The organism is Gramella sp. Hel_I_59 (assembly GCF_006714895.1).
Taxonomy (GTDB): domain Bacteria; phylum Bacteroidota; class Bacteroidia; order Flavobacteriales; family Flavobacteriaceae; genus Christiangramia.
In genome coordinates this window covers 2,537,545-2,652,887 of sequence record NZ_VFME01000001.1, presented here as the reverse complement: position 1 = coordinate 2,652,887, position 115,343 = coordinate 2,537,545, and the positions used below count along the sequence as shown (strand labels likewise).

Here is a 115,343-nt window from a genome sequence, read left to right as displayed (position 1 = left end):
TGATAGTAAAGAAATTGCATTGATGCGGGGTGGTAAGAAAGAACCAGCCAGGGAAGAGAAGGTAACTATAGATTTTGCTTTTGCAACAGTATGTACTATAAAAGAGATTAAGGAGGGAGAATTTCTAACAAAAGATAATATCTGGGTTAAACGACCCGGCACTGGTGAGATTTCAGCTGAAAATTATAATGAATTGATTGGTAAGAAAACAAAACGAGATCTTAAAAAAGACGTTCAATTAAGCTATACAGACTTTGAATAGACAAATTTCTGTTGTTATTAGGAATAGAAATGAAGCGGAAGCTTTGGAAAATGTTCTGAGCATCCTCACAAATCTCTATTCAAAATATATAAAAGAAATTATAATAGTTGATAATGGGTCAACTGATAATAGCCGGGAGGTAGGTCTGCAATATAATTGTAAGATTAGTACAATAGATAATTTTACTTACGGGAAGGCCATTAATCAAGGTATTTCACTTGCAAAATCCAAATATGTTTTATTGCTGAGTGCCCATTCAGTTCCTATAGGAACTGGCTTCTTTGAGCATACTTTTAAAGTACTTGAAGGAGAAAATATAGCAGGGGTAAGGTATATCAATAGTTTTGACAATTATAGAAGAGCATTTCATAATCAATTTGAGGTAAAAGATCCCTTACAATTTGGTTTAATGGGTGCCTGTTGTCTTATTAATAAAAAGGTCTGGGAAGATTTTAAATTCGATGAAGAACTTTTGGCTATAGAGGATAAGGAATGGTCTAAAAGAGTAGTAGAAAATGGTTATAAAATTTTAGATCTAAACGAGACATATTTTTATTTTATTAATAGAACTCAAAATTCATCAAGAAATAGATTTAAGAATGAAACAATTGCAGAATTTCAATTATATAATAAGAATTTTTCTACTCCATCCAGGTCCATCCTGTCATTTTTAAAAAAGATTTTTTGGACCAATAATATCAGGTATATAAGAACGCTAGTTAATGATCTAAAAATGCTAAGAACGAAGTTTGAAATATATGAAAGTCTTAAAAATAGGGTTACAAAAAAGTAAGATTCGAGGCTTTCTTTTTCTTAGTTTTCATTACCAATTTATTGTTGTTAGTTATTTATTTAAAAAAAATATTGGTCTTGAACCAAGTAGAGAAGAAATAGAATTTTACAGGTATTTTAACTATCTGGTTCGGTTTAGAGGAAGGTTAATTGAAAGAACATCAAAAGCTTTTATTGGAAATTTTGGAGACTTGTCAGATAATCAAATTAAAATTAGGAGGGATCCTTCCAGTGATCTCGATGTTTTTCAACAGATCTTTTTCTGGAGCGAATATTTGCCTGTAGTAAAATCCTATAAAAACCATTTTAAATTTCCAGGAGGGAAAGTTTTAAATATAATTGACGCTGGAGGTAATATTGGTCTTACTTCATTATTTTTTCTAAAAATATTTAAGAATTGTAATATCATTTGTTTAGAACCTGATATAGGTAATTATGAGGTTTTGAATTATAACCTTCCAAAAAATAAAAATGTTTCATTATTAAATGCAGCATTATGGAGTAGTAATTCTAAGGTTGAGATAATAAATGACTTTAGAGATAGGCTAGATTGGGCCAGACGAGTAAAGGAGATTAATCATGAGAAAGGTATACCAGCATTTTCCGTAAATCAGCTGATGAAAGATTTTAATTGGTCAGTAATAGATATTTTAAAGATCGATATAGAAGGAGCAGAAAAAGAGGTGTTTACCTCGAAAGATGCAGATCTTAGTTTCCTCCAATTTACTAAATGCATAGCGATGGAAATCCATGATGAATTCAATTGTCGTTCAGAAATCAATAAAATACTTGAGCAATTCGGATTTGAGTATTTTAGATGTGGAGAACTAACCATTGCACTAAATAAAAGCCTTAAATAATTTAGCATCAAAAGAATGAAGAAAGTGTTATTTCTTACGGGCACAAGGGCAGATTTTGGAAAACTCAAACCGCTTATACAGATTCTTGAAAAGAATAATGATTTCGAATATCATATTCTTGCAACCGGAATGCACCTGCAGGAGCAATACGGCTATACTTATATCGAAATAGAAAAATGTGGTTTCAAAAACATCACTGCTTTTAAAAATCATACTGCATCTTCCGCCATGGATCTTACTCTCGCTAAAAGTATTGAGGGAATCTCCGCAGCTGTAATAGATTTAATGCCAGATATGATCGTAATTCACGGAGATAGAGTAGAAACATTAGCAGGAGCTATCGTAGGATCTTTAAATAATATTCTAGTGGCCCACGTGGAAGGCGGAGAGCTATCTGGAACTGTTGATGAGTTGATTCGGCATAGTGTGAGTAAATTAAGTCATATTCATTTTGTAGCGAATGAAGAGGCAGAAAAAAGGCTGATCCAAATGGGAGAACTGGCGTCTTCAATTTATGTGATAGGCTCACCGGATATTGATATCATGTTTTCAGACACATTACCAGATCTGGCCACTGTAAAACAGTATTACGAAATCAATTTTCAAACATATGCAGTTGCCATGTTTCATCCTGTAACAACAGAGGTGAACCATATTGCGGAATACACAGAAAATTTTATAAATGCAATCCTGAAATCTAACAGGAACTATGTGATCATTTATCCGAATAATGATTTAGGAAGCAATGAGGTCATGGTACAGATTAAAAAGCTGAAAAGTAATGACCGGTTCAGGATTATTCCTTCACTTCGTTTTGAATATTTTTTAAGTCTGTTGAAGGAAGCAGAATTTATGATTGGGAATAGTAGTGCAGGGGTAAGGGAAGCACCTTACTATAAAGTGCCTTCTATAAATATTGGAAGTCGCCAAAACAACAGATCTAAGGATTCCCAAATTATTAATTGTGGGTATGCTGAAAACGAAATTTTAGACGCTATTTCTAAAATAGGAACCCTAACATTTCCTTCTGAAAACACTAATTTTGGTAATGGAAAAAGTTCAGAGGGATTCTTGCGAACCTTAAAAAGTACAGAGGTTTGGCGAACTGAACATCAAAAACAATTTAGAGATCTAAGCTAATTTGAACAAAAGAAAAGTCTTTATTTTAATACCAGATGGAGTTGGGATCAGGAATTTTATATATAGTTCCTTTCCTGATGATGCCACCAGGCATAACCTTGATTTGACTTACTGGAATCTTACCGGAGCAGATATATCTGAAATGGGATATTCTGAAATCAAACTTGAAGGAAAACCAGGACCAATAGCAGATCTTTATAAAAGAGCTAAAATAGATGCTGAATTAAACTTTTTTACTGAAAATTTCCGAGACCAGGTATATCAATCTTATAAATTCCCTTCTAAAGGTAGCGGAATAAAAAAACGAATTAAGAATGTTGTAGTCTCATCTTTAATAAGAAGGAATTCGAATAAGAATGGGGTTATTCGGTTACAGAGTAATATGGAGAAGGCTGAAAGAAAAACTCCTTATTTCAAGCATTGTCTGGAGGTTTTGAAAAAAGAAAAACCGGAAGTACTTTTTTGTAGCACTCAGCGAGCTTTAACTACGGTTGCTCCCATTTTAGCAGCCAGGGATCTTGGTATACCCACAGTATGTTTTATTTTTTCCTGGGATAATTTACCTAAAGGGACCAAAGTTCTGGATACTGACTATTACTTAGTATGGAGCCATCATATGAAAGCAGAACTTGTAACTTATTATCCTTGGGTTGATGAGGCTAGGATATTGGTTACCGGAACACCCCAATTTCAGTTTCATTTTGATTCGGAGTTTATAATTCCGGAATCTGAATTTTATTCTCGTTACGATTTAAAAAAGGGAAGAAAGTACCTCTGCTTTTCCGGAGATGACATTACCACGTCGCCTGGGGATCAGGTTTATTTAAAAGATGTAGCCTTAGCGGTTAAAGATTTGAACCGGAACGGCCATAATATGGGTATAATTTTTCGAAGGGCTCCTGTAGATTTTTCAAATAGATACGAGAAGATTCTCGATGAATTTAAAGATATTATTGTTCCTATAGTTCCTGCATGGAAAACCTTAGGCGACCATTGGAATGAGATGATCCCTGAAAAATATGATAATTCCCTGCAAACAAGTATTATCAATAATACTTTTATGGTCATTAATCTGGGCTCGTCTATGGTTTTTGATTATGTATCCTATAAAAAACCCTGTGCATTTATAAATTATGATCCGGAAGGCGAGGTAATGCTTAAGGATGTTTCAGTAATCTATAATTATGTTCATTTCCGGTCTATGCCAGATAGAAATGCGGTGCTTTGGATTAATTCAAAGGAAGAAATAAAGAAAACCATCCTCCAGGTTGTGGATGGAAAGATTACTCAAACTATAGAATTAGCTGAAAAATGGTTCGGAATTATAAACGATCTCCCAGGACAAAAAGCAACCTCCAGAATTACTAAAGCTATTGGTGAAATTGCTGAAAAAAATGAATAAACTATGCACATAGCTTTTTTAACTCCGGAGTATCCTCATAAACTCTCTACGGCTTCAGGCGGTTTGGGTACTAGTATTCAAAATGTGGCGAATGCATTAATTAAATATAATATTCAGGTAAGTATTTTTGTTTACGGACAGAAGCAAAGCCTGGTAGTTGAGGAAGATGGGATTAATTTCCACTTTATCGCCCAACAAAAATATCCTGTTTTAGGTTGGTATTTCTATCGAAAGTATCTTCAGAAATATATCAATAATTCCATTTTGGCAGATCAAATTGACCTTCTTGAAGTGCCTGACTGGACAGGAATTAGTGCGTTAATGGAAATTGAATGTCCTGTGGTAATGAGGTTGAATGGTAGTGATGCCTATTTTTGTCACCTGGAAGGAAGAAAACAAAAGTTTAAAAACAGGTTTTTTGAGAAAAAAGCCTTTAAGAATGCAGATGCTATTATTTCAGTAAGTGATTTTACCGGTAAAACAACTAATAATGTTTTTAGAGTAAAAAATGAATACACGGTAATTCCCAATTCTGTCGACGCGAATATATTTTTACCATCAACTTCCTTAATCAAGGAAAATACTATACTTTATTTCGGAACTATTATCCGGAAAAAGGGAGTGCTGGAACTGGCTGAGATCTTCAATCATATTGTAGTAAAGAAACCTGAATCCCGGTTAATTCTGGTAGGAAGGGATGTTGTAGATATATTGGAAAGAAATTCGACTTTTAAGCTCTTCAAGGAAAAATTGACCGAAGAGGCAAAAGAAAAAATCCATTTCTTAGGAGTTATACCATACCGCGAAATAGCTGAAGAGATTAAAAAGGCTAGCGTTGTTGTTTTACCTAGTTTTGCAGAAGCCTTGCCTATGACCTGGCTGGAAGCCATGGCAATGGAAAAGGCCATGGTTACTTCCAATATAGGCTGGGCACAAGAAGTCATGATTGATGGCGAAACCGGCTATACGCTTAACCCAAAACGTCACTTAGAGTATGCAGATAAGATTATCCAGCTTATTGAGAATCCTCGTTTGAGATTGGAATTTGGTAGAAATGCAAGAAAGCGTATTTTACACAAATTTGATGCGCAGGTTGTGGCTGACAAAAACATAAAATTTTTTGAAGATATTTTGAAAAATTCTAATTGAATGGAAAATTTTATAAAGCTATATAAAATTAAAAGTTTCGTATTTACCCCATTTGAGAACGAAAGAGATTTAGAATACCTAAGGAGTAATGGAATTGTATTAACGGGAAATATAATGGATGCAGATATTTTAATTTCTCAAAACTATAAGCATTTAAAAAAGTATTTTATTTTTTCCCTGATAAATAAGAAATTTCTGGTTTGGACTTTGGAGCCACGATTTAATACTAGTTTTAAATCGGTTGAAAAGGTTTTAGGTGGATTTATTAAGTGCCATTTTATGAATATTTATACACGCGATGTATTTACAACAGGTTTAAATTTTCATGCAAAAAATATATCCAAAAAGTTAGCTCAAATATCAGACGATTTTGAACTTAAAAATAGGAGGGTTGTTGCCCTCATGTCTTATTTTAAAGGAATTGACTCATCACCTTTGCTTAATAATGGAGATGATATTGATCTTATTAAGATAAGGACCAAGATTGCTTTAAAGGGTTTTGAAAAAGATCTTTTTGATATTTACGGTAGAGGATGGCCGGAAGGTATTGTAGTAGAAAATTCCAGAAGAGGAAATTGGAAGGACAGAAAAATTGAAATTTTAAAAAGTTATAATTTTAACCTATGCTTTGAAAATACCATGGCTCATAATTATATCACAGAGAAGATATGGGATAGTATAGAGAATTATTGTTTGCCTATTTATTATGGGAAGGGCAATAATATTTATCAAATTTTCCCTAAAGAAAGTTTTATAGATTATTCGAATTTCACTGAACCATCTGACCTATTTAATTATATTGAAAATATGTCTTCCTCTGAATTTATTGAAAGAATAAATAAATGCATTTCAGTTTATAATAAAATTAGTAATAAGGGAGAAAGCTTTATTTGGGAACAAAGAAAATTGGCCCTGGACAAGATTATTGAAAAAGTGACACTAATTAAATAAGCTATTAGAAATTTTAATTTTTAAATAAATTGAAAATATTAATCCATCGTCATGCTGGCCAACTGATTGATATATTATCAATTGGTGGAGATTCGATTCCTGTGGGGAGTTTAAATTGCATTTCAGCATTTTGGTATCTGGCTAAGGAATATCCTGAAGAATTGATTCTATGGTGCGAAGAAAGAATATATAAAGACTTAAATCTTGAAGAAATAAATAAAATTTTTCATCATGATCTAATCATGGCTTCTTATGCTGTTTATTCTGAATACTTACCCAGGGCGGTTGGTTATATTGATCATATGCCATATGTGAATGTAAACAGGAATGTTTCTTATGGTACCTGGTTCATGAGCACAGATGTTGGAGGGATCAAAGGAAATACCTTATTAAAATTTAAACATTTTTTTTCTAAAGAATCAGATTTTGGTTTTTTATTAAACTCTATTGCCAAAATAGGTTTAGAAAACGGACTTTTTTGCTATTCAGTACCGAGCTTAATAGTGAATAGAGAAATACCTTTGGTCAAAAAAATAAATGCAGATAATTCAGATTTGTTCAGGTTTGTATATAGTCATTACACGACAATATGGACAACAATACTATTCTTTTGCTTTATAAGTAAGGAAAAAAATATACCTATTAAATCATATATTTCTGCCTTTTTTAATAGCAAAAAGTTTAAAAAAGAAATTGATCTACGGGATCTACCTATTAAATCTACTCAGTTAAGTCAATTATCAAACAACATAGATGTCATTTTACCAACTATAGGTAGGACTGAACAGGTAAAACAGGTCTTGAATGACCTTAGAAATCAGAGCCTAACTCCATATCAGGTTATTTTAATTGAGCAAAAACCGGGAGAGGATCATACCTCTGATTTACAAGGCCTAGTTAAAGAAAAATGGCCATTTCAGTTAGTCCATATTTTTACACAGCGGACTGGAGTATGTTATGCTAGAAATCTTGGACTTGAAAAGGTCATTTCAGATTGGGTTTTTTTATGTGATGATGATAACCGAATAGCCTCCAGTGTATTAAGCGATGCCTTAAGCGAAATTCGAAGACTTGGTGTTAACATGATTAATACAGCCTATAGGCAACCTGATGAAAATATCATTTTTAAGAAAATTAAACAATGGGGAACCTTTGGTGCAGGTAATTCTATAGTTAAAAGTGAATTTTTAGAAAATGTTCGCTTTTCAAATACTTTTGAACATGGATATGGAGAAGATAAAGATTTTGGAATGCAATTAAGGAATAGAGGATGCGATATTATTTATGATCCCTTTTTGGAAATTACGCACCTTAAAGCTCCTATGGGAGGTTTTCGTATCAAGAAGGTCTTTAAATGGGAAGCTGAATCTCCCCAACCAAAGCCATCGCCTACAGTGATGGCTCTGATTCTTAAATATTATACCTTAGAACAGAGATATGGCTATAAACTATCCATGTTTCTGAAATTTTATAGAAAACAAACCATTAAGAATCCAATTGCTTATTTTAAGATAATGAATAAAAGTTGGGATAAAAGTCTTTATTGGGGTAAGTACTTACTGGATCAGTCCTAGGGGACTTGACCTCCTAAATAAACCGAATTTAGATGAGATTTCTTTTAAGCAATAAATATCTGAATGATAAGTTGAAAAACTTATCCGCTAGTTTTGATTTGAAGAAATTAGGTCCACTAGATCTAATAATAGATGAGGTTGAATTTTATAAGGAGGGTGAATCTAACATATACATTAATCAGGGATATCTAAGGAATTTTGAGGCTTTTAATGAAAGAGTAAATGTCCAGGAAGAACAAGCCATAGATTCCATTTTTGCTTCATGGCCCGTTAAAGAAAATATTACTGGTTCTTTCTCAAGTTTTATTTTTGACAAAAAAAAATCAGAAGTCGTCCTATGTAATGATCCTATTGGAGTTTATCCCCTTTATTATTTAAAATCAGAGGAAGGTTTTTTTGTTTCTAATAGTATAATTTTATTAGGCAACTTCACCGATGTCAAATTTGATGAGACAGGTATTATTCAACGTACTACCTTACCCGAATACTCTTCTATAGGCTCTAGAACCATTCTGGAAAACTGTAAAAGAATCTTACCGGGAGAATGGATAAGATTCAATTACGAGGGAGACATTCTGGATACAAAATATGATAATAGTCTCTTTAACTCTACACTTACTGGCGATACTACGAATTTAGTAAATGATTACTGGAAATTATTCAAGGAAGAATTAGATATTTTATTAAAAGAAGAGAAGGAGCTTTCTGTAGCCTTAAGTGGTGGTATAGATAGCAGGATTTTATTAGGTGCCCTACCTGAAAAAAAGGACATTAAGTGTATCTCATATGGACCTAATGATAGTTATGAAATTAGTGTTGCTCGTAAATTAGCAAAAAGAACAAATGCAGATTACAAAAATTACTCGGACACATTAATAAATTTTCCAAATTTGGAGCTCATAGAAGAATATGTGAGTAAAACAGAAGGGGTATATCTTTGTTCATGGTTGGAAATTTTAGAAAATATTAGAGTTGAAAAAAAAGATGTATTACTTATAGGTGATTTATCGACTGCACTTACAGGTAGAACTATAAAAAGATTTTCATCAAAAGAGTATCAACGAAAGAACTTTGTTAGACATTCCTTGTTTTCCAGGGATTATAAATTTGAAGAAAATTCTAAAGAAAATTTCGAAAACTGGAAAAAAAGGACTGTCGATCATTATTTAAGTTTCTATAGTTCAAAAACAATCAAAGCGAGAGAGCTTAAAATATCTAAAAGTAGCCTAGCAAAGAATATTGAAAATGATTTAAATGAACTATTCCAAAGAATTGAATCACACAAATTAAAATATATTGAACTAGTTGATGAATTGTTTTTGTGGTACACCCATACACGAATCCCTATGGGAAAGCAAATTTTAATAAACAATTATAAATATAGAAGCTATTGTCCTGGTATGTCAATGAGAGTGTTGAGATATACTAGTAGTATTCATCCTAATGAACGTTTAAATCACAAATTCATTAATAATTTAGGGAAACAAATTCCAATTCTTAAAGACTTAGGGGGAATTCCCACAAGCCAGATTCCATTAATTGCTCAAAATGCTCCAAGTATTTTGAGATTTCCAATATGGGCTTTGAGATCTAAAATTGATAATATACTGATCAAAAGACTGGTTAAAGCAAAAAGCCCTAAAGGGAGATATCGCCTATTTTTAGGACATAATTGGGTGGAAATTTATCAGAATCCAAACCTTGAAAAAAATGTAGGAGATTATTTTGAGAATGGACATTTAGGTTTTGATTATATGGAACAAGTAAAATTAAAAGCATTCGAGCGGAAGAATTTGAAAAGATGGCCATTTGCAAATATGGATATTATCAATGCAGCAGCCTTGAACTTAGAAATTGATCAAATTAAAAACAAGAAACTTTAATGAATTTTAATTTAATCATTTGCACTTTTAAAAGACCTCAGGCAATCACTGATCTTTTGCAATCTGTAACTCAGCAAACTTTGTATCCAAATGAGATATTAGTAATAGATGGTTCTCCTGATAATGAAACGGCCAGACTACTTGAAAATTCGAAGTACCCCAATTTAAAATATTTCAAAGTTGATGAGAAGAATAGAGGATTAACCAAACAAAGAAATTATGGTATTCAAAAAAGCCATAGGGATATTGAAGTTTATTGTTTTCTTGATGATGATATAATCCTTGAAGAAGATTATTTCAAAAAACTAATTTCAACTTACAATAGTATTCCCGAGGCTTATGGTGTTGGAGGTTATATAATCAATGAAGTTGAGTGGTTTAAAAAAAGAGAATCAATTAAAGATGATGAATATGAATTTGATGGCTGGTATAGAAAAATTGGATCACGTAATTATCTGCGAAAAAGATTAGATCTTCTGAGTGAAGAAATGCCAGGAATAATGCCGGAATTTTCTAACGGACTATCGATAAGTTTCCTTCCTCCAACTGGTAAAGTTTATCCGGTAGAATTTTTTATGGGTGGAGTCTCATCTTATAGGAAATTAGTCTTTAATGGAATTGAATTCTCAGATTACTTTAAAGGCTATGGTTTATATGAGGATATGGATTTTTGTTTACGTATTTCAAGAATAGGGAAGCTATATTTACATACAGGGGCTAGAGTAATGCATAAGCATAATGAAGCTGGCCGACCAAATAGATTTAAATATGGAAAAATGGTGATGCGAAATGGATGGTATGTATGGAGAATTAAGTATCCTAATCCTACCTATAAGGCACGGTTAAAATGGCATTCTATAGGTTTTGTTTTAACCATGATCAGATTCAGTAATATTTTTACTACAAAGAATAAAATTGAGTCTTTGACAGAGACTTTTGGGAGATTTTTTGGATGGATGAGTTTGTTTTTGAAGAAACCAGGAAATGCAAAATAAAGAGAGAGAACAGGTTAATATAAGACAGAAGGAGTTCTACGATTTCAAAAAGAAGAATTTTGCCACTAAGATTTGGTCCCATTTCAGAAATGGAATTTTAAATAAAACCAAAAAGAAAATTGGTGTTGAAAAACAAATCCTTGACCTTCATGTCTATTGGTTTGGAGATTTAAAAAATAAAAAAGTTTTGGATCTAGGCTGTTATGCAGGTAATTCTTTGTCTATGCATTTAGCGAATAATGCAAAAGAATATGTAGCTATAGATTTAAGTGAGAAAGGTATAAACATCCTTTCAAAAAGACTTAAAAATATACCTCAGGCTAAGGCAATAATTGGCGATTTTCTTTCACCCGATTTTAAAGAAAAGGATTTTGACTTAATATATGCCTATGGTGTTTTACACCATTTTAAAAATTTGGAAGAATTAATAAAGGTTATAAAAAGTAAGTTAAATAAAGAAGGTGAATTGATTAGCTATGATCCTTTAGAAACAAGCCTACCCTTAAAAATAATCCGTAATTTATATAGACCATTTCAAAGTGATAGGGATTGGGAATGGCCTTTTTCTAAAAAGGTTTTTTATTATTTTGAAAATGCTTTCGAAATCCTGGATAGGAGAGCTATTCTTGGGAAATCCAAATGGTTCTTTTTATTGGTATTATTACCTTCGAGTTCATCCAAAAAAAGAGAGATACTTCATAAATGGCATCTCCAGGATTGGGAGAGATCTAAGATTTCCGATGAGTATATGTTTCAATGTATGCATTTAACAATGCTGATGAAAAATAAACCTACTGAATGAGATTTGCTGTTTTTTCTCATGTTCCACATTATATAGATAAGAATAAATACTATGCTTATTCACCATATGTTAGGGAAATTAATGTATGGAGTAAATATGTTGATACTTTAGTAATAATAGCACCTGTTAAGAAAAAGATATCTCAAATAGACATTGATTATTCATTAAAAAGCACTGATTTTGTTTATTTAAATGGTCTTAATTTCACATCATTCAAGAAGGCAATTTTCTCAATATATGCTCTTCCATTAAATGTTAGGCGAATCTTCTTGGAAATGCGAAAAGCAGATCATATACATGTTCGATGTCCTGGAAATATAGGTTTAATTGCATTATTAGTACAGGTTTTATTTCCTAAAAAGAAGAAAACAGTTAAGTATGCTGGTAACTGGGATCCAAAAAGTAAACAGCCATTCAGCTATCGTTTTCAAAAATGGTTGATTAAAAGTAAATTTCTTACCAGAAATACCAAAGTACTAGTCTACGGAAAATGGAAAGATCAGAGAGAAAATATTATTTCATTTTTCACAGCCAGTTATTCGGAATCTGAAAGAGAGAATATTGTAAAAGTCTTTGAACCAAGTTTCAATTTTGTTTTTGTTGGAAGTTTAATTGAAGGTAAAAGAACTAAACTTGCAATTAATGTCATTGAAGAACTATTAAGTAAGAAATATAGAGTTCATTTAGATATTTACGGTGATGGTGAATTGTTAGAAGAAATAGAGAGCATAATAAAGAATAAGAATTTAAAAAAGAAGATTAAATTACATGGTAATCATAATGCTGATGTGATCAAATCGGCATATAAAGAAGCTCATTTCTCCATATTACCATCTAAAAGTGAAGGCTGGCCGAAAGCCTTAGCTGAAGCCATGTTCTTTGGATGTGTTCCCATAGGAACTGAAGTTTCATGTATACCATGGATGTTAGGAGATGGAGAAAGAGGAATTTTGGTAAAACCTGAAAAGGTAAATGCTTCAAAAAAGATAGAGGAATTTCTAAATGATCCAAAAATTTTGGCTAGAATGTCTGACGAATCACTCAAATGGTCTCAAAAATATACGCTTGAAAGGTTTGAAAAAGAAATCCGAAAATTAATATGAAGATCTTGCAATTAATAGATAGCCTTAATCCAGGTGGAGCGGAAAGAATGGCTGTAAATTATGCTAATTCCTTAAGTGAAATTGGAGTGTCTTCATATTTAATAACTACAAGAGCTCAGGGTGAATTTTTAAATAATTTAGGTGAAAAAATAAAGTATTATCACCTGGATCGGCGAAAAACTTTTGATTATAAGGCAATTTTGAGATTGGTTGTTTTTATAAAAAAGAATGATATTAATATTGTCCATGCTCATGGAACCTCTTGGTTTATAGCTTCATTATGTAAAATTAAATTCAAAAATTTTAAACTTATATGGCATAATCACCACGGGAATAGTCCTAATATGCCTTTTCTGAAAGAGAAAATTCTATTAATCTTCTCAAATTTTTTTGACGGAATAATATCAGTGAATCCTGAAATGCAAAGTTGGTCCCGGGGTCAACTAAAATTTAAAAATTCTATCTATTTGCCCAATTTTGTTAACCCAACAAGTGAAAATCCAGAATATTCTTCCAAAAAACGCTTTAATATAGTATGTACCGCTAATTTGCGTCAGGAAAAAAATCATTTATTATTGTTGAAGGCTGTGGATATTGTAAAAAGTGAAATAAACTTACAAGTTCATTTTATAGGTAGGGATTTTAAAGATGATTACTCAACATATATAAAGCAGGAATTCGAGAAAAGAAAGGGATATGTTAATTTTTATGATACTATTACTGATCCTTACCCAATTTTACTTACTATGGATCTCGGGATACTGGTTTCAACCTACGAAGGCATGCCAATGGCGATTCTGGAATATGGAGCTGCAAGTTTACCCGTTATCTCTACTGATGTTGGGGTTTGTAAAGAATTATTAAAGAACCGGGGTATATTGATTCCGTCCCAAAATTTAGATCAATTGGTCAATGCTATAGAGACCTATGCTTTTAATACTGAGAGAGCTAAAACTGATTCAATCAAATTTCATAATTTCATAATGTCTAATTATGCTTCAAAAGTAACCATCCCTAGATATCTTGAGTTTGTTAGAAACCTATGCTAAAAAACCTAAATAAAAATAATCGGTTTTATTTAAAGTTGCTTGGAATTCATATTGTTTACGGTTATATAATGTATTCCTTTCCTGCCTTGTCAAAAATTATTTTACTAGGCATTATGGCCTCTTTCCTTTTTATCATAATTGATAGAAAAAACAAAGGTAATGAGGCTTTAATGGCCGCTGCCTACATTGCGGGGGGAGAAGTTTTTTTCAGACAAACCAGTTCTGTAATTTTTTATGAAACGGGTAAATATGCAGTGATTATATTTTTATTAATTGGTTTATTTTTCAAGGGGGCGAGTTCGAAAACTATCCCATATTGGATATATCTTCTTATCTTATTTCCTGGAGTAATAATAGCTTCCATAACAGTAAGTTATGAGGCTGACTTCCGTAAACTTATAGCATTTAATCTGGCAGGTCCGGTTTGCTTGGGTGTTTCAGCTTTATATTGTTATTATAAGAAAATCAAGAAGGAAGATTTTCAGCGTGTTCTTTTAATGCTATTAACTCCCATAATAGCCCAGATGATCTACCTCTATATTTATACACCTAGTATGGATTCAGTTAGAATTAGTCTTTCGGGTAATTATGCCGCTACCGGAGGATTTGGACCAAACCAGATTTCTACAGTATTCGGTTTAGGCTGTTTTCTTCTCTGCACCAGATTGTTTACCATTCGTAACCGTCTTATTAATTTGATAGATATTATACTAATAATATTAATGGGCTACAGAGCAATTATAACATTCTCTAGAGGAGGTGTTATAACAGCTCTGATTTGTGTAACATGTTTCTTGATATTTTACTATTACAAACAAGAAGCGAAAAGAATTGAGGGTACAAACATCAGGATATTAGGAATGGCTGCTATTTTTATTGCAATTTGGTTTTTTTCGTTTGCCCAGACATCGGGATTAATAGGAAATCGATATTTAAATAAGAATGCAGCCGGTGAACTAAAAGAAGATATCACGACAGGGAGACTAGAGCTTGTAGAAACTGAATTAACTGCATTTTACCATCATCCTTTGACTGGAATTGGGGTGGGCAAGGGTTATGAGTATCGGGAGGAGAATTTGGGTATAAAAATAGCTACACATAACGAAATTAGCCGACTACTTTCGGAACATGGTTTATTAGGAATATTTGCATTACTTATTCTTATATCTGTACCTATAATATTCTGGTTTAAATTTAAGAATAACTATTACTTCCTGGCATTCGTTGCCTTCTGGTTTTTGACCATAAATCATTCGGCTATGCGAATTGCATTACCGGCCTTTGTATATGGTCTCGCTTTATTATATATAGTAGATGAAAAAAAGGATCCTGTACATAGGAAACGACTTGCGAATTAACAGTTTTACCGTCACCTATATTTCTTTTTTCAGTAAAATGTTAAGGAAGGAGGGCTACGAAGTTAAAACTGCATCCACAAGATCAAACAAAGCTTTGAGACTTACGGAAATGCTCGGCTTGATAGCACGTTATAAGAATTCCACCGATATTGTTCTTATCGATACCTATGGCGCTCTGAACTTTTATTATGCTTACCTCGTCGGTAAAGCCTGTCAGTTATCAAATCTCGAATATATTCCTATTCTACACGGTGGGAATTTGCCGGAACGACTGGAAAGATCTAAATCGTTTAGTGAGAGTCTATTCGGAAGCTCAAAAGTTAATATAGCTCCCTCCATGTTTTTAAAGGATGCTTTTGAAAAGCACGGCTTTCAAAATACTAAGGTTATTCCCAACGCCATAAAAACTTCAAACTACCCATTTAAAAGGCGTGAAAGTTTTCAGCCTAAATTGCTGTGGGTACGACGTTTTCAGGAACGTTATAATCCTATAATGGCTATCGAAGTATTGAAGATTATTTCTGAAAAGTATCCACAGGCAAGTCTTTGTATGGTAGGCCCGGAAAAGGATGGTACCATGAAAACCTGTAAGAAACTTGCAGAGAAATATGATCTTGATGTTCGTTTTACCGGGAAATTAAAGAAGAAATACTGGTCCTCCCTATCCCAACATTATGACTTTTTCATTAATACCACCACTGTGGATAATACCCCAATAAGCGTCATTGAAGCGATGAGTCTTGGCCTGGTGGTAGTTAGTACGAATGTTGGCGGAATGCCACAGCTAATTGATCATTCCATGGATGGAATCCTGGTGCAGGATCGTTCTGCTCAACAAATGGCTGTAGCTATTCAGGACATTGTGGAAAACCCAGAAGTAGGGGTATTACTCTGTAAAAATGCTAAAAGCAAAGTAGATGAATTTGACTGGAGTTGTGTGAGAGATGACTGGAATCAAGTTCTGGCCTGATGCAAAGAATACTCTATATAGGTAACAAACTTGAAAAATGGGGGAGAACTCCAACGGCAGTTGATACTATACCAGATTTGCTCAAAACTGAAGGTTTAGAAATTGTATCGATCTCAAACTTTCAAAATAAATTTCTGAGACTTCTTGAAATGTGCTTTTATTGCTTATTCGGCAGCTATCAAAAAGTTCTTATTGATACCTATAGCACTCAGAATTTTATTTACGCAAAGCTTTGTGGGAGTATAGCCAGGTTTAGAGGGAAAGACTACTATTTTATTTTGCATGGCGGTAAATTATCGAATAGGCTCAGGTCCTCTGGTAACTATGTGACAAATCTATTCCAGACCGCAACAAAATTGGTAGCACCTTCAAAATACCTTTATCAGCAGTTTAAGCAGCTGGGTTATGAGAATCTTGTTTGTATTCCTAATGCTATTTCTCTTGAAAATTACACTTTCCAGCATCGAACCCATACTAATCCAAAATTGCTGTGGATTCGCTCATTTCAGCAACTTTACAACCCCAAATTAGCCATTCAGGTACTGGAAAATTTATCAGACCTCTATCCTGAAAGCGAACTTTGCATGGTGGGTCCCGACAAGGATGGTAGCCTCGAAGAACTTAAGAAGTATGTGAACGAAAATAACCTGAAAGTAAGCTTTCCCGGGAAGCTTTCTAAACCTGACCTTATTTCGTTATCTAAAGAATACTGTATTTTTCTGAATACTTCGAATGTAGATAATACTCCTGTTAGTGTCATGGAGGCGATGGCCTTGGGACTTCCTGTGGTTTCAACCAATGTTGGTGGCATGCCATATCTAATCCAAAATGGTCAAACCGGTCTCCTGGTACCTCCAGGTGATGCTAAAGCGATGACTACTGCTTGTATTAAATTGATATCTGAGCCTGAATTTAGCGCTCGACTATCTAAAAATGCCAGAATCGAAATAGAGAATTTCGATTGGGAACGAGTTAAACACCAATGGCTGGATTTGCTAAGCTAAAAGTTCTATATTTATCGGCACATTACCAGCCCTGCCGCAATGTCGAAAAAGCCTATTTTTCATTTTGAAATTTCTGAGCGAAAGTTTCTATTGAAACTTTTCGATATTCTCTTTGCTTTACTTTCTCTTACTATTGTCGGAATAATTTTTCAATTTGACTACTTCAGAATCAATTCTGATAACTGGACATGGACGCTGGTATTTGTAGTTTATCTCAGTTTCTTCGGAAATGTATTTGAACTTTACGACCTTCAGAAGGCAGATCGGTTTGACAGCGTATTGAAGAATGTACTGCTTACCACCAGTCTTACGGTATTGTTCTATATGCTAACACCATTACTCACTCCAAGTTTGCCTGAAAACAGACTACAGATCATCTTTTTCTTTCTTTCAGTAGCCATTTCACTGCTTATCTGGAGATCTCTTTATATCAGTCTGATTTCAAGTCCAAGATTCTATAAGCGGGTTCTCGTAGTAGGCGACTCTTTTGATATCAAGTTGATCGCTGAATCCCTGCAAAAAGCTGATCCTAATTATTTTGTTGTAGGTTACATTAATACTGATGAGACTTTGAAGACTGATATCGCCAGAGAAGATCTTTTGAGGTTTGAAGTAGAAGAGCTCGTGCAGACTGTCAAGGATGAACACATAAGTGAAATTGTTGTTACCAGTGCATTTCAACGTGGGTTGATGTTGCCGCTTTACAATCAGCTAAGCAAACTTCAGAAGCAGGGTTTTTCGATTCGTGATTATTCGCAGGTTTATGAGGAGATTACCCAGAGAATCCCGGTGCAAAATGTGGACAAAGACTTTTACCGCTATTTTCCCTTCAGTAGAAATCATCAGAATAAATTTTACTTGCTGGCGTTTCGTAGCTTTGATATCATTATTTCCATATTCGGAATACTAGTCGGAATATTTCTAAGCCCTTTTATCATCGCCGGAAATCTGATCGCAAATCGTGGAAAGACCTTTTACTTTCAGGAACGGGTTGGGAAAAATGGCGAGGTTTTTAAAATTGTAAAATTGAGAACCATGAATAAGGACGCGGAGATTTCAGGACCACAATTTGCTCAGAAAAAAGACCTGAGAGTTACCAAATTTGGTCGATTCCTGCGTAGGTCAAGGCTTGATGAAATTCCGCAGTTTTATAATGTATTACTTGGAGATATGAGTTTGATCGGGCCAAGACCTGAGCGTCCTGTGTTCGTGGATGAACTTTCAGAACTTATTCCTTTTTACGATACCCGGCACATCATTAAACCCGGCTTAACCGGATGGGCGCAAGTAATGGCCAACTATGGAGATTGTTATGACGATAGTCTTGAAAAGCTTCAATATGATCTCTATTATATCAAACATCGCGGAATCTTTCTCGATCTAAGTATTCTTCTAAAAACCTTTAGTACCGTGCTATTCTTTAGAGGACAGTAAAAGTTGGAGGTTGTCTGTTATACGTTTTGGGTTGTCGTATGGTTCTTAATTGTAGGTAGTCTGATGTCAGATGTTTGTTGTCTGTTGAAGTTGAAAGGAAAGAAGCTGGAAATTTCCTTCATACTGCTCACTTCTCACGCAGGTCTTTTCCTATTGTATTTTACTACGGAAAATAAGAAGATGAAAAGCGCTAGAAACTGTGCGATTCTGGCCAGGTAATCTCCGTATTGTGAATAAAAAGTAAGTTCATTCTGGATTCCGACTCTCCCTGATATGCTGCCACGCTCCTCATATGCCAGAGTTTCCAAAATATCACCACGGGAGTTTATGATCGCTGAAATTCCGGTATTAGCGCTTCTCGCTACATATCTTCTATTTTCAATAGCACGTAGCCTGGCATAACTTAAATGCTGCTGGTGACCCTGTGTATCACCCCACCATGCGTCATTGGTAATTATACTTAGAAAATTTGCTCCATTTTCCACATACCCGGTTACATACTCGCCGTAAACCGATTCGTAGCAAATAATTGGTGCAGTTCTCAGCGAGTCTTCAAAATAAAGTACTTCCCGCTCTTCCTGAGTAGTTTTCATGGCAACCGTGCCCCCAAGATCGATCATTACATCTCCAAGTATTGGTTTCAAAATATCCTGGTAGGGAAAATTCTCGACGCCTACGACCAGTTTTGATTTATGGTATAATTGCAAACTATCTGCATAAGCACTGATCATAAATGCCGAATTATAGTCATCATACCAGTCATTCGGACCGATTCTATTTGATTGTCTGCGGACTTTCCCTGGATCATTGAATCTTTCATATAAGGTAATTCCTCCCAGAAAGGATAATTCGTTTTCCAGTCGGCTTATTTGCTCGCCGTAAAATATTCCTTCAGAATTGTTGAGGTTCTTTAGTTGTGTACCATCAGCAAAGACAGTTTCCGGAGCAATGATTAAGTCGGTTTGCGGTGTTACCGCTTTAGCAGATAGATCAAGCAGGAGTTCCCCGATCTTTCGATCTGTAGTATTATATTTTTCAGTATAAGGATTGATATTTGGCTGAAGGATAACTACGTCAATAAATTCCTTAGGTTCCTCATAATTCCAGTATAGAACTCCAGAAATTAGCATTGGAATACCAATAAGCAACAAGACCTTTACCGCGGCCCTTGCTATGATCGCTTTGTCTTTAAATTCCCGGTATGATAAAATGGACTTGAAGATGGCGATGTTCAGTATCCATACCCATAGTGTTCCTCCAAAGGTTCCTGTAAATTCATACCATTGAATCCATGCTGGAACTTCTGAAAATACGTTCCCAAGATTAAGCCACGGCCAGGAAAAGTCCCAGTTCAAATGTATTTTCTCAAAAACCATCCAGATACTGATAAGGAATGCTGAAGCGGCCTTAAACCCAGTTCTCTTAGCTATAATATGGTATAAGAGAAAGACTATAGACATTAAAAGCGAATTTGCCAGTACGGCAAATACTCCACCAAAAGGAGTAGAGTTGTAGATCCACCAGGTGGTTATCACATTCCAGATGAAGAAAGTGAGATAAGAAAGAGCAAAAACTTTCAGTTTGACCTTGCTTTTAGAATAGTTGCGAATTTTAAATTCAGCATAAAGCAGTGGAACGAAACCTAGAAATATGAAAATTGGAAATCCATAAGTTGGCCAGGAAATTGCCAGAATGATCCCGCTAAGAAGCGCCAGAAGAAAGTTTTTCATAGATGCTGAAGTCTGCTCAAAAATAATAAACTTATACAGGAATCATTAAATTTAGCCGACTTGCTTTTCATATAACAGTATTTTTACAGGCTTTTAAATTCAAAATGTTAGTTTAGTGGATTCTATCTAAAACAGTCAAATGGGCTTAAAAAAACACGTTCCGAATCTAATTACTTCTTTAAACCTGCTATCTGGTAGTATCGCAGTTATTTTTGCTGTACAGGGAAACCTGGTGCTGGCGGCTATATTTGTAGCAGCAGGGATCTTTTTCGATTTCTTTGATGGGCTTGCCGCTCGTGCGCTTGATGTAAAAAGTGAAGTAGGACTACAAATGGATTCCCTGGCAGATGTCGTTACCAGTGGGGTAGTGCCGGGAATTGTAATGTACCAGTTGATCATAAAAGCTTTACCATCCAGCGGTAGCTTATCAACCGACTGGAATTCTTCAGAATTTGATTTAAACCTTCAACCCTTCGCGCTTATTGGCTTACTAATCATTGTAGCTTCAGCATATCGTTTGGCAAAATTCAATGTAGATGATCGCCAAACCGACTCTTTTATTGGTCTTCCAACTCCAGCGAATGCATTGCTGATCCTTAGTTTGCCGCTAATTCTTAACTATGAGTCTGTTCCTATGATTCATCAATTGATTCTGAACGAGTGGTTTTTAGTTGGATTAACGATTTTAAGCTGTATTCTTCTGAATGCGGAACTACCTTTATTTGCACTAAAATTTTCAGATTGGGGATTTAAAGAAAATAAATTACGTTACTTCTTTATTATAAGTTGTCTCTTACTCATAGTATTCCTGAAGTTTATAGCAATACCAGTAATTATTTTGCTCTATGTACTACTTTCAGTAATATCGAATAGAAAAGCAACAGCTTAATTAAAAATCTTTTTCTTTCTAAGCTCGAAGTTCTGTCCAAGGTATACTTTACGTACCATTTCGTCCTCTGCTAGTTCTTCAGGCATTCCATGCTTCAAAATGCTTCCTTCGAACATTAGGTAAGTTCTGTCAGTAATGGCAAGAGTTTCCTGCACATTATGGTCGGTAATGAGAATACCGATATTTTTATCTTTTAACTGAGCAACAATTCTCTGAATATCCTCAACTGCTACCGGATCTACCCCGGCAAATGGCTCATCTAAAAGAATGAAGTTTGGATCAGTAGCCAAAGCTCTGGCAATCTCTGTTCTCCGGCGTTCACCACCGCTTAAAAGGTCTCCACGGCTTTTTCGTATATGACCAAGACCAAATTCTTCAATAAGCGATTCCATCTTCATTAATCGCTCTTTCTTTGAAAGCTTGGTAAGTTCCAGAACGCTCAGGATATTGTCCTCGATACTCAGCTTTCTGAAAACCGAAGCTTCCTGGGCAAGATATCCAATTCCATGCTGTGCACGCTTATACATAGGGAATTTGGTAATGTTCTGCTTATCCAGAATAATGTTCCCACTATTGGGTTTGATTAAACCTACGATCATGTAAAAAGAAGTGGTTTTACCAGCACCATTCGGTCCAAGTAATCCCACGATCTCTCCCTGATTTACTTCCACAGAAATACCTTTTACAACATTTCTTCCTTTATAGGTCTTGATCAGATTTTCAGCGCGTAGTTTCATAGTCTCAATTTATTCTGAATAAGCAGAAATTGTTCCGTTTTATTCCTGGGCTTCCAAGGCTTCCCAATATTCGTAAGCACGTCTTAAGTGAGGGATCACGATAGTTCCACCAATAAGAGTACCAATACTTAGAGTTTCCATTACTTCTTCCTTAGTGATTCCTTCATTATAGCTCGCTTCCAGGTGATATCTTACGCAGTCATCACAACGCAATACTGTAGAAGCAACCAGTCCAAGTAATTCTTTTGTTTTTTTATCCAGGGCACCTTCAGTAAATGCATTGGTGTCCAGGTTAAAGATTCTTTTTATGATCTTATTATTATCACCAAGAATCTTATCGTTCATCTTGGCACGGTACGAATTAAATTCGTCCACTTGATTTGTCATAGCTTAACTTTTTAATTTTTCTTCTTCTTTTTTATACATGAACTTTGAAATGATAATACTCACTTCATAAAGTATCAATACCGGAACCGCAACGATGATCTGACTCACAATATCTGGCGGAGTAATTACTGCTGATAGGATAAGTACAATCACCAAGGCATACTTTCTATAGGTTTTCAGGAATTGTGGTGTTACAATACCAACCTTTGTTAAGAAATAAATAAGTATAGGAAGCTCAAAAATTAATCCTGAAGCTATTACTGTAGTTCTTACCAGGCCTATATAATCACTTAAATCGAACTCATTGAGAACGATATCACTTACCTGATATTTCCCAAGGAAGTTTATGGATAACGGAGTGATCACATAATAACCGAAAAGGACTCCAATAAAGAATAACATGGAGGTCACAAAGATAAAGCCTTTAGCATGTTTACGTTCTTTCTCATGCATTGCAGGAGCTACAAACTTCCAGAATTCATAAATGATGTAAGGGAATGCTATGATAAAACCTGCAGTAATAGAAGTCCAGATGTGTGCAGAAAACTGTCCACCCATCGTTCTACTTTGTATGGTAAAAGGAAGCTCTTGAAAACAAAACCCACCGTCAAAACCAAGTGCTTCAGAAACTTTGCACAACATGCTATAGGACCAGAAATCACCTTTGCTAGGTCCAAATAAAACAACATCAAAAATGAAACTTTTCAGTAAAAAGGCTACAGCGGCTGCGATTACTACGGCGAGTACCGCGCGAATCAAATGCCATCTTAGTTCCTCAAGATGATCTAAAAAAGACATTTCCGGTTCTTCCTGGGGGGCGATTCTTTCCATTATAAAATTCCTTCTCTTATTAAATTGTGCAGGTGAACTACACCCGTATATTTTCCATTCTCAACAGCCAGTAGCTGGGAGATCTGGTTCTTCTCAAGAATTTCCATGGCAACAACAGCCAGGGTATCCTGTTCGATCGTTTTTGGATCGGCACTCATAATATCCCGTGCCTTGAGTCCTTTTATTTCTCCGTGATCCTTCAGCATTCTACGAATATCACCATCTGTGATGATTCCTATGATACGATCGTTTTCCAGAACTGCGGTTACACCCAGCATTTTTTCTGAAATTTCAATGATCACGTTAGCTACATCAGTCTCCGCGGAAACCATAGGCACCATATTTTGAGATACGATATCGCTAACTCTCAAATATAATTTTTTACCTAATGATCCTCCCGGATGATATTTGGCGAAATCTCTGCTGCTGAAGCCTTTTAAATTCAGTAGACATACAGCAATAGCATCTCCAATAACCATTTGTGCAGTTGTACTGGTAGTAGGAGCGAGATTGTTAGGACAGGCTTCCATCTCTACATAACTATTTAGAACATAGTCTGCCTGTTTCCCAAGAAATGAATCCTTATTCCCGGTCAGTCCTATTAGTACATTATGAAAATTCTTGATGAGTGGTACTAAAACCTTTATTTCAGGGCTATCTCCACTTTTAGAAATACAGATCACTACATCATTATCCTGGACTATCCCAAGATCTCCGTGGATCGCATCTGCCGCATGCATAAAAATAGATGGAGTACCAGTAGAATTAAGGGTGGCCACGATCTTATTGGCGATAATGGCACTTTTACCAATACCAGTAACCACCACACGACCTTCAGACTTATAGATGACTTCTACCGCCTTAATGAATTCTTCGTCAATGTAATTTTCGAGATTCGCAATTGCTTTGGCTTCGTTGGAAATGGTTTCTTTCGCTGAAGAAATGATTTGCTCGCTAAGTTTCAAATTAGATTAAATTAAGAATTGCAGGTACTAAAGAAAACCGTATATTTAGTTATACAAATGTATGTAAAATTGTAACACAATTGAATGGGTTTGACCGAAATTGATTTACACAAAGAACTGAAGAAGTACTTTGGTTTTAGTCAGTTTAAGGGGCTTCAGGAAGATGTAATCACCAGTATCGTAAATGGCCATGACACATTCGTTGTTATGCCAACGGGTGGAGGTAAATCATTATGTTATCAGCTCCCTGCACTAATACAGGATGGAACAGCGATCGTTGTTTCCCCACTTATAGCCTTAATGAAGAATCAGGTAGATGCTATTCGTAGCATCTCTTCGGAATATGGCATCGCCCATGTTCTGAACTCCTCTTTAAACAAAACAGAAGTAAACCAGGTAAAAACAGATATCGATAGTGGTGTCTGTAAACTGCTTTACGTGGCTCCGGAATCACTGACCAAAGAAGATTATGTGGATTTTCTAAAGCATCAGACGATCTCGTTCCTTGCTGTAGATGAAGCACACTGTATAAGTGAATGGGGACATGACTTCAGACCGGAATATCGAAATCTAAGACATATACTTCAGCGTATTGGCGATAATATACCAGTTATCGGACTTACCGCTACGGCTACTCCCAAAGTTCAGGAGGATATTCTGAAGAACCTGGGAATCACAGACGCTAATACTTTTAAGGCAAGTTTTAACCGACCCAACCTGTATTACGAGGTGCGTCCTAAAACCAAGAATGTTGATGCCGATATCATACGTTTCGTAAAAAAGAACGATGGTAAATCGGGGATTATCTATTGTTTGAGCAGAAAGAAAGTGGAAGAGCTTGCTCAAACTCTACAGGTAAATGGTATCAAAGCCGTTCCTTATCATGCCGGTCTTGATGCAAAAACACGTTCCCGACACCAGGATATGTTTCTAATGGAAGATATCGATGTGGTGGTGGCGACCATCGCCTTCGGGATGGGTATTGATAAGCCAGATGTTCGTTTTGTAATTCATCATGACATTCCCAAAAGTATAGAAAGTTATTACCAGGAAACCGGACGTGCCGGTAGAGATGGTGGTGAAGGTCATTGTCTGGCCTTCTATAGTTACAAAGACATTGAAAAGCTTGAGAAGTTTATGAGTGGTAAACCTGTCGCAGAACAGGAGATTGGTCATGCGCTATTACAGGAAGTGGTTGCTTTTGCTGAAACTTCCATCTCAAGAAGAAAATTTATACTGCATTACTTTGGGGAGGAATTCGATTCTGAAACCGGGGAAGGAGCAGATATGGATGATAATGTTCAGAATCCAAAGAATCAGCATGAAGCCAAGGATGATCTTGAGCTATTGCTGAAAACCGTCAAAGAAACAAATCAGTTATATAAGTCAAAGGAAGTGGTGCGCACGCTCATTGGAAAAAGCAATGCGGTCATTCTTTCTCATAAGACCGACGAACATCGTCTCTTCGGAAAAGGAAGTCACCAACATGCCGGTTACTGGATGGCACTTATCCGCCAGGCTTTAATCGCAGGATTTCTGAAAAAGGATATTGAAACCTACGGAGTTGTAAAACTTACCAAGCGTGGTGATGAATATCTGAAGAATCCGGTGTCATTTATGATGACCGAGGATCATGTTTTTAACGATATTACTGAAGAAGTCGTTGTACCTCAAAAGTCGGCGAATACAGTTGATGATCAGCTGGTAAAAATGCTAAAGGAACTTCGGAAGAAAGTTGCTAAAAAGAAAGACCTGCCTCCATTTGTGATTTTCCAGGATCCATCTTTAGAAGATATGGCTCTTAAATACCCGATAAGTATCGAGGAATTAGGAAACATTCACGGAGTAGGGGAAGGAAAGGCTAAAAAATACGGATCCGATTTTGTGGATCTTATCTCGAGATACGTTGAGGATAATGAAATTGTAAGGCCTGATGATTTTGTGGTAAAATCTACAGGTGCCAATAGCGCTCTTAAACTATTTATCATCCAGAGTGTAGACAGGAAATTACCATTGTCAGACATTGCTTCGGCAAAAGGCATGCAAATGCCCGAGTTTATTAAAGAAATGGAAGCGATCGTCTACAGTGGAACCAAATTGAATATTGACTATTATCTTGATGATATTCTGGATGAAGATCAACAGGAAGAGATTCATGAATATTTTCTGGAAGCGGAAACCGATAAGATCGATGAGGCGATGGAAGAATTTGATGGAGACTATGATGACGAAGAATTACGATTATACCGCATCAAGTTTATAAGTCAGGTAGCGAACTAAAACAAAAAACCCGGAATTTCTTCCGGGTTTTTTGTTACAATATATCTAACATTCAAGTTTTAATTATAATGAATACGCAACACTCAGGATCCATTGTGATGGTCTTGAATCTATAGTGAAACCACTGTCGGCAGCAAGATTTCCACCTAATGCCTGGTTATCCTGAAACGCTCCTTCATATCGAATATCGAAACCAAGCCTACCCAAATCCAGACCTGCTCCTAATTGATATCCAACGCTAATCTCATTTTCCACATCACCAATGCTCAAGTTCGTGTTTTCCAGTTCATTTTTCAGAATATATTGAAATGCCGGACCTGCTTTGATATTTAAAGGGCCTAACACATTTACTCCTAAAAGTACAGGAGCATCTATTTTCTGAAGCTTATAATCAAATTGCGAATACTCGGTGTTCATTTCTGTATAAACCAATTCGGGGCGAAGAAAGATTCCCAGTATTTCGAACTGCCCAAAAAATCCTGCATGAAAACCGGTCTTGTTTTCTCCATCTTCAAACGAACCGCTAAAATCATCAGTTAGACGGCTAATCGATTCGTATTCTCCGGTTGCACCGTAATTCAATCCACCTTTGATCCCAAAACTTGCATCCTGTGCAGAAACATTCAGCGCACCAATCATTAGTGCAAACATCATTAACTTTTTCATAGGTCTAATTTTATCTTATTTCAGGCTATTATAACGCCATGGGTTTATGGTTTATTTCAGTAAAAGTAGAAAAGCCTTCCGAAGATAAACTTCAGAAGGCCTTAGTATGCTGACTTCTACATTATAGAAGTATTATTTTCTTTTAATAGCCTTTTCCGCAGCCTTCACAATAGCAGCAGCATTCAAACCATATTTTTCCATCAGCTGAGCAGGAGTTCCGCTTTCACCGAAACAATCATCAGTCGCCACGAATTCCTGAGGTGTAGGATGGTGTGAAGCCAAAGTTCTTGCAACACTTTCGCCAAGTCCGCCAAGGAAGTTATGCTCTTCAGCAGTAACCACACATCCGGTTTTCTTAGCAGAAGCGATCACGGCTTCTTCATCAAGCGGTTTGATCGTATGAATATTGATCACTTCGGCACTAATGCCTTTTTCATTCAGCTCCACAGCCGCCTGAATAGCTTCCCAAACTAAATGACCAGTTGCAATGATGCTAACATCGGTACCTTCATACAGATGCACCGCTTTCCCGATCTGAAAATCCTGATCATCTTCAGTAAAATTAGCAACCTTTGGTCGGCCAAATCTTAGGTAAACAGGACCATCGTAATCTGCAATGGCTTTGGTCGCAGCTTTGGTCTGGTTATAATCACAGGTGTTGATCACTGTCATTCCAGGGAGCATCTTCATCAAGCCGATATCTTCAAGGATCTGGTGAGTTGCACCATCTTCTCCCAAAGTAACTCCGGCGTGACTTGCACAGATCTTCACATTCTTTCCAGAATAGGCAACACTTTGTCGAATCTGGTCGTAAACTCTACCTGTAGAGAAGTTAGCGAAAGTTCCTGTAAACGGAATTTTCCCACCAATGGTCATTCCTGCTGCCATCCCGATCATGTTCGCTTCAGCAATACCTACCTGGAAAAATCTTTCCGGGTGATTAGCTTTGAAGTCATCCATTTTCAGAGATCCGGTTAGATCGGCACATAACGCAACTACATTCTCGTTAGATTGGCCAAGTTCTGTTAAGCCATCTCCAAAACCAGATCTGGTATCCTTACTTCCTTTATTTATATATTCTTTCATGATATTCTTAATTTTGATTTTAATGAATTCGGCTTAGTAATCACCAAGGGTTTCCGGGTTCTGAGAAAGTCCTTTTTCCAACTGCTCGTCGTTTGGAGCCTTCCCGTGCCATGCATGAGTATGCATCATATAGTCGACACCGTTACCCATTACCGTGTTCATTAATATACAGACTGGCTTGCCTTTTCCAGTTCTGGTTTTAGCTTCTTTAAGTCCGTCGATTACTTGTTGAAGATTATTTCCATCTTCAATTTCCATCACGTCCCAGCCAAATGCCTCAAATTTAGCTCTAAGATTTCCTAACGGAAGTACTTTTTCTGTACTACCATCAATTTGCTGACCGTTGAGGTCTACTGTAGAAATAAGGTTGTCTACTTTATTTCCGGCAGCGTACATGATCGCTTCCCAGTTCTGACCTTCCTGCAATTCACCATCACCATGAAGGGTGTAAACGATATGATCATCATTATTAAGTTTCTTAGCCTGGGCAGCACCAAGAGCAACGCTCATTCCCTGTCCCAGAGATCCTGAAGCGATTCTAATTCCAGGCAATCCCTCATGAGTTGTTGGGTGTCCCTGTAATCTTGAATCAATTAATCTAAAAGTGCTAAGTTCTTCTACCGGGAAATAACCACTTCTGGCTAGAACGCTGTAAAAAACCGGGGAGATATGACCATTGGAAAGAAAGAACAGGTCTTCTCCTTTACCATCCATGTTGAAGCTGGTGTTGTGATCCATAACTTCCTGGTAAAGAGCCGTAAAAAATTCAGCGCAGCCTAAAGAACCTCCAGGATGACCAGAGTTTACTTTATGCACCTGTCGCAGAATATCGCGGCGAACCTGAGTGACAAAATCTTGTAATTCGTTGATGTTTGGCATTTTATAATGTGTTGTTTTGTTGCCGCAAAAATAAGCGATTTAAAGCCTTTGACAAAGCAACCATACCCCAGTTATTAACTTTTTCAGCAAAATACTAACAGGCTCTGTGAACTCTGACTTCCATTTGAGTTTTGAATGAGTATCTTTGCAGCGATTAAACAGAACTATGAAATTTGAACTTTTATCTACCGATGCCGGTAGTAAAGCACGAGCCGGAAGTATTACTACAGATCATGGCAAGATCGAAACACCTATTTTTATGCCGGTTGGAACGGTAGCTACCGTTAAAGGCGTACATCAACGTGAATTGAAGGAAGACATCAATCCAGATATTATACTGGGAAACACCTACCACTTATACCTTAGACCTCAAACTGAGATTCTCAGGAAAGCCGGTGGACTTCATAAATTCATGAATTGGGATCGAAATATCTTGACAGATAGTGGTGGTTACCAGGTTTATTCACTTTCAGCTAGAAGAAAGATCAAGGAAGAAGGTGTGAAGTTCAAATCTCATATAGATGGTTCATATCATACATTTACTCCTGAAAATGTTATGGAAATTCAACGTACCATTGGAGCCGATATTATAATGGCTTTTGATGAATGTACTCCTTATCCATGTGATTATAATTATGCAAAGAGATCTATGCATATGACGCATCGCTGGCTGGACAGGTGTATCAATCACCTTGAGAAAACGCCTGAAATTTACGATTATAAGCAAACACTTTTCCCAATCGTACAGGGGAGCACCTATAAAGATCTTCGGAAGCAATCTGCGGAATATATCGCAAATGCCGGAGCTGAAGGAAATGCTATTGGAGGATTATCTGTAGGAGAACCGGCAGATGAAATGTATGCCATGACTGAAGTGGTTACTGCCATACTACCGGAAGACAAGCCACGTTATCTAATGGGAGTGGGAACACCAATTAATATTCTTGAAAATATTGCCCTTGGAGTAGATATGTTCGATTGCGTGATGCCAACTAGAAATGGACGTAACGGAATGTTATTTACTTCCCATGGGACCATTAATATCAAGAATAAGAAATGGGCAGACGACTTTTCACCAATAGACCCAGAAGGCGTTAGTTTTGTAGATTCAGAATATTCTAAAGCCTATGTTCGACATCTATTTACAGTAAATGAAATGCTTGGCAGGCAAATTGCAAGTATTCATAATCTTAGTTTCTACCTGTGGTTGACGAGAGAAGCCAGAAAGCATATATTAGCTGGAGATTTCACACAGTGGAAAGATAAAATGGTAAAACAAATGGATAAACGATTATAATTCCGGAATTTGAAAATTCTCGATTGGTATATACTTAAAAGATATCTGGGAACCTTCAGTATGATGCTGTTGTTGTTTATTCCAATTGGTATCACTGTAAACCTTGCTGAAAAGATCGACAAGATCCTGGATAATGAAGTGCCTTTTATTGAAGTTGCCTATTACTATCTAGACTTTACTATCTATTTTGCAAACCTCTTATTTCCAATATTTCTATTCTTATCGGTCATCTGGTTTACCTCGAAACTGGCCATGAATACCGAAATCGTTGCTTTTTTAAGTAGCGGTGTTTCTTTTTATAGATTTCTGAGGCCTTATTTGATAGGGGCAACCATAGTTTGTTTTGGTGCATTGATTCTTTCCATGTATCTCGCACCACAAGCGAGTAAAGGTTTTAATGAGTTTAAATACAGGTATTTAAAACACGGACAGGAAACCAGGGAAACCAACGATGTTTACCGGCAGATCAATGATAACGAGTTCATCTACGCCAACCACTTTTCACCAAGTTCCAATTCTGCGCGAAATTTTACGCTGGAACACTTTGAGGACAACGAGTTGAAATTTAAGATAAGCGCTTCAAGTTTACGCTACAATCCAGAGGACAGTACGTACAGGCTTACTATGGCAGATAAACGAATTATTGGAGCCAGAGGAGATAGCATTTTTAACTATAGAACCCTGGACACGATCCTGCCATTTGAATTCGATGAACTTACTCCTGAATCTTATATTGCTGAAACATTAAATTATACCGAACTAAAGGAGTTCATCTCCAAGGAAAAAAGAAGAGGTTCGGGGAACATAAGCAGGTATGAAGTAGTAGCTTATAAGCGGTGGAGTATTCCTATCTCAGCTTTTATTCTAACAATAATTGCCGTTGCAGTATCTTCCTTTAAGAGAAGAGGAGGAATGGGAGTGAACCTGGCAGTTGGAATATGCCTGGCCTTTATTTTTATCTTTTTCGACAAGGTTTTTGGGACTATGGCAGAGCAGTCCACCTTCTCACCTTTGATCGCGGTATGGTTTCCTAATATAGTATTTGGGATACTGGCCATCGTGCTTCTTATTCGCGCGAAGCGTTAATCCATAACTGTTGAAAATTTAAACTTTATCAGCCATTTCTATCCTTTCAAAGTTGTTATATTTGTGAGCTATTTAAATTAATAACCATAAGAAATATGGAGTATTTAGAATTTGAACAACCTATCAAGGAGCTTGAGGAACAATATGCCAAAGCCTGCAATATTGGACAGGAAAGTGATGTAGATGTTACGGCAACCTGCAAGCAAATTGAGAAGAAACTTGCTGAAACCAAGAAACAGATCTATAAGAATCTTTCGCCATGGCAGAGAGTACAACTTTCCAGGCATCCTAATAGACCATATACTTTAGATTATATAAATGCTATTTGTGGAGATACTTTCCTTGAATTGCACGGTGATCGTAATGTGAAGGATGATAAAGCAATGATTGGTGGCCTTGGAAAGATCGATGATCAAAGTTTTATGTTCGTTGGTCAGCAAAAAGGTTATAATACCAAAACAAGACAATACCGTAATTTCGGGATGGCCAATCCTGAAGGTTATAGAAAAGCACTTCGTTTAATGAAGTCTGCTGAAAAGTTCGGTGTTCCTGTAGTATGTTTGGTGGATACTCCTGGAGCATATCCTGGTCTTGAAGCTGAGGAGCGCGGACAGGGTGAAGCGATCGCAAGAAATATTCTTGAAATGACGAGATTAAAGGTGCCAATCATCGTAGTGATTATTGGTGAAGGTGCCAGTGGTGGAGCTTTGGGAATAGGTGTTGGAGATAAAGTATTAATGTTGGAAAACACCTGGTACTCTGTGATTTCTCCTGAAAGCTGTTCTTCTATTCTATGGAGAAGCTGGGAATACAAAGAAATTGCCGCAGATGCTTTGAAACTGACTGCTACAGATATGAAAAAGCAGAAGCTTATCGATGAGATCGTAAAAGAACCTCTAGGTGGTGCTCATAGCAATCGTGAAGAGATCTTCAATACGGTAAAATCTTCAATTACCAAAGCATATTCTGAATTCAGAAACTTATCACCAGACCAACTGGTAGAAAATAGGATGGATAAATATTTAGACATGGGAGTGTTTAAAGGCTAACTGCTTTATTTATACATCATCGTTAGAAAATCCGGCAGTCAAATTCCGGATTTTTTTGTCTTATTAACACAAAATCGAAGTTATCAACAGGTGAATTGTTCATTACCTGTTGAGTACCTCAAGGCTCTCTACTTAAGATTGTCTTAACATTTTATTTACTTTCGTATCTATGGAAAAAATAAGCTCCCCCCAGAACATATCCTACAAAAAAACAAATGTGGTAAGCCTTGAGAAAGGTAAAGTACCGCCTCAAGCTGTTGATTTAGAAGAAGTTGTGCTTGGTGCAATGATGATCGATAAAAAAGGAGTTGACGAGATCATTGATATTCTGGTACCGGATGCCTTTTACAAGAATTCCCATAAGTTGATCTATGAAGCCATCAAAAAATTGTTCGATGCCTCTGAAGCGATTGACTTATTAACCGTTTCTAACCAACTTAAGAAGGATAAGGTGTTTGATAAGGTTGGAGGAGACTATTATCTCATTCAGCTTACTCAAAAAGTGTCCAGTAGTGCGCATATCGAGTTTCACGCACGTATCATTTTACAGAAGTATATTCAGAGATCACTAATTAAGATCTCCAACGAAATAATTGAGGAGGCATTTGATGAAGGTTCAGATGTGTTCGATCTTTTAGATTCTGCAGAATCTAAACTTTATGAAGTAACCCAGGGGAATATTAAGCGATCAACCGAAACTGCACAATCTTTGGTGATTCAGGCGAAGAAGAAGATCCAGGAGATCTCCAACAAAGAAGGTCTTAGTGGAGTTCCTTCAGGATTCGATAAACTTGATGATCTTACTTCAGGATGGCAACCTTCAGATTTAATAATCGTTGCTGCCCGTCCAGGTATGGGTAAAACGGCTCTTACGTTGTCTATGGCCCGAAACATTGCGGTAGACCAGGGATTTCCGGTAGCATTCTTTTCTTTGGAGATGTCTTCAGTACAGTTGATCACTCGTTTGATCTCTTCTGAAACCGGACTTTCTTCAGAAAAACTTAGAACCGGTAAATTGGAGCAGCACGAATGGGAGCAATTGAATGTAAAGGTGAAAGATCTTGAAAAAGCACCTTTATTTATTGATGATACTCCTTCACTTTCTATTTTCGATTTACGTGCAAAAGCGAGACGACTTGCCTCCCAGCATGGGATAAGACTCATTGTTATAGATTATTTGCAATTAATGACTGCAGGTGGTGGGCAGAAAGGTGGAAACCGTGAACAGGAGATTTCCATGATTTCCAGAAACCTGAAGGCTCTAGCAAAAGAACTTAATGTGCCTGTAATCGCCCTTTCACAGCTTTCCCGTGCGGTTGAAACACGTGGTGGAAGTAAACGACCACTATTATCTGACCTTCGGGAGTCTGGAGCGATCGAGCAGGATGCAGATATTGTATCCTTTATTTATCGTCCAGAATATTATAAGATCGAGGAGTGGGATGATGAAGAAAGAACTCCTACGCAGGGTCAGGGTGAGTTCATTGTAGCGAAACACCGTAATGGTGGTCTGGAAAATATTCGCTTAAAGTTTATTGGAGAACTCGGTAAATTCGATAATTTAGAAGACTTTAGTTTCCCTTCTGAAATTCCTTCAAGTATGAATAGTGGAGATGGGGATGACTTCGGAAATTTCAATTTACCAAATCCTAGTGCAGATGAAGCATTTGGTAGCTCAATGAATAGTGACGATGATGATAGTGACGTTCCATTTTAATGATCTTAAACTGAAGAATTTCAGCAAGACAGGACATTTTAAAAATATTATAAAAAGCAAAGTACTTCAAACTACTTTGCTTTTTTTGTTTCTATTGTTCTCCTGTACTGCTGCAAAAGCCTCAAAAGTACTTATCCCGATGGATGCGAGTACACAAAATGATCATTTGAAGGCATACGGAATGGTCTATTTTTCTCTTCAGAAAAGTTTCAAGGTGAACTGGCTGCTAAATTACAGGGGAGGTTCCTTCCTCATTTCAGATCATCCAGATCTTCGGAAAGAATGCCAGATTCGTGGTGTGTTTTTCGAGATCATCAGTGATCAAAAAGCAGAAAGTATCCTTCAGGAAATTAGTAGTCCTTCCCAGAATATGGAATCAGTTCCGCTGGAAAAAGCACCTAAAATTGCAGTTTATAGTCCGCAGGGAAATAAACCCTGGGATGATGCCGTTACTATGGCACTTAGTTATGCTGAAATACCATATACTACCATTTATGACCGGGAAGTTCTGGCAGATGGCCTGCTCTTGTACGACTGGCTTCACCTGCATCATGAAGATTTCACCGGGCAATATGGGAAGTTTTATCGCAGTTTTAAAACTACTCCATGGTATATAGAAGACAAGAAGGAAGCTGAAAGACTGGCAAGTGAGTTGGGTTATGAAAAAGTTTCAGAAGAAAAACTTGCGGTGGCCAGGAGAATAAGTGAATATGTAAAAGATGGCGGTTTTATGTTTGCCATGTGCAGTGCCACAGATAGTTTCGATATCGCTTTGGCGGCAGATGGCGTAGATATCGCAGAAGCAATGTTTGATGGTGATCCAAGTGAACCGGCATACCAGTCTAAATTAGATTATGATCTCAGCTTTGCGTTTACCGATTTTATTCTGGAAAGAAGTCCGTTGGTTTATGAATTTTCTAATATCGATATGACCTCGAAACGACAGATGATCGAGAAAGAAAGTGATTATTTTACTTTAATGGATTATTCGGCGAAATGGGATGTGGTGCCAACAATGCTTACACAAAATCATACCCGGCTGGTAAAAGGTTTTATGGGACAAACAACTAGTTACGATCCGGAAACGATTAAACCTGGTGTTTTAATCATGGGAGAATCCAAACTGAATGGCGAAGCGCGATACATACACGGTGTGAAAGGCAAGGGATTTTTCACCTTTTATGGAGGACATGATCCTGAAGATTATCAACACAGGGTAGGGGATCCTAAAACCGAACTGCAGTTGCATCCAAATTCAGCAGGATACCGGCTTATTCTTAATAATGTGCTATTTCCGGCAGCTAAAAAAAAGGAACAGAAAACTTAACAAAATTGAATGGAAATTTATCAGACTGAAATGCGCTTAAAACCACGCAAACGTGGTTTCCACTTAATTACCGATGAAATTTTAAATCATTGTTCAGAAATAGAAGACTTCAAATTCGGCTTTTTGCAGATCTTTATAAAACATACCTCTGCTGGACTAACCATCAATGAGAATGCAGATCCAACTGTAAGAGAAGATTTCCGTAGTCATTTTGATGAGATGGTACCGGAAAATAAGGACTATTACAAACATACTACAGAGGGTAGTGATGATATGCCGGCGCATATCAAATCTTCACTTACCGGGCCTTCTTTGCAGATACCTATTACTAATGGTAGTTTGAACATGGGAACCTGGCAGGGCATATATTTATGTGAGCATAGAAATTCTGGAGGATCAAGAAAACTTGTGCTAACGATCTATGGAGAAGAGGATATCTAAAATAATCTTCGAATTAGTAGAAAACAAAAAATCCCGCAATTGCGGGATTTTTCTATAAGAGAGTATAATTGTTTATTTTACTTTTTCTACAATTGCTTTGAAAGCCTCTGGGTGGTTCATCGCCAAATCGGCAAGAACCTTACGGTTCAATCCAATTTCACTGGTTTTGATTTTCCCCATAAATTGAGAATAAGATAATCCTTCCTGTCTGGCTGCAGCGTTAATACGCATAATCCATAAAGAACGGAAATTACGTTTCTTAGCTTTACGGTCTCTGTATGCATAAAGCATAGCTTTATCAACCGCATTTTTAGCAACAGTCCAAACGTTTTTACGACGTCCGAAATAACCTTTTGCTTGCTTTAAAACTTTTTTTCTACGTGCCCTTTTGGCAACTGAGTTTACTGATCTTGGCATATTTTAAATTTTTTTGTAGTAGGCGGTCGTTCACCGACACTTTCAACTTAACTTATTCTTTAGCACTATGCCCAGTCTAAGTGTTGCCCAACTCCATGGTTAAATAATTAATTAAACCTCAAGAGCTTCAATTTACTTTAAACGTAATTGAAGTTTGATATTTTGCTTATCTGCATCATGTACCAAAGTACTGTGAGTTAAGGCTAGCTTACGTTTCTTAGACTTCTTTGTTAAGATATGACTCTTAAACGCGTGCTTTCTTTTAATCTTACCTGTACCGGTTAGCTTGAAACGCTTCTTGGCACTGGATTTAGTTTTCATCTTAGGCATTACTGTCCTCTTTTTATAATTAACTCTCTTATTCTCTTATTTCGATTTCTTGGTAGGAGAGAGAAACATTGTCATTCTCTTTCCTTCAAGTTTTGGCATCTGTTCTACCTTTCCAAGTTCCTCAAGATCCTGTGCAAGTCTAAGAAGAAGAATTTCTCCTTTATCCTTGAACACGATAGATCGTCCTTTGAAAAATACAAAAGCCTTTAGCTTTGCACCGTCTTTCAAGAATTTCTCTGCATTACGTTTCTTAAATTCGTAATCATGATCATCTGTATTGGGACCAAATCGAATTTCTTTAACGACTACCTTACTGGCTTTAGCTTTCATGGCCTTTTCACGTTTCTTTTGTTCATAAAGAAACTTTTTATAGTCCATTACTTTTACCACTGGTGGTTTTGCATTCGGAGAGATCTCTACTAGATCAAGACCCTGTTCCTCTGCAATTGCAAGAGCTTTCTTTACAGGATATACATCCATCTCTACGTTATCACCAACCAGGCGTACTTCGTCTGCTCTGATTTTCTCGTTGATTCGGTGCTGCTCTTCTTTTTGTCGACCGAACCTGTTCGGTTTTTTTCTACGTATAGCTATGGCTTAAAATTTTAATTAAACTTATGTTTTGAAAGGCTTTAAGGTACTACTGATTTCTGTATTAATCAAATCTGCAAAATCATCGATATTCATCGTTCCCAAATCTCCTTCACTATGCTTACGAACAGAAATCGTACCATCTTTGGCTTCCTGCTCGCCGACAATCAACATATACGGGAATTTGTTTACTTCGGCTTCCCGAATCTTCTTCCCGATGGTTTCGTTTCTATTGTCTACAAGGGCGCGAATTTCGTGATTTTCAAGTAAATTTAAAACTTTTTGTGAGTAATTTTCATATTTCTCGCTGAGTGAGAGAATAATAGCCTGTTCCGGCATTAACCACAGTGGGAAATTACCACCTGTATGTTCCAGAAGAATAGCAATAAATCTCTCCATACTTCCAAAAGGAGCACGGTGAATCATGACTGGTCGATGTGACTCATTGTCACTTCCTTTATATGTCAGGTCAAAGCGCTCTGGCAGATTGTAGTCTACCTGGATGGTTCCAAGTTGCCAGCTTCTTCCCAGTGCATCCTTAACCATAAAGTCAAGTTTTGGTCCGTAGAAAGCTGCTTCTCCTTTTTCGATCACATAATTAAGACCTTTTTCTTCTGCAGCACTTAAAATGGCCGACTCGGCTTTTTCCCAAACATCATCAGATCCTATATACTTATCTTTCTTTTCAGGATCCCTTAAAGACACCTGGGCAGTAAAGTCATCAAAGCCCAAGGATGAGAATACATATAAGGTAAGGTCAATTACTTTTTTAAATTCTTCATCCAGCTGCTCCGGCATACAGAATATATGGGCGTCATCCTGAGTAAAACCTCTAACTCTGGTTAAACCATGCAATTCTCCACTTTGCTCATACCTATATACAGTACCAAACTCCGCAAATCTCTTCGGAAGGTCACGATAACTCCAGGAACTCGCATTATACATTTCACAATGATGCGGACAGTTCATAGGCTTCAGTAGAAATTCCTCTCCTTCATTAGGAGTCGTTATCGGCTGAAAGCTATCTTCCCCATATTTAGCATAATGACCAGAAGTTACATAGAGTTCCTTATGACCAATATGCGGACTTACGACCATTTCATAGCCTGCTTTCTTCTGAGCTTTCTTTAGGAAATTCTCAAGTCTCTCTCTGAGAGCTGCACCTTTCGGAAGCCATAATGGTAATCCCTGTCCAACTTTTTGTGAAAAAGTGAATAGCTCCAGTTCCTTCCCTAATTTTCTATGATCTCTTTTCTTGGCTTCTTCCAATAGAGCCAGATATTCTTTTAATTCTTTTTGCTTCGGAAATGATATACCATATACTCTGGTTAATTGAGGATTAGTTTCATCACCTCTCCAGTATGCGCCAGCAACACTCATTAATTTTACTGCTTTGATGATTCCTGTATTTGGAATATGACCACCGCGGCAAAGGTCTGTGAAAGTATCGTGATCACAGAAGGTGATTTCACCATCAGTAAGATTTTCGATAAGCTCTACCTTAAAAGGATTGTTCTCCTTCTTATAGAACTCCAGCGCATCAGCTTTAGAAACTGAACGCAGTGCAAAATCATGTTTACCGCGGGAAATTTCCAGCATACGATCTTCGATCTTCTTGAAATCATTTTCTGAGATCTTTTTCTCTCCGAAGTCTACATCATAATAGAAGCCTCTATCAATCGCTGGTCCTATAGTAAGCTTTGCTCCCGGGTAGAGATCCTGAATAGCCTGAGCCATTACGTGAGAAGATGAATGCCAGAAAGCTTTTTTACCTTCATCATTGGACCAGGTGAAAAGAACAAGATCGCCATCGGTATTTAAAGGTGTTGTGGTTTCTACAGTTTCATTATTGAACTTTGCAGAAATAACATTCCTGGCAAGTCCTTCGCTTATACTTCTGGCTACATCCATTGGAGTAGTGCCATTTTCAAACTCTTTAATACTTCCGTCTGGCAGAGTGATCTTGATCATTATATACATGTTTTACGAAGTCGCAAAGATAAGGTGTTGAGTTTGGTTGCACAATACATACTTACCTATATACTATATATAGGTGTTGATTATCTCTTCGGAAATACATTATGAAATTATTTAGACTTTGATAATTCTGAAGTTCAACCACTTATAATAAATCTTGTATTTATTTTATATTTTTCTTGAGAAAGTCATTGTGTAATTAAAATTGGGGTGTATATTTGCAGCCGCTTTGGGAGCAAGGCGTATGTTCGTTGAGAGTAGTGATGGTGGGTGATGTGAAAGGATCTGGCTTTAGAAAATTAAATTAAAATTTATTAAATTTTAGTTTGGTAGAAAGGAAAAAGTTAGTGTATATTTGCAGCCGCTTTGAGAGCAAGGCGTAAGTTCACTGAAAGGTATGTAAAGGGTAGGCTATAGTTGGTCTAAGGCAAAAAAATAAAAATTAAATTTCTTTAAATTTTATTTGGCTGGAGAGCAAAACTAGTTTTATATTTGCACCCGCTTTGAAAACGAAGCGACGTTCATAAGAAGGTTGGCAGGTTTTAAAGGTAGGAAAGCTTTAGAAAAAGAAACTAAAAATTTTATTAAAAAAGTTTTGGTTGATAAAGAAAAAGCGTTGTATATTTGCACCCGCTTTGAGAGCAAGCAAACGTTCAAAAATTACAGACTGAAATTACTGAAAACCACCGGATGGGGTGATAGAATAAGGTTCGATTCCTTAGGTTTTAACAAGACAGATTGGGAGACCAATTAAGTTCATTGATATATTGAATTGACAAAGGGTTTTATCTTTTAGGAGATAGAATCAAGTGTATAAGAATTAAGACTAGAAAAGTCATACTGAGCAATTTCTTTAGTAGTTGTTGAATATATTTAAGATTTAACGATGAAGAGTTTGATCCTGGCTCAGGATGAACGCTAGCGGCAGGCCTAACACATGCAAGTCGAACGGTAACAGGGATTAGCTTGCTAATTTGCTGACGAGTGGCGCACGGGTGCGTAACGCGTATACAATCTGCCTTTAAGCGGGGAATAGCCCATGGAAACGTGGATTAATACCCCATAGTCTATAAACTTCACCTGGAGATTATAGTAAACATTTATGGCTTAAAGATGAGTATGCGTCCTATTAGTTAGTTGGTAAGGTAACGGCTTACCAAGACGGCGATAGGTAGGGGTCCTGAGAGGGAGATCCCCCACACTGGTACTGAGACACGGACCAGACTCCTACGGGAGGCAGCAGTGAGGAATATTGGACAATGGAGGCAACTCTGATCCAGCCATGCCGCGTGCAGGAAGACGGCCCTATGGGTTGTAAACTGCTTTTATACGGGAAGAACCACATCTACGTGTAGATGCTTGACGGTACCGTATGAATAAGGACCGGCTAACTCCGTGCCAGCAGCCGCGGTAATACGGAGGGTCCAAGCGTTATCCGGAATCATTGGGTTTAAAGGGTCCGTAGGCGGGATAATAAGTCAGTGGTGAAAGTCTGCAGCTCAACTGTAGAATTGCCATTGATACTGTTGTTCTTGAATTATTATGAAGTGGTTGGAATGAGTAGTGTAGCGGTGAAATGCATAGATATTACTCAGAACACCTATTGCGAAGGCAGATCACTAATAATATATTGACGCTGAGGGACGAAAGCGTAGGTAGCGAACAGGATTAGATACCCTGGTAGTCTACGCCGTAAACGATGGTTACTAGCTGTTCGGCTCGATTGAGAGCTGAGTGGTTAAGCGAAAGTGATAAGTAACCCACCTGGGGAGTACGTTCGCAAGAATGAAACTCAAAGGAATTGACGGGGGCCCGCACAAGCGGTGGAGCATGTGGTTTAATTCGATGATACGCGAGGAACCTTACCAGGGCTTAAATGCAGTTGGACAGGTCTGGAAACAGACCCTTCTTCGGACTAATTGCAAGGTGCTGCATGGTTGTCGTCAGCTCGTGCCGTGAGGTGTCAGGTTAAGTCCTATAACGAGCGCAACCCCTGTGGTTAGTTGCCAGCGAGTCATGTCGGGAACTCTAGCCAGACTGCCAGTGCAAACTGTGAGGAAGGTGGGGATGACGTCAAATCATCACGGCCCTTACGTCCTGGGCCACACACGTGCTACAATGGTAGGGACAGAGGGCAGCTACCCCGCGAGGGGATGCGAATCTTCAAACCCTATCACAGTTCGGATCGCAGTCTGCAACTCGACTGCGTGAAGCTGGAATCGCTAGTAATCGCATATCAGCCATGATGCGGTGAATACGTTCCCGGGCCTTGTACACACCGCCCGTCAAGCCATGGAAGCCGGGGGTACCTGAAGTCCGTCACCGTAAGGAGCGGCCTAGGGTAAAACTGGTAACTGGGGCTAAGTCGTAACAAGGTAGCCGTACCGGAAGGTGCGGCTGGAACACCTCCTTTCTAGAGCTTTGTGTCTTTAAGACACAAGCGACAATTAGTAAAGGGAAGTTCAGCTAGACCAATTTGGTCTTGATTCTTATGTCAATTCGATTATTATGGACAGTCTCATAGCTCAGCTGGTTAGAGCGCTACACTGATAATGTAGAGGTCGGCAGTTCGAGTCTGCCTGAGACTACTTGAGAGAGTAAGCCATCAGGTTTATAAGTTCATTTGAAACATTGAAAGGAAATTTTAGAGGTTGAGTAGCCGTTATAAGTACTGTTAACTAATAACTGGTTAGCTGGATACTAAAATAATGGGGGATTAGCTCAGCTGGCTAGAGCGCCTGCCTTGCACGCAGGAGGTCATCGGTTCGACTCCGATATTCTCCACAATTCCTAGAGATAGAGAGGGTTATAGTTTTTACAAACAACCAGGAAACATATGTTTTTAGTTTGTAAGATCATCGAGACTCTATCGTTATTACGGGAAAAAAGTTCATTGACATATTGAAGAAACAAAGAATACGAGAACACTATTAGATAGAAATATTTAATATAAGTAATACATTATAATACTTCTGTTCTAGCGCAAGTTAGAATAGATTAGAGCATTAAGCAAAGCGCATACAAGCTAGATAAGGGCGTATGGGGAATGCCTAGGCTCTCAGAGGCGAAGAAGGACGTGATAAGCTGCGAAAAGTCGTGGGGATTGGCACATACAAATTGATCCGCGAATATCCGAATGGGGCAACCCACTATATTGAAGATATAGTATCCGCAAGGAGGCGAACCCGGAGAACTGAAACATCTAAGTACCCGGAGGAAGAGAAAACAATAGTGATTGCGCTAGTAGCGGCGAGCGAACGCGCAGAAGCCCAAACCAATGAGTTTACGGACTTATTGGGGTTGTAGGACTGCAACATTGTTTGTACAATGAATTAGAACAAGTTGGAAAGCTTGGCCAAAGACGGTGATAGCCCGGTATAGGAAAGTTGATATAAAGCATAGCAGTATCCTGAGTAGTGCGGGGCACGTGAAACCCTGTATGAATCCGGCGGGACCATCCGCCAAGGCTAAATACTCCTGAGAGACCGATAGTGAACCAGTACCGTGAGGGAAAGGTGAAAAGAACCCTGAATAAGGGAGTGAAATAGATCCTGAAACCATACGCTTACAAGCGGTCGGAGCCCTTTAGTGGGGTGACGGCGTGCCTTTTGCATAATGAGCCTACGAGTTACCGTTGCCAGCAAGGTTAAGCAGTTCAGCTGTGGAGCCGTAGCGAAAGCGAGTCTGAATAGGGCGCTTTAGTTGGTAGTGGTAGACGCGAAACCGTGTGATCTACCCTTGGGCAGGTTGAAGCTGTGGTAACACATAGTGGAGGACCGAACCCGTTGACGTTGAAAAGTCTTGGGATGACCTGAGGGTAGGGGTGAAAGGCCAATCAAACTCGGAAATAGCTCGTACTCCCCGAAATGCATTTAGGTGCAGCGATATAGATAGTTTTATAGAGGTAGAGCTACTGATTGGATGCGGGGGCTTCACCGCCTACCAATTCCTGACAAACTCCGAATGCTATAAAATGATTCATATCAGTGAGGGCATGGGTGCTAAGGTCCATGTCCGAGAGGGAAAGAACCCAGACCATCAGCTAAGGTCCCAAAATATATGTTAAGTTGAAGAAACGCGGTTGAACTGCCCAGACAGCTAGGATGTTGGCTTGGAAGCAGCCATTCATTTAAAGAGTGCGTAACAGCTCACTAGTCGAGCGGTTCGGCATGGATAATAATCGGGCATAAACATATTACCGAAGCTATGGACTATAGTTTACTATAGTGGTAGGGGAGCATTGTAACAGAGATGAAGGTGAGTCGCGAGGCTTGCTGGATCGGTTACAAAAGAAAATGTAGGCATAAGTAACGATAATGCGGGCGAGAAACCCGCACACCGAAAGACTAAGGTTTCCTCAGCTATGCTAATCAGCTGAGGGTTAGTCGGGACCTAAGGCGAACCCGAAAGGGGTAGTCGATGGACAAGCAGTTAATATTCTGCTACTTGCCCCACGTTAAAGCGGACGGAGGCGTAAATTTGGTGCGTACTGACGGAATAGTACGTTGAAGGGAGTGGTAACACCCCGATAGTACACAAAAGCTACGGCCAGCGTGATAATCCAGAGGAGCGACTTCCAAGAAAAGCGAGTGGAGGCAACCCGTACCCTAAACCGACACAGGTAGTTGGGATGAGAATTCTAAGGTGCTCGAGAGATTCATGGCTAAGGAACTAGGCAAAATTGGCCCGTAACTTCGGGAGAAGGGTCGCCCCCCTTATGGGGGGGCCGCAGTGAAAAGATCCAGGCGACTGTTTATCAAAAACACAGGGCTCTGCTAAATCGAAAGATGACGTATAGGGCCTGACACCTGCCCGGTGCTGGAAGGTTAAGGGGAGATGTTAGCTTCGGCGAAGCATTGAACTGAAGCCCCAGTAAACGGCGGCCGTAACTATAACGGTCCTAAGGTAGCGAAATTCCTTGTCGGGTAAGTTCCGACCTGCACGAATGGTGCAACGATCTGGATACTGTCTCAGCCATGAGCTCGGTGAAATTGTAGTATCGGTGAAGATGCCGATTACCCGCTGTGGGACGAAAAGACCCCGTGCACCTTTACTATAGCTTAGTATTGACTTTGAACAAGTGATGTGTAGGATAGGTAGGAGACTTTGAAGCTGCATCGCCAGGTGTGGTGGAGTCGTTGTTGAAATACTACCCTTTACTTGTTTAGAGCCTAACTTCCAATGGAAGGACAGTGCTTGGTGGGTAGTTTGACTGGGGTGGTCGCCTCCAAAAGAGTAACGGAGGCTTCTAAAGGTTCCCTCAGCACGCTTGGTAACCGTGCGTAGAGTGCAATGGCAAAAGGGAGCTTGACTGAGAGACATACAGGTCGATCAGGTACGAAAGTAGAGCATAGTGATCCGGTGACACCGCATGGAAGGGTCATCGCTCAAAGGATAAAAGGTACGCCGGGGATAACAGGCTGATCTCCCCCAAGAGCTCACATCGACGGGGGGGTTTGGCACCTCGATGTCGGCTCGTCACATCCTGGGGCTGGAGAAGGTCCCAAGGGTTGGGCTGTTCGCCCATTAAAGTGGCACGCGAGCTGGGTTCAGAACGTCGTGAGACAGTTCGGTCTCTATCTACAGTGGGCGTTAGAAATTTGAGTGGACCTGATCCTAGTACGAGAGGACCGGATTGGACGAACCTCTGGTGTATCTGTTGTTCCGCCAGGAGCACTGCAGAGTAGCTACGTTCGGAAGGGATAAGCGCTGAAAGCATATAAGCGCGAAACCCACCACAAGATGAGATTTCTTTAAAGGACCGTGGGAGACTACCACGTTGATAGGCTATAGGTGTAAAGGCAGTAATGTCATAGCCGAGTAGTACTAATAATCCGTAAAGCTTGATGCGCGATGGCTCTGAGGCCGCAAAACCTCAGAGCCGCCAAATGCTTATTTTATAAGTGTAGTACAGGTACTTGTAACTTTTTTGTTTCTTTAATTATGTCAACGATATTAGTTCTGAGAAATCAGAACAGTTTTAAGCTCGAAGCTTATAACTTACCTTTTAAGGTGGCTATAGCAACGGGGCTCACCTCTTCCCATCCCGAACAGAGTAGTTAAGCCCGTTAGCGCAGATGGTACTGCTGTATTGTGGGAGAGTATGTCGTCGCCTTCTTCTTAAGAACCCTTCATCATATCGATGAAGGGTTTTTTTATGCCATAAAGTCAAGGAGTGAATAGCTTTTGCCGTTAATTACTATCGAAAACCATGTTACTTGGTGTCAGAAAACCTGTAATGACTTCAATCAGTAAACATAATTGGTGTCTGTTACTATCTTTACTACCTTACTTCCGAATAACCTAACCTTTGGTAACCCGCATTTTCACTTCTTCCAGCCTTGAATATCAAAACGGATCCGAATAATTATTCTGGCTAATCTTTGGTGCTACTATATAGAAACAGACTTTCATCCGGGATGAATCCGAGTATGGTATAATTCGGATTTCAACACGGACGTAAGTTATTTTAATATATGATAATCATAATTGTAACTAAATCGTAGGGCTGTATTTGCTAATATCAGAACAGGAATTTACAGGTGATCAGAATGATCAAATGTTAACTGAAAAAACCTCGTTTTAAAACGAAGTGCTTGTAGATGGAATCTATAATTACTTTGTTTATTGAATCATCAATAAATTAGTTTACGGGATCTGGATCCGAAGCATAAAGTTTAACTATACTCTTTTCCGAAGAATATCAATCAAATCCAGTTTAGTTGAGCTGACTTTTCTGACTACCAACTGAAATTAATCAGATCGTGTATTAAACTGCCAGGAATTGGAATATAATTTAGGAGCGTTTTCCGAAGAAAGAATTAACCATGGTCATAATACCCTTAAACATTAGAAAGATCGCAGCAAAGGTTGCAATGATACCAAAAATCAGGACAGGAATATACCAGGGATGATGCTGGTTATTAAAAGCATTATACAACACCGAAGGTCCAATCATAACTAGTGGTAAGGACCCTGCGAGATATTTCACTCCTTTTGATAAGGTCTTTTTATCTGTATGCTTCATTATTCGACGGTATAGGTTATTGAATCTGATTCAGAAAGCCTGAAATAACCAAATGGGAAGTTATCCTGGTTTGTTTCATTTACAATATTACCTCTTACTACGGCTGGCATTGTTTCAAACGGTCCTCCCTGGTTCGTGCCAACTTGTGATCTCAGTACAAACATATAATCATAATATTCTCTGCTTATACCTTCCATTTGTATGGAAATTACATCACCCTGTTCAATATCTTCATTAGAAAAATATCCGAAGATCTGGTTACCATCTGTAAACTCATCTTCATATAATTCCAGAAAGACGTCATCATCTGTAAACTTGAATAAATAGTAATTCTCCTGATTAGCCGGATCTGTATAAAACGCCTTTATCTCAATTTCATCCCCAGCAAAGCCACCACCATCTAACTGCTCCACATAATCTATCCCCGGGACCGACTCAAAACTTTCGGTTGCAGTATAAACCTGATCATTATAATTTAATTCGAGTTCATATTCCAGATCAAGAATAGGTTGAAATTCTTCGTTTAAGTATATGCCATTCTCATCATGAATAAATTCATATCTACTACCATTTTCAGAAGTGACCGCTATTATAGCATTTGTCACTGGCCGTAGTTCTTCTTCATAGAAAGGACTCGTTGTACTTAACCTAATTTCCTGACGATTGCCATCTGTTCCTTTAATCCAGATGATAGAAGCTTCCACCACTAATTTTGGTTCAGACTCTTCCAGGTCGATATCTACGACTTCTTCGCAGGAGATGAACCCCAGAAGTGCAATTACGGTCAAAAAGGATTTATAGAATCTCATTTCTAAAATTTAAAATTATAAGTTACCGATGGGATGATCCCGAAGAGCGTTAGTCTTACAGCTTCATTTCTCCCAGTATCCATATTTTCACGGAACGTAATCGAATAAGCGTTCTGGCGATTGTACACATTATAAATTCCGAAATTCCATGAGCTTTGCAATTTTCGACCCTTATTCTTTTTAGGATAATAGGTTGCCGAAAGATCCAAACGATGATAAGATGGAAGTCTATCCTCATTTCTTGCACCATAAACAGGAATATTCACATCTTCATATTCGTACTGTGCATTCGGAAATGTAGTAGCTAGCCCGGTCTGGTAAATAAAATTAGCATTGAGATCCCAGTTCTCGTTTAGATCATAGCTACCGGTAATAGTTACGTCATGTGGCTTATCAAAATTCGTCTTATACCAGTCACCATTATTTATTCCTATTTCCTGAGAGTTTCTGCCCGGCGTTCTCTGCTCAGATCTCGATAGGGTGTAAGCCAGCCATCCTGTGAATCGTCCCTCGTTCTTGCGTAACAGTAGTTCGAGTCCGTAAGCTCTTGCTTCTCCGTTAAGAACTACTCGCTCAATAGCATTGTTGGCGATTAAATTCGCACCATCTATGTAATCTATTCTGTTTTGAATATCCTTATAAAAGCTTTCAATTTCCAGGCTATAATCTCCATTATTAAAATTCCTGAAATAGCCTACTGCATATTGATCCAGTAGTTGTGGCTTTACATAAGGGCCACTAGGAGTCCAAACATCTAACGGAGTGGGACTGCTGGTATTTGAAATTAAATGTAAATACTGAGCCATCCGGTTATAAGAAACTTTTACAGACTGGTCCTCTGCAAAATTATAGGCGATGGCCAGTCTTGGTTCAAAATTGGTAAAAGTTTCAAGTGATTCTCCGCGCGAAACATCTCTGCTTTCAAGAATATCAGCTTCACTATAAATTCCAGTTCTGGGATTGTACGCAACTGGTTCATCATTGGCGTATGTATTGAATTCATTCTGACCCAATCTGAAAAAATTACTCAGCCTCATTCCATATTCTGCGGAAAGCTTTTCTGAAAATTTATGTTCAGCTGAAATGTAAAAGGCATTTTCAAGAGCATATTTATCATTCAGTTTGAAGTAATTGATTCCCGAAGTTTCATCGATAGGTTCTATTTCCCCGGGATTGAACTTGTAATAAGTATTATGCATCCCGTACTTCAGCTCGAAATTCTCTGAAATATAATGGTTGAAATCATACTTGAGATTAAGATTTCTAATGCCGCTATCCCAGTTAAATCCAACAAAGTTCAGATTTAGTCCGTAGTAGTAATCACTATAAATTGCAGATAGATTTGTGAAAATATTATCTGAAAATACATGGTTCCATCTCAGGTTGACTACTGCATTCCCGTAGGTATTCTCAAAATTCTGACTAATATTGAAAACATCCCGACCAAAATAACCACTTAAAAGCAGCTTATTGCTTTCATCCAGTTCATAACTTAATTTGGTGTTCAGATCATAGAAATAAGCAGAGTTGTCATTGTCTGTTAACTTCAGAAATAGATGAGCATAAGAACTTCTTGCACCAACTAGAAAACTTCCTTTATCTTTAACTATAGGACCTTCAGCTAGAAGACGGCTGGAAATCGCACCAATTCCTCCCTGCATTTTGAATTCCCGGCTATTTCCATCACGCTGATAAATATCCAGAACCGAAGAAACACGACCTCCATATTCCGCAGGAATTCCGCCCTTGTATAACTTAAGATCCTTAATTGCATCTGGATTGAAAACTGAAAATAATCCGAATAAATGTGAGGAATTATAAATGGTAGCTTCATCCAGCAAAATTAAATTCTGATCTACTGCGCCTCCACGCACATTGAAGCCAGAGGAACCTTCACCAGCATTAGAAACACCAGGTAATAATAATAGACTTCTTACTACATCAACTTCTCCGAACACCACTGGGATCTTTTTTATAGTTCCAATGGAGAGTCGGTTAACACTCATCTCTGGTTTTTTAATGTTAAGGGCTTCTATATCATTTGTTATGACTACTTCATCCAGACTTTCAGAAGCTTCTGAAAGTTGAAAGTTCTGTTGAGTATCATCTGAAATGTTCACTTCATCTTCAGCATTCGCGTAACCAATATAGGTAAGAATGACCCTGTGCTTACCAGCTGGAAGTTTGATCGAATAATAACCATAATCATTCGTGACCACGCCGGTTGCTAGATCTGGGAAAATAAGATTAACCCCGATAAGGGTTTCGTTACTGCTTTTGTCGATCACTCTACCGCTTAAAGTATACTCTTGTGAGAACGCAATGAAAGGTAGGATGACTAGTAGTAGAAAACTTAAAAGTCGCAATTTCAATTTTTCAATAAAAATAGGCTATAACGTGGAATTCCAAAAATTATACTTCACTGAACTTCAATGCTTTTTTCTCCTTACTAGAAAATTGAAACAAGAGTGCGAAACTGATTGCGAAACAAACTAGTAGAATGATTGCCAGGGGAAGTGTACTTGAAGTATGAAACTGACTTATAGCGAAAGATGTCAATGCACCCAGGATCATTTTTAAACTACCTATTAATGCGGAAGCTCTACCAGCCTTAGCTTCGAATGGTTCTAAGGATAATGCGGTAGTATTCGGATTTTGAAAACCCAGTAAAAATAGCATAAGGAATAATAGAACTGCTGTGATCACCAATCCAAATCCTGCTATTGTATTTAACAGAAATAAGACAGAGAGTACTAAGAGGATCACACTATTAAATATCGTGATCTGGAATGGAGTGTACTTTTTAAGAAAAAGTCGGTTGATTTGACTTCCGAGGATAAGACCTGCCGCATTAATACCGAAAAGGATTCCAAATTCTTTCTGAGTGAGATCAAAATTTTCCATAAACAGTTTTGGAGCTCCTGAAATATATGCGAACATTGCTCCAATAGCAAAACTCCCGGCCATTGAAAAGCTCCAGAATTTATGATGAGTAAGTATTTTAAAGTAATTAACTGCAACCTGTTTTGGTCTTAAATTAACTGCCCTGTCTGGTGTTTTACTTTCTGGAAGAAGTTTTGTTACACTCAATATCATCAAAACACTAAAAATTGCTAAAAATAGAAAGATCATTTCCCAGCCCATCGCATCTATGATAAAACTTCCTACCGTAGGAGCAATGATTGGGGCACCGCCCATGATCAACATAAGCACAGATATCGCACCTGCTACTTCGTTTACCGGGAAAACATCACGTACAATGGCTTTCGCTGCTACCATACCACCTGCGGCTCCAAGTGCTAGAAAGAATCGGGATATAATGAGCCAGGTAAGATCTGGTGAATACATACAGCTTAATGCTGCTAGAAAATAAATACCAAGCCCAATAAGTAATGGCCTTTTTCTACCGTATTTGTCCATTATTGGGCCATAGCCCAATTGTCCAAGCGAGATTCCTATAAAGTAACTGGTAAGTGTTAAACCAATCTGGCTAATCGTAGTATTAAAATCCCGGGCTATACTTTCGAAACCAGGTAAGTACGCGTCGATAGAGAAAGGGCCTAAAGCGATCAAAGTTCCCAAAACGAGAAGTATAATAAACTCCTGTTTTTTGTCTCGCTCTTCTGAAATTTTCTGCATTATGCAAATTTCAGCAAAGTGAATAGCCTGTTCTAATTTCCTGATAGCTTTAACGAAAGATTAAATAGCTGATTGAAGGCAATCAAAGCTTTTTGCTTTAGTGACCGACTATTTGAGCAAAATGTCGAACTTTGCGATCGGCCAAGGCTGATCTTGAACTAACAAAATTTTAAGTATGTCATTTAAAAAACTGAACCCTGTTCTAAAATCCACTTTACAGGAAATGGGATTGGAATCTGCCAACGCTTTTCAGAAGAAGGCATTACCTAAAATTAAAAGTGGAGCAGATCTTTACATGATCGCACCCATAGGCAGCGGTAAAACCACTGCACTTATCATAAGTGTAATACAGCAATTAAATGCTGAAGCATTTGAAGATTCTCCAAGAGCTTTGATCTTTGTAAGAAACAAAGAGGCCGCATTGAGTCTCGAAGAAAAGTTCAGAGATTTTACTTCTGAAACTGATCTTAGAGTTTATTCTGCTTACGACGAACAGAATATCGACGATCAAAAAGATGCGATCTATTATGGAGTTGATATCGTGATTGCTACCCCTCAAAGGTTGAGCAAATTGTTTTCAATGACGGGAATACACCTGGGTCAACTCAAGATGTTCATTATTGAAGATGCCGAATTTATTTCACGTGGAGGTCATTTAAATCATATCCTCAGAATTCCTCTAAGTATTTCGAAATGCCAATACCTTGTATTTGGTGAAACGATGGAACCAAAAATGGAGCGCTTACAGGAACAATTTATGGACCGCGCCCAGATCATCAAAATGAAATAAAAAAAGCCCCGTCTATGACGAGGCTTTGATATCAATTATACTCTGATGACTTACACTTCAATCGCCAGAATTTCATTCAATTTGTTACTAGGACGCATGGCTTTTTTAGTCATTTCCTCATTCGGTTCGTAGTAACCTCCAATGTCAACAGGTTTTCCCTGAGCATCAATAAGATCTTTAAGGATCTGATCCTTATTCTCTTTAAGCATATCTGCCACTCTTCCGAAGTAAACATTCAGGTCCTTATTGCTGGTTTGCGTAGAAAGTGCTTCAGCCCAGTATAATGCCAGGTAGAAGTGACTTCCACGGTTATCCAGCTCATTCACCTTACGTGATGGAGATCTACCTTCATTAAGGAATCTCTCTGTCGCATCATCTAATGCTTCAGCAAGAGTCAGAGCCTTCGAATTATTATATTTCTCGCCAAGATGTTCCAGAGAAACCGCAAGCGCAAGAAATTCTCCAAGAGAATCCCAACGCAGGTGACCTTCTTTTACAAATTGCTGAACGTGTTTTGGAGCAGATCCACCGGCACCGGTTTCAAAAAGTCCACCACCATTCATCAAAGGAACAATAGAAAGCATCTTCGCACTGGTTCCAAGTTCCAAAATAGGGAAGAGGTCAGTTAGATAATCTCTGAGTACATTTCCAGTTACCGAGATCGTATCCTTACCATCTTTTACTCTCTCAAGGGTGTATTTAGTAGCTTCAGTAGGAGCCATGATTTTGATCTCTAAACCATCAGTATCGTGGTTTGGAAGATATTTATTTACTTTCTTGATAAGTTCAGCATCATGAGCTCTATTTTCATCTAACCAGAAAATTGCAGGCATTCCAGTAGCTTTCGCTCTTGAAATTGCAAGTTTAATCCAATCCTGAACCGGGGCATCTTTAACCTGACACATTCTCCAGATATCACCTTCTTCAACATCATGTTCAAGAATAGTTTCTCCAGCTGCGCTGATAACTTTTACTGAACCATTACCTGGGATCTCGAAAGTTTTGTCGTGGGATCCATACTCTTCAGCTTTTTGAGCCATTAGACCAACATTAGGAACAGTTCCCATCGTTGTAGGATCGAATGCTCCATGTTCTTTACAGAAGTCTATAGTAGCCTGGTATAAACCAGCGTAAGAACTATCTGGGATCACAGCCTTAGTGTCCTGAGTCTTACCTTCCTTGTTCCACATCTGGCCACTTGTTCTAATCATCGCTGGCATAGAAGCATCAATGATCACATCACTAGGAACGTGAAGATTGGTGATTCCTTCATCTGAATTTACCATTGCGATATCCGGACCATCCTTAAGATCTTTGGCGATAGCTGAGTTGATCTCATCCTGTTTGTCTTTCGGAAGATTTTCAACGGCCTGAAGAACATCTCCTAAACCACTGGTGACATCTGCACCAGCTTTTTCAAGTTCAGCTCCATATTTATCGAACACATCTTCAAAGAAAACTTTTACAGCATGACCAAAAATAATAGGGTCAGATACTTTCATCATGGTAGCTTTCATGTGCAGAGAGAAAAGCACACCTTTATCCTGTGCATCTTTTACCTGCTCGCGAAGAAACTTTAAAAGTGCCTTCTTGCTCATTTTCGTAGCATCGATCACCTCACCGTCCAGAACTTTTAATCCTTCTTTCAAAGTTTTAGCAGATCCATCTTCTGAAGTAAATTCGATTTTAAGGGTATCATCCTTGGATAAGGTAACAGAACGTTCGTTCGCTCTAAAGTCACCCTCACTCATAGTAGAAACGTGAGTTTTAGAATCTGAACTCCATTCTCCCATGCGGTGCGGATTCTTTTTAGCAAAATTCTTAACTGCTTTAGGAGCACGTCTGTCAGAATTTCCTTCTCTAAGTACAGGATTTACTGCACTACCTTTAACTTTATCGTATCTTGATTTTACATCCTTTTCTTCATCAGTGTTAGCATCATCCGGGTAGTCTGGAATAGCGAAACCTTTTGATTGTAATTCAGAGATAGCATTTTTCAATTGCGGAACGGAAGCACTGATATTTGGAAGCTTGATAATATTTGCCTCCGGTTGTTTTGCCAGTTCACCAAGTTCTGCGAGGTCATCTGCTACTTTTTGATCGTCTTTTAGATAATCTGGAAATTGAGATAATATTCTTCCGGCAAGTGAAATATCACGAGTTTCGAGACTTACGCCTGCTGCTTTGGTGAATGCTTCAACGATTGGCAGGAAAGAGTAAGTCGCCAACATTGGAGCTTCATCAGTTTTGGTATAAATAATTTTTTCTTTCTGAGACATTTATTTTGTTTTTGATTGCAATAAGTTCAAAGAAAACCCTGGAACATTCCAGGGCATCGTCATACGCGCAATATACAGATTTTCACTCTTTTTTCCTAGGAGTCAATGGATGATGAGCTGTTAAGAGATCTTAATTTAAAGCATAAAAAAAGCCATTTCATCTTATAATTAAAATGAAATGGCTTCAGAAACTGTAATTGATCCATTTTTAAACTAAGCTAAAACTCAATCGAATCATCACTGCTTCCAGAAAATCATAAATTCTATTAGAAAATATGACCGAATAAGAAATCTTTCAAACTGGTTTTGATGTCCAAAACACTAATGTTATATAGAAAATTTCAAACTCTAGAAGTAAAAAAACTCTTTACTTCCTTCAAGATCTAAAAATCCTTTTGTCATTTCAAATCTCTTACTTAAAGATAACTATTATAATCCTATTCTGAAAAGACTTTAACTTTTTGATAGTAAATGATTTAAACAAAAAAAGCCCCGGAAGAACCGGGGCTTTTAAATATTTGTATGAGAAAGAATTATCTTCTGATAGCTTCTTTGATACGGGCTTTCTTACCAGTAAGTTCTCTAAAGTAGAAAATTCTAGCTCTTCTAACTTTACCTTTCTTATTGATCTCAATTTTTTGAATCGCCGGAAGGTTGATCGGGAAAATTCTTTCCACTCCAACAGTTCCACTCATCTTTCTAATAGTGAAGGTTTGAGATGATCCTGTTCCTCTTAACTGGATAACAACACCTCTAAAGAACTGTGTTCTTGTTTTCTGACCCTCTGTAATTTCGTAATAAACAGTAATAGTATCTCCTGCTGAAAATTCAGGTAGATCTTTTCTTGATACGAATTCGTCCTGAACAAATTTTACTAACGATTCCATTCTTAATAGTTTAAAGTAAATTCAAAAACAACATGCACGTTTCTCGCCAGAGGTTATTTTAGAATGAGTGCAAAATTAATTAAATAATATTATTCTACAAGCCTGAATTTGAAAAAATTAATCATCCTTCAAAAGATCAGGTCGAAGTGCTTTCGTGCGTTCATAGGCCTGATCTTCACGCCATGCTTCTATCTTTGGAAAATTACCACTGGTAAGGATCTCCGGTACTTTCCAGCCCTTATATTCCGCAGGTCTGGTGTAAACAGGGGGAGCAAGCAAATCATCCTGAAATGAATCTGTTAATGCAGAAGTTTCATTTCCCAGAACTCCTGGAATCAATCGAATGATCGAATCACAAAGCACCGCTGCACCTAATTCACCACCAGATAATACGTAATCTCCAATACTAATCTCTTTGGTAATGAATTGATCACGTACTCGTTGATCTACTCCTTTATAATGACCACATAAAATAATAAGGTTTTCATGTAGAGATAAACTGTTCGCGGTTCTCTGCTCAAGTCTTTCACCATCTGGAGTCATATAGATCACTTCCTGGTACTCTCGTTCAGACTTTAGTTTTGAAATACATTTGTCTATAGGTTCGATCATCATTACCATTCCTGCACCACCACCAAATTGATAGTCATCTATTTGCTTATAGTTATCACTAACGTAATCTCTTAAATTGTGCAGGTGGATCTCTACGAGACCTTTTTTGATTGCCCGTTCCAGGATAGAAGCCTCAAAAGGACTCTTTAAAATATCTGGAACAACGGTAATGATATCTATACGCATTTCTGTAGAACTGAATCTTTATTAGATGTTCGGGTTATTCGACTTATTTCTTTCGTCCTGTAGCATTCTTCCAAGGCGTTGTTCCTTTTCAAGAGCCTTACTTCTATAGGTGTCAAATTCCTTTTCAGTTTCATCCAGCTTTTGCTGAGCATCTTTTGTCGCCGCATGTGAGCTTTTATATCTGAAGAATATAATTAGAAGGATCACAACCAGAGCACCAACGATTCCCCACATCATAGCCTTGTATCCACCTTTGGAAAATGGCATTCCCAAAAACATCAAAGCATCCTTTTCTTCGGTTACTCTTTGCAAGTCCTGTTGCGTAGAATCCAGATCTGCTTTTAGCTGCTGAATCTCATCGTTTTGTTGATCTACTGTATTTTTCTGAACTACGATCTCTTCTTTTAGCTCGGTGATATAACTCCGGGTCGTATTTCTAAGTTCTATAAGCTTATCATAATCCACAACCTTATAACCCTGATAATTGTTGGATTCCTTGATCAAGCTTGTAAACTCGTCCTGTATGGGCGTGTCTGTTTTAAGGCTGTCTGTCTGGGCATTCATCTGAAATACACTAGCAATAACAAAAGCAGCTACAATGTAAATTTTGTTACTCATCTTTTAGGTAATTGAAATTGTTTGGGTTAATACACATCAACGGGCGAAAAATAGAGTTAGTATATTTCAGATTTTCGGACAGAAATTCGCCTATTCGTGCTTTTAAATTCTTTTGAGTCAGTTTATTATTAGGATTAAACCGCCGCAAAAATAAAAAAACCCTGCCAATGGCAGGGTCTAAATGTTTAAAAATTTTCAGATTCTAGTAATAGGTGAATCTCCTAACTTTTGCGATGTATTTTGCCAGTCTTATTACCTGGTGGCTGTATCCATATTCGTTATCATACCATATATATAGGATCACATTTTTCCCATCTGCAGATACAATAGTAGCATTGCTATCATAGATCGCCGGGGCAGAAGAGCCTATAATGTCTGAAGATACCAGTTCATTATCTACAGAATATTGTATTTGCTCAACAAGTTCACCTTCCAGTGCGTATTTTTTAAGGATCGAGTTAACTTCCTCAAGGCTGGTTTCTTTTTCAACTTGAAGATTCAGAATAGCAAGAGAACCATTAGGCACAGGTACTCGTATCGCATTTGAAGTTAGTTTTCCTTCAAAAACAGGCAGTGCTTTGGAAACTGCTTTCCCTGCTCCGGTTTCAGTAATCACCATATTAAGCCCTGCAGCTCTTCCACGACGATATTTGCTATGCATATTATCGACCAGGTTCTGGTCATTCGTATAAGCATGAATAGTTTCAAGATGACCATGTACCACACCAAAAGAATCCTGAACAGCTTTTAGAACTGGAGTAATAGCATTAGTAGTACAGGATGCAGCTGAGAAAATATCAACGCTATCTGGATCGTGCTCCTTCTGGTTTACACCATGAACGATATTTGGAATACCTTTTCCAGGTGCAGTCAAAAGAACTTTTGCAGCTCCTTTAGAACTCAAATGTCTCGTAAGCGCTTCCTTATCTCTAAAAGCACCAGTATTATCGATCACGAGAGCATGATTGATACCATATTGAGTATAATCAATATCTTCCGGCTGGTTTGCTGAAATCATATGAACGGTAGTCCCGTTGATGATCAATGCTGAATTTTCAGCGTCTACATTTACAGTTCCGCTGAAGGGTCCGTGAACGGAATCGCTCTTTAGTAATGAAGCACGTTTTTCCAGAACACTCTGGTCTACGTTTCCACGGGTTACGATTGCTCTAAGTCTAAGCTGGTTTCCTTTCCCGGTTCTGGTCATCAATTCGCGAGCAACCAGTCTTCCAATTCTTCCGAAGCCATATAGCACAACATCTTTTGGAGTAACCACTTCGTTCAGTTTAGCATCACTCAGTTTGCTACTCACAAATGCCATCGCATTATTATGAGTTTGACCGTCAAGATGATATTCGTAGGTAAGTTTTCCAATGTCCAGCTTTGCAGGTGGAAGATTCAATCCCTGAATTGCCTTTGCGATCTCTACCGAATCAAAGATCGATATAGGTTTTCCTACAAATTCTCCTGCGTATTCATGAAGGTCCAGAATATCGCTAACATTTTTATTTATCAACTGATTTCTGAATAAAACGAGTTCGATCGATTTGTCATACCACAGGTCGCTAACGATATTGATAAATTCAACCGTTGCTTTGCGACGATCTGCCTGGAATGAAAGTTCTTTTTCGTAAACTTTATTAAAGTCCATTTTGTGTTGTGATGTTATAATTTCCGGCAAAAGTATATATTTCAAACGTTTTCGTAAAGGTTTTTGACATAAAAAAACCCTTCAATTCTGAAGGGCTTTTTGACTGTTTGGAATATTTCTTATCTCCAGATCATACGTTGCTTTTCACCTTTTAGATTATGATAAGTAACAACGATAGGATTGGATTTTTTTCTGTTCTCCATGATTTGTTCGACATCTCCAATAGAATTGACTTCCTTATTATTGATTTCAGATATGATCCCGCCAATTAATTCTGAAGAAGGAAGATCATCGGTAAGCATTCTACTAATACGAACGCCGTTGGGTGCATTATACTTTTCAAGCTCTTCTTTGGTAGTATTTGCAACTTCAAAGCCAAGTGTAGGGAGCGAATAAGTTTCAAGTTTGGTAAGCTCGATATCAACGGTTTTAGATTCTCCGTTTCGTATCAATTGTACCTTTACTATATCTCCGGGTCTCTTCGAATTAATGTATCCGGTAAGATCTGAGAACTTTGCGATCTTGATATCATCGATCTTTCTAATAACGTCGAATTCCTGAATTCCAGATTTTTCTGCACCACTTCCAGGAGTAACTGCTCCAACGATTACACCCTGCGAAATGTTGAGGTTACGGTCATTAGAAATTTGTTCATTTATGGTCCCGCCTCTAATTCCAAGAATTCCTTTTTGCACGTCTCCGTATTCCATAATGTCTTCAACGATCTTTCTGGCATTATTGGAAGGTACAGCAAAAGCATATCCAATATAGCTACCGCTTGGAGAGGTGATCGCTGTATTGATACCAATTAATTCACCGTTGATATTTACAAGAGCTCCACCGCTGTTACCAGGGTTAATGGCGGCATCTGTCTGTATAAATGATTGTGGTGAACTGTCATTAACATTCAGATCTCTAGCTTTTGCACTTACGATCCCTGCAGTAACTGTGGACTTTAAATTGAAAGGGTTTCCAACTGCAAGAACCCATTCTCCAATTTCAGCGTTGTCTGAATCTCCAAACGGAATATAATCCAGTTCACCTTCCGGCTCAACTTTTATAAGTGCGATGTCAAAAGCAGGATCACTACCAATCACTTCGGCAGTGTATGTTTTATTATTATTCAGAGTTACCTCGATTTCACTCGCTCCTTTAATAACATGGTTATTCGTAACGATATAACCATCAGGAGTTATAATTACACCAGAACCCGCACCCTGTAAAGCGCGACCACCTTCAGTACCATAAGGATTATATTCCCAGATACTTCTTGGTCCTCCTTTAAATACCGCTACGTTCTTTACGTGAACCACAGCATGTGTGGTTTTTTCAGCAGCATCTGTAAAATCAACATTTGTCCCGTAATTTGGAGTATTGCTAACAGGAAGGAAACTCTCTGTTGTTTCACTATTGTTTTCGTAGGAAGTAATATTATCATCTTCTACCAGTAACTTATAACTTCCCAGGGTCATGGCGCCACCAAGGGCAGAGGCCAGAATTAGATTTGCTATTTTTTTCATTTTCGGATGTTATTTGATTATTTAACCTTTAATTTTTCCAACTTAGTATTCAAATTGCGATTTTTAACGACCATTTAACAGGCTATGATTTCTGTTCAAAATCGTATATTCGCGCCTCTTGAAAATGAAGAAATGAATCTAGAATTCTATAAATACCAGGGCACCGGGAACGATTTTGTCATGATCGATAACCGTGATCTTAAAGTATCCAAAAATAATACCAAATTGATCAAACAGCTGTGTGACAGAAGATTCGGAATTGGGGGTGACGGACTCATCCTGCTCGAGGAACCTGATGCTGCTGAAGACGATTTTAAAATGGTCTATTTCAACGCAGACGGTAATCCAAGTAGCATGTGTGGGAATGGAGGACGCTGTCTGGTCGCTTTTGCGAACTACCTGGGAATAGTTGAAAAAACCGCCCGGTTTACTGCAATAGATGGGCCGCACAAAGCTACGATCAGCGAAGGTATTGTAAGTTTGAAAATGCAGAATGTGACGGATCTCAAGCTTCAGGAGGAATATAGTTTCCTGGATACTGGTTCGCCGCATCACGTAGTTTTTGTGGAAGATGTGCAATCTGAAGACGTTCGGCAGAAGGGTTCAGAAATTCGATATTCTGAAATGTATAAAGATAATAATGGCACTAATGTAAATTTTGTGCAGCAAATCAATGATGGGGTTCTAAAGGTACGTACTTATGAACGCGGAGTAGAGGATGAGACCTTTTCCTGTGGTACTGGAGTTACAGCAGTGGCAATCGCGGCCTACCAAACTGGTAAGATCCAGAATAAAGAAGTTAAGCTTGAAACACCTGGAGGTTCTTTGGAAGTAAAGTTCGAGAAAACAGGTTCAGGATTTGAAAATATCTGGCTAACGGGGCCGGCTGTTCAGGTTTTTAAAGGTGAAATTGTATGTTAACATTAAATGGAAAGAAAATATTCCTAAGAGCGCTGGAGCCGGAAGATCTGGATTTTGTTCATGAAATTGAAAATAATGAGAATTTCTGGGAAGTAAGTTCGACGCAGACTCCATATTCCAAATTCTTGATTCGCCAGTATATTGAGAATGCACACCGTGATATCTATGATATTAAACAGTTAAGACTCGTTATCTGTACGAAAAGGGGTAGAGCTGTAGGTCTTATCGACGTTTTCGATCTTGATATTAAGGATCAGCGTGCTGCACTTGGTATCCTGATCGCAGATCCCAAAGATCGTAAAAAAGGCTATGGAAGAGAAAGTCTTTCGTTGTTATGCGATTTCTGTTTTACTCACCTGGGATTACACCAGGTTTACGCAAATGTAACTGAAGGCAACGAAGACAGTAAGAAGGTCTTTGAAAAGAATGGCTTTAGAAAAGTAGGCTTAAAGAAAGATTGGAGCATGCATAATGGGGAATATAAAGATGAAATACTTTATCAATTGATCAACGATGTACATTAAGAAAATTATTCTGGCAATTGCGATTCTGGGTTTAATTGGCGCAGGTATTTTTAGTTACTATATATACAATAGCATCTTCACCTCAAATATTAAAATGGAGGATTCAGAGAAAGTAGTGTATATTCCAACTGGCGCTACATTCCAATCGGTTCTTGATACGCTGGATCCTTATATTAAAGACAAAGAGTCCTTTAGACTGGTGGCAGAGAAGAAAGGTTATGCTTCTAAAGTCAGACCAGGAAGATATACTATCGAAAAAGGGATGAATAATAATGATCTGGTGAACAGGTTGAGAGTTGGAAACAATCCGGTAAAGGTAATTTTCAATAACCAGGAACGTCTGGAAAATCTGGCGGGTAGGATATCTCAGCAAATCGAAGCGGATAGTGTGGAGTTGTTGAAAGCCTTTAAAAATCCTAAATTTCTAGCTGAAAATGATTTAGATGAGAACACAGGTTTAGGAATGTACATACCAAACCAGTATGAATTTTACTGGAATACTTCTGCGGAAGAATTTCAGCAGCGAATGAAAAAGGAATACGACAGGTTCTGGACTGCTGAAAAGTTAGAGAAGGCTGAACAAATTGGTTTAACTCCATCTGAAGTGATCACCATTGCTTCAATCGTTCAAAAAGAAACAGCAAAGGTTGATGAGCGTCCTAGAGTGGCCGGAGTTTATATGAACCGATTCAAAAATGGATGGAAGCTGGATGCAGATCCAACAGTCATTTATGCCATTAAGAGACAAACTCAGAATTTTGATACGATCATCAAACGAGTTCTTTATAAAGATCTGGAAATAGATTCACCTTATAACACTTATAAATATTCTACGCTGCCGCCGGGACCAATCTGGATGCCCGATATTTCATCTATCAATGCGGTACTAAATTACGAGGATCACGATTATTTTTATTTCGTAGCAAATGTTGAAAATTTCGGCTACCATAAATTTGCTAAAAACTTAGCGCAACATAACCGAAATAAGCAGGAATATGTGCGTTGGATCAACAAGCAGGGAATAAGGCGTTAGTAGCTAATTTCTTACGGAATGTTTAACTTGTTGAACCACAATAAGTTACATAAAAGTTAATTCCTTTAATACTTTAGATAAGCTTTAACATACTGTAGGTCAGTTTATTAAAAAATATCGTACATTTGCGCCGCGAATATGAGGAGGGTGAATTTCAAATAATTGAACCACCATTAACTTCTCAAAAACACATGTAATGAGAAAGAAAATTGCAAAATTTTCAATCTTGCCTCTTGCAGCAGGCTCTATTTTTTTTAGTTTTTCAACGAAAAAAGCTGCAAATCTTGATTTGGAAGATTATTCAACTTACGATCTGGAACTTGATTATACAGTTCCTGATGTACGTGATGAGATCGAACCCGAATTTCAACTTTCAACGACTTCTCCGTTTCTTGGGAAATCCTATGTTGGTTTTAAGGAAGCCCTGGCTTTCAAAGAATCTCGTGGTGATTACAAATCTATAAACGAGTTTGGTTATCTAGGAAAGTATCAGTTTGGTAAAGGAACTTTAGAATTGGTTGGTGTCTACGATACCATGGGTTTTTTGAATTCACCAGCTTTGCAGGAAGCTGCCTTTTATGCTAATGCATCCAGAAATAAGTGGATCTTGCAGCGCGATATCAAACGATTTGTTGGTAAAAATATCAACGGTGTAATAGTAACTGAGTCTGGGATTCTTGCCGCAGCACATTTAGCGGGACCTGGAAGTGTGAAGAAATATTTACGTAGCTGGGGAGCACAGGCTTTCAGTGACGCATTTGGAACTACGGTCAAAACTTACATGAAACGTTTTGGTGGTTACGATACATCTTTTGTAACGACTACTAAAAATGCACGAGTAGATTTCGACAATCTAAACGAAGCTTAAAATTACAGATCCTTCTGGATAATAAATATAGCCGGTCTCTTATGGAGGTCGGCTTTTATGTTTTTCCAATCCGTAGCCGTTGCCGTTTTAATGAATTCAGTACTGAGAGTAAGATCGCACGCAACGCAGATCCTGGTAGTTGGATGTAGTGTTTGAATTAGATCTTCCAGAAACTTATTATTCCTGTACGGCGTTTCTATAAATATCTGAGCCTGATTTTTTTCAGCTGAAATTCTTTCCAGGTTTTTGAGTTCGTTCTTCTTTTCTTTTTTATCGATAGGAAGATAGCCATTAAAGGTAAAGCTTTGACCATTCATTCCGCTAGCCATCATTGCAAGTAGAATAGAACTGGGACCTACCATGGGAACAACTTGAATGTTGGCGTCATGGGCCAGTCTTACGATCTCGGCGCCTGGATCTGCCACGCCAGGACATCCCGCTTCACTCATGAGTCCCATGTCTTTTCCAGCTTTCGCAGCATCAAGAAATGTTGGAATTTCTGTGGCTTCTGTAAATTTATTTAAAGCTGAAAGTTTAAGTGAGGCTTGTGATTTTTCAGGAAGGATCTCTTTGATAAATCTTCTGGCAGTCTTTTCATTCTCAACAATGAAATCATCAATGTTCGAAATGATTTCAGCATTGATACCCGGGAAAACTTTATTTGCGTCTGAAGCGCCCAGACCAACTGGTATCAGGTACAGTTTACCTGAATTTGAAGCATAAGAACTCATAATTCGCCGGATTCAAGTTTGCTTTTTAGTTCATCTGTTGCTTCATCCAGCATCATATATACATTTTCAAAACCCTGATCACCTCCATGATATGGATCTGGAACGTCCACATTTTCTGAAGGGAATATTTCCTCAAGTATCAAATGTACTTTCTGGCGTTCCTCATCAGTTTCTGCCATGGCGATCACGTCCTTAAAATTGGAATTATCCATTACGAAAATATGATCGAAGTCCTGGAAATCTTTTTTACTGAATTGTCTTCCTCTTTGCTGAGAAATATCTAGACCATTCTTACTAGCAATGGCGATCGATCTTTTATCTGGTTCAGAATCAACATGCCAGTCTCCGGTTCCTGCGGAATCCACAAAAACCTTTTCAGGATCAACTTTAGATTTAAGAATACCCTCGGCCAGCGGCGATCTGCAGATATTCCCGAGACACACCATCAATACCCTGGTTTTCATAAACATATAATTTTATAGAGTGAGCTTTTTGTTGAGGTCTTCAACAAATTTCTTGAATTGCTTATCTGTGGAGGCAAGATTATCTACGGTCTTACACGCATGTAGAACGGTAGCATGATCCCTGCTTCCAATTTGAGAACCAATACTAGCCAGTGATGCTTTGGTGAATTTCTTCGCAAAGAACATTGCCAGTTGTCTGGCTTGTACAATATGGCGTTTTCTCGTTTTGGATTGTAAAGTATCTACATCCATTTGAAAGTAATCACTTACAACCTTCTGAATATAGTCTATGGAAACTTCACGCTTGGTGTTTTTCACGTAGTTATCTACGATCTTTTTCGCCAGTTCCAGAGTGATGTCTTTCTTATTGAAAGAGGAATGAGCAATTAAAGAAATAATTGCACCTTCCAGTTCCCTTATGTTGGTTTTGATATTATTAGCCAGGAATTCCACGATATCTTCAGGCATCTCAACACCATCACGATAAAGTTTATTTTTAATAATAGAAACGCGGGTTTCAAAATCAGGATTTTGAAGTTCAGCAGATAGTCCCCATTTAAATCTTGACAGCAGGCGTTGTTCAATATCCTGCATATCTACCGGAGCCTTGTCACTTGTTAAGATGACCTGTTTCCCGTTTTGATGTAAATGGTTGAAAATATGGAAAAATACATCCTGTGTTCCTGCTTTCCCAGATAATAACTGAATGTCATCAACCACCAGTACATCTATGATCTGGTAGAAGTGAATAAAATCATTACGATTATTCTTCTTAACAGATTCAATGTATTGCTGGGTAAATTTTTCCGCAGAAATATAAAGAACTGTTTTCTCCGGGTATTTATCCTTGATCTCCACGCCTATAGCATGCGCCAGATGCGTTTTCCCGAGTCCTACACCACCAAATATCAATAAAGGGTTAAAGGAAGTCCCTCCGGGCTTATTCGCAACAGCGAGTCCAGCCGAACGGGCAAGTCGGTTTGATTCACCCTCAAGAAAATTATCAAAGTTGTAATTAGGATTCAGCTGAGATTCGATCTTAACATTACGAATTCCAGGAATAATGAAAGGATTCTTAAGTTCCGGGCTTTTGTTCTTTACTGGCACATCTACTTCCTGAGAAGCCATATGCGACCTTTGGGTACTTGGGATCTTCTCTGTAAATGGTAGCTTATTACCATAGGTATTCTCCATTTTGATCACATAAACCAATTTCGCCTTATCTCCTAGTTCACGTGTAAGGGAAACCTTTAATAATTTCACATAATGTTCTTCCAGCCATTCGTAGAAAAATTTAGAAGGCACCTGGATACTCAAGGCACAATCCGTTAGTTTCACTGCTTGGATAGGTTCAAACCATGTTTTGTAAGCTTGAGGTGTAATGTTATCCTGAATAAAAGACAGACAGTTATTCCAAACCGATTGCGCAGTTTTTGACATTATTAGTTAGACGTTATTTTAGGTTAGTAGAAAGTTCTAAAGTGGCTTATGAAGCATACAGATCTCCAACTTGAGCAAAGCAAATATGTGAACAAATTATCTAATAAAAAAACCAAATTTGGGTTGAATTTTAAGAAAAATTATTGCATACTTGATTCTGAGCCTGAATATAAAAAACCTTTCTGTGAAAGGCGACAAAAATTACATGAAATCACACGAAACTTCTGTTAAAGTACGATATGCCGAAACCGATCAAATGGGAGTGGTACATCATAGTATTTATCCGCAATACCTTGAAATTGCTAGACTTAACTGGCTAGATACACTTGGCATCTCTTACAAAAGTATGGAAGAGGAAGGGATAATGTTGCCGGTATTCGAATTAAATTTAAAATATCACAAACCGGTTACTTTTGATGAAAATATCAGGATAGAAACGCGCCTTCGCCAAGAGCCAAATGTTAAAATTATCTTTGACTATTCTCTCTACAATGAACAGGGAAATCTGGTAACTACTGGCTACACTGTACTCGTGTTTATGGATGCCAAAACGAGGAAGCCGGTTAGGTGTCCAAAATATATGTTAGAGGCACTTGGTTATTGATCTTCCAATCCTGAAATCTCAACTTTATAGGTATTGTCGAACTTAGTATAAATGCTTTCGACATCACTTTTTCGAACCGCAATATATATTTTGCAATCCAGTTCCAGTTTTTGGTCAATGACGTTCAAATTGTTTTTTTTGATCACCTGCATGACTTTGTTCATTTCGGGATAATCAAATTTTATTACGAAAACCTCGTCGATCGTTCGCTTCAGAATATTTGAAGATTCCAGAGCCATTTGCGCTGCAGTTTTATAGGCATTAATGAGTCCGCCAACTCCTAACTTTACTCCGCCGAAATATCGAACTACGACTATGAGAATATTGGTGACATCAAAGCTTTGTATCTGCCCATAGATTGGCATTCCTGCTGAGTTTGATGGCTCTCCATCATCATTTGCACGATAGTGGTGATCTTCTTCGGCTTTACCTGTTTGCCAGGCGTAACACCAGTGTCTCGCTTTGTGGTGGGATGCACGTAATTCTTCCAGATGTTTTGCCGCCTCTTCTTCAGTTTTAATTGGAAATGCATATCCAAAGAATTTAGAATTACGATCCTTAAATAATACTTCCGGGGAGGCTTCAGTAATAGTTTGATATGTGTCTTTCATATGGCTGAATTCGCTACTAGAATTATACTAATCATAGCTAGAATAAGGCCTATCCAGTTTTTCCGAATAAGTTTTTCTTTAAAAAGCACGATTCCCACGATTGTTGAAAGTGCGACTATACTCACGTGATTGATCGTAAATATAGTTGAGCTCTCGTATCCTTCACTGCGCAATGCCAGAACAAGGAAGTAAATCGAGAAGTAATTTGGTACTCCCAATGCTATGCCGCCAAGTAAATTTTGAAACTGAAATTTTAACTCGCCCCGAACCGCCTGGTAAATCATCACCAGCACACCCAGAAATCCAGCCGTTGCGAAGATGGTCGAACTAAACAGGCCTACATCGGTTTTCGACACATAATTGGTTTCGAGGAATTTTAAACTGGTATCAATAATTCCGCTTCCCAGAAATACGAGCAGTGGAAAAATAAGATTTTGCCATTTTATACTAATTCCATCTTTGGTTTTAATGGAGGTTAGGTATACTGCCACTAATGCAAGTAAAATTCCGGCAATCTTCAGTACTCCGGTGCTTTCATTGTAGAGGAATATTCCGCAGAAAACAGGAATAGCGACCGACATCTTGGTGGCTACTGCTACTACTGATAGTCCGCTTTTCTGGGTGGTGATCGCTGCGAGGTTAAAAACGGTGATAAATAGCACTCCAAGCATCAAAGCCCCGGGAAACCATTTTTCAGAAGGAACCTCAGTAAAATCTGAGCCTTCAATAAATCCAAAAAATCCTACAGCACAGGCGATAAAATAATTGATTACGATCGCCTGCAATGTATTTACCTCGTATTTTTTGTAAAGTCTGAATACGATAAAAATGATCGTGGAAGAAAGAACGCTTAAAAGCAGGTAGATCAAAATAGTTCTTTTTTAGTGGTGAATAGATCGATCACGTCCTCGCGGGTTGGTTCAAGATTCCATACGTGCATTCCCAATGCGGCCGCAGCCTGGGTATTTTCAGCAGTATCATCTATAAACAGGCATTCCTCTGCATTGAGCTTATGTTGCTCAAGCACAAATTCAAATATCTCAGGATTCGGCTTGCGCATTCCTATTTCGTGTGATAGGTAAAATGCATCAAAACAGCTTTTAAACTCCTCGAAAAATGAAATTCTTGACTTTATATTTTCAATATGATTTTCATTGGTATTGCTCAGTAAAATGAGTTCAAACTTCTTTTTTTTTGCTAATTTCTGAAGAAACTGAAGTCGGTATTCCGGGAAATCCAGCAAAATTGAATTCCAGGAATTTAGAAAATCTGAATGCTGTAATTGTGGAAATTCAGTTCGGTAGATGTTTGATATTTCGTCTGAGGTTACAAATCCTTGTTCGTAATCTCGATTGCGGCTATGTATATGTTCTGGCAATTCTTCTATCTGTATCTGCTTCAGGTTTTGCTGAGTTGCAGCTTTATCGAGATTGATAAACACATCCCCGAAATCAAATATTATGGTCTTAATCATTGTCGTTATTTCTGAAGATTTCTAAAAGATCTGCTTCAATTTGATGTGTAGAAGCTGGTTTTAAATCTAGTTTCGGAGCTTTAACACCATCACCAAAGTAGTTGTCACCTGTAAAAACACGCGCTTCATCCCAAAGGTTTGAAGTTATAAATTGCTTTAAAATATTGGCTCCACCTTCCACGAGAAGCGATTGGATCTCCTGTTCATAGCAGATTGTGCAAATTTCCTCGGCGATATTTTCTGAAAATTCAATCTTCTGATAAACAAGGTTTTCTTGTTCTTTTACACTCAGTTTTTCATTTAGAACGATCGTTCTAATTGTGAGATCGAAAAGTGCCAGATCTTTGGGAAGTTTCAATTCCCTGTCAATAACCAGTCGAACAGGCGGAGTTCCCGACCAGTTTCTAACATCTAAGCGAGGATCATCTGCCTTTGCAGTTCCCGTACCTACCAGGATCCCGCTTTCTTCACTACGCCATTTATGCACCAGCTGTTTGCTATACCTGTTCGAAATCCATACCGGTCGATTGGTGTCTTTAGTTTTAGGAGCGAGAAACAGGTCCCGGGTCTGGGCCCATTTCAGAATAATGTAAGGTCTTTGTTTTTTGTGGAAAGTAAAAAACCGTTTGTTGAGCGCATTACATTCCTCTTCAAGAATCCCAACCTGAACTTCTTTTCCAGCCTCCAGTAATTTCTTAATTCCGCGGCCAGCAACTTTTGCAAATGGGTCCATCGTACCAATCACAACCTTTGGGATTCCCCGATCGATTATAAGGTCACTGCAGGGTGGAGTTTTTCCAAAATGACTGCAGGGTTCCAGACTTACATAAATAGTGGAATCTTTTAAGAGCTCCTGATCCTGCACCGAATTAATAGCATTTACCTCGGCATGAGCTTCTCCCGCTTTCTGGTGCCATCCTTCGCCAATAATCCTGTCTTTATGAACGATCACGCTGCCTACCAGCGGATTGGGATAGGTGCTTCCAAGCCCGTTTTCGGCTAGTTGTATACAGCGTTTAATGTATTTTTCGTGTATATTCACAGCACAAAAATAGAATTAATTAGGCAGAATGGATACATGGAAAATTCGGGAAATTAAAGCCGAAGATAATCAGCAGGTTAAGCATTTAATCCAAAGTGTGTTGGTGGAAATGGGAGTTCCTAAGGTTGGAACTGCGTATGAGGACAAAGCTCTGGACGATATGACTGCGGAATATGACGGTGATAGAAAGGCATATTTTATAGTCGAAGAGAACAATAAGGTTATTGGTGGAGCTGGCATTGCTGCTTTAAGAGGAACTGAAGAACCCATTTGTGAACTTCAGAAAATGTATTTCCTGCCTGAAGCACGGGGTAGAGGAATTGGGACGAAAATGATCAATACCTGTATGGATTTTGGCAGGCAGCATTCTTTTGAGAAATGTTATATAGAAACACTTCCCTACATGGAAAATGCTCGTAAACTTTATCATAAGAGCGGATTTGAAACTGTGGAAAAGCCCGTAGGTGATACCGGTCATTACAACTGTACAGTTTATATGCTTAGAGATCTGTAAAGCCGGAAAATTGATGCAATTATCAGATTTTAAAAAAGTATTTTTTGAAGAACTTTCAGATTTTTATCCTGAAACTGAAGTGCAATCCTTCTATTTTTTATTGACGCAGCATTATCTGGGAAAAACAAGAATTAACCTGGCGCTCGAACCTAAATATGAGCTTTCAGAAGCGCAAAGGGAGCAATTTAAGGAGACATTACTGAGGCTAAAGAAATATGAGCCTATTCAACATATTCTGGAAGAGACAGAATTCTACGGACTCAGGTTCAAAGTAAGCAAGGATGTACTTATACCCAGACCGGAAACTGAAGAGCTGGTATTATGGATTCTTGAGGACCTTGCTTCGGAAGAGAAATCCATCAGGATCCTGGATATTGGATCGGGTAGTGGTTGTATCCCGGTAAGCCTGGCGAAAAATTTAAATACTGCGGAAGTACATTCCTGGGACGTTTCAGAAGAAGCATTAAAAATTGCTGTTTTTAATGCTAAGATCAATGACGTAGACGTAAATTTTCAATTGAAGGATATTCTGGAAACTGAAGATCTGGAGCAGGAATATGATCTCATCGTTTCCAACCCGCCCTATGTGCGTAATCTGGAAAAGAAGGAGATGCATTCCAATGTGCTTGATCACGAGCCTGCACTTGCATTATATGTGAACAATGAAGATGCACTCATTTTTTACAGGAAAATAAGCGAACTGGCTGCAAAAAACCTCAAAATTGGCGGGAGTTTATATTTCGAGATCAACCAGTATCTGGGTGAAGAAACTTTGCAGTTAGTACAGGGATTTGGTTTTGAAGCAGAATTAAAAAAGGATATTTTTGGGAACGACCGAATGCTAAAAGCAATTAGAACTAATGGAGGAGAATTATAACATTATTGAAAATGTAGCGGTCTTCTGCGCGAGTAGCGACGGAGTAGATCCAGAAATATTTAAAACAGCCCGCGTAGTAGGCGAAGAGCTCGCAAGGAGAGATATTCGGCTTATCTATGGTGGCAGTAAATTGGGTTTAATGGGTCAGGTTGCCGAAGGAGTCATGGAAAACGGAGGATTCGCAACCGGAGTTATTCCGGAATTTTTAAAGACCAAGGAGGTAGTGCATACAGGTTTGGACAGGTTAATTACTACTAAGGATATGCACGAGCGTAAATTGACCATGAACGAACTTAGCGATGCTTTTATCACCTTGCCCGGAGGTTTTGGTACGCTGGAGGAGTTATTCGAGATCGTTACCTGGGCTCAGCTTGGTTTGCATCGTAAGCCTATTGGTTTGCTGAATATTAATGGATTCTATGACGACCTTCTTAGTATGCTTAAAAAAATGACCGCCAAGGGTCTGCTGAAAGAGGAGAATCTTGAGATCTTACTGGTGGCTGATAATATGGAAGAATTACTGAAGCTGATGCATAATTATAAAGCCAGGCCAGTTCCTAAATGGATGAATAAAAACCAAACCTGATATGAAGATCCATAAACTTTGTCTATACACTTCAGATGTCGCACGTCAATACTCATTTTACAAAGATGATCTTGGAATGGAGATTATCAATTATGAAGAAGATAGTTTTGAAGTACAATGCGGATTTTCAATTCTAAGATTCGAATTTAGGGAAAATAGTGTGCCAACGCACTTCGCTTTTCATATACCAGATGAGCAGGAACAGGAGGCGCTTAACTGGTTGAAAACAGTAGTTCCGGTTCTAAAGTATAATGATGAGCAGATCATCGATTTCAGTAACTGGAATGCGAAGTCGGTTTATTTTTATGATAAAGATCGAAACATTGTAGAGTTTATCTCTCGCAGAAATTTTAGCAAACCTGAGCTTGGAGTTTTTACTGCTGAAAATATCGTAGGAATTGCAGAGATAGGTATGGCGACATCTAATATCAAGAAAGTTTTTAAGCAATTGAATGTTGAAAGTGATCTGCATAAATATGACGGAGATTACGAGCATTTTTGCGCAATTGGAGAAGATTCAGGCTTATTTATTGTCGTAAACAAGCATAATAAGGAGTGGTTTCCTACCAATGATAACGCAGATCCTTCAGATTTTAAACTGGACTTCGAGCATGAAAATGATAAATTTCAGCTGAAGTTCGAGAATGATACAGTAACAATTTCCGAATAAGAAAAAGAGAATATGGACGCGGAAAAAAAGATAAAGGCTTTAAGAGAAGAATTACAACAGCATAATTACAATTATTATGTGCTGGACAAGCCTCAAATAAGTGACTATGATTTTGACATGAAGCTGAAGGAATTGCAGCAGCTGGAAGATCAAAATCCAGATCTATTCGATGAAAATTCACCTACTCAACGCGTGGGTGGTACGGTTACCAAAAACTTTGAAACCATCGTTCATGATCAACGTATGTATTCGCTTTCAAATTCCTATTCAAAAGAAGAACTGGAAGATTGGGAGAAACGTATTCGTAAAAGCGTGGATGGCGATATATCTTATGTCTGCGAATTAAAATATGATGGTGCTTCTATAAGCCTTACTTATGAAAACGGTAAATTATCCCGTGCGTTAACACGTGGTGATGGATTTCAGGGTGATGAGGTTACCAGTAATGTTCGGACGATTCGCTCGGTTCCATTAAAACTGAAGGGTGATTTCCCGGAACGTTTCGATATTCGGGGAGAGATCGTTTTGCCTTATGAAGGTTTTGCGAAAATGAATGCTGAGAGAGTGGAAGCCGGGGAAGAACCCTACGCAAATCCAAGAAATACAGCTTCCGGAAGTTTGAAACTACAGGATAGTGCCGAGGTGGCTCGTCGCCCGCTGGAATGTTTGCTTTACAGCATCGTTGGAAATAATCTGAATATCAAATCACAATACGAAGGTCTGGAAATGGCCAGGAAATGGGGTTTTAAAGCTCCGGCAGAATCAGAATTGAAATCATCTATTGAGGAGGTTTTTGAATATATTAATTATTGGGATAAGCACCGTCATGATCTTCCATATGAAACAGATGGCGTGGTGATTAAAGTAAATGATCTCCATCAACAGGATGAGCTTGGCCACACGGCTAAATCTCCGCGTTGGGCAATTGCCTACAAATTCAAGGCAGAACAGGAATCTACCACACTGGATAAAATCACTTACCAGGTTGGAAGAACTGGCGCGATCACACCTGTCGCAAACCTGCAGCCTGTGCAACTCGCCGGGACGGTAGTACGTCGTGCATCCTTGCATAACGCAGATCAAATTGAAAAGCTTGACATCCGGGAAGGAGATACCGTATACGTTGAAAAAGGCGGAGAAATTATTCCGAAGATCGTAGGTGTAGATTTTGCGCAGCGCGACCCTGATTCCAGTCCTACAGCATATGCTTCTCGCTGTCCTGAGTGTGATACAGAACTTATACGGAATGAAGGGGAAGCGCAGCATTATTGTCCAAATACCAATGGATGTCCTCCGCAAATCATAGGTAGAATTCAGCATTATATATCCCGAAAGGCGATGGATATAGAAGGTCTTGGAGGAGAAACTGTTGCTTTGCTAGTTACCGCTAGGCTCATTCATAATTATGCAGATCTTTATACGCTCAAGAAAGAGGATATTCTTCCGCTAGAAAGAATGGCGGAAAAGTCGGCAGAGAATCTTATTACCGGTATAGAAAGATCCAGAGAGATCCCATTTGAAAGAGTTTTATTCGGACTAGGGATTAGATATGTAGGAGAAACGGTAGCTAAGAAACTCGCCAAACACTTTAAATCGGTTGAAGCTTTGATGGCTGCCAGCAAAGAAGAGTTGGAGAATATTGATGAAATTGGTGAACGTATTGCCTGGAGCGTTGGTGATTTCTTCAGTAATGCTGAAAACAGGAAGAATGTGGAGCGACTTCGGGAATATGGAATACAAATGGAAATTTCCGCAGAGAAACTGGCGAATCAAACCAGTATCCTGGAAGGGAACACGTTTGTAATTTCCGGAGTTTTTAACAAGGTTTCCAGAAATGATCTAAAAAAGCTCATTGAAGATAACGGCGGAAAAGTTTCCAGTTCGATATCGTCCAAAACTAACTATTTGGTGGCTGGTGAAAACATGGGGCCGAGTAAGCTTGCCAAGGCAGAAAAACTGGGTACTCAAATGTTGAGTGAAGATGGATTTCTGGCTATGCTAGATAAATAGAATGCTGTGAAAAAGTTTTTCTTTCTTCTGATTTTTATGCAAACTGGTTTCTTTTGCAGGGCACAGTCCATCCCTGAAGATTTTGTATACCTGAAAGACGTGCTACCATTTGCGATCGAAGAAGTACGTTATGCAGGTGAGCATAATTTTACAGGAAGACCAGTTCCCGGATATGAGTCAGCGCGGATCATTCTGACGACAAAAGCTGCGGAAGCCTTAAAAAATGTACAGCAAGAACTTATTCAGAAGGATTTGATGCTAAAGGTTTTCGATGCTTACCGACCTCAGACTGCCGTTAATGAGTTTGTAGTATGGGCTCGAAAACCCGGGGATACCCTGGCAAAAAATGAATTTTATCCTGATGTTAAAAAAAGCAGGCTGTTCGAACTTGGGTATATCGCCTCAAAATCTGGACATTCCAGGGGTGGCACTGTAGATCTTACTTTGGTAAACGCGAACACCTGTAAGGAATTGGATATGGGTGGTGCCTACGATTTTTTCGGAGAAATATCTCATCATCGTTCAACTTCGGTCACTTCAGAACAAAAAGAAAACAGGGAGCTTTTAAGAACAGTGATGCTTAAAAATGGTTTCCGAAGTTATTCTGAAGAATGGTGGCATTATACTCTAAATGCCGAACCCTTTCCTTATCAATATTTCGACTTTCCAATAAAATAATTATACCGCAAGCTTTACACCGTCTGCGGAAGATTTTTTTCCATTTTGAAAGAAGAAATCAACTCTGCCCAGATACACGCCATAACAGCCAACCTGGTTCACTAGGACTGGGTTTCCTGCCTTATTGGTTTCCACAGTCGGTTTATCAAGAAACGTATGGGTATGTCCTCCAATGATAAGGTCAATGTTTTCTGTAGCTCTCGCCAGTTTAATATCCCCGATCTTTTGAGATGAATATTTGTAGCCAAGATGTGACAGACAAATTACCAGGTCACAATTTTCTTCATCCTTAAGAATCCGGCTCATATCGGTAGCGATCTCGATTGGATCTAAATATTCAGTTTCCTTGTAAAGTTTGTTGCTTACCAATCCCTGCAATTCGATCCCAACGCCAAAAACGCCGATCTTTATACCATCTTTAGTGAAAGTGCGGAACTTATCAGTTTTCCCATCCATGATGGTATTGCTGAAGTCATAATTTGATATTACAAAGGGAAACTCTGCATGTGGTAGCTGGGCATATAAACCGTCGATCCCATTATCAAAATCGTGGTTTCCAAGAGTTGCAGCATCATACTTTAGCATGCTCATCAATTTGAATTCCAGTTCACCACCATAGAAATTGAAGTAGGGAGTGCCCTGGAAAATATCTCCGGCATCCAGCAACAATGTATTAGGGTTTTCTCTACGGATTTTCTCTACCAGAGTAGCTCTTCTGGCAACGCCTCCAAGATTCGCATTTCTACCTGCATCTGGACCAAACGCCTCAATATGGCTATGTACATCATTGGTATGCAGGATCGTGATCTGTTGTCTTTCAGGTTTAAATGATAAAGCTGATAGTCCGCCCAGACTCACTAATGCTGTTGCGGCAGCCGTATTCTGAATAAAATCTCTTCTCTTCATGTTACTGTCTTATATAGCGATCATCGATCACACTTCTAATCGTATCAGTTTTACTAAAGTAGTCTATCATCACATTGCGAATCTTGTACTCACTGGAATGGATACTTACAGGATCGGCGAAGAATTTCATGTTATCACCACCACCAACTAGATAATCTGATGTCGCAACAAAATAGGTGCTGTCTTTTAAAATCTGCTGTTCGTTGATCGTCACATTTTTGATCATATAACTGCCGTCAGCGATAATCCTGATTCCGCTTACCGGATGTGCAGTTTTGGCTTTGCTGAGGTAATCCATCATCTCCAGCATTTTTTCACCTTTCAGCTCAGCGATGACCACTTCATTTTCAAAGGGCATTATCTGGTACGCAGTCCGGGTGTTAACATTTCCAACAGGAATTTCTGCACGTATTCCACCATGATTCAGTAAAACCATATCTATACTGTTTCCGGTATTTTTTTCGAATACAGGGTTCACCTGTTCCATCAGTGCATCTGCCATCAGGTTGCCAATAGCCGTATTGAGGTCTCCGTCGCTTTTGGAAAGAAATGAAGGGTTGTAGCTAAGAGGTGAATCAAGAGTTTCGTTAAGGTGTTCCTTGTATGGAGCGATAAATTCAGCAATCTCTGAATCTTCTTCAATACTATTGTCCACAGCAATTCTTTTTCCATCTACCTGCTCTAAATGTTTGAATTCAGTTTTACAGGAGCTCAGCATTAGTACTGAAGCAAATATGATCGTGGTAAGGTGTTTCATTCCATTTCGCATTACTTTTCAAATATAACAAGATTAGCCGGTGAGTCATGTGTTCAGGTTATTTATAAGCGAAAAATTATAAAGATTTGGTTCGTAGTTAGTGCTGTTGAATTTCCAAGACCTTCATTCTTAAGTTATGACTTTACTCAAAGAGTGCGTGTAAACCTATCCATCATTATTCCTTGCTTTCTTTTCTTCTGCCATGGAAAATAGCTTTTCAGGCTTTGCATCATTGGTTTAAAATTTTACAAATTATAGAAAGCTGTTTAATCTGCAGAATCTTGTCTTCGGAAGCCACCTCAAGACATAGTTTGCTTATAGAAATTATTTACATTTGCCCTCCGAAATCATTGAATGATCACGAATAAAATAAAATCGGTTCAGCTAAAGAAAGCCATTGATAAACTGAAGAAGAAGAGGCAATTTGCTACGAATACTTCAAACCGGGTATTGCTGGTTATTTCTGAAGATAATTTTGAAGTCTATAAGAATCTTCAGAATCTTTGGAAAAGTTTAGGTCTGCCTGCAAATGCTTTTGATGTTGTGATCTGCGGAAGTGTTCGTGATTTAGATGATAAAGATCTGTGGCAAGTTAGTTTTAAAGACTTAGGTCTTGATGGCGAAATTAAAAACAAGGATCTGCTGGCGCTTTTGGAATATGAATTTGGATCAGCGATCGTTATAAGCGGCGAAGAAACTTTGCTTTCAAATTATGTGGCTTTAAGATCTGGGGCAACATTTTTGATTGGTAAATCCCCGGATCCTTTTTCGATCCTGGATGTAGAAATTTTTGAAAATGATCCTTCTCTTCTTGAAGCAGAATTGATCAGGTATTATAAAATATTAAAAAATAAAAAGTAATGGAAGCTTTTATTGGTACCGGAGTAGCGCTGGTTACTCCTTTTAATGATGATCTTAGTGTAGATACAAACGCTCTTTCAGCATTAGTGAAGGATCAGATAGAAAATGGGATCGAATACCTGGTGGTTCTAGGGACCACTGCAGAGAGTGCAACCCTTAGTAAGAAAGAAAAGGAGCTTGTAAAAACTGTGATCAAAGAGGCAAACCAGGGTAAACTACCTTTAGTACTTGGAATGGGAGGTAATGATACGGCGGGGCTCGTTGAAGAACTTATCTCAGAAGATCTGGAAGGTTTTGATGCAATACTATCAGTATCTCCATTTTACAACAAACCGACACAGGAAGGAATTTACCGTCATTTTAAGGCAGTAGCTGAAGCTTCACCACTACCGGTTATTCTATACAATGTACCGGGTAGAACTGCAAGTAACATCCTGCCGGAAACCATCAACAGGATCGCCAGAGATTTTAAAAATGTCATTGGTGTAAAAGAAGCCGCTGGAGATATGGTGCAGGCTATGAAATTGATCTCACTTGTTCCTGAAGATTTCCTTGTTATTTCAGGAGATGATATGATCACCTTACCAATGACACTGGCTGGCGGGAAAGGTGTGATCTCGGTAATTGGTCAGGGCTTGCCTAAAGAATTTTCAGAAATGGTACGTCTGGGATTAAAAGGAGAAGTTAGAGAAGCTTACAAATTACATTACCGCATAGCACCTTCCATTGACATGATCTTTGCTGAAGGCAATCCAGCTGGAATCAAAGCTATGCTACATAAAAGATCTCTGGTTAAAAATAATTTGCGACTACCTTTAGTAGAAGCGACCGATGGTCTATATACTAGAATTTCAGCCTTCGTTGAAAGTTTCTAGTCTAAACTGAAGTAAAAATAAATTTTAAAAGACTTTCCTGATACAATAAATGCCCGTAAACAGGGTTATTTGAGTAGATTAGGAAAGTTTTTTTTATACTAACAAAAAATGTATTTTTGCCAGATGTTTTTACGTATCATGAAAAAAGGAATTCTCGCTCTAGGCCTGTTGATGGTCACTATATCTTGTAGTGAATATCAGTCATTGCTTAAAAATGAGGAAACTGCGCCTAAATATACGGCTGCAGAGGAATTATATACCGAAGGTAAAGAAGAAGACGATAATGGAAAGCTACGTAAGGCTTTGCGATTATTGGAGCAGATCGAGCCGGAGTATCGAGGAAAACCTCAGGGTGAACGCCTTGTTTACATTCTTGGAGATACGTATTACCAATTAGGTGATTATTATAATGCGCCTTTCAATTTTGAACGTTTTGTACAATTGTATCCAAATAGCCAGAAGGTAGAAGAGGCCGAGTATAAATCGGCGGTTAGCTATTACAATCGTTCTCCGCGCTTTAACCTGGACCAAACCGATACCAGAAAAGCGATCGAAGAACTTCAGGTTTATCTAAATAAGTATCCGGAAGGAGAATTTGTAGATTCAGCAAATGATTACGCGACAGAGTTGCGAGTGAAGCTGGAGAAGAAAGCATACGAGATCGCAAAGCAGTATCACAAGACCAGATATTATAAGGCGGCAATCGCCTCTTTCAATAACTTCATTGCAGAATATCCTGGATCTCCGTTTAGAGAAGCTGCATATTACTATCGATACGATTCAGCTTACCAGCTGGCGATCAATAGTTTTGAAGTTTTGATGCAGGAAAGACTTGAAAATGCCAGGGAATTTTATAATTCCTACAATAAATACTATCCAGAAGGAGAGTTTACTCAGGACTCTGAGACTTCCATGATGGAAATTGATAAAAGGTTAGAGAATTTTTAATAAAGGAATGATGGATTTTAAAAAAATTGATGCCCCGGTTAACACAACTACTATCAACAAAAATGAAGTAGATGCACCTACCGGAAACATTTACGAGGCGATATCTATCGTAGCGAAAAGAGCTGGACAGATTAATGGTGAGATCAAAAAAGAGCTTCTAGAAAAGCTTGATGAGTTCGCCACTTATAACGATTCTCTTGACGAGATTTTTGAAAACAAAGAGCAGATCGAGGTTTCAAAATTCTACGAAAAACTACCAAAACCGCAATCACTTGCGATCCAGGAGTGGCTTGATGACAAGATCTACTGGAGAAACACTATGGAAACCGAAGAATAGAATCGGTTAACTGATATGTCTGTACTTCAAGGCAAAAAAGTTTTACTCGGCATTACCGGAGGTATTGCTGCCTACAAAACTGCTTCACTGGTACGGCTATTTGTGAAGTCTGGTGCAGAGGTGAGGGTTGTTATGACCCAGGCTGCAAAAGAATTTATCACTCCGCTTACACTTTCAACTCTTTCCAAGAATGAAGTCTATTCTTCGTTTACTAGTGAAGAGGATGAGAATGAACAATGGAACAACCACGTGGAACTCGGCCTTTGGGCCGATTTCATGCTTTTAGCCCCAGCCACAGCGAGCACTCTCTCTAAAATGGCTTCGGGGAACAGCGATAACATATTGCTTGCTACTTATCTTTCAGCTAAATGTGAAGTTTTCTTTGCTCCGGCAATGGATCTTGACATGTATAAACATCCATCTACTGCCAAAAGTTTTGAAACGCTACAGGAATATGGAAATATCATGATTCCTGCAGGAACGGGCGAACTGGCTAGCGGACTTTCAGGAAAAGGTAGAATGGCAGAGCCAGAAGAGATCATTAGCTTTATTGAAGATCATCTGTCTAAAGATCTTCCACTTCGGAACAAGAAAATTGTAATTACTGCAGGACCAACTTATGAAGCCATAGACCCTGTACGATTTATTGGAAATCATTCCAGTGGCAAAATGGGCTTCGCAATTGCTTTAAAGGCGGCAGAAGCTGGCGCTGATGTTGTATTAATTGCAGGTCCTACACATCTTGATATCTCGCATGCTAATATTGAACTTAAAAGAGTTGTAAGTACCAGGGATATGTACGAAGCTGCTCATGCGGAGTTTGAAAACACCGATGTTTTTATTGCTGCGGCAGCTGTAGCCGATTACAGGCCTAAGACAGTTGCAGATCAAAAGATCAAAAAGAACGATCCTTCCCTAAACCTGGAATTAACCAAAACTGAAGATATTCTTGCTTCTCTGGGAGCTATTAAGAAAGATCAGAAGTTGGTAGGTTTCGCTTTAGAGACCAATAATGAGGAAGAGAATGCAAGAAAAAAGCTGGAAAAGAAAAATCTAGATTTTATTGTCTTAAATTCCCTTCAGGATACCGGTGCAGGTTTTAAAGGAGATACCAATAAGATCAGGATCATTTATCCAGATAGAAAACTGGAATTTGACCTTAAAAGTAAAACCGAAGTTGCTCAGGATATCATTACAGAAATAATTAAAATGTATCATGCGTAGAATTGCCTTTCTAGTACTGTTCACCATAATTTCCTATTCGGGAATTGCACAGCAATTAAGTTGCGAGGTAGTGGTGAACGCAGAGCAAACAGGGCAGGCCAATCTTTCTGTATTTAAGACGCTGGAAAGATCGCTGAATGAGTTTATTAACCAGACTACCTGGACAGACAGACGCTTACAGGATCATGAACGTATTAATTGTAGCATGTTCATTACGATTAATAGTTTTGAAGGAGAGAGCTTTAATGGCACTATCCAGATCCAATCTTCCAGACCGGTTTATGGAACCAGTATGATCACTCCGGTTTTTAATTTTAATGACGAACAATTCAGTTTTAGTTACCGGGAGTATCAGCCTTTAAATTATAGTCAGAATACTTACACTAATAATCTGGTTTCTGTAATTTCCTTTTACGTATATACCATTCTTGGACTTGATGCAGATACCTTTGCTCCAGAAGGTGGAACAGCTTTCTTCGAGGAAGCCAACAGGATCGTTACAACTGCCCAGCAGGGAAACTCCCAAGGCTGGAGAGGCTCAGACGGTCAACGTTCGCGTTTCAGGCTGAATGCAGATTTACTAGCGAACACCTATGCAGAATACCGGGAAGCACTTTACGATTATCACAGGTTAGGTCTCGATGTCATGCACGCTGATTTAATGGCCGGGAAAACTGCAATTGCCGAATCTTTGAATAAGCTGGAAGTGATGAACAATCGCAGAAATAACTCTTTGTTGCTTCGTGCTTTCTTTGACTCCAAGGCAGATGAGATTGCTTCTGTCTATACCGGAGGGCCGGCTTATCCTGCGAAGAATGAACTTATCCAAACACTGAATAATATCGCAGCCAGGTATGCCCGTAGCTGGCGAAATATTCAGTAGGAATTTTGGTTGATTACGAGTATTTTCTCTCGTATATTTAGCACAAATTTTAACCGAATTGCTTACATCTCTTTCCATAAAGAATTACGCGCTTATTGAAGATATCACGATGGATCTTCAATCTGGTTTTACGATCATAACCGGGGAAACCGGTGCCGGTAAATCTATCATGCTTGGTGCACTTGGGTTGTTGCTGGGAGATCGCGCAGACTTCAGTAGTATTAGAAATACTGAGAAGAAATGCGTTATCGAAGGTCATTTTAGTATCAAAGATTATGAGTTACAGCAATTCTTTGAAAAAGAGGATCTGGATTATGAGCAAACCAGTATCATTCGGCGTGAAATTTTACCTTCCGGGAAATCCCGTGCGTTTATCAACGATACACCGGTAAAGATTACTTCTTTGCAGAAGCTGGGAACTTCCCTTATCGATATTCATAGTCAGCATGAGACCCTAAGTCTGGGAAATGTCGATTATCAATTTAATGTCATTGATACGATCGCGAAAAATGAAGCAAGTATACTTCAGTATAAAGCCGAATTAAAGGAGTATCGTAAATTTCAGAAGAGATTTGAAGAGCTTAAAGAAGAACAGGCGCAAGCATCGAAAGAATACGATTACAATCTTTTTCTTCTGAATGAACTGCAAGAAGCAGGTTTAAAATCAGGAATGCTGGAAGATCTTGAAGAAAGATATGAGGCTTTAAACAATGTAGAGGAACTTACTGAAAATCTTAGCGCTGCTTTAAGCTCAATTCAGCAGGAAGAAATAGGGAGCCTGGAGACATTAAAGTCGGCTCGATCCCATATTTCAAGAATCGCCAAATTCTCTGGAATCTATGATGATTTTCATGAAAGACTACAAAGCGCGATCATAGAATTAGACGATCTTGAAGCAGAAATGACAGATGCACTGGAAGCTGTGGAAGCAAATCCTGAAGAGCTGGAAAAGGTGAATCAGCAATTGCAGGTGATCTATAATTTACAAAAAAAGCATAATGCTGAAAGTGTAGAAGAACTACTGCAAATAGCTGAAGATCTTCAGCAGAAAGTTTCAGTAACAGAAAATGCGGAAGCCGCTTTGGAAGAAGCTGAGAAAGCGATCAAAAAGCAATTCACCATTATATCTGCAACTGCAGAAAAACTACATAAGAATCGTTTAAAAATTACCCCGGCATTTATAGAGCAAACGGAAATCATACTTAAAGACCTGGGAATGCCGAATGCAAGGCTCAACATAGAACTTAGTACTACACCAGAATTCCTGAGTAATGGGAGTGATAAGCTCGAATGGTTCCTGGCGGCGAATAAAGGTGGTAGTTTTAAAGAGATCAAGAAAGCAGCATCAGGTGGAGAACTTTCCAGAATCATGCTGGCAGTGAAAAGCATACTTGCAGCACAAAGTAAACTACCAACGATCATATTTGATGAAATTGATACTGGTGTTTCTGGTGATATTGCCCATAAAATGGGTGAGATTCTAGCGAGAATGGGTGCTAATATGCAGGTGATCGCGATCACCCATTTACCACAAATAGCCGGTAAGGGAAGTTCACATTTTAAGATATTTAAAGAAGACAGCGAGGTTGCAACTCAAACTAAGATCGTAAAACTGGAACAGGATCAAAGAATCGATGAACTGGCGATGATGCTTGGAGGTACTAGCGGAAGTGATTCTGCACGTGCACATGCAAAAGCCCTGTTGAATTGATACCATATCATCTGAAGCTTAAAAGGCGGGGGATTTATTTCAACTTTGCTATATTTACAGGCTTAACAACCACAAAAATTAAATCACATGTCATATAACCTGCTAAAAGGTAAAAGAGGAATCATATTTGGTGCATTGGACGAAAATTCAATTGCCTGGAAAACAGCGGAAAGAGTTCACGAAGAAGGTGGAACTTTTGTGCTAACGAATGCTCCAATCGCAATGAGAATGGGAAGTATTAAACAACTGGCTGAAAAAACCGGTTCTGAGATCATTCCTGCAGATGCTACCAAAGTAGAAGATCTTGAAAACCTAGTAGAGAAGTCCATGGAGATCCTTGGAGGGAAGATCGACTTCGTTCTTCATTCTATCGGGATGTCTGTGAATGTTCGTAAAGGAAAACATTATACAGATATGAACTACGACTTCACGACCAAAGGTTGGGATGTTTCTGCAGTTTCTTTCCATAAAACCATGCAGGTATTGTATAAGAAAGATGCCATGAACGAGTGGGGAAGCATCGTAGCGCTAAGTTATATGGCGGCACAACGTGTATTCCCGGACTATAACGATATGGCAGATAACAAGGCATATCTGGAGTCTATTGCGCGTAGTTTCGGTTATTTCTTCGGAAAGGATAAAAAAGTGAGAGTGAATACCATTTCTCAATCTCCAACGCCAACTACAGCAGGAACTGGAGTTAAAGGCTTCGATGGTTTTATTGCATTTGCAGAAAAAATGTCTCCACTTGGAAATGCCACCGCTTTGGAGTGTGCAGATTACACCCTGACTTTATTCTCAGATCTTACTAAAAAGGTAACTCTTCAAAATCTATATCATGATGGTGGATTCTCGAATACGGGAGTTAGCCAGGAGGTCATGGAAAATTTCGTTGAAGATTCAGAATAATTAAAGTCCATACATAAACTGCCGGAACCTGAACATTATGTTCGGCTTCCGGCAGTTCTATTTTAAATAATCAAGATGCAGCCAGAATATTCATTTGTGATCCCTGTTTATAACAGACCTGACGAGATCAGGGAGTTATTGCAGAGCATGCTAAAGATGCGTGCGCCGGTTCCATTTGAAGTGGTGATCGTTGAAGATGGCTCTACAAATTCTTCGGAAGCTGTTGTTGCAGAGTTTCAGGATCGATTATTTTTAAGTTATTACAACAAAGAAAACTCAGGGCCAGGCGATAGCAGGAATTATGGAATGAGAAAAGCCCAGGCTCCATATTTCCTAATTCTGGATTCAGACGTGCTGATGCCTGAAGATTATCTCGAAGAGGTTCATCAATTTTTATCTTCCAGTTTTTACGATTGTTTTGGAGGGCCAGATGCTGCTCATGAATCCTTTTCGAACACTCAGAAGGCTATAGATTACAGTATGACATCTTTGTTTACCACTGGTGGAATACGCGGAGGAAAGAAAGCTGTAGATGAATTCCAGCCCCGCAGTTTCAATATGGGCTTAAGCAAGAAGGCATTTGAAATCAGTGATGGATTTGGTAGAATACATCCCGGAGAAGATCCAGATTTGAGCCTGAGGTTAGAGAAATCGGGGGTTAAAAGTTGTTTGATCCCGAAGGCGCGGGTATTTCATAAACGACGAATAGACTGGAAAAAGTTTTTTGTACAAGTTAAGAAGTTCGGGATGGTGCGGCCAGTTTTGAACAAATGGCATCCTGGATCTGCGAAGATCACTTATTGGTTTCCTTCATTATTCATGATAGGACTCATACTCTCTATCATCTTTTTATATGCGGGTTTTAGTTTCTTTACAGGCTGTTATCTTATTTATTTCCTAATTATTGCTGTGGATGCAGCGATACGAAATAAAAGTCTATATATTGGATTATTGGCTGTAAAAGCGGTGATTATCCAGTTTTCAGGATATGGCTATGGTTTTATAGTGTCCAATTTTCATATAAATATTCAGAAGCAGGAACCGGAAGAAGCATTTCCACAATTATTTTTCAAAAAGCATGGCAACCAGGAATAGAAGAAGAAGGTTCAAGAAATCAAGCATAAAGACATTCGGTTTTTTCCTGATCTTTTCTGCGATCGTGTGGGTGCTGGTACAGTTTTCTAAGACGTATACTCAGGTGATCGAAGTTCCGGTTAATTATCTCAATGTTCCCCTGGATAAAAGTATTTCTGAAGAGCGACCCGATCATGTGGATCTTCAACTTCAGGATAATGGCTTCAGTATCTATTATTATAAAATATTCAATCCAAAGCTTGATATAGATCTTTCCGAAGCTACTGAAAATGATAAGAACCTGATCTATTCTATTGAAAATCATATCACGGTGATTGAACAGCAACTGAAGGTGACCCTGGAAGATTCAAGGATCATCCAGAATGAGATCGTGATTCCTTTTCAATTTAAGAAAGAAAAAATGCTGAAGATCATCTCGAATATTGAGGTGAGTTACGCCGTAGGTTATTCGGCAGATGAGCCTCTTCAACTGGTTCCCGATTCAGTAAAAGTTAGTGGACCCGAAGAAGTGATTGCCAATTTAAGTTCGATACCTACTTTAAAGAAAAAACTGCAGAATGTAAATTCAGATCTTGACGGGAGTGTTAAACTGGACACTACGGGCTATGGTGAATTAAGTTTCTATGAAAATAGCATACGGTATACGCAGGAAGTTGAAAAATTTACTGAAGGAAAAGCTGAAATCCCGGTAGAGGTCATTAACGTTCCAGATAATCTTAACCTGGCATACTTCCCGAAGTCTGTTGTCGTGTATTACCAGGTAAACCTAGAAGAATTTGAAAAAGTTGGAGCTTCTGATTTTTCCGTAGTCTGTGATTATAAAAGTGTGAAGGAAGGTGATGACTATATGATCGCACAGATCAAAAGCAAGCCGAAATTTGTAAACAACATTCGGTTAAATGAACGTAGGATTCAATTTGTGATCAAACGATGAAAATAGTAGGACTTACCGGAGGTATTGGAAGTGGGAAAACTACGGTGGCAGGTTTTTTTAAAGATCTGGGTATCCCGGTCTATATTGCAGACGATGCCGGGAAAAGATTGCTGGCAGAAAGTTCAGATATAAGAGAAAAAGTTAGCGAATTGTTAGGTGCAGCTGCATACAAGGATAAAGTTCCTGATAGAAAGTATATCGCAAATAAAGTGTTTAACGATAAGGAACTGCTGGAAAAACTGAATGCTATTATACACCCGGCAGTTGCTAGCGACTTTCAAGATTGGGTTTCAAAGCAAACTTCAGAATATATCATTTACGAGGCAGCTATTCTTTTTGAAGCCGGAGGTTATAAGAAATGCGATCTCAGCATACTGGTAACTGCTCTACATAAGTTAAAAATTGGAAGACTTCAGAAAAGAGATGATAGTACGGTAGAGGAAATCGAAGCCAGAATGGGTCACCAGTGGCCTGATGAAAAGAAAGCTGAACTGGCCGATTTTCTTATAGAAAACAAGGATTTACAGCAAACTAAACTACAGGTTAGTGATATCCATATCCAAATCTTAAAAGCACGCGAAAATTGAAGGAAGTTCTGTTAACATTTGGTTAAACAGCTTAAGCTCTAAATGTTAAAATATTACTTTTGACCGCATGAATAAGAAGCTTTTTGTCCTTCTCGTAGCGCTGATGAGCTTGTCTTTAATAGGCATCATATTCGTTCAGGGATATTGGATAAAAAGTACGATCGATGACAGGGAAGAACAATTCTCCTATAACGCCAAACAGGCACTAATAAAGGTTTCCGAAGAAATTCAGAATTCTGAATTTGAGCGTTACTATTTTCAGTTCAAGAATCCGGATAGTATCAATAGCACGCTAAGTGACCGCACGCTTACTGAATATTTCTACACAAACAAGGACGAAAACAGGAACGAAACTTATTTTAATTCTGAAACCATTTTAGAAGAAGATTATAAGGTTTCCTCAGGTTTTTTACAGTTTGCTGAAGATAGTATCAAGTTCACCAAAATGATCAATAAAAAGGTGACAGATATTGTTCAGGAGAATAATCTTGAAGGTGGGAATTTAAGTGCAAGGCAGAGAATTGAGCATATTGAGAGACTTTCCAGGATGGAAGAGGTGGAGAAAGATATTCTTAGATCTGCGATTTCAGAACTGGTAGTTAGAATTCCTATTCATAACAGGGTTTCGGAAGATAAGATCAGGGAATTACTGGAAGAGCAGCTTGCAGAGAGAAATTTAAAGACCGCATTTGAATTTGGGATCTTCAATAATTCCATAGCCACTACGGTACATTCAGAGAATTTCAGTCTGGATCACCCGGCAACTTACGCAGTTCCACTTTTTGTAGATTCTGCAGGAAGAAGCGGTTATCAATTACTGGTAAATCTTACGAACAGAAAAGAGGCAGTTCTTTCTTCGGTTATATTAATGGCTTGTCTGTCGATCATTTTTACATTGATCATTGTGATCGCTTATTCAAGTGCTTTATCACAGTTGATTAAACAGAGACAGATTTCGCAGATCAAGACGGACTTTATCAACAATATGACGCATGAGTTCAAGACTCCTATTGCGACGATAAATCTGGCTCTGGACGCGATCAAGAATCCGAAAGTGATCGAAGATAGTTCTAAGGTGAATAGATACTTACAGATGATCAGGGATGAGAATAAGAGAATGCACGCCCAGGTTGAAAACGTTCTAAGGATTTCGAAACTGGAGAAAAACGAGCTGGATCTTAAGAAGGAAAGACACCAGTTGCACGATATTATTCTTGATGCCATCACGCATGTAGAGCTAATTATAGAAGACCGTGGCGGTTATGTACAGACCCATTTTGGAGCTTTACGCTCTTCGGTTCTTGCAAATCAGGATCATTTTACGAATGTTGTTGTAAATATTTTGGATAACGCGATCAAATATTCAGAAGAAGCGCCGAAGATCGATATTTATACTACGAACGTTAAGAATTATATCTATTGTGAAATAAGAGACCAGGGAGTTGGAATGACTAAACTGGTTCAAAAGAAAATATTTGAAAAATTTTATCGTGAACATACCGGTGATATCCATAATGTAAAGGGTCACGGACTTGGATTGGCTTATGCCAGACAGATCGTGGATGACCATCATGGACAGATAACCGTAACCAGCGAAAAAGGGAAGGGTAGTACCTTCATCATTAAATTACCACTAATATCTTAAAATATGGAAACTGAAAACAAAAAAATTCTATTAGTAGAGGATGATCCAAATTTTGGAACTGTCCTTAAAGACTACCTTGCGATGAACGATTACGAGGTGACTCACGCCAAAAATGGTATGGAAGGATTCGAGAAATTCAAAAAAGATGATTTCGATCTTTGTATCCTGGATGTGATGATGCCTTATAAAGATGGTTTTACTCTTGCTAAAGAGATTCGTGAGAAGAACGAAGAAGTGCCGATCATCTTTTTAACGGCTAAAGCCATGAAAGAAGATGTATTAAAAGGTTACAAGGTTGGAGCAGATGATTATCTAAACAAACCTTTTGATTCTGAAGTACTTTTAATGAAGATCAAGGCGATCATGCAGCGTAAAGCTACAGATAGCGTTGCAGATTCTAAACAATTTGAATTCGAAATTGGTGGTTTCCACCTGAATTCAAAACTTAGATTCTTAACTTTTAGAGATGAAGAGCCTCAGAAGCTTTCTCCAAAAGAAAACGAATTATTAAGACTACTTGCTCTGCATGAGAATGATCTGATGCCTAGAGAGCTAGCCTTGACTAAGATATGGAGAGACGATAACTACTTTACTTCTAGAAGTATGGATGTTTATATCGCCAAATTAAGAAAGTATCTTAAGAAAGATGAAAATGTGGAAATTCTGAATATCCACGGTGAAGGTTTTAGACTTGTTATAAAAAACAAGGAAGAGACCGAAGCATAATACAAATTATTCAGTTTCCGGGATGTGCTGCATCATAACGCTCGTTATGATGCGGTATCATTTCTCGTGATAGGCTTTTCGAGCTATCGAAAAGTTTCTTTAACTACGGAATTTTACTTACCGCCGCATTCTTAACATGAAAATAAGAGCGGTTTTCTTACAATATGTATCTTTACGGCATTCCATAAAATGCCCTAGATTGATAAATGCAGCAGATATACCCTACCATAAGAGTTCTTTTCTCAGAAAAGTCTGCATTAGCTTATTCCTAATTTTATTTTTTAGTAGCAATAGTTTTGGGCAGGATCCATCTCAGACAGTTCCTTCCTATAATTGGCTGAATAAAGTTGACCTTGTTGATCAGACTTTAACGAGCTTAGATACTGACGAAATTCCTATTAGTATTGATGTATCACCAGATAACTTTCTGTACATATTAACCTTCGGAAATGGAATTCAGAAAAGAAATTCCGATGGTACAATCGTTAGATCTAATTTTATAAATGGACTTAGTAGTCCGCTGGATTTCGTAATTGATAATGAAGGCTTTTTTTATGTTGCAGATTATTCTGAAGATAGTTCTTGTTCCGAGAACGGTAAAATAAAGATTTTCGAGCCTGGTGGCAATTTAGATAGAATTATATACACCGGACTTTATCGACCACTCGGAATTGATGTAGATAGTGAAGGTAATATATATGTAGCTGAATATAACCCTCCTGGTAATGGTTGTGAAGGTGATGAACTTAGCAGAGTAAGCGTCTACAATCAAAACGGGGTTAGAATTGCACAAAATAAAAGCGTAATACGACCATATAGAATTGCTGTTAGTGCAGAAAAGAAGGTTTATTTGAGTCAGGAAGGTGGAGATGATCCCGCAGTCTTGACTTTAGATAGCAATTTAGATATAACTGGTTCGTTACCGAATGTTCAATCCCCCGGAAGTATAAATATAGATTCATTTGGTTATATACATGTAGTTGAGTATGCAGGTAGAATTGACTTCAGTCAATTTATAAATTTTGAAAATTTAAGGTTTGGAGAAATTCAGGATATTGCTGAAGAGATAGATGATGGGATAGATGATAATTCTTATTTCATCAGAATTTATGATCATACTGAAAATTTTGAAAGAAACGTAACGGAAAGAATTGAATTTCCCGTTGATCTTGCTTTTGGTAATTGTGACCGAATGTATGTTGACAATGCTTATGCTGATGGTAGAAATACAATATTCGGGTATTTACCGGAGGAATTTGAATTTGACCTCGAAATTTACAAGCGAACTCCAGGTTTTGATGAGGAAGATCCAATAATTAATTGTCCTGAGAATTTAGTGTTGGAAATTGCTGAGGGAGAAAATGAGGTTGAGGTCACTTATTCGATACCAATTGCTACAGATCAAAATAATGTTGAGGTAGAAATTATTGCCGGGCCGGAATCGGGTGAGCGTAAAACCGAAGGTGTTTATAATGTCGTATTTGAAGCTACAGATCTTTGTGGAAATAAAGCCAGGTGTACTTTTAAAATTACTGTTAATGGCTCTGAAATTGAAGACACACCACCAGAATTCGAGAATTGCTCACCAAATATAACTGAAAATAACGATCCCGGTGAATGTGGAGCCGTAGTAACATTTGATACTCCAAGGGCAAGTGATGAAAGTGGAAATGTTGAAGTCACAAGAGTCGACGAAAATACAGACCTGGTTTCAGGAAGTTTGTTCCCTGTTGGAACTATAACGATCACCTTTCAGGCAAATGATGAAACAAACGATCCGGTCGAATGCAGTTTTGATATTATTGTAGAAGATAACGAGAACCCCAAATTTCTAAGTTGTCCAACAAACATTAATGAAACTGTACCATTTGGGGAGTCTGGAAAAGTAATTAATTACGATAATCCAACCTTTGATGATAATTGTCCCGGTACGACTATCATACAGAATGCAGGTCTACCAACAGGGTCTGAGTTTCCAATAGGCTCTACTACAAACACCTTTGAAATCACAGATAAGATTGGGAATACTGCGACTTGTAGTTTTAATGTTACGATCACTGAGCAAGCAGAGGACACACCACCAGTTTTCGACAATTGCTCACCAAATATTACTGAAGAAAACGATCCTGGAGAATGCGGTGCGGTTGTCAATTTCGATCTTCCTACGGCAAGTGATGAAAGTGGTTCTTTGGCGGTAACAAAAATTGATAATTCTGGATTGAATTCCGGAGATTTATTTCCCGTTGGAAGGACAACAATCACTTTCCAGGCAAATGATGGAACAAATGATCCGGTTACATGCAGTTTTGATATCGTAGTTCAGGATACTGAAGCTCCAAATATCACCTGTCGATCTGACTTTTCAGTTCCCTCGGAACCAGGTCAGAACTTTGCAATTGTAAATTTTAATACACCCAGTGCTACCGATAATTGTGGGATTGAATCTGTTCTACAAACTCAAGGTTTAGCTTCAGGATCACAATTTAACGTAGGTTCTCATACTATCACATTTGAAGCTACAGATTTAAATGGTCTTACTTCAGACTGCAGTTTCGAATTTGAAGTGCAGCCCCCAAACCTGGCACCTTCAATTGAGTGTCCTAATGATATTTCTGTTACCAATGACAGCGGAATTTGCGGGGCAGTAGTAGAATTTGAAGAACCGACTGTGACCGATCCTGAAGGTGATGAGCTTACAATGACCCGGACAGATGATACCGGTCTAAATTCAGGCGATATATTTCCGGTAGGAACAACCACGCTATCTTATGAGGTTTCTGACGGAATTAATGATCCTGTCACCTGTAGGTTCACTATTACTGTTGAAAGTACAGAACAACCTAATTTCATTTCCTGTCCCAATGATATTTCAGAATTGTTGGACGCCTCAGAAACTGGTAAAATCATCACATTTGATTCTCCAGAATTTGAGGATAACTGTTCAGAAGCAGAATTGTTTCAAACTGAAGGACCTTCGTCTGGAGAGTTTTTTGAGCTTGGTGAAACTGAAGTCCGATTTGAGTTACGAATTAATAATACGGTGGTAGATCAGTGCTCCTTTTCAGTTAATCTAGTCCGCCAGACCGCGACCTTTCAATGTATCGAAACCATTACGGTAAATATTGGTGAAGACGCTCAGAATTCATCAGTTACAGAAATTCCAACTTCTGACTTTATTCTGTCTGATAGCTCTAATCTTGATTTTGAACTAAATGTTCAGCAATTCACGTGCGAGGATATCGGAACTCTTGACCTGCCCATTCGAGCTACAGATAGGGAGACCGGAGAGGAGTATTCCTGTACTGTAGAAGTAACCGTTCGCGATGTTGGCGCACCTCTTATTATTTGTCCGGCAGGTAAACAGGAGCGGGAGATCCCGGCGAATGCAAATTTCGTACTACCTCAGATAGCCGACCGCCTGAGCATTATAGACAATTGCGCAGATTTCGAGGACCTGGAGATCATTCAGGATCCGCCGGAAGGAACTTTATATGCCAACGCCGGGGATTATATAGTAATGATCACAGCCACCGATCCTGCTGGAAATACTGAAGAGTGCCAGGTAACCTACAGATTAACTCTGGAAGAGGAGCCTCAGGAATTTGCGCTTAACTGTCCGCAGAATGAAAGTGTGATCAAAGCCGATGATAACTGTGAATATATAGTACCTGATTTTTCAAATACTATCATTTACTCACCTGCTAATGCGAATTTCTCCCAATCTATAGCACCAGGAACGAGAATAGAACAGTCAACGAGCATTGAAATCAACGTAAGTTTTAATGGAGAATTTGACTCCTGTACATTTGATCTGGTTCTAAAAGACAATACTTCGCCAATGCTTAGTTGTCCTGAGGATCGAATGATTGTAGTTGCAGAAGGTGAAAGTATCGCAATTCCGGACTATCGTGGCGAATTGGAGGTTAGTGACAATTGCGGGTTGGCAGAGATCATTCAGGATCCGGCACCTGGTACGCAAATTTCAGAAGATACCGAGGTGAGTTTTATAGCTTTTGATATCTCTAATACTAACAATGCTTCAGAATGTAGTTTCATGTTGACCTTAGCTGTCGATACAGAAGGAAACGATATTCCTATTGCGAACGAGGATTTCTATTCCACACCCGTCAATACAACCTTAAATATTTCTGCGGAAGAAGGAGTTCTGGCCAATGATATGGATGCAGATGGAGATGAACTAACCGCCACGCTTGTTGAAAATGTTACTAATGGAACTCTTGAGTTCGAATCTGATGGGTCTTTTGTCTATACTCCAGATGACGGATTTATTGGTGATGACAGTTTTACATATTATGTTTTTGATGGTTTTACTGAAGTTGAAACGACAGTTACCATCAGTGTTGTGCCAGTAGACACTGGAGGATTTCAGTGCGTGGAGACTTATGTTATCGAACTGGATGAAAATGGTACAGCACTGCTCCAGATTAACGAATTGTACACTGGCGACGCTTCAGAAGTCACTTTTAGCCTTGATCAGGAGATTTATGACTGTGATGACCTTGGAGCTAATCAGGTCACACTAAGCTACTCAGGAGCGGAAAATGGTTCTTGCGTCATTAATATAGAAGTGGTTGACCGAATCAAACCCGAAATTGAACTTCAGAACATTGGTATCGATCTTGATCTTTCCGGAAATGCAACAATTACTCCAGAAGATGTGATCGTGAGTTTTAGTGATAACTGTGACAATGATCTTAGCTATGAATTAAGCCGAAGTACTTTTAGCTGCAAGGATCTAGGATGGAACGAGATCAACGTGATTGCAACCGATGCTAGTGGAAATTCCACTACAACTGCTGTAGAAGTACAGGTTTTTGCTGAAAGCGGAATTTGCAATGGCACTACGGAAGGTTCAGAATATATCTTTATTTATCCCAATCCAAACCAAGGTAGTTTTAAAGTAGCAACCCCATTCGATGTCACTATATCCAGGATCGAAGTATTCGATCACCGTGGGAGATTTATCACCGGGAAAGATTTTGCTCCAAACGTTGGGGAATATGCAATTAGCACTGGGCCATTGCAGGAAGCGGTGTACGTGGTCAAAATGATTACCAACGAAGGTGAAAAAACTAAGCGATTTATTATTAAGAATTGATCTTTTCCTGCAGGTGTGCTGCTATCAAATCGAAATTGGTAGTGCGATCAAACCAGGTAATAGTTTCATCTTTTCTAAACCAGGTTAATTGTCTTTTAGCAAATCTTCGGGTATTCTTTTTAATTTCAGAAACAGCAGTTTCCAAATTCCATTCCTCATCAAAGTAAGCGAACAGCTCTTTGTAACCAACCGTATTCAAAGCATTGTATTTTCTGGAAGGATATAGTTCTCGAGCTTCTTCTAATAGTCCATTTTCGATCATTAGATCCACCCTTCGGTTAATGCGGTCATATATTGCTACTCTTTCCGCAGTAAGACCAACAGATATCGTTTCAAAATTCCTGGCATTCTTTTTCTTCTTCAGAAAAGATGAAAATGCTTTTCCGGTGCCTATACATATTTCTAAAGCACGAATAAGGCGATGTGGATTTTGAACATCGGCTACCGCATAATATTCCGGATCCATCTGCTGTAATTTTTGCTGAAGTGATAGCAGACCTTGATTTGACAATTCTTCATTCAGTTCAATACGAATACTGTCATCTACTTCGGGAAAATGATCGAGCCCTTCCACCACAGCTTTGGTGTAGAGTCCGCTGCCGCCTACCATTACCACCACATGATGTTCTTGGAAAAGTTCATCTAGTTTCGCCAATGCTTCCCTCTCGAAATCTCCGACATTGTAATCTTCAGTAATTGATCTGTGCTGAATAAAATGGTGATTGACTGCTGCAAGTTCTTCCGGTTCGGGCACAGCTGTTCCAATGGACATTTCTTTATAGAATTGCCGTGAATCTGCCGACAGAATTTCAGTATCGAAAAGCTTCGCAACTTCGATCGAAAGCGCAGTTTTCCCAATGGCAGTAGGACCAACGATATTGATAAGCATTTTAGTCATTCAATTCGTATCCACAACTATGGCAGTATTCCGCATCGTCCAAATGCTTTGTTTCATTACAATTTGGGCAAGCCTGCGTATTTTTTGGAGCATCGGTAGCCTTGCTGTATTCTGCACTCACGATACCGGTAGGAACGGCGATAATTCCGTAACCTGTGATCATAATTAGTGAAGCGATCAATCTTCCCACTGGCGTGACCGGAGCTATATCACCAAATCCAACCGTAGTTAAGGTTACGATACACCAGTAAATTGAAAGAGGGATATTATTAAATCCGCCATTCTCACCTTCAACAAGGTGCATTAACGTTCCGGCTATGATACAAATGATCAAGACAGCGAATAAAAAAACAAGAATCTTAGCTTTGGAATTCTTCAGCGCAGAGATCAGTTTTTGAGACTCTCCAACATAACGGGTAATTTTTAGCACCCTGAAAACCCTTAGTAAACGTAATGCTCTAATGGCAAACAAAAGGTTGGCGCCTCCAAACAGGAACCCGATATAACTAGGTAAGGTAGAAAGCAGGTCCACCATTCCGAAGAAACTAAAGATATAACGCTTCGGTTTATTGATCGTTATGATCCTTAGAACATACTCGATGGTAAAGATCACCGTAATCACCCATTCAGCAATATAGAATTCGGTTGCGTATTTAACCAGCATCCATGAGACGCTTTCCATCATTACTAACGCAACGCTAATAAGAATAACCAGCAAAATAGCCACATCGAAGGTTTTACCAGCCGGAGTATCGGCTTCGTAAATTACCTCATGCAGTTTGCGTTTCCAATCTGGAAGTTTCTCTTTATTATTCAAAATCTACGTTTCATAGGTTCTAATTTAGCTATTTTCCTCGAGTACAATGAGCGACTGACTTTGAACTGTCATCAATTCATTAAAGAATTTTTTGAGTCCGTCGTAGTACTCCGGCGTATAGAGCGTTTGGGAAAGCGTCATACGGCATTGAACCATGACTACATTTTCAGAAAAACTAATGGCATTAAATATCAAAGCTCCTCCGTTCCCCGGTAACCTGATGGCCTTTTGCTCCGGAAGTTCTTTTACTGAATAACCTTCAGGAATATGAATTTCTGCGGAATAGCTAAAAGCATTCCTATATCCGAAGTCGATAGGATAGGTACGCTCATCCAGGTTAAAAGGATTCTTTTCGAAAAACTGAAAGCTGAAGGGGTTCAAATAGATAAGATCATTGATCTTCTGACTTACATTTTCAAGCGTGTATTCGATCTGGAGTCCGTTTTCAACATCATCAAGGTTTTCTACCGCGATATCTGTAGATCTCGTGAATTGCTGAGCTTTAGAAAGGTCGAGGAATATCTTGTCTTTACCGTTTTCCTTAATCTTATTTCTGAAATTCACCGCATGGTATCCGCTTAAATGCTGATTAGATGTTCCAGACGCCGTACCATCCTCGTGCACTTTTAAAGAATCTCTAAAAGCATAATTACTGAAGTCATTTGGTTCGATCGACATCCAGTCACTGGAACCATCCAGGTTTACTTTACGCGCATAAGTATTCAGAGCGCGAAATGGAAGTCGGCCAAAATCCAGTTGCTCATCGGTTAGATCAAGATTATACTCCTTTTCGTCTATTTTTAGCTGAATGAAGAAGTAATTGTATTCTGAAACTGCAGGGTGAACTCTTGGAGCGAAACCGTTTCTTCTGGTAGAAGCCAGCACAGGAAACACATTGAATTCTTCGGAAGCATAGACATTATGCAACAGGCTATTGATCGCAAGCACACTTCCGGACTTACTGTCAACGATATCTTTGATGTTCATATCACCATGGATATCATATTCGCCATTCCACTTGTAATTCTCCTGAATAAAATAGTAGATCTTTTTTGCTTTTTCGAGCGTATTTGGAAGACTGCTAATTGCTTCGGGAAGTACATCCTTTACGGCATTATCTCTTTTCCACTGTTTTCCCCAGTTGCTGGAAGTTCTAATCTCTTTATCTGCATCATCCCAGGTTAGGGTGTATTTACGTTCAAAACCATCGGTTCTGGTGATCTGCTTCAATTCATACTCGATCTTGGCGATATAATTATCTTCGCTGGTCATGTAGTCTTCCTCGATAAAAGCAGGAATATCCTTCATCACATACAAAGTCTCTACGCAACCTGCCATGGATGAGGTAATACCAAAACTTATACAATGTTCGATTAACTTATCTTCATGTTTATGAAGTTTCCTTCCTCCGGTAAGCGTGGTGTGGTATTCATAATTTCCAGGAATCTTCGACGTGAACTGCGAATGCATTTTTGGAATATCCTCCTGAAATTCCCAGGTTCTGAAATTGAATGTAAACGGGGAAACGATCTTATATGAAAACTGAATAACATCTCCCGGTTCTACATCTGGAAAAGCAAAAGAAAACTCATTGTAGTACTTGTGCTCGCTTTCGAAAGTAGCCGATGTTTCTACTTTCCTCTTTACGATACGACCGTTCACTAATTTGAAGGTATGGGCTTTAAGATCTTTTAATTCCTTGACCTTGCCGCTCTCTCTGCTCTTGCCCAATGGTACTTTAATAGTTGCATAGTCAATTCCCTGCTTATCCAGGATCTTGATCTTCGCCTTATAATTGGTTACCAGATCGTGATCCTCATCTGGATCAAATTCAGTAAAACCAGACTCGTAGATATAAACAGCATGCGCCGTGGTGTCTGGGGCGTAATTAGTTGCTAAAAGGTCTTCTCTTGATACTTCAAATTCTTCAGTAGAATAGTTAGAATTCTGTGCAGGAACAAAGCTGATACATAATAAAAATACCAGCGTAAAAAATTTACTCATGAATGGATAATTGGATGATTTTAAATTGATGCTTTTTCCTTAAAAAGCTTTGGATAATATGTTCAGCATCACGGTTATTATTCATGGGTGTAATAATAGACCTGATGATGTCCAGATTGTTGATCTGGTGATTTAGATTGAAGTAACCTACGCCTTTAAATTCGCCATCCTCGATCAATAAAGCGCTTTTTTCATCAACTTCTCTTCCACGACCTACCAATAGCATATCCTTGTTTTCGTAAGAATAGCGATCAATAAGTTCACGCACTCGTTCATTATAGGTTTCCGGTTGTTCCTCTTCCACGCAGGCACCGTGGCAACTTTTGATAGTATACGCAAAGCAATTTCCATTGCCCCCGTGTAATCCAGATAATCTTTCACACAATTCATATTCCTCCACCCATTTGGTTAAAGAATTCTTCGCAGAACGCAAAGAACTGAAGGTGGTGATGCGATCCCTGGAACTTACAGCCTTGCCGATTTTTAAATTGATATAACCTTTTTCGTCTACTGAATGATATAAAGCATGGCTGAAAATATCTCTTTTTAAAGCCCGGTTATATTTAGGTTTTATCTGTTTTATTTCCTGGTTCTCTTTTAACAGTGCAATGAGCTCATTGCCGGTAAGTTCAAAAGATACTGAAGCTACCTTTTTCTGCATTTCCCGCGACTTTGGATTGTCATTGGTAAAATGCTGATTTACTCTTTTCCTGATATTTCTCGATTTCCCAACATAGATGATATCTCCATTCTCATTATGGAAATAATAAACACCGGTTTCTGAAGGAAGTTCTTCCAGGATAAAAACCAGCTTTGTGTCAAGATTCTTTTTTGGTTCTTTTCGTACATGCTCCTTCATAATGTTTTTTTCGACATCTTTCGCAAGAAGCATCTTAAATAATTTAATAGTCGCCTGTGCATCGCCTGAAGCCCTGTGACGATCACTTAAAGGAATCCCCAGCGATCTTACCAGCTTGCCTAAACTATAAGAAGGCTGACCGGGAATTAATTTCTGAGAAAGTTCTACGGTGCAAAGACTCTGGCGTTCGTATTCGAAGCCGAGTCGTCTAAATTCAGTTCTTAGAATCCGGTAGTCGAATTTAGCATTATGCGCGACCAGGATACAGTCTTTAGTGATTTCTACGATTCGTTTAGCTACTTCATAGAACTTAGGAGCATTCCGTAGCATATCATTATTGATCCCGGTTAAATTAACAACGAACGGCTGAATAGGCTGTTCTGGATTTACCAGGCTAATGAATTGATCCACGACCTTAAGGCCATCGAACTTATAAATTGCTATTTCGGTGATTCCTTCCTCATTGTATTTCCCACCGGTGGTTTCTATGTCTAGTATAGCGTACAAATACTCTCTCCTCTTATTTTAATTATAGTTGCGTTCTCCAAAGATGCTGCTGCCAATTCTTACCATGGTAGAACCGCAATCCACGGCAATTTTATAATCACCGCTCATACCCATAGAGACCTCTTGAAGTTCAGGGAAATCCTGGCTAAAATCCTCGAAAGCGGACTTCAAACGATCAAATTCTTCGCGGACCTGTTTCTCATCTTCAGTAAATGTTGCCATTCCCATCAATCCAACGATATTCACATATTTCATTTCGGCGTAAGCTTCAGATTCCAGGATTTCACGAGCTTCCTGCCTGCTGATCCCGAATTTTGAATCCTCTTCAGCGATCTTTATCTGTAATAAACAATCGATAGAACGTTCATTCTGTTTCGCGCGTTTGTTGATTTCCTTTAATAATTTCAGGCTATCCACCGCGTGAATCAGGTTCACATAGGGTGCCATGTACTTCACTTTATTGCGCTGTACGTGACCAACCATATGCCATTCGATATCTTTGGGAAGTTCTTCCCACTTATCGGTCATTTCCTGGATCTTGTTCTCTCCAAAAATTCGTTGACCAGCTTCGTAAGCTTCCATAAGATCCTCGTTAGGCTTAGTCTTTGAGATAGCGACCAGCTTCACATCTTCAGGAAGTTCACTTCTGTACTTTTTTATATTTTCTGAAACACTCATCCTTTATAACTTTAATTAAGGATATAAAATCCCTGGTAGGGCAGGTTGGTTATTGCGCTGAAGTCAAAATTCATAAATGGTAAGACCACTTCGCAATTTCGGCTCAATATAAGTACTTTTTGGCGGCATGGTCAAATTTTCATCGGCAATTTGCTTGATTTCTTCGATACCGGCAGGTAACATTCCAAATCCGACTTCAAATTCCCCGCTATCTACCCTTGTTTTTAATTCAATTAGATCATTGCGACCATGAATATACGCGATGCGTTTGTCGTAACGAAGATCCTCAATTCCCAGAATAGGCTTCAGAATCTTCTCATACAAAATATAGGAATCCAACTCACTTAGTGAATCTGTAAACTTCGCGTTATGCTTCCGAAGATATAAAGAATAGAATTCGCCATCCAGGTACATATTAAAATGATGCTTTTTGGAAGGTTTGTAAATATCGATCCCTCGATTTTCTATTCTGAACCATTCGTCAAGCAGGATCAGGAATTCTTCTTTTGAATGTCCGTTCAGGTCTTTTATGAGTCGGCTGAATTCGAAAATTCGAAGGTTGCTTTCAGAGATGAGGTAGCTCATAAAGAAATTATAGGCTTCTTTTCCTGTATGATCAGGGTTTTGATCTCTGCTTTCCTTAGCCAGTAACCAGGAAGATGCACTACGATGATGACCATCTGCAATATATAATTGTTCGATCGCAGCAAATTGTTGCCTGATCCTCTCGATGTTTTCTGGCTCGTCGATAAGCCAAAGCGAATGGATTTCTTTATTTGCCGTTGCAAATTCATATTCTGGCCTTGATCTCATTCTTTCCTCCAGCAACTCATTGATCACGGGATCATCTGGATAGGTAAGCAGTACCGGTTCTGTATTAAAGCCAACGACCTTCAGATATTCTTTAAATAATTCTTCACGGTGCGCTATGGTATCTTCATGCCGTTTGATGATGTTGTTTTCGTAATCTTCAACACTTGCCGCTGCAATGATTCCGCAGCAATCCCCATCACGGGTATGAATCTTATAAATATAATAGGAGGGAAGTTCGTCCTGTATAAAAGTACAGTCTTCGCGAAACTCGAGGTAACGGTTCTTGACCATTCCAAATCGCTTTTCACCGCCAATTTCATGCTGAAATTTATACCCGGGATTTATGATGTGTAGAAATGAATAAGGATTGAATTCCAGCTGAGCCTTCAATTCCTCCTCATTATAATCCTCATATGAACGGGATGCGACAAGCCCGGCAAATTCTCTTGCCGGGCGAACCGCTTTAAAAGGTAGTATTTTTGTCAATTTTAAATGCTATTTTCAGGCTGCAGATATTTCAGTATAACATGAAATTTAGCCCTAATAATTTCAGCAGTTCTAGCTGCTAAATTGTTCCGAAACTTTTTCAGCTTTTCTGCTTTCAGAATAATCATAGAAACCTTCACCAGATTTCACCCCAATCTTGCCTGCGCGAACCATATTGGTAAGTAGTGGGCAAGGTGCATATTTTGGGTTTTTAAAGCCATCATACATCACTTCCAGAATGGAGTGACAAACATCAAGACCAATAAAATCTGCCAGTTGCAGTGGTCCCATAGGATGTGCCATTCCAAGTTTCATCACAGTATCGATCTCGTAAACTCCTGCAACGCCATTGTAGAGAGTTTCGATCGCCTCGTTGATCATAGGCATTAGAATCCTGTTTGCCACAAATCCCGGGTAATCATTCACCTCTACCGGCACTTTATTTAATTTCTTCGAAAGCTCCATGATCGTATTGGTGATCTCATCGCTGGTGTTGTAACCGCGAATGATCTCTACTAACTTCATGATTGGCACAGGATTCATAAAGTGCATTCCAATAACTCTTTCAGGATTAGAAACTGCAGCGGCGATCTGGGTAATCGAAATAGAGCTGGTGTTAGTTGCCAGGATAGTTTTCGCTTCAGTATTCGCATCAAGATCCTTAAAGATCTTCAGTTTAAGGTCTGTGTTTTCTGTCGCGGCCTCTACAACAAGGTCTACATCTTTAACTCCTGCAGCAATGCTGGTAAAAGTGCTAACGTTAGATAAGGTCTTATTTTTGTCATCTTCGGAGATCTTTTCTTTGGATACCATTCGATCAAGGTTCTTTGAAATAGTATCCATTCCTCGTTTCAGGCTATCTTCAGAAATATCGATCAAATTTACTTTATATCCGCTTTGGGCAAAGGTATGTGCGATCCCATTTCCCATCGTTCCGGCTCCTATTACGGCAATATTCTTCATAGAAATATAGATTTTAAGTGTTCCGGTTTGCTTCGCTTCGGAAACATCCTGAACAGTATTTTAGTTTAAATATTAAAATTGGCGATCACCTGGTTGGCAACTTTAAGGGCATTTGCCGCCTGTTGCATGGTAACCACTGGTTCGGTATTATTGTGGATAGCTTCAGCGAAACTTTCCAGTTCTTCAAGAATGGCATTGTTGGCTGAAACATCTGGATTATCAAAATAGATCTGCTTTTTCACTCCTTCAGCATTCTGTAGGATCATTGCGAAATCATCTGGATCTTGTGGAGCATCCTTCATTTTCACGACCTCGCATTTTTTCTCCAGAAAATCTACTGAAATATATGCATCACGCTGAAAGAATCTCGATTTTCTCATGTTCTTCATAGAGATCCTGCTCGCGGTAAGATTTGCCACACAACCATTTGCGAACTCTATACGCGCATTCGCAATATCTGGAGTGTCGCTAATTACTGAAACTCCGCTGGCATTGATCTTTACTACTTCAGATTTTACTACGCTCATCACCGCATCAATATCGTGGATCATAAGGTCAAGCACCACCGGCACATCTGTCCCACGCGGATTAAATTCAGCTAAACGATGCGCTTCAATGAACATTGGGTTTTCAATGCGATTTTTAACCGCCTGAAATGCAGGATTGAATCTTTCTACGTGACCAACCTGTCCTTTTACTTCATGCTTTTTCGCAAGTTTGATAAGTTCTTCCGCCTCCTCGTAGGTATTGGTAATAGGTTTTTCAATGAATAAATGTTTACCAGCAGTAATCACTTTTTTTGCAACATCAAAATGCGCGAGGGTAGGAGTGACCACATCGATTACATCTGCATCTGCAATAAGTTCATCCAGATTCTCATACATTTTGTAGCCAAATTCTTCTGAGATCTTTTTTGCATTTTCAGCATTCGCATCATAAAACCCGATGAGATCATATTTTTCTGACTGCTGTAATAATTTAAGATGAATTTTCCCGAGATGACCTGCACCCAGAACCCCTGCTTTCAGCATATATTTTGCATTTTTCACAAAAATAGCATTTTGATATTAAATACTTTACAATTACAGGCCAAATTGGGAGTGCAAATTACTTGGGAATAGTCGGCTTCTTTGCCTAATTTTATACCCGCAACAAAGCAAACCGGACTTGAAAGATACTTACAGACATCAGGGAAAAAGACAGCAATTAGTAAGAACGGTGGAGAAAAAGGGAATCACCGATAAGAAAGTGCTGGCTGCCATTGGAAAGATCCCAAGGCATCTGTTTATGGATAGCAGTTTTGAAGATCATGCATACCAGGACAAGGCATTCCCCATTGCGGCAGATCAAACTATTTCACAACCTTATACGGTAGCATTTCAATCTGAATTACTAGAAGTAAAACCCGGTGAAAAGGTGCTGGAAGTTGGAACTGGAAGTGGTTATCAAACGGCGGTTCTTTGTCTGCTTGGCGCGAAGGTCTTTAGTATTGAAAGACAAAAAGAATTATATAAAAAGACCAAAACCTTTTTGTCGAAGATCGGTTATAGGCCTAAATATCTAAGTTTTGGTGATGGTTACAAGGGAATCCCTGAATATGCCCCTTATGACAAGATTATTGTTACGGCCGGTGCGCCGGAAGTTCCTATGGATCTGCTGAGTCAGTTAAAAGTCGGGGGACGTCTGGTCATCCCGGTAGGAACAGATGTGCAGATCATGACCCTGTTTATTCGAAAATCTCCAAAAGAGTTTGATAAAACTGAATACGGAAACTTTAGATTTGTACCACTGCTTCAGAATAAGAACTAAATAACATCTCGAAAGTTGAGATCAAAGCATAAAAAAAGCTCCTGTGAAGGAGCTTTTTATTTTTTATGTGTTCCGCAATTATTCTGAATCTTTTTCGATTGGTTTATCAACCACGATTCTTTCATCACGGTTAGCGATCTCCCAGGCAGTAAGAAATACTAATTGTGCACGTTTGGCTAACAGGTCGTATTCGATTTTATCTGGAGTATCGGTCATTTTGTGATAATCGGCATGAGTCCCGTTAAAATAGAAAATGATCGGAATATTGTTTTTTGCGAAGTTATAGTGATCACTTCGGTAATAAAATCTGTTTGGATCGTTCTCGTCGTTATACTTATAGTCAAGATCCATATTCACAAATTTAGTGTTTACGTTCTCACTTAATTCATGAAGATCTGTGCTTAGCTTATCACTTCCAATTAGATACACGTAGTCTTCTTTCCCTTCATGATCAGGATCGATTCTACCAATCATATCGATATTAAGGTTTGCTACGGTATTAGCAAGTGGGAAAATTGGTTCATCTGTATAAAATTTAGAACCAACCAGTCCTTTTTCTTCACCAGTTACATTCAGGAAAAGAATAGAACGTTTTGGTGTGTATCCATCTTTGCTGGCTTCAACAAAAGCTTCAGCGATTTCAAGAACCCCAACGGTACCAGAACCATCATCATCTGCACCATTATAAACATTTCCTTCATCGTCCATCCCAACATGATCGTAATGAGAAGAAATAACAAGGATCTCATCAGGCTTTTCAGAACCTTTTAAAAATGCAACGACATTCTCTGTCGGTTTTACATTCCCTCTTTTGAAATAACTTACAGGTACTTCCTGGTAATAGTCATCACCGCCAATTGGAGAAGGTAGGTTGAGACTTTTATATTCGTTCTTAAGATATTCTGCAGCCATTTTCTGACCAGGCTCTCCAGTCTCACGACCTTCAAATTCATCACTGGCAAATGTATAAAGATGTTCCTTAAGTTCTTCGGAAGTGATCGTGTTAGCATATTCCATAGGATCTGCATTCTCGATCTTCTTGTTATGGGCGCTACATGCGGCTAAAAGGGCAGGTAAGGCCAGAAACCAAATTTTTTTCATATTATAAATTAGTTATTCATTAATGCCGCCAATATAGCGGTTTTGATGTAAAGGATATGAATGTCCCTTAGTAAATAGACTAAGAGAAGTTCAGAAGGTTTAAATTGAATTGCATACTTACTGAGGAAATTAACTTAGAATCTGAAAATTTATTGACTAATGCAAATGCATGTGGATGAGTATTTTCCAAGTTTTCTACTGGTTGCGTAATGCTTTTTTGATGGCTTCTATAGCTAGGGGTTCCATGATTCGATATGCAATGGAATTAGGATGTACTCCATCTTCGGAAAATCTTTTCGGTAGTCCCTTGTTTTCATCACGCAACGAGTCAAAATAATCGAGGTAGACATATCCATTCTCTTGTGTGAAATTCTGAAGCCAGGCTTTCAGTACCTCTATTTTGGAAACAGGTTTCAACCCGGGTCGCCATGGATAATTGTTAACCGGAAGCACCGAACTTAGTATCACTTTAATATTTTTCTTTTCTGCCAGGTATGCCATGGCTTTGATATTGTCGGTAATCATTTTGATGGAAGAGGTTCCTGTGTTCTCGGTGATATCATTCGTTCCTCCTAAAATTACTACTGCTTTTGGATTTAGATCTAGTACATCTGCCGTGAATCTTATAAGCATTTGTGGAGTGGTTTGGCCGCCAATACCTCTACCAAGATAATTGTTGCTGTCAAAAAATTTTGGATGAAGATTCGCCCATGCTTCTGTAATTGAGTCGCCCATAAAAACTACTTCCGGCCATATTGAACTTTGCGTAATTTTTATGTTCTCTTCGCGATACTTATTTAAAGCTGCCCAATCCTGCTCCATAATTCTGTTAGAATTTCGTATAAAGATTGAAAGAAAAGTAAATAAAAATAGAAGCTAAAATTTCTATTGAATTTTTCAAAGTAAATTATTAATATGAAATTGACTGATATAGAAGCAGCTACGAAAAAAGAAGAAAAAGTTTAGAAATTAGTTGTTGAAAATTAAAAAAGCTTGTTATATTTGCACCCGCAATCAGCAAATAGCTGATAGGACACTCAGGAGAAATGGCAGAGCGGTCGAATGCGGCAGTCTTGAAAACTGTTGAGGGTCACACCTCCGGGGGTTCGAATCCCTCTTTCTCCGCAGAAAAGCCCCGTATCTCAATGATAACGGGGCTTTGTATTTTTAGGTGTTGAATTAGGTGTTGTTTGTTCCATTTTTAAATCAAATGAGTTCTAGCAAGAATATTCTAGGGATCACCAATCAGATCTCAATTTTTGAAAGCTATTCTTGCAATATTACTAAGCTTTTTCTTTTTTTATATGTTATTTTGCTGGCGACTTATAATTACAAGTAAGTTTGTAGTATTCTAATATGAAGTTTTCGAATTACTTAAACAATTTTTGTTTAATTTCTACATGATCGATAAAGAAGTTTTAGTTGAAAAGCCATTTTTGCGATGGGCAGGTGGTAAGCAGAAATTAATTACAGAGATCATTAACAATCTTCCTTCAAATACCATTACAAATTATTTTGAACCCTTTTTAGGTGCTGGAAGTCTATTCTTTCAGTCATCTTTTCCTTCCTCAACTATATCTGATGTAAATTTTCCATTAATAAATTCTTATAATTCCATTAAAAGTAACTTCGAAAAGATAAGTGAACTTTTAAAATTTCACGCGAAACGTTTCGAAAGGAATCATGAATATTATTACAAGATTCGAGAGGATTACAACAAAAATATTAGAAGGTCTGGTTACGAACAAGCTGGTAGATTTATTTTTCTTATTCACACCAATTATAATGGTATGTACAGGATTAACAAGCGAGGGAGTTATAATGTTCCATTAGGTAAGACCAAACCTAGTCTGCCTGCATACGATCATCTTTCAGCTATAAGCTTGAAACTTCAAGATACCACGATATTAGCCAGAGATTATAAATCTGTAGTAACAGATATTAAAAGGAACGATTTTGTCTACATGGATCCCCCTTATCCACCTTATGATTGGTCTAATCATCAGCGTCAATATACTAAAGATCATTTCACAAAAAATGATCATTTAGAGTTGGCAGAATACGCATCCAATCTGGCTAATAACGATTCCTATGTCCTTATCTCGTACCCAGATATTGAATTTATAAGGAAGCAGTATAAACATTGGAATATAATTCAGCTTGACACTGTAAGAAGCATTAGTGGTAAAAAAATAAGGAAGAAAATACCAGAAATAATTATAAAAAACTATTGATACCTGGAATGAAGTTATGTATAATTAGTGATTTGCACTGTACTGAAAAAAAAGGTAATAGTTCTTTTTTTTATTCAGATATTCCTGATGTGCCTATTAACCAGAATCCAATTTCTTCAATTTTGAAAAAAATTGGTGAGGATAAGTCAACTCATTCTGATATTGTCCTGTGTTTGGGAGACCTAGGAGATAAAGCTTATAAGCAAGGAATTAAATCAGCTTGGGAAGGATTGAACAGAATAAAAAATGAGATGAATGCCGAAATCTTAATTGGAATACCTGGAAACCATGATGTAAATTCGAGAAAAACATATGTAGGTGAAAAGCCATTTGAGTACATAGAGAATTTTAGTATTAATTTTCCAACACCTGATAAAGAATCGAACCTAAAGTTCTGGCAGGAGGGCTATTGTATTTACGAATTTAAAGATTTTGAAATTCTGATGATAAATACAGTTCTCAATCATATAGATGAAGCGAGTGCGGGAATTTCAGAAATTTCACATAGAACATTGGAAGCCATAGAAGAAGAACTGAATTCTGATGAACAAAAAATCAAAATATGTATACTACATCACCATCCAATTAAACATTCAAATATAGAAAATTGGAGAGACGCTGATTCACTGGATCGCGGGGATACATTGTTGACAATTTTAAATAGGTACAATTACGATTTAGTTATTCATGGTCATAAGCATCAACCAAGAATTGTAGAGAGGGATGGTCTTACGATCTTTGCTAGTGGGAGTTTCTCTTCATTTGAGAATTTACAAGGGACTGGTTTTAAAACAATGTTTCACGTGGTGGACATAAAATCAAAAAGCAAAGGAAAAATATTTTCATGGGAATATAATATTCAAAATGGCTGGGAGGTAGAATTAAACCATCGTTTTCCACCAGAAATTGGATTTGGAGAAAGAGTAAATTTAAATACATTAGCTAAGAAGATAAAAACAACTTTTGATAGTTTTAATTCAGATGCTGTTTTGTATGAAAGCGTGATGTTGGCAAATCCTGAATTAGATTACATGACTCCAGAAACTCTGATCAAATTGGGAGATTTATTAAACAAGCAATTTAATTTAGTTCCTCAGCCGGAATTTCCATTAAAACCAGCTGTTTTAACCAGTAGATGAAATGATTGATAAACTTTTACTGTACGATACATTCAATGCCCGATATTTTTCCTTCAAAGACATTTCGGAATCATTTGTAGTAAATGATGAATATCGTGAATTAGCCAAGGATAGTAGCATGTTGTTGATGGGATCTAGAGGCTGTGGCAAAACAACATTACTGAAAATGCTTACTCCTGCTGGATTAGCCTACTGGAACGACGAAGAATCGTCATCCATTAAGGATAATATTAAATTTACTGGTGTTTATGTACCATCAGATATCCAATGGAAAAACCAATTCGATTATTTAAGGAAACATCTTAAAAATGAAAATTCAGTTGTAGAAATAATTATTGAATTTTTATTTTCCTGTAATATTAATATTGCTTTATGTAAAACATTTAAATCAATTCTTGATTTCCAAGTTTCAGATCCCCTGGTCAAAATTCAGAAAGAGTATAAAATAAGTAAAGGTTTAATTAGTAACTGGGAGTTACCCACAAACACAATACCTAACCTTGATAATGTAGAGTTGGAAATATTACAGCGAGTTAGGCAAATTAACAACTTGATTAAGAAGTTAATTTTTAGTGGTAAGCAGAAAGATTTTCGTGGAAACCTCCCTAATTATGTTTTTAACGAATTTTTCGATCTGACCAAGCTAGGTTGTAAAGTAGTAGAGGAAAATATTGATTTTAAAGATAATATGAAGTGGGCGCTATGCTTCGATGAGCTCGAAATAGTTCCAAAGTTTTTACAAATGAAATTAGTTTCGTTTCTCAGAAGCGTTGACCAAAAATTTATATTTAAGTTAACTACTACTCCTTTATTTGATATTGAAAACAATGAAATAGATGTTACTCAGGGGAATGATTTTAGTTCAGTCAAACTTTGGGTATATGACGAAGAGGGCCTTAATAAGTGGTCAAGATTTTCTGCTCGCTTAATTGAGAAAAAGATTATAAATAAATATGACAGTGGTGTCCTTGATGTAAATAGCATATTTGGAGAATGGATATTAAATACGCTAATAGTGGATGAGTTAAACAGCTTAAATTCCTTTGAAAAGGAACAGATAGGATATAAAAAAAATTCACAATTATATCCTTCTACAGCGAAAAAAAGTGCACTGTATTACCTTTTCAAACGATTAGCCATAATAGATGATTCATTTAAACAATTTATAGATAAAAGAGGTATTAATTCAGACGAACCCTTCACAAACGATCCAGCATTACAGAAAAGTGTTTTTCTGAAATATAAGGTTGATGCAATCTATCGATTGATTTATAAGAATAGAACGAGGCGCAATCCACCTATTCACTTTGGTGTACCTTATATTTATGAAATATGTGATGGTAATCCTCGGTTATTAATTGGGTTGATAAATGAGATTTTAAATCAAAATAACTCGGGTGATTTTCCAATTTCTAAAAATAGCCAGTCCAGCGTAATATCAGTTGCTTCTAAGAAATATTTCAACTTATTGAAAAATCATCCTGATTCTACGATTACTGTAAACAATTCGGATTTCAATTTGGCAACTGATTTGATCGATAAAATTGGAAACTTTTTTTTCCAAAAGTTAGTATCAAACGAGTTTCAAAAATCTTCACCTACAACCTTTATTGTAGACGTAGATATTAATGCAAAGATTGTAGCATTATTAGAGACGGCATTACATCTAGGTGCTATTGTTTATTTGGATCCTGTCGAGAGTTTGTCCAAAACAGGCGTAATTAATAAAAGGTTTAGATTGTCAGCATTTCTTACTCCAAGATACAAAATACCAAACCGGATTATTTCGTTTGTGAAATTAAGTGTTATTCTAAGAGGTGAAAAACCAACCAATCATCAAACTGAAATCTTCTAAAGATGTTTAAAGTACAACACTTCGAAAAATTAGAGAATATTAATAAAATCGATTTGTTCATTGGGGCATCCGGTTTTGAAAATAGGGCAACTTTCCAAGCAAACAAATTTCGATCAATTATAAAAAATGGACTTGTAATTTGTTTTGATCACTACAAAAATTCCAAAAATAGAATCAAGAACGATACGAGATATAAGCAATTAGGTTTCGAATTTTATCTGGCCGAAGAGCATGAGAATGAAACACTTTTCTTAAATAAAATTTCTCTTGCCGTTGAAAAGGTTATCTCAGAAAATGATGATCCTGTAATCTATCTTGATTATTCTTCCATGAGCCGTAATTGGTACTCTTATATAATTTATTCAATTTTTCATATTGATAAGAAAAATAAAGCAAAAATTCTGTTCGGATATTCACATGCAGAGCATGTTAATGAAAAGCCCGATCAATCCCCTAACAGAATTGTCGAACCTTTATACGGTTACTGTAATTTTGGAATACCAACTAAACCTACTTCATTAGTCATTGGGTTAGGTAACGAACCTAATAAAGTTTTCGGATTGAAGGAATATTTCGATGCAATTCCTTACATTTTTCATACAGATCAAAGTTATAATTCAAACTACTATACTGAAGCCAAACAGATACTCAAAACGATTTTAACCCAAGTTGCTGAAAAAAATGTATATGAATATCCAATTATGGATTTAGAATATACTTATTTTTTAATGGATAATCTTTGTACTCAATTAATCAAAGAAAATAGAGTTATTTTAGCACCATGTGGTCCTAAACCGTTCACTTTATTATGCTTACTCTTAGCATTAAAACATGAAGATATGCTTGAAGTTTGGCGAATTTCAGCTGGAAAGGAAATCCCCATGAATGATCGAAAGCCAACAGGTGAAATAACTATCCTGGAATTGATTTTTCCAGATTAACTGGTAACCAGAAGAAAAATTCACGCTTTCAGTTTTAATTTTCTTCAAAATAGGTTCTAATAAAATTTATTATTTGCCCGGAACTTGCTTCTAGCATATTTTCAAAATAATTTTCATCAGAATTTAATTTTTCCAAAGTCTGCATACTGCCCAGGTTTAATGGGTTTTGATCTGGTGTAGTAATATCACTTACAACTGGCCAACAGGAACTTAATCTATAATCCCCATCTCTTTTAAATTCATAATTACTTTGTTCATCGTAAATTCCAATAAATATGCGTCCATTATTATTTTTACTTTTTCCTGAGAATGATTCGATACCAAACTTAATGGCTTTTTGATTTGGAACGCTTGGAGTCAACCATATTTTTGAATAGGTATGATTGATAGGATGACTCGGTTGTACAATACATTGTGTTAGTGAATCATTCAGTTTTTTCAGGAGTTCTGATCTGAATCTTTCTCTGATCTTATTGACAACATTTTGATAATGTGTACGTATAAACTCAGCCTCGTTAAGATTATTTGCAATAAGCTTGTTTAATTTATCTTCTAATGGCCTATCCATAGTAATGGTAAGTTTTTGTATTAGTATGTAGTATTGCCTAATTGCATTTTCAACTATAGAGCCTTCTTTGGTAATATTTAGACAATTCTCTAACCATTTTAAAATCTGAAATTTATAAGAGATAATTTTAAAATCAGATTTTGCTAAAGTATGCAAACTTTCCTTCGTGGGTGACTTTCCAAAAAGATTCAAATAGTACAATGCACACATGTTCCCTTTATACAAACTATATCTATATAATTGATTTTTTTGATCACCTGCATTAATTTTGTTTTCGATAGCTATCGCTTTCCCAGATGGAAAGGTAATCAGTATATCTATAAAACCTCCGCTGTCGTAAGCTTGAGAAATAGTGCCAAGAGGATATTCAGCTTTCACTTTAACAAGCTTTAAATTTTCATTCTGATAGTCTCTATATCCGATCTCTTCCAGAAATAGCTTTAAAAATAGTTCGTCATAATAATGATTTCCAGTAGGGTCCAATAAGGCAACCAACATTGCCGAATGCGTTTTGGTTTCTTTAGTCTCCATATCTAAAATGGAAAAGATATTAAAGTCTTCGCCTTTTTCTTTAATATCGTCCTGGTGCGTTTTTACAATTTCACCGGACTCGTAAAGTAAGTTTTCTGCTTTTGACAAGTCCATAACTACAATTCCCCTTTAAAAGCCTGATCCAACAAACTGCTCTTTAAGACTTTTAAATGATTGAGTTTTTGGGTTTGAAATTCTATTATTTTAGATTGATTTTTCATTGCTACATCAAACTTTCTAACCAATTTTTCTTGTTCTTTTATTGAAGGAACAGGAACAATCATATTGTCTATATTTTCTTTACCAATGTTTGGTTGCGCACCCTGATTAACTTTGGAGGCAACAAGATCTTGAAAAATTGAAGACATTAAAACATACATTAAAAATCGTTTGATACTTTTCCCTTCTATATTAAAGAAATTTCCGACACGATAGTTTTGAACTAAATCTCCATAATCTTCACTCACCCAAGTTACTTTCCCCAAAGTACCACCAGTTAACGCCATCAACAAATCCCCCTTATATATTCTGTCTCCTTCAAATTCATTCAATCTTGATGATTCAATATAATTACAATTAGAAAGGTTTAGTGATCCATCTTTTTTACATTGACCAATTTTCACCACAGGAATTCCTGAATCGACAAAATCATATTTTCTAAATTGATGTCCATGCCTTAAAGATGCAAATTCAGTGAATTTTAATGTCGGCCAACCTTTTCCTTTTACTCTCTGAAACTCCTCATCCAATACACTCCCCATCAAAGCTTCTGTGTTGGAAATATTTTCTTCTAACAAGCTAATAGCTTGATCGATCCTTTCAAATAATCTGTCTAATTTGCCAATAATATGTTTTTGTTCGGCTAATGGGGGAACAATATGGGAAAAAGTTCTTTGTTTTGTTATTGGAACTTGGTTCCTAGTAGCTTGTCCCATCACCTTTAAATATTGATTTTTAAATACCTGAGAACTTAGATAATGTTTTAGATACTCGGGTTTTAAAAATTTTTCATTACATCGGTAATATGTTAAACTCGTTCCAAGAATAACAAAATCTTCATCTGTGTCTAAGAGGGCAACAGGCCCCACAGTAGCATTATGAGCAAATAAGACGTCTCTATTTTTAGCTACACCTTTTTTAAATTTTTTAGCTCTTTCATTAGATAAATATTTCGCTTTTTCAAACGAGATAGAATCACCTTCAATGCAATTAGCTGAAATATATGGAACTCCTTTCTCTATAAACTCTTCCTTACGCGGATAAAGGCTACCATGATTACCATCTAGATGACTTAAAATAATATTATTGTCAATTAAATCTTGTAAGGAATAAGTTTTCCAATTTTCAGGAAGATCTTTAATATTATTATCCATCAATCAAACTTTCAATTTGGTTCATCAACTCATTTATTTTAATGTCATTTTGTTTGATGGAAGTCAATAGTTCTTTAGGTGTTCTATGTACTACTTCCACCACTTTATGCGGGTTTTTAGCGCTTAGGTCGTAATCTTTAATATCAGCTACGTTTACTGTCCAGTCGTTGCATCCTTCTCCTGTTTTAGCGTTGGTTGCGTTGCGTTCTTCTGGGTGGTGAAAGAGATGTATAAATTCTTGAAGATGCTCGTAGGTAATGGGTTTGTTTTTGGTAAGCTTGTAAGGTGGTGTTACGTCATAATACCAAATGTCATTGGTAGCTCCTTTGCGGTCAAAATAAAGTACATTCGTTTTTACACCACTATACGGCAAAAACACACCACTAGGTAGGCTCAAGATTGTATGGACATTAAAATTTTCTAAGAGATTTTGCTTTACTTTAGTAAACGCATTATTGGTCTGAAAGAGTACACCTTCTGGCACAACAATAGCTGCACGCCCTTCTAACTTCAACATCTTCATAAAATGCTGTAAGAATAAGATTTCAGTAGCATTGCTTTCTACCGGAAAATTCTGCTGTATTTGTTTCTTTTCCTTTCCGCCAAAGGGTGGATTAGCTAAAATAACATTGTGCCGGTCTTTCTCTTGAAAATCACGTATGTTTTGGGTTAAGGTATTCCCTTTAAAAACATTGGGACTTTCAATACCGTGTAGAATCATATTCATCATTCCCATTACATAACCCATACTTGTTTTTTCCTGCCCAAAAAAAGTGTCATTCTGAATGGTTTCCCATTCTCTGGCTGATAGCTTTTCTTTCTTGTTTCCTGCAGTCAGGTAATCAAAAGCTTCCACCAAAAAACCACCACTTCCTATGGCACCATCATAAATAGTATCGCCAACCTCAATACGGGTGGTATCTACCATAGCTTTTATAATTGCTCTTGGGGTATAGAATTCGCCAGAGTTACCACCGTCACTTCCCATACTTTGCAAAAGTGTTTCGTAGACTTGTGAAAGCTCAAACAATTCGTCACTGCTTTGAAAATCTAAGGCATCAATAATATCTAGTACTTCACGTAAGGTGTGTCCGCTCGCGATACGGTTATCCAAATATTCGAAAATTGCTCCTATTTTATAGCTTAAGGATTTAGGATCGTTCGTGGCATTCTTAAAAGCTTTTAGATATGGAAAGAACGTATTGTTGACAAACTCAATCAAATCGTCTCCAGTTAACGCACGCTTCACATCTAATTTTCCATTTTCATCTTTTGGGGATGCCCATTCGTTCCAACGTAAATCCTTCCGAAGCACATAATTGTAGTGTTTGCCTTCTAAAAAAGCTTCATCTGCTCTATTGTCTTCATAGTCATTTAAGAATTTTAAAAATAAGATCCAGGAAATTTGTTCTGTGTAGTGCATGGCGCCAGAAATCCCATCGTCACGACGCAAAATATCAGTAATCCTATCTATGCTATTTTGTATACTCATTGATCTCTTAAATTATCACGCAGAATTTTTATCCTGCTCTGTAAATGTTTTCTTGTAATTTATAATAGGCGCCTAAAAGTGTTTTCATATCGCCAAAGGCTGTTTTGGCATCTTTTGAGGTGCCGAGTTTTAGCTTTACCAAATCACCCAATTTATCGCGCTGTAATTCTTCAATCCCATATTCTTCGTAATGCTTGAGAACAAACTCTAAAAAATCTTTAGCTTCCAGGTTTTTGTAAACTTCAAAAAATTGCACATCGTCTTTTACAAATTTAACGCGTTG

At 38.1% G+C, this 115,343-nt stretch carries 101 protein-coding genes, 3 tRNA genes and 3 rRNA genes (2 of these 107 only partly in view); 62 read left to right on the top strand and 45 right to left on the bottom strand.

What is annotated here, in order from left to right; translation table 11 throughout:
* The 17 genes in view from JM79_RS12225 to JM79_RS12145 are tightly spaced (at most 39 nt apart) and all read left to right on the top strand, a layout consistent with a single transcriptional unit that may run on beyond the window.
* Positions 1-262: the 3' portion of an N-acetylneuraminate synthase family protein gene (locus tag JM79_RS12225; RefSeq protein ID WP_141878413.1), read on the top strand. Its footprint begins 779 nt before the window's first position; 262 of the gene's 1,041 nt are visible here — the last part of the coding sequence; its start codon lies beyond the left edge, outside the window; the stop codon is at positions 260-262.
* Positions 255-1,055 carry a glycosyltransferase gene (locus tag JM79_RS12220; RefSeq protein ID WP_185739493.1) on the top strand — a complete coding sequence of 267 codons (801 nt, stop codon included), beginning with the start codon at positions 255-257 and terminating at the stop codon, positions 1,053-1,055. The genes JM79_RS12225 and JM79_RS12220 overlap by 8 nt, the downstream gene beginning before the upstream one ends.
* Entirely contained in the window at positions 1,021-1,914 is an 894-nt protein-coding gene (locus JM79_RS12215; RefSeq protein WP_141878411.1) for an FkbM family methyltransferase, read from the top strand. Before JM79_RS12220 ends, JM79_RS12215 begins: the two co-directional genes overlap by 35 nt.
* 15 nt (positions 1,915-1,929) lie before the next feature.
* Complete coding sequence (neuC, locus tag JM79_RS12210; RefSeq protein WP_141878410.1) at positions 1,930-3,054, top strand: UDP-N-acetylglucosamine 2-epimerase; 1,125 nt, start codon at positions 1,930-1,932, stop codon at positions 3,052-3,054.
* Between the two features lies 1 nt (position 3,055).
* Positions 3,056-4,456 carry a UDP-glycosyltransferase gene (locus JM79_RS12205; protein WP_141878409.1) on the top strand — a complete coding sequence of 467 codons (1,401 nt, stop codon included), beginning with the start codon at positions 3,056-3,058 and terminating at the stop codon, positions 4,454-4,456.
* 3 nt (positions 4,457-4,459) lie between these two features.
* Positions 4,460-5,605 (top strand): glycosyltransferase family 4 protein, encoded by a 1,146-nt coding sequence (locus JM79_RS12200; protein WP_141878408.1) that lies wholly within the window; start codon positions 4,460-4,462, stop codon positions 5,603-5,605.
* A complete protein-coding gene (locus JM79_RS12195; protein ID WP_141878407.1) occupies positions 5,606-6,556 on the top strand; it encodes a glycosyltransferase family 10 in 951 nt (316 codons plus the stop codon).
* Between the two features lie 29 nt (positions 6,557-6,585).
* Positions 6,586-8,130: a glycosyltransferase family A protein gene (locus tag JM79_RS12190; RefSeq protein WP_141878406.1), complete on the top strand. Its 1,545-nt coding sequence runs from the start codon at positions 6,586-6,588 to the stop codon at positions 8,128-8,130.
* A gap of 32 nt (positions 8,131-8,162) precedes the next feature.
* The gene (locus tag JM79_RS12185; protein WP_141878405.1) at positions 8,163-10,013 is read left to right on the top strand and encodes an asparagine synthase-related protein; all 1,851 of its coding nucleotides are present in this window, start codon (positions 8,163-8,165) and stop codon (positions 10,011-10,013) included.
* On the top strand, positions 10,013-11,008 hold the full coding sequence (locus JM79_RS12180) for a glycosyltransferase family 2 protein (protein WP_141878404.1): 996 nt from the start codon (positions 10,013-10,015) through the stop codon (positions 11,006-11,008). Before JM79_RS12185 ends, JM79_RS12180 begins: the two co-directional genes overlap by 1 nt.
* Entirely contained in the window at positions 10,998-11,810 is an 813-nt protein-coding gene (locus tag JM79_RS12175) for a class I SAM-dependent methyltransferase (protein WP_141878403.1), read from the top strand. The genes JM79_RS12180 and JM79_RS12175 overlap by 11 nt, the downstream gene beginning before the upstream one ends.
* Positions 11,807-12,913, top strand: a complete 1,107-nt coding sequence (locus JM79_RS12170; RefSeq protein WP_141878402.1) for a glycosyltransferase family 4 protein — start codon at positions 11,807-11,809, stop codon at positions 12,911-12,913. The genes JM79_RS12175 and JM79_RS12170 overlap by 4 nt, the downstream gene beginning before the upstream one ends.
* A gap of 5 nt (positions 12,914-12,918) precedes the next feature.
* The gene (locus tag JM79_RS12165; protein WP_221625454.1) at positions 12,919-13,962 is read left to right on the top strand and encodes a glycosyltransferase family 4 protein; all 1,044 of its coding nucleotides are present in this window, start codon (positions 12,919-12,921) and stop codon (positions 13,960-13,962) included.
* Positions 13,956-15,320, top strand: a complete 1,365-nt coding sequence (locus tag JM79_RS12160) for an O-antigen ligase family protein (RefSeq protein WP_141878400.1) — start codon at positions 13,956-13,958, stop codon at positions 15,318-15,320. The genes JM79_RS12165 and JM79_RS12160 overlap by 7 nt, the downstream gene beginning before the upstream one ends.
* Positions 15,277-16,290, top strand: a complete 1,014-nt coding sequence (locus tag JM79_RS12155; protein WP_141878399.1) for a glycosyltransferase — start codon at positions 15,277-15,279, stop codon at positions 16,288-16,290. The genes JM79_RS12160 and JM79_RS12155 overlap by 44 nt, the downstream gene beginning before the upstream one ends.
* Positions 16,290-17,294 carry a glycosyltransferase family 4 protein gene (locus tag JM79_RS12150; RefSeq protein WP_141878398.1) on the top strand — a complete coding sequence of 335 codons (1,005 nt, stop codon included), beginning with the start codon at positions 16,290-16,292 and terminating at the stop codon, positions 17,292-17,294. Before JM79_RS12155 ends, JM79_RS12150 begins: the two co-directional genes overlap by 1 nt.
* 39 nt (positions 17,295-17,333) lie before the next feature.
* The gene (locus JM79_RS12145; RefSeq protein ID WP_141878397.1) at positions 17,334-18,728 is read left to right on the top strand and encodes a sugar transferase; all 1,395 of its coding nucleotides are present in this window, start codon (positions 17,334-17,336) and stop codon (positions 18,726-18,728) included.
* Between the two features lie 134 nt (positions 18,729-18,862).
* Here the strand turns inward: JM79_RS12145 and lnt are convergent, their stop codons facing one another.
* Positions 18,863-20,458, bottom strand: coding sequence for an apolipoprotein N-acyltransferase (gene lnt, locus JM79_RS12140; protein WP_141878396.1), 1,596 nt, complete (start codon positions 20,456-20,458; stop codon positions 18,863-18,865).
* 139 nt (positions 20,459-20,597) lie between these two features.
* Here lnt and JM79_RS12135 point away from each other — a divergent pair, with 139 nt between their 5' ends.
* Positions 20,598-21,347 (top strand): CDP-alcohol phosphatidyltransferase family protein, encoded by a 750-nt coding sequence (locus JM79_RS12135; protein ID WP_141878395.1) that lies wholly within the window; start codon positions 20,598-20,600, stop codon positions 21,345-21,347.
* On the opposite strand, the gene lptB is transcribed toward JM79_RS12135, so the two are convergent.
* The 4 genes from lptB to JM79_RS12115 are packed head-to-tail and all read right to left on the bottom strand — an operon-like array spanning position 21,344 to position 24,267.
* Positions 21,344-22,084, bottom strand: a complete 741-nt coding sequence (gene lptB, locus JM79_RS12130) for an LPS export ABC transporter ATP-binding protein (protein ID WP_026914497.1) — start codon at positions 22,082-22,084, stop codon at positions 21,344-21,346. The genes JM79_RS12135 and lptB overlap by 4 nt on opposite strands.
* A 39-nt stretch (positions 22,085-22,123) precedes the next feature.
* Positions 22,124-22,471, bottom strand: coding sequence for a carboxymuconolactone decarboxylase family protein (locus JM79_RS12125; protein ID WP_141878394.1), 348 nt, complete (start codon positions 22,469-22,471; stop codon positions 22,124-22,126).
* Between the two features lie 3 nt (positions 22,472-22,474).
* Positions 22,475-23,302 (bottom strand): twin-arginine translocase subunit TatC, encoded by an 828-nt coding sequence (tatC, locus tag JM79_RS12120; protein WP_141878393.1) that lies wholly within the window; start codon positions 23,300-23,302, stop codon positions 22,475-22,477.
* Positions 23,302-24,267 carry a KpsF/GutQ family sugar-phosphate isomerase gene (locus JM79_RS12115; RefSeq protein WP_141878392.1) on the bottom strand — a complete coding sequence of 322 codons (966 nt, stop codon included), beginning with the start codon at positions 24,265-24,267 and terminating at the stop codon, positions 23,302-23,304. The genes tatC and JM79_RS12115 overlap by 1 nt, the downstream gene beginning before the upstream one ends.
* 84 nt (positions 24,268-24,351) lie before the next feature.
* Between JM79_RS12115 and recQ the strand changes: the two genes are divergently transcribed.
* Positions 24,352-26,547 carry a DNA helicase RecQ gene (gene recQ / locus JM79_RS12110; RefSeq protein ID WP_141878391.1) on the top strand — a complete coding sequence of 732 codons (2,196 nt, stop codon included), beginning with the start codon at positions 24,352-24,354 and terminating at the stop codon, positions 26,545-26,547.
* Between the two features lie 63 nt (positions 26,548-26,610).
* Here recQ and JM79_RS12105 read toward each other — a convergent pair whose 3' ends face one another.
* The 3 genes from JM79_RS12105 to JM79_RS12095 all read right to left on the bottom strand — a co-directional run bounded on the left by JM79_RS12105 (position 26,611) and on the right by JM79_RS12095 (position 29,178).
* A complete protein-coding gene (locus JM79_RS12105; RefSeq protein WP_141878390.1) occupies positions 26,611-27,213 on the bottom strand; it encodes an outer membrane beta-barrel protein in 603 nt (200 codons plus the stop codon).
* Positions 27,214-27,345: 132 nt separating this feature from the next.
* Positions 27,346-28,299 carry a transketolase family protein gene (locus JM79_RS12100; protein WP_141878389.1) on the bottom strand — a complete coding sequence of 318 codons (954 nt, stop codon included), beginning with the start codon at positions 28,297-28,299 and terminating at the stop codon, positions 27,346-27,348.
* A 33-nt stretch (positions 28,300-28,332) separates the two neighbouring features.
* Entirely contained in the window at positions 28,333-29,178 is an 846-nt protein-coding gene (locus JM79_RS12095; RefSeq protein ID WP_141878388.1) for a transketolase, read from the bottom strand.
* Between the two features lie 166 nt (positions 29,179-29,344).
* Between JM79_RS12095 and tgt the strand changes: the two genes are divergently transcribed.
* From tgt to JM79_RS12065, 6 genes are all read left to right on the top strand, one after another.
* Positions 29,345-30,475, top strand: a complete 1,131-nt coding sequence (gene tgt / locus JM79_RS12090) for a tRNA guanosine(34) transglycosylase Tgt (RefSeq protein ID WP_141878387.1) — start codon at positions 29,345-29,347, stop codon at positions 30,473-30,475.
* A 9-nt stretch (positions 30,476-30,484) separates the two neighbouring features.
* On the top strand, positions 30,485-31,561 hold the full coding sequence (locus JM79_RS12085; RefSeq protein WP_141878386.1) for an LptF/LptG family permease: 1,077 nt from the start codon (positions 30,485-30,487) through the stop codon (positions 31,559-31,561).
* Positions 31,562-31,656: 95 nt separating this feature from the next.
* A complete protein-coding gene (locus JM79_RS12080; RefSeq protein WP_141878385.1) occupies positions 31,657-32,610 on the top strand; it encodes an acetyl-CoA carboxylase carboxyltransferase subunit alpha in 954 nt (317 codons plus the stop codon).
* Between the two features lie 169 nt (positions 32,611-32,779).
* Positions 32,780-34,327: a replicative DNA helicase gene (gene dnaB, locus JM79_RS12075; protein ID WP_141878384.1), complete on the top strand. Its 1,548-nt coding sequence runs from the start codon at positions 32,780-32,782 to the stop codon at positions 34,325-34,327.
* Positions 34,302-35,654, top strand: coding sequence for an asparagine synthetase B (locus JM79_RS12070; protein WP_141878383.1), 1,353 nt, complete (start codon positions 34,302-34,304; stop codon positions 35,652-35,654). Before dnaB ends, JM79_RS12070 begins: the two co-directional genes overlap by 26 nt.
* Before the next feature lie 9 nt (positions 35,655-35,663).
* Positions 35,664-36,095, top strand: a complete 432-nt coding sequence (locus JM79_RS12065) for a secondary thiamine-phosphate synthase enzyme YjbQ (protein WP_141878382.1) — start codon at positions 35,664-35,666, stop codon at positions 36,093-36,095.
* 72 nt (positions 36,096-36,167) lie between these two features.
* Here the strand turns inward: JM79_RS12065 and rplT are convergent, their stop codons facing one another.
* The 4 genes from rplT to thrS form a co-directional block, all read right to left on the bottom strand.
* A complete protein-coding gene (gene rplT, locus JM79_RS12060; protein ID WP_026914511.1) occupies positions 36,168-36,512 on the bottom strand; it encodes a 50S ribosomal protein L20 in 345 nt (114 codons plus the stop codon).
* A 132-nt stretch (positions 36,513-36,644) separates the two neighbouring features.
* Positions 36,645-36,842, bottom strand: coding sequence for a 50S ribosomal protein L35 (rpmI, locus tag JM79_RS12055; protein WP_141878381.1), 198 nt, complete (start codon positions 36,840-36,842; stop codon positions 36,645-36,647).
* A gap of 36 nt (positions 36,843-36,878) precedes the next feature.
* Positions 36,879-37,430 carry a translation initiation factor IF-3 gene (gene infC / locus JM79_RS12050; protein WP_084509743.1) on the bottom strand — a complete coding sequence of 184 codons (552 nt, stop codon included), beginning with the start codon at positions 37,428-37,430 and terminating at the stop codon, positions 36,879-36,881.
* Positions 37,431-37,457: 27 nt separating this feature from the next.
* Positions 37,458-39,404 (bottom strand): threonine--tRNA ligase, encoded by a 1,947-nt coding sequence (thrS, locus tag JM79_RS12045; protein WP_141878379.1) that lies wholly within the window; start codon positions 39,402-39,404, stop codon positions 37,458-37,460.
* 889 nt (positions 39,405-40,293) lie between these two features.
* On the opposite strand from thrS, the gene JM79_RS12040 reads away from it, so the two are divergent.
* The 5 genes from JM79_RS12040 (at position 40,294) to rrf (ending at position 45,528) form a co-directional block, all read left to right on the top strand.
* Positions 40,294-41,823, top strand: a 16S ribosomal RNA gene (locus JM79_RS12040).
* Between the two features lie 101 nt (positions 41,824-41,924).
* Positions 41,925-41,998: transfer RNA gene (locus JM79_RS12035), tRNA-Ile, on the top strand.
* Between the two features lie 122 nt (positions 41,999-42,120).
* Positions 42,121-42,194: transfer RNA gene (locus tag JM79_RS12030), tRNA-Ala, on the top strand.
* A 233-nt stretch (positions 42,195-42,427) separates the two neighbouring features.
* A 23S ribosomal RNA gene (locus JM79_RS12025) occupies positions 42,428-45,261 on the top strand.
* 157 nt (positions 45,262-45,418) lie between these two features.
* Positions 45,419-45,528, top strand: a 5S ribosomal RNA gene (gene rrf, locus JM79_RS12020).
* The 16S, 23S and 5S rRNA genes sit together here with 2 tRNA genes alongside, the layout of an rRNA operon.
* A gap of 678 nt (positions 45,529-46,206) precedes the next feature.
* Here rrf and JM79_RS12015 read toward each other — a convergent pair.
* Genes JM79_RS12015 through JM79_RS12000 form a run of 4 tightly spaced genes read right to left on the bottom strand, consistent with a single transcriptional unit; the run spans position 46,207 to position 50,885 of the window.
* Positions 46,207-46,437, bottom strand: a complete 231-nt coding sequence (locus tag JM79_RS12015) for a DUF6095 family protein (protein WP_141878378.1) — start codon at positions 46,435-46,437, stop codon at positions 46,207-46,209.
* On the bottom strand, positions 46,437-47,246 hold the full coding sequence (locus JM79_RS12010; RefSeq protein WP_141878377.1) for a DUF4249 domain-containing protein: 810 nt from the start codon (positions 47,244-47,246) through the stop codon (positions 46,437-46,439). Before JM79_RS12010 ends, JM79_RS12015 begins: the two co-directional genes overlap by 1 nt.
* A 2-nt stretch (positions 47,247-47,248) precedes the next feature.
* On the bottom strand, positions 47,249-49,612 hold the full coding sequence (locus tag JM79_RS12005; protein ID WP_185739534.1) for a TonB-dependent receptor: 2,364 nt from the start codon (positions 49,610-49,612) through the stop codon (positions 47,249-47,251).
* A 46-nt stretch (positions 49,613-49,658) separates the two neighbouring features.
* Complete coding sequence (locus tag JM79_RS12000) at positions 49,659-50,885, bottom strand: multidrug effflux MFS transporter (protein ID WP_141878375.1); 1,227 nt, start codon at positions 50,883-50,885, stop codon at positions 49,659-49,661.
* A 175-nt stretch (positions 50,886-51,060) separates the two neighbouring features.
* Here JM79_RS12000 and JM79_RS11995 point away from each other — a divergent pair, with 175 nt between their 5' ends.
* The gene (locus JM79_RS11995; protein ID WP_141878374.1) at positions 51,061-51,675 is read left to right on the top strand and encodes a DEAD/DEAH box helicase; all 615 of its coding nucleotides are present in this window, start codon (positions 51,061-51,063) and stop codon (positions 51,673-51,675) included.
* Between the two features lie 50 nt (positions 51,676-51,725).
* Here JM79_RS11995 and JM79_RS11990 read toward each other — a convergent pair whose 3' ends face one another.
* The 6 genes from JM79_RS11990 to JM79_RS11965 form a co-directional block, all read right to left on the bottom strand.
* Complete coding sequence (locus JM79_RS11990) at positions 51,726-53,954, bottom strand: NADP-dependent isocitrate dehydrogenase (RefSeq protein ID WP_141878373.1); 2,229 nt, start codon at positions 53,952-53,954, stop codon at positions 51,726-51,728.
* A gap of 533 nt (positions 53,955-54,487) precedes the next feature.
* Positions 54,488-54,841 carry a 50S ribosomal protein L19 gene (gene rplS, locus JM79_RS11985; protein ID WP_141878372.1) on the bottom strand — a complete coding sequence of 118 codons (354 nt, stop codon included), beginning with the start codon at positions 54,839-54,841 and terminating at the stop codon, positions 54,488-54,490.
* A gap of 117 nt (positions 54,842-54,958) precedes the next feature.
* Complete coding sequence (gene trmD / locus JM79_RS11980; RefSeq protein WP_141878371.1) at positions 54,959-55,639, bottom strand: tRNA (guanosine(37)-N1)-methyltransferase TrmD; 681 nt, start codon at positions 55,637-55,639, stop codon at positions 54,959-54,961.
* A gap of 21 nt (positions 55,640-55,660) precedes the next feature.
* Positions 55,661-56,257: a hypothetical protein gene (locus JM79_RS11975; protein ID WP_141878370.1), complete on the bottom strand. Its 597-nt coding sequence runs from the start codon at positions 56,255-56,257 to the stop codon at positions 55,661-55,663.
* A 202-nt stretch (positions 56,258-56,459) separates the two neighbouring features.
* Entirely contained in the window at positions 56,460-57,908 is a 1,449-nt protein-coding gene (locus tag JM79_RS11970; protein WP_141879240.1) for a glyceraldehyde-3-phosphate dehydrogenase, read from the bottom strand.
* 119 nt (positions 57,909-58,027) lie between these two features.
* Entirely contained in the window at positions 58,028-59,428 is a 1,401-nt protein-coding gene (locus tag JM79_RS11965) for a trypsin-like peptidase domain-containing protein (protein ID WP_141878369.1), read from the bottom strand.
* A gap of 132 nt (positions 59,429-59,560) precedes the next feature.
* On the opposite strand from JM79_RS11965, the gene dapF reads away from it, so the two are divergent.
* The 4 genes from dapF to JM79_RS11945 all read left to right on the top strand — a co-directional run bounded on the left by dapF (position 59,561) and on the right by JM79_RS11945 (position 62,774).
* The gene (dapF, locus tag JM79_RS11960) at positions 59,561-60,349 is read left to right on the top strand and encodes a diaminopimelate epimerase (RefSeq protein ID WP_141878368.1); all 789 of its coding nucleotides are present in this window, start codon (positions 59,561-59,563) and stop codon (positions 60,347-60,349) included.
* On the top strand, positions 60,343-60,873 hold the full coding sequence (locus tag JM79_RS11955) for a GNAT family protein (protein WP_141878367.1): 531 nt from the start codon (positions 60,343-60,345) through the stop codon (positions 60,871-60,873). Before dapF ends, JM79_RS11955 begins: the two co-directional genes overlap by 7 nt.
* The gene (gene mltG / locus JM79_RS11950; RefSeq protein WP_141878366.1) at positions 60,863-61,906 is read left to right on the top strand and encodes an endolytic transglycosylase MltG; all 1,044 of its coding nucleotides are present in this window, start codon (positions 60,863-60,865) and stop codon (positions 61,904-61,906) included. The genes JM79_RS11955 and mltG overlap by 11 nt, the downstream gene beginning before the upstream one ends.
* A 196-nt stretch (positions 61,907-62,102) precedes the next feature.
* Positions 62,103-62,774 carry a peptidoglycan-binding protein LysM gene (locus tag JM79_RS11945; RefSeq protein ID WP_141878365.1) on the top strand — a complete coding sequence of 224 codons (672 nt, stop codon included), beginning with the start codon at positions 62,103-62,105 and terminating at the stop codon, positions 62,772-62,774.
* 2 nt (positions 62,775-62,776) lie between these two features.
* Here JM79_RS11945 and JM79_RS11940 read toward each other — a convergent pair whose 3' ends face one another.
* From JM79_RS11940 to dnaA, 3 genes are read right to left on the bottom strand one after another with little or no spacing between them, the layout of a single operon-like run.
* A complete protein-coding gene (locus JM79_RS11940) occupies positions 62,777-63,505 on the bottom strand; it encodes an SAM-dependent methyltransferase (protein ID WP_141878364.1) in 729 nt (242 codons plus the stop codon).
* A complete protein-coding gene (locus JM79_RS11935; RefSeq protein WP_141878363.1) occupies positions 63,502-63,969 on the bottom strand; it encodes a low molecular weight protein-tyrosine-phosphatase in 468 nt (155 codons plus the stop codon). The genes JM79_RS11940 and JM79_RS11935 overlap by 4 nt, the downstream gene beginning before the upstream one ends.
* A 12-nt stretch (positions 63,970-63,981) precedes the next feature.
* Entirely contained in the window at positions 63,982-65,409 is a 1,428-nt protein-coding gene (gene dnaA, locus JM79_RS11930; RefSeq protein ID WP_141878362.1) for a chromosomal replication initiator protein DnaA, read from the bottom strand.
* 205 nt (positions 65,410-65,614) lie between these two features.
* Here dnaA and JM79_RS11925 point away from each other — a divergent pair, with 205 nt between their 5' ends.
* The gene (locus tag JM79_RS11925; protein WP_141878361.1) at positions 65,615-66,013 is read left to right on the top strand and encodes a thioesterase family protein; all 399 of its coding nucleotides are present in this window, start codon (positions 65,615-65,617) and stop codon (positions 66,011-66,013) included.
* On the opposite strand, the gene JM79_RS11920 is transcribed toward JM79_RS11925, so the two are convergent.
* The 4 genes from JM79_RS11920 to ribD are packed head-to-tail and all read right to left on the bottom strand — an operon-like array spanning position 66,007 to position 69,140.
* Positions 66,007-66,624 (bottom strand): YigZ family protein, encoded by a 618-nt coding sequence (locus JM79_RS11920; RefSeq protein ID WP_141878360.1) that lies wholly within the window; start codon positions 66,622-66,624, stop codon positions 66,007-66,009. The two genes, JM79_RS11925 and JM79_RS11920, sit on opposite strands and share 7 nt — an antisense overlap.
* The gene (locus JM79_RS11915; protein ID WP_141878359.1) at positions 66,621-67,493 is read right to left on the bottom strand and encodes an EamA family transporter; all 873 of its coding nucleotides are present in this window, start codon (positions 67,491-67,493) and stop codon (positions 66,621-66,623) included. The genes JM79_RS11920 and JM79_RS11915 overlap by 4 nt, the downstream gene beginning before the upstream one ends.
* Complete coding sequence (locus tag JM79_RS11910) at positions 67,490-68,098, bottom strand: HAD family phosphatase (RefSeq protein WP_141878358.1); 609 nt, start codon at positions 68,096-68,098, stop codon at positions 67,490-67,492. Before JM79_RS11910 ends, JM79_RS11915 begins: the two co-directional genes overlap by 4 nt.
* On the bottom strand, positions 68,091-69,140 hold the full coding sequence (ribD, locus tag JM79_RS11905; RefSeq protein WP_141878357.1) for a bifunctional diaminohydroxyphosphoribosylaminopyrimidine deaminase/5-amino-6-(5-phosphoribosylamino)uracil reductase RibD: 1,050 nt from the start codon (positions 69,138-69,140) through the stop codon (positions 68,091-68,093). The genes JM79_RS11910 and ribD overlap by 8 nt, the downstream gene beginning before the upstream one ends.
* Before the next feature lie 28 nt (positions 69,141-69,168).
* Here ribD and JM79_RS11900 point away from each other — a divergent pair, with 28 nt between their 5' ends.
* From JM79_RS11900 to JM79_RS11875, 6 genes are read left to right on the top strand one after another with little or no spacing between them, the layout of a single operon-like run.
* Positions 69,169-69,654 carry a GNAT family N-acetyltransferase gene (locus JM79_RS11900; protein WP_141878356.1) on the top strand — a complete coding sequence of 162 codons (486 nt, stop codon included), beginning with the start codon at positions 69,169-69,171 and terminating at the stop codon, positions 69,652-69,654.
* Positions 69,655-69,667: 13 nt separating this feature from the next.
* Positions 69,668-70,531: a peptide chain release factor N(5)-glutamine methyltransferase gene (gene prmC / locus JM79_RS11895; protein ID WP_141878355.1), complete on the top strand. Its 864-nt coding sequence runs from the start codon at positions 69,668-69,670 to the stop codon at positions 70,529-70,531.
* Positions 70,515-71,117, top strand: coding sequence for a TIGR00730 family Rossman fold protein (locus JM79_RS11890; RefSeq protein WP_141878354.1), 603 nt, complete (start codon positions 70,515-70,517; stop codon positions 71,115-71,117). The genes prmC and JM79_RS11890 overlap by 17 nt, the downstream gene beginning before the upstream one ends.
* A gap of 1 nt (position 71,118) precedes the next feature.
* The gene (locus JM79_RS11885) at positions 71,119-71,787 is read left to right on the top strand and encodes a VOC family protein (protein ID WP_141878353.1); all 669 of its coding nucleotides are present in this window, start codon (positions 71,119-71,121) and stop codon (positions 71,785-71,787) included.
* 12 nt (positions 71,788-71,799) lie between these two features.
* Positions 71,800-73,797, top strand: coding sequence for an NAD-dependent DNA ligase LigA (gene ligA / locus JM79_RS11880; protein WP_141878352.1), 1,998 nt, complete (start codon positions 71,800-71,802; stop codon positions 73,795-73,797).
* A gap of 6 nt (positions 73,798-73,803) precedes the next feature.
* Positions 73,804-74,475 carry a M15 family metallopeptidase gene (locus tag JM79_RS11875; protein ID WP_260443428.1) on the top strand — a complete coding sequence of 224 codons (672 nt, stop codon included), beginning with the start codon at positions 73,804-73,806 and terminating at the stop codon, positions 74,473-74,475.
* On the opposite strand, the gene JM79_RS11870 is transcribed toward JM79_RS11875, so the two are convergent.
* The gene (locus tag JM79_RS11870; RefSeq protein WP_141878351.1) at positions 74,476-75,381 is read right to left on the bottom strand and encodes a metallophosphoesterase; all 906 of its coding nucleotides are present in this window, start codon (positions 75,379-75,381) and stop codon (positions 74,476-74,478) included.
* A gap of 1 nt (position 75,382) precedes the next feature.
* The gene (locus JM79_RS11865; RefSeq protein ID WP_260443427.1) at positions 75,383-76,138 is read right to left on the bottom strand and encodes a 5'-nucleotidase; all 756 of its coding nucleotides are present in this window, start codon (positions 76,136-76,138) and stop codon (positions 75,383-75,385) included.
* 354 nt (positions 76,139-76,492) lie between these two features.
* Here JM79_RS11865 and JM79_RS11860 point away from each other — a divergent pair, with 354 nt between their 5' ends.
* From JM79_RS11860 to JM79_RS11795, 14 genes are all read left to right on the top strand, one after another.
* Positions 76,493-76,999 carry a hypothetical protein gene (locus JM79_RS11860; RefSeq protein WP_141878349.1) on the top strand — a complete coding sequence of 169 codons (507 nt, stop codon included), beginning with the start codon at positions 76,493-76,495 and terminating at the stop codon, positions 76,997-76,999.
* Complete coding sequence (dapA, locus tag JM79_RS11855; RefSeq protein WP_141878348.1) at positions 76,999-77,874, top strand: 4-hydroxy-tetrahydrodipicolinate synthase; 876 nt, start codon at positions 76,999-77,001, stop codon at positions 77,872-77,874. The genes JM79_RS11860 and dapA overlap by 1 nt, the downstream gene beginning before the upstream one ends.
* A gap of 138 nt (positions 77,875-78,012) precedes the next feature.
* A complete protein-coding gene (bamD, locus tag JM79_RS11850; protein ID WP_260443426.1) occupies positions 78,013-78,822 on the top strand; it encodes an outer membrane protein assembly factor BamD in 810 nt (269 codons plus the stop codon).
* 10 nt (positions 78,823-78,832) lie between these two features.
* Positions 78,833-79,159, top strand: coding sequence for a DNA-directed RNA polymerase subunit omega (locus JM79_RS11845; RefSeq protein ID WP_141879238.1), 327 nt, complete (start codon positions 78,833-78,835; stop codon positions 79,157-79,159).
* A 15-nt stretch (positions 79,160-79,174) separates the two neighbouring features.
* Positions 79,175-80,383, top strand: coding sequence for a bifunctional phosphopantothenoylcysteine decarboxylase/phosphopantothenate--cysteine ligase CoaBC (coaBC, locus tag JM79_RS11840; protein ID WP_141878346.1), 1,209 nt, complete (start codon positions 79,175-79,177; stop codon positions 80,381-80,383).
* Complete coding sequence (locus JM79_RS11835) at positions 80,376-81,266, top strand: DUF4835 family protein (protein WP_141878345.1); 891 nt, start codon at positions 80,376-80,378, stop codon at positions 81,264-81,266. Before coaBC ends, JM79_RS11835 begins: the two co-directional genes overlap by 8 nt.
* Before the next feature lie 58 nt (positions 81,267-81,324).
* On the top strand, positions 81,325-82,977 hold the full coding sequence (gene recN / locus JM79_RS11830) for a DNA repair protein RecN (protein ID WP_141878344.1): 1,653 nt from the start codon (positions 81,325-81,327) through the stop codon (positions 82,975-82,977).
* An 87-nt stretch (positions 82,978-83,064) separates the two neighbouring features.
* Positions 83,065-83,886, top strand: coding sequence for an SDR family oxidoreductase (locus tag JM79_RS11825; RefSeq protein ID WP_141878343.1), 822 nt, complete (start codon positions 83,065-83,067; stop codon positions 83,884-83,886).
* A gap of 75 nt (positions 83,887-83,961) precedes the next feature.
* Positions 83,962-84,981, top strand: coding sequence for a glycosyltransferase (locus tag JM79_RS11820; RefSeq protein ID WP_141878342.1), 1,020 nt, complete (start codon positions 83,962-83,964; stop codon positions 84,979-84,981).
* Complete coding sequence (locus JM79_RS11815; RefSeq protein WP_141878341.1) at positions 84,965-85,915, top strand: YbbR-like domain-containing protein; 951 nt, start codon at positions 84,965-84,967, stop codon at positions 85,913-85,915. Before JM79_RS11820 ends, JM79_RS11815 begins: the two co-directional genes overlap by 17 nt.
* On the top strand, positions 85,912-86,502 hold the full coding sequence (coaE, locus tag JM79_RS11810; RefSeq protein ID WP_141878340.1) for a dephospho-CoA kinase: 591 nt from the start codon (positions 85,912-85,914) through the stop codon (positions 86,500-86,502). The genes JM79_RS11815 and coaE overlap by 4 nt, the downstream gene beginning before the upstream one ends.
* A gap of 67 nt (positions 86,503-86,569) precedes the next feature.
* Entirely contained in the window at positions 86,570-88,147 is a 1,578-nt protein-coding gene (locus JM79_RS11805; RefSeq protein WP_141878339.1) for a HAMP domain-containing sensor histidine kinase, read from the top strand.
* A gap of 3 nt (positions 88,148-88,150) precedes the next feature.
* Positions 88,151-88,873 (top strand): response regulator transcription factor, encoded by a 723-nt coding sequence (locus JM79_RS11800; RefSeq protein WP_026914972.1) that lies wholly within the window; start codon positions 88,151-88,153, stop codon positions 88,871-88,873.
* Between the two features lie 199 nt (positions 88,874-89,072).
* Positions 89,073-93,992 carry an HYR domain-containing protein gene (locus JM79_RS11795; RefSeq protein ID WP_185739492.1) on the top strand — a complete coding sequence of 1,640 codons (4,920 nt, stop codon included), beginning with the start codon at positions 89,073-89,075 and terminating at the stop codon, positions 93,990-93,992.
* On the opposite strand, the gene miaA is transcribed toward JM79_RS11795, so the two are convergent.
* The 8 genes from miaA to JM79_RS11755 all read right to left on the bottom strand — a co-directional run bounded on the left by miaA (position 93,982) and on the right by JM79_RS11755 (position 103,048).
* Positions 93,982-94,890 carry a tRNA (adenosine(37)-N6)-dimethylallyltransferase MiaA gene (gene miaA / locus JM79_RS11790; RefSeq protein ID WP_141878337.1) on the bottom strand — a complete coding sequence of 303 codons (909 nt, stop codon included), beginning with the start codon at positions 94,888-94,890 and terminating at the stop codon, positions 93,982-93,984. The two genes, JM79_RS11795 and miaA, sit on opposite strands and share 11 nt — an antisense overlap.
* The gene (locus JM79_RS11785) at positions 94,883-95,707 is read right to left on the bottom strand and encodes an ion transporter (RefSeq protein WP_141878336.1); all 825 of its coding nucleotides are present in this window, start codon (positions 95,705-95,707) and stop codon (positions 94,883-94,885) included. The genes miaA and JM79_RS11785 overlap by 8 nt, the downstream gene beginning before the upstream one ends.
* A 24-nt stretch (positions 95,708-95,731) precedes the next feature.
* Positions 95,732-97,711 carry a DUF3857 domain-containing protein gene (locus tag JM79_RS11780; protein WP_141878335.1) on the bottom strand — a complete coding sequence of 660 codons (1,980 nt, stop codon included), beginning with the start codon at positions 97,709-97,711 and terminating at the stop codon, positions 95,732-95,734.
* Positions 97,704-99,077 carry an exonuclease domain-containing protein gene (locus JM79_RS11775; protein ID WP_141878334.1) on the bottom strand — a complete coding sequence of 458 codons (1,374 nt, stop codon included), beginning with the start codon at positions 99,075-99,077 and terminating at the stop codon, positions 97,704-97,706. The genes JM79_RS11780 and JM79_RS11775 overlap by 8 nt, the downstream gene beginning before the upstream one ends.
* An 18-nt stretch (positions 99,078-99,095) precedes the next feature.
* Complete coding sequence (locus JM79_RS11770; RefSeq protein WP_141878333.1) at positions 99,096-99,755, bottom strand: YggS family pyridoxal phosphate-dependent enzyme; 660 nt, start codon at positions 99,753-99,755, stop codon at positions 99,096-99,098.
* 63 nt (positions 99,756-99,818) lie between these two features.
* Positions 99,819-101,054 carry a DUF1015 domain-containing protein gene (locus JM79_RS11765; RefSeq protein ID WP_141878332.1) on the bottom strand — a complete coding sequence of 412 codons (1,236 nt, stop codon included), beginning with the start codon at positions 101,052-101,054 and terminating at the stop codon, positions 99,819-99,821.
* 72 nt (positions 101,055-101,126) lie between these two features.
* Entirely contained in the window at positions 101,127-102,017 is an 891-nt protein-coding gene (locus tag JM79_RS11760; RefSeq protein ID WP_141878331.1) for a 3-hydroxybutyryl-CoA dehydrogenase, read from the bottom strand.
* Between the two features lie 65 nt (positions 102,018-102,082).
* Positions 102,083-103,048: a Gfo/Idh/MocA family oxidoreductase gene (locus JM79_RS11755; RefSeq protein ID WP_141879237.1), complete on the bottom strand. Its 966-nt coding sequence runs from the start codon at positions 103,046-103,048 to the stop codon at positions 102,083-102,085.
* A gap of 136 nt (positions 103,049-103,184) precedes the next feature.
* Between JM79_RS11755 and JM79_RS11750 the strand changes: the two genes are divergently transcribed.
* A complete protein-coding gene (locus JM79_RS11750) occupies positions 103,185-103,826 on the top strand; it encodes a protein-L-isoaspartate(D-aspartate) O-methyltransferase (protein ID WP_141878330.1) in 642 nt (213 codons plus the stop codon).
* Positions 103,827-103,904: 78 nt separating this feature from the next.
* Here JM79_RS11750 and JM79_RS11745 read toward each other — a convergent pair whose 3' ends face one another.
* Both JM79_RS11745 and JM79_RS11740 read right to left on the bottom strand, forming a co-directional pair.
* On the bottom strand, positions 103,905-104,927 hold the full coding sequence (locus JM79_RS11745) for a M28 family metallopeptidase (protein ID WP_141878329.1): 1,023 nt from the start codon (positions 104,925-104,927) through the stop codon (positions 103,905-103,907).
* Positions 104,928-105,122: 195 nt separating this feature from the next.
* Positions 105,123-105,749: an SGNH/GDSL hydrolase family protein gene (locus JM79_RS11740; protein WP_141878328.1), complete on the bottom strand. Its 627-nt coding sequence runs from the start codon at positions 105,747-105,749 to the stop codon at positions 105,123-105,125.
* Positions 105,750-105,967: 218 nt separating this feature from the next.
* Here JM79_RS11740 and JM79_RS11735 point away from each other — a divergent pair.
* The 5 genes from JM79_RS11735 (at position 105,968) to JM79_RS11715 (ending at position 111,096) form a co-directional block, all read left to right on the top strand.
* Positions 105,968-106,052: transfer RNA gene (locus tag JM79_RS11735), tRNA-Ser, on the top strand.
* 275 nt (positions 106,053-106,327) lie between these two features.
* Positions 106,328-107,161, top strand: a complete 834-nt coding sequence (locus JM79_RS11730) for a Dam family site-specific DNA-(adenine-N6)-methyltransferase (protein WP_141878327.1) — start codon at positions 106,328-106,330, stop codon at positions 107,159-107,161.
* Positions 107,162-107,169: 8 nt separating this feature from the next.
* Positions 107,170-108,300, top strand: a complete 1,131-nt coding sequence (locus JM79_RS11725; RefSeq protein ID WP_141878326.1) for a metallophosphoesterase — start codon at positions 107,170-107,172, stop codon at positions 108,298-108,300.
* A gap of 1 nt (position 108,301) precedes the next feature.
* Complete coding sequence (locus tag JM79_RS11720) at positions 108,302-110,155, top strand: hypothetical protein (protein WP_141878325.1); 1,854 nt, start codon at positions 108,302-108,304, stop codon at positions 110,153-110,155.
* Positions 110,156-110,157: 2 nt separating this feature from the next.
* Complete coding sequence (locus tag JM79_RS11715; protein WP_141878324.1) at positions 110,158-111,096, top strand: hypothetical protein; 939 nt, start codon at positions 110,158-110,160, stop codon at positions 111,094-111,096.
* 34 nt (positions 111,097-111,130) lie between these two features.
* Here JM79_RS11715 and JM79_RS11710 read toward each other — a convergent pair whose 3' ends face one another.
* The 4 genes in view from JM79_RS11710 to JM79_RS11695 are tightly spaced (at most 28 nt apart) and all read right to left on the bottom strand, a layout consistent with a single transcriptional unit that may run on beyond the window.
* Entirely contained in the window at positions 111,131-112,303 is a 1,173-nt protein-coding gene (locus tag JM79_RS11710) for a PD-(D/E)XK nuclease family protein (RefSeq protein WP_221625453.1), read from the bottom strand.
* An 8-nt stretch (positions 112,304-112,311) separates the two neighbouring features.
* Positions 112,312-113,568, bottom strand: coding sequence for a restriction endonuclease subunit S (locus JM79_RS11705; protein WP_141878322.1), 1,257 nt, complete (start codon positions 113,566-113,568; stop codon positions 112,312-112,314).
* The gene (locus tag JM79_RS11700; RefSeq protein WP_141878321.1) at positions 113,561-115,060 is read right to left on the bottom strand and encodes a class I SAM-dependent DNA methyltransferase; all 1,500 of its coding nucleotides are present in this window, start codon (positions 115,058-115,060) and stop codon (positions 113,561-113,563) included. Before JM79_RS11700 ends, JM79_RS11705 begins: the two co-directional genes overlap by 8 nt.
* Positions 115,061-115,088: 28 nt before the next feature.
* Positions 115,089-115,343, bottom strand: partial view of a DEAD/DEAH box helicase family protein gene (locus JM79_RS11695; protein ID WP_260443425.1) — the 3' end only. Its footprint extends 2,064 nt past the window's final position; 255 of the gene's 2,319 nt are visible here — the last part of the coding sequence; its start codon lies off the right edge, out of view; its stop codon occupies positions 115,089-115,091.

What these genes read in the sequence shown, in the direction of transcription:
- JM79_RS12215 (WP_141878411.1), top strand. Translation starts at nt 1,021, where the DNA reads ATGAAAGTCTTAAAAATAGGGTTACAAAAAAGTAAGATTCGAGGCTTT.
- neuC (WP_141878410.1), top strand. Translation starts at nt 1,930, where the DNA reads ATGAAGAAAGTGTTATTTCTTACGGGCACAAGGGCAGATTTTGGAAAA.
- JM79_RS12200 (WP_141878408.1), top strand. Translation starts at nt 4,460, where the DNA reads ATGCACATAGCTTTTTTAACTCCGGAGTATCCTCATAAACTCTCTACG.
- JM79_RS12195 (WP_141878407.1), top strand. Translation starts at nt 5,606, where the DNA reads ATGGAAAATTTTATAAAGCTATATAAAATTAAAAGTTTCGTATTTACC.
- JM79_RS12185 (WP_141878405.1), top strand. Translation starts at nt 8,163, where the DNA reads ATGAGATTTCTTTTAAGCAATAAATATCTGAATGATAAGTTGAAAAAC.
- JM79_RS12180 (WP_141878404.1), top strand. Translation starts at nt 10,013, where the DNA reads ATGAATTTTAATTTAATCATTTGCACTTTTAAAAGACCTCAGGCAATC.
- JM79_RS12175 (WP_141878403.1), top strand. Translation starts at nt 10,998, where the DNA reads ATGCAAAATAAAGAGAGAGAACAGGTTAATATAAGACAGAAGGAGTTC.
- JM79_RS12170 (WP_141878402.1), top strand. Translation starts at nt 11,807, where the DNA reads ATGAGATTTGCTGTTTTTTCTCATGTTCCACATTATATAGATAAGAAT.
- JM79_RS12160 (WP_141878400.1), top strand. Translation starts at nt 13,956, where the DNA reads ATGCTAAAAAACCTAAATAAAAATAATCGGTTTTATTTAAAGTTGCTT.
- JM79_RS12155 (WP_141878399.1), top strand. Translation starts at nt 15,277, where the DNA reads ATGAAAAAAAGGATCCTGTACATAGGAAACGACTTGCGAATTAACAGT.
- JM79_RS12150 (WP_141878398.1), top strand. Translation starts at nt 16,290, where the DNA reads ATGCAAAGAATACTCTATATAGGTAACAAACTTGAAAAATGGGGGAGA.
- JM79_RS12145 (WP_141878397.1), top strand. Translation starts at nt 17,334, where the DNA reads ATGTCGAAAAAGCCTATTTTTCATTTTGAAATTTCTGAGCGAAAGTTT.
- lnt (WP_141878396.1), bottom strand. Translation starts at nt 20,458, where the DNA reads ATGAAAAACTTTCTTCTGGCGCTTCTTAGCGGGATCATTCTGGCAATT.
- JM79_RS12135 (WP_141878395.1), top strand. Translation starts at nt 20,598, where the DNA reads ATGGGCTTAAAAAAACACGTTCCGAATCTAATTACTTCTTTAAACCTG.
- lptB (WP_026914497.1), bottom strand. Translation starts at nt 22,084, where the DNA reads ATGAAACTACGCGCTGAAAATCTGATCAAGACCTATAAAGGAAGAAAT.
- JM79_RS12125 (WP_141878394.1), bottom strand. Translation starts at nt 22,471, where the DNA reads ATGACAAATCAAGTGGACGAATTTAATTCGTACCGTGCCAAGATGAAC.
- tatC (WP_141878393.1), bottom strand. Translation starts at nt 23,302, where the DNA reads ATGGAAAGAATCGCCCCCCAGGAAGAACCGGAAATGTCTTTTTTAGAT.
- recQ (WP_141878391.1), top strand. Translation starts at nt 24,352, where the DNA reads ATGGGTTTGACCGAAATTGATTTACACAAAGAACTGAAGAAGTACTTT.
- JM79_RS12105 (WP_141878390.1), bottom strand. Translation starts at nt 27,213, where the DNA reads ATGAAAAAGTTAATGATGTTTGCACTAATGATTGGTGCGCTGAATGTT.
- JM79_RS12100 (WP_141878389.1), bottom strand. Translation starts at nt 28,299, where the DNA reads ATGAAAGAATATATAAATAAAGGAAGTAAGGATACCAGATCTGGTTTT.
- JM79_RS12095 (WP_141878388.1), bottom strand. Translation starts at nt 29,178, where the DNA reads ATGCCAAACATCAACGAATTACAAGATTTTGTCACTCAGGTTCGCCGC.
- tgt (WP_141878387.1), top strand. Translation starts at nt 29,345, where the DNA reads ATGAAATTTGAACTTTTATCTACCGATGCCGGTAGTAAAGCACGAGCC.
- JM79_RS12080 (WP_141878385.1), top strand. Translation starts at nt 31,657, where the DNA reads ATGGAGTATTTAGAATTTGAACAACCTATCAAGGAGCTTGAGGAACAA.
- dnaB (WP_141878384.1), top strand. Translation starts at nt 32,780, where the DNA reads ATGGAAAAAATAAGCTCCCCCCAGAACATATCCTACAAAAAAACAAAT.
- JM79_RS12070 (WP_141878383.1), top strand. Translation starts at nt 34,302, where the DNA reads ATGATGATAGTGACGTTCCATTTTAATGATCTTAAACTGAAGAATTTC.
- JM79_RS12065 (WP_141878382.1), top strand. Translation starts at nt 35,664, where the DNA reads ATGGAAATTTATCAGACTGAAATGCGCTTAAAACCACGCAAACGTGGT.
- rplT (WP_026914511.1), bottom strand. Translation starts at nt 36,512, where the DNA reads ATGCCAAGATCAGTAAACTCAGTTGCCAAAAGGGCACGTAGAAAAAAA.
- rpmI (WP_141878381.1), bottom strand. Translation starts at nt 36,842, where the DNA reads ATGCCTAAGATGAAAACTAAATCCAGTGCCAAGAAGCGTTTCAAGCTA.
- thrS (WP_141878379.1), bottom strand. Translation starts at nt 39,404, where the DNA reads ATGATCAAGATCACTCTGCCAGACGGAAGTATTAAAGAGTTTGAAAAT.
- JM79_RS12015 (WP_141878378.1), bottom strand. Translation starts at nt 46,437, where the DNA reads ATGAAGCATACAGATAAAAAGACCTTATCAAAAGGAGTGAAATATCTC.
- JM79_RS12010 (WP_141878377.1), bottom strand. Translation starts at nt 47,246, where the DNA reads ATGAGATTCTATAAATCCTTTTTGACCGTAATTGCACTTCTGGGGTTC.
- JM79_RS12000 (WP_141878375.1), bottom strand. Translation starts at nt 50,885, where the DNA reads ATGCAGAAAATTTCAGAAGAGCGAGACAAAAAACAGGAGTTTATTATA.
- JM79_RS11995 (WP_141878374.1), top strand. Translation starts at nt 51,061, where the DNA reads ATGTCATTTAAAAAACTGAACCCTGTTCTAAAATCCACTTTACAGGAA.
- JM79_RS11990 (WP_141878373.1), bottom strand. Translation starts at nt 53,954, where the DNA reads ATGTCTCAGAAAGAAAAAATTATTTATACCAAAACTGATGAAGCTCCA.
- rplS (WP_141878372.1), bottom strand. Translation starts at nt 54,841, where the DNA reads ATGGAATCGTTAGTAAAATTTGTTCAGGACGAATTCGTATCAAGAAAA.
- trmD (WP_141878371.1), bottom strand. Translation starts at nt 55,639, where the DNA reads ATGCGTATAGATATCATTACCGTTGTTCCAGATATTTTAAAGAGTCCT.
- JM79_RS11975 (WP_141878370.1), bottom strand. Translation starts at nt 56,257, where the DNA reads ATGAGTAACAAAATTTACATTGTAGCTGCTTTTGTTATTGCTAGTGTA.
- JM79_RS11970 (WP_141879240.1), bottom strand. Translation starts at nt 57,908, where the DNA reads ATGGACTTTAATAAAGTTTACGAAAAAGAACTTTCATTCCAGGCAGAT.
- JM79_RS11965 (WP_141878369.1), bottom strand. Translation starts at nt 59,428, where the DNA reads ATGAAAAAAATAGCAAATCTAATTCTGGCCTCTGCCCTTGGTGGCGCC.
- dapF (WP_141878368.1), top strand. Translation starts at nt 59,561, where the DNA reads ATGAATCTAGAATTCTATAAATACCAGGGCACCGGGAACGATTTTGTC.
- JM79_RS11955 (WP_141878367.1), top strand. Translation starts at nt 60,343, where the DNA reads ATGTTAACATTAAATGGAAAGAAAATATTCCTAAGAGCGCTGGAGCCG.
- mltG (WP_141878366.1), top strand. Translation starts at nt 60,863, where the DNA reads ATGTACATTAAGAAAATTATTCTGGCAATTGCGATTCTGGGTTTAATT.
- JM79_RS11945 (WP_141878365.1), top strand. Translation starts at nt 62,103, where the DNA reads ATGAGAAAGAAAATTGCAAAATTTTCAATCTTGCCTCTTGCAGCAGGC.
- JM79_RS11940 (WP_141878364.1), bottom strand. Translation starts at nt 63,505, where the DNA reads ATGAGTTCTTATGCTTCAAATTCAGGTAAACTGTACCTGATACCAGTT.
- JM79_RS11935 (WP_141878363.1), bottom strand. Translation starts at nt 63,969, where the DNA reads ATGAAAACCAGGGTATTGATGGTGTGTCTCGGGAATATCTGCAGATCG.
- dnaA (WP_141878362.1), bottom strand. Translation starts at nt 65,409, where the DNA reads ATGTCAAAAACTGCGCAATCGGTTTGGAATAACTGTCTGTCTTTTATT.
- JM79_RS11925 (WP_141878361.1), top strand. Translation starts at nt 65,615, where the DNA reads ATGAAATCACACGAAACTTCTGTTAAAGTACGATATGCCGAAACCGAT.
- JM79_RS11920 (WP_141878360.1), bottom strand. Translation starts at nt 66,624, where the DNA reads ATGAAAGACACATATCAAACTATTACTGAAGCCTCCCCGGAAGTATTA.
- JM79_RS11910 (WP_141878358.1), bottom strand. Translation starts at nt 68,098, where the DNA reads ATGATTAAGACCATAATATTTGATTTCGGGGATGTGTTTATCAATCTC.
- JM79_RS11900 (WP_141878356.1), top strand. Translation starts at nt 69,169, where the DNA reads ATGGATACATGGAAAATTCGGGAAATTAAAGCCGAAGATAATCAGCAG.
- prmC (WP_141878355.1), top strand. Translation starts at nt 69,668, where the DNA reads ATGCAATTATCAGATTTTAAAAAAGTATTTTTTGAAGAACTTTCAGAT.
- JM79_RS11890 (WP_141878354.1), top strand. Translation starts at nt 70,515, where the DNA reads ATGGAGGAGAATTATAACATTATTGAAAATGTAGCGGTCTTCTGCGCG.
- JM79_RS11885 (WP_141878353.1), top strand. Translation starts at nt 71,119, where the DNA reads ATGAAGATCCATAAACTTTGTCTATACACTTCAGATGTCGCACGTCAA.
- ligA (WP_141878352.1), top strand. Translation starts at nt 71,800, where the DNA reads ATGGACGCGGAAAAAAAGATAAAGGCTTTAAGAGAAGAATTACAACAG.
- JM79_RS11870 (WP_141878351.1), bottom strand. Translation starts at nt 75,381, where the DNA reads ATGAAGAGAAGAGATTTTATTCAGAATACGGCTGCCGCAACAGCATTA.
- JM79_RS11865 (WP_260443427.1), bottom strand. Translation starts at nt 76,138, where the DNA reads ATGAAACACCTTACCACGATCATATTTGCTTCAGTACTAATGCTGAGC.
- JM79_RS11860 (WP_141878349.1), top strand. Translation starts at nt 76,493, where the DNA reads ATGATCACGAATAAAATAAAATCGGTTCAGCTAAAGAAAGCCATTGAT.
- dapA (WP_141878348.1), top strand. Translation starts at nt 76,999, where the DNA reads ATGGAAGCTTTTATTGGTACCGGAGTAGCGCTGGTTACTCCTTTTAAT.
- bamD (WP_260443426.1), top strand. Translation starts at nt 78,013, where the DNA reads ATGAAAAAAGGAATTCTCGCTCTAGGCCTGTTGATGGTCACTATATCT.
- JM79_RS11845 (WP_141879238.1), top strand. Translation starts at nt 78,833, where the DNA reads ATGGATTTTAAAAAAATTGATGCCCCGGTTAACACAACTACTATCAAC.
- coaBC (WP_141878346.1), top strand. Translation starts at nt 79,175, where the DNA reads ATGTCTGTACTTCAAGGCAAAAAAGTTTTACTCGGCATTACCGGAGGT.
- JM79_RS11835 (WP_141878345.1), top strand. Translation starts at nt 80,376, where the DNA reads ATGCGTAGAATTGCCTTTCTAGTACTGTTCACCATAATTTCCTATTCG.
- JM79_RS11825 (WP_141878343.1), top strand. Translation starts at nt 83,065, where the DNA reads ATGTCATATAACCTGCTAAAAGGTAAAAGAGGAATCATATTTGGTGCA.
- JM79_RS11820 (WP_141878342.1), top strand. Translation starts at nt 83,962, where the DNA reads ATGCAGCCAGAATATTCATTTGTGATCCCTGTTTATAACAGACCTGAC.
- JM79_RS11815 (WP_141878341.1), top strand. Translation starts at nt 84,965, where the DNA reads ATGGCAACCAGGAATAGAAGAAGAAGGTTCAAGAAATCAAGCATAAAG.
- coaE (WP_141878340.1), top strand. Translation starts at nt 85,912, where the DNA reads ATGAAAATAGTAGGACTTACCGGAGGTATTGGAAGTGGGAAAACTACG.
- JM79_RS11805 (WP_141878339.1), top strand. Translation starts at nt 86,570, where the DNA reads ATGAATAAGAAGCTTTTTGTCCTTCTCGTAGCGCTGATGAGCTTGTCT.
- JM79_RS11800 (WP_026914972.1), top strand. Translation starts at nt 88,151, where the DNA reads ATGGAAACTGAAAACAAAAAAATTCTATTAGTAGAGGATGATCCAAAT.
- miaA (WP_141878337.1), bottom strand. Translation starts at nt 94,890, where the DNA reads ATGACTAAAATGCTTATCAATATCGTTGGTCCTACTGCCATTGGGAAA.
- JM79_RS11780 (WP_141878335.1), bottom strand. Translation starts at nt 97,711, where the DNA reads ATGAGTAAATTTTTTACGCTGGTATTTTTATTATGTATCAGCTTTGTT.
- JM79_RS11770 (WP_141878333.1), bottom strand. Translation starts at nt 99,755, where the DNA reads ATGAGTGTTTCAGAAAATATAAAAAAGTACAGAAGTGAACTTCCTGAA.
- JM79_RS11760 (WP_141878331.1), bottom strand. Translation starts at nt 102,017, where the DNA reads ATGAAGAATATTGCCGTAATAGGAGCCGGAACGATGGGAAATGGGATC.
- JM79_RS11755 (WP_141879237.1), bottom strand. Translation starts at nt 103,048, where the DNA reads ATGCTGAAAGCAGGGGTTCTGGGTGCAGGTCATCTCGGGAAAATTCAT.
- JM79_RS11745 (WP_141878329.1), bottom strand. Translation starts at nt 104,927, where the DNA reads ATGAAAAAAATTTGGTTTCTGGCCTTACCTGCCCTTTTAGCCGCATGT.
- JM79_RS11740 (WP_141878328.1), bottom strand. Translation starts at nt 105,749, where the DNA reads ATGGAGCAGGATTGGGCAGCTTTAAATAAGTATCGCGAAGAGAACATA.
- JM79_RS11730 (WP_141878327.1), top strand. Translation starts at nt 106,328, where the DNA reads ATGATCGATAAAGAAGTTTTAGTTGAAAAGCCATTTTTGCGATGGGCA.
- JM79_RS11725 (WP_141878326.1), top strand. Translation starts at nt 107,170, where the DNA reads ATGAAGTTATGTATAATTAGTGATTTGCACTGTACTGAAAAAAAAGGT.
- JM79_RS11720 (WP_141878325.1), top strand. Translation starts at nt 108,302, where the DNA reads ATGATTGATAAACTTTTACTGTACGATACATTCAATGCCCGATATTTT.
- JM79_RS11715 (WP_141878324.1), top strand. Translation starts at nt 110,158, where the DNA reads ATGTTTAAAGTACAACACTTCGAAAAATTAGAGAATATTAATAAAATC.
- JM79_RS11705 (WP_141878322.1), bottom strand. Translation starts at nt 113,568, where the DNA reads ATGGATAATAATATTAAAGATCTTCCTGAAAATTGGAAAACTTATTCC.
- JM79_RS11700 (WP_141878321.1), bottom strand. Translation starts at nt 115,060, where the DNA reads ATGAGTATACAAAATAGCATAGATAGGATTACTGATATTTTGCGTCGT.